General features: G+C 71.9%; 79 protein-coding genes, 1 tRNA gene and 1 pseudogene (1 of these 81 only partly in view). 42 read left to right on the forward strand and 39 right to left on the reverse strand.

Going from position 1 to position 92191, the window contains the following annotated elements; translation table 11 throughout:
- Positions 1-648, forward strand: the 3' portion of a protein-coding gene (gene otsB, locus IEZ31_RS18465) for a trehalose-phosphatase (protein ID WP_190251124.1). Its footprint begins 135 nt before the window's first position; 648 of the gene's 783 nt are visible here — the last part of the coding sequence; its start codon lies beyond the left edge, outside the window; its stop codon occupies positions 646-648.
- Here the strand turns inward: otsB and IEZ31_RS18470 are convergent.
- On the reverse strand, positions 636-1409 hold the full coding sequence (locus tag IEZ31_RS18470) for an isoprenyl transferase (protein WP_229835409.1): 774 nt from the start codon (positions 1407-1409) through the stop codon (positions 636-638). The genes otsB and IEZ31_RS18470 overlap by 13 nt on opposite strands.
- 110 nt (positions 1410-1519) lie before the next feature.
- Entirely contained in the window at positions 1520-3346 is a 1827-nt protein-coding gene (locus IEZ31_RS18475; protein WP_190251126.1) for a phosphoenolpyruvate carboxykinase (GTP), read from the reverse strand.
- Between the two features lie 291 nt (positions 3347-3637).
- On the opposite strand from IEZ31_RS18475, the gene IEZ31_RS18480 reads away from it, so the two are divergent.
- Both IEZ31_RS18480 and IEZ31_RS18485 read left to right on the forward strand, forming a co-directional pair.
- Positions 3638-4138 carry a GtrA family protein gene (locus tag IEZ31_RS18480; protein WP_229835411.1) on the forward strand — a complete coding sequence of 167 codons (501 nt, stop codon included), beginning with the start codon at positions 3638-3640 and terminating at the stop codon, positions 4136-4138.
- Between the two features lie 113 nt (positions 4139-4251).
- Positions 4252-4830, forward strand: a complete 579-nt coding sequence (locus IEZ31_RS18485) for a GtrA family protein (RefSeq protein WP_190251127.1) — start codon at positions 4252-4254, stop codon at positions 4828-4830.
- Positions 4831-4884: 54 nt separating this feature from the next.
- Here the strand turns inward: IEZ31_RS18485 and IEZ31_RS18490 are convergent, their stop codons facing one another.
- Both IEZ31_RS18490 and IEZ31_RS18495 read right to left on the reverse strand, forming a co-directional pair.
- On the reverse strand, positions 4885-5274 hold the full coding sequence (locus IEZ31_RS18490) for a hypothetical protein (RefSeq protein ID WP_190251128.1): 390 nt from the start codon (positions 5272-5274) through the stop codon (positions 4885-4887).
- A gap of 1134 nt (positions 5275-6408) precedes the next feature.
- A pseudogene (locus IEZ31_RS18495) lies at positions 6409-7602 on the reverse strand (DNA recombination protein RmuC); the annotation flags it as partial.
- A gap of 36 nt (positions 7603-7638) precedes the next feature.
- Here IEZ31_RS18495 and IEZ31_RS18500 point away from each other — a divergent pair.
- Positions 7639-8421: a hypothetical protein gene (locus IEZ31_RS18500; protein ID WP_190251130.1), complete on the forward strand. Its 783-nt coding sequence runs from the start codon at positions 7639-7641 to the stop codon at positions 8419-8421.
- Positions 8422-8434: 13 nt separating this feature from the next.
- Here IEZ31_RS18500 and IEZ31_RS18505 read toward each other — a convergent pair whose 3' ends face one another.
- From IEZ31_RS18505 to IEZ31_RS18525, 5 genes are all read right to left on the reverse strand, one after another.
- A complete protein-coding gene (locus IEZ31_RS18505; RefSeq protein WP_190251131.1) occupies positions 8435-10192 on the reverse strand; it encodes a tetratricopeptide repeat protein in 1758 nt (585 codons plus the stop codon).
- A 209-nt stretch (positions 10193-10401) separates the two neighbouring features.
- Positions 10402-12207: an ABC transporter ATP-binding protein gene (locus tag IEZ31_RS18510; protein ID WP_190251132.1), complete on the reverse strand. Its 1806-nt coding sequence runs from the start codon at positions 12205-12207 to the stop codon at positions 10402-10404.
- Positions 12197-13951, reverse strand: a complete 1755-nt coding sequence (locus IEZ31_RS18515; RefSeq protein ID WP_190251133.1) for an ABC transporter ATP-binding protein — start codon at positions 13949-13951, stop codon at positions 12197-12199. The genes IEZ31_RS18510 and IEZ31_RS18515 overlap by 11 nt, the downstream gene beginning before the upstream one ends.
- A 56-nt stretch (positions 13952-14007) precedes the next feature.
- Complete coding sequence (locus tag IEZ31_RS18520) at positions 14008-14502, reverse strand: methylated-DNA--[protein]-cysteine S-methyltransferase (RefSeq protein ID WP_190251134.1); 495 nt, start codon at positions 14500-14502, stop codon at positions 14008-14010.
- Entirely contained in the window at positions 14499-15893 is a 1395-nt protein-coding gene (locus tag IEZ31_RS18525; RefSeq protein WP_190251135.1) for a DNA-3-methyladenine glycosylase 2 family protein, read from the reverse strand. The genes IEZ31_RS18520 and IEZ31_RS18525 overlap by 4 nt, the downstream gene beginning before the upstream one ends.
- A 157-nt stretch (positions 15894-16050) precedes the next feature.
- Between IEZ31_RS18525 and IEZ31_RS18530 the strand changes: the two genes are divergently transcribed.
- The gene (locus IEZ31_RS18530) at positions 16051-16569 is read left to right on the forward strand and encodes a hypothetical protein (protein WP_229835417.1); all 519 of its coding nucleotides are present in this window, start codon (positions 16051-16053) and stop codon (positions 16567-16569) included.
- Between the two features lie 166 nt (positions 16570-16735).
- On the opposite strand, the gene IEZ31_RS18535 is transcribed toward IEZ31_RS18530, so the two are convergent.
- Positions 16736-17557, reverse strand: a complete 822-nt coding sequence (locus tag IEZ31_RS18535) for an AAC(3) family N-acetyltransferase (protein WP_190251136.1) — start codon at positions 17555-17557, stop codon at positions 16736-16738.
- 23 nt (positions 17558-17580) lie between these two features.
- Here IEZ31_RS18535 and IEZ31_RS18540 point away from each other — a divergent pair, with 23 nt between their 5' ends.
- Positions 17581-18423, forward strand: coding sequence for a sugar phosphate isomerase/epimerase family protein (locus IEZ31_RS18540; RefSeq protein ID WP_190251137.1), 843 nt, complete (start codon positions 17581-17583; stop codon positions 18421-18423).
- 6 nt (positions 18424-18429) lie between these two features.
- On the forward strand, positions 18430-19503 hold the full coding sequence (gene ychF, locus IEZ31_RS18545) for a redox-regulated ATPase YchF (protein WP_190251138.1): 1074 nt from the start codon (positions 18430-18432) through the stop codon (positions 19501-19503).
- A gap of 231 nt (positions 19504-19734) precedes the next feature.
- Here the strand turns inward: ychF and IEZ31_RS18550 are convergent, their stop codons facing one another.
- Positions 19735-20046, reverse strand: a complete 312-nt coding sequence (locus IEZ31_RS18550; RefSeq protein ID WP_190251139.1) for a 4a-hydroxytetrahydrobiopterin dehydratase — start codon at positions 20044-20046, stop codon at positions 19735-19737.
- 206 nt (positions 20047-20252) lie between these two features.
- Between IEZ31_RS18550 and IEZ31_RS18555 the strand changes: the two genes are divergently transcribed.
- Together IEZ31_RS18555 and IEZ31_RS18560 are read left to right on the forward strand one after the other, a co-directional pair.
- On the forward strand, positions 20253-20651 hold the full coding sequence (locus IEZ31_RS18555) for a (deoxy)nucleoside triphosphate pyrophosphohydrolase (RefSeq protein WP_190251202.1): 399 nt from the start codon (positions 20253-20255) through the stop codon (positions 20649-20651).
- Positions 20648-21151 carry a DUF1990 domain-containing protein gene (locus tag IEZ31_RS18560; RefSeq protein ID WP_229835419.1) on the forward strand — a complete coding sequence of 168 codons (504 nt, stop codon included), beginning with the start codon at positions 20648-20650 and terminating at the stop codon, positions 21149-21151. Before IEZ31_RS18555 ends, IEZ31_RS18560 begins: the two co-directional genes overlap by 4 nt.
- A 27-nt stretch (positions 21152-21178) precedes the next feature.
- On the opposite strand, the gene IEZ31_RS18565 is transcribed toward IEZ31_RS18560, so the two are convergent.
- The 9 genes from IEZ31_RS18565 to IEZ31_RS18605 form a co-directional block, all read right to left on the reverse strand.
- Positions 21179-22180 (reverse strand): succinate dehydrogenase/fumarate reductase iron-sulfur subunit, encoded by a 1002-nt coding sequence (locus tag IEZ31_RS18565; protein ID WP_190251140.1) that lies wholly within the window; start codon positions 22178-22180, stop codon positions 21179-21181.
- Positions 22180-24045 carry a fumarate reductase/succinate dehydrogenase flavoprotein subunit gene (locus IEZ31_RS18570; protein WP_190251141.1) on the reverse strand — a complete coding sequence of 622 codons (1866 nt, stop codon included), beginning with the start codon at positions 24043-24045 and terminating at the stop codon, positions 22180-22182. Before IEZ31_RS18570 ends, IEZ31_RS18565 begins: the two co-directional genes overlap by 1 nt.
- 16 nt (positions 24046-24061) lie before the next feature.
- The gene (sdhC, locus tag IEZ31_RS18575; RefSeq protein ID WP_190251142.1) at positions 24062-24883 is read right to left on the reverse strand and encodes a succinate dehydrogenase subunit SdhC; all 822 of its coding nucleotides are present in this window, start codon (positions 24881-24883) and stop codon (positions 24062-24064) included.
- Positions 24884-25715: 832 nt separating this feature from the next.
- On the reverse strand, positions 25716-27095 hold the full coding sequence (locus tag IEZ31_RS18580; protein WP_190251143.1) for a TldD/PmbA family protein: 1380 nt from the start codon (positions 27093-27095) through the stop codon (positions 25716-25718).
- Positions 27092-28528, reverse strand: a complete 1437-nt coding sequence (locus IEZ31_RS18585) for a TldD/PmbA family protein (RefSeq protein ID WP_190251144.1) — start codon at positions 28526-28528, stop codon at positions 27092-27094. The genes IEZ31_RS18580 and IEZ31_RS18585 overlap by 4 nt, the downstream gene beginning before the upstream one ends.
- Before the next feature lie 64 nt (positions 28529-28592).
- On the reverse strand, positions 28593-28877 hold the full coding sequence (locus tag IEZ31_RS18590; protein ID WP_190251145.1) for a 4a-hydroxytetrahydrobiopterin dehydratase: 285 nt from the start codon (positions 28875-28877) through the stop codon (positions 28593-28595).
- 17 nt (positions 28878-28894) lie between these two features.
- The gene (locus IEZ31_RS18595) at positions 28895-29878 is read right to left on the reverse strand and encodes a S8 family serine peptidase (RefSeq protein WP_190251146.1); all 984 of its coding nucleotides are present in this window, start codon (positions 29876-29878) and stop codon (positions 28895-28897) included.
- A gap of 107 nt (positions 29879-29985) precedes the next feature.
- Complete coding sequence (locus IEZ31_RS18600) at positions 29986-31230, reverse strand: hypothetical protein (RefSeq protein ID WP_190251147.1); 1245 nt, start codon at positions 31228-31230, stop codon at positions 29986-29988.
- Positions 31227-31661, reverse strand: a complete 435-nt coding sequence (locus tag IEZ31_RS18605; RefSeq protein WP_190251148.1) for a hypothetical protein — start codon at positions 31659-31661, stop codon at positions 31227-31229. Before IEZ31_RS18605 ends, IEZ31_RS18600 begins: the two co-directional genes overlap by 4 nt.
- 84 nt (positions 31662-31745) lie before the next feature.
- On the opposite strand from IEZ31_RS18605, the gene IEZ31_RS18610 reads away from it, so the two are divergent.
- Entirely contained in the window at positions 31746-32615 is an 870-nt protein-coding gene (locus IEZ31_RS18610; protein ID WP_190251149.1) for a hypothetical protein, read from the forward strand.
- On the opposite strand, the gene IEZ31_RS18615 is transcribed toward IEZ31_RS18610, so the two are convergent.
- Positions 32593-34698 carry a S9 family peptidase gene (locus IEZ31_RS18615; protein ID WP_190251150.1) on the reverse strand — a complete coding sequence of 702 codons (2106 nt, stop codon included), beginning with the start codon at positions 34696-34698 and terminating at the stop codon, positions 32593-32595. The genes IEZ31_RS18610 and IEZ31_RS18615 overlap by 23 nt on opposite strands.
- A 121-nt stretch (positions 34699-34819) precedes the next feature.
- Here IEZ31_RS18615 and mshB point away from each other — a divergent pair, with 121 nt between their 5' ends.
- The 3 genes from mshB (at position 34820) to IEZ31_RS18630 (ending at position 37259) form a co-directional block, all read left to right on the forward strand.
- Entirely contained in the window at positions 34820-35758 is a 939-nt protein-coding gene (gene mshB / locus IEZ31_RS18620; protein WP_373294628.1) for an N-acetyl-1-D-myo-inositol-2-amino-2-deoxy-alpha-D-glucopyranoside deacetylase, read from the forward strand.
- On the forward strand, positions 35755-36678 hold the full coding sequence (locus tag IEZ31_RS56655) for a hypothetical protein (RefSeq protein WP_229835421.1): 924 nt from the start codon (positions 35755-35757) through the stop codon (positions 36676-36678). The genes mshB and IEZ31_RS56655 overlap by 4 nt, the downstream gene beginning before the upstream one ends.
- Before the next feature lie 116 nt (positions 36679-36794).
- Positions 36795-37259 carry a hypothetical protein gene (locus tag IEZ31_RS18630; RefSeq protein ID WP_190251152.1) on the forward strand — a complete coding sequence of 155 codons (465 nt, stop codon included), beginning with the start codon at positions 36795-36797 and terminating at the stop codon, positions 37257-37259.
- 114 nt (positions 37260-37373) lie between these two features.
- On the opposite strand, the gene IEZ31_RS18635 is transcribed toward IEZ31_RS18630, so the two are convergent.
- On the reverse strand, positions 37374-38324 hold the full coding sequence (locus tag IEZ31_RS18635) for a GNAT family N-acetyltransferase (protein ID WP_190251153.1): 951 nt from the start codon (positions 38322-38324) through the stop codon (positions 37374-37376).
- 106 nt (positions 38325-38430) lie between these two features.
- Between IEZ31_RS18635 and fdxA the strand changes: the two genes are divergently transcribed.
- Complete coding sequence (fdxA, locus tag IEZ31_RS18640) at positions 38431-38757, forward strand: ferredoxin (protein WP_229835423.1); 327 nt, start codon at positions 38431-38433, stop codon at positions 38755-38757.
- Entirely contained in the window at positions 38754-39863 is a 1110-nt protein-coding gene (gene dapC / locus IEZ31_RS18645) for a succinyldiaminopimelate transaminase (protein ID WP_229835452.1), read from the forward strand. The genes fdxA and dapC overlap by 4 nt, the downstream gene beginning before the upstream one ends.
- An 81-nt stretch (positions 39864-39944) precedes the next feature.
- On the opposite strand, the gene dapD is transcribed toward dapC, so the two are convergent.
- Positions 39945-40883: a 2,3,4,5-tetrahydropyridine-2,6-dicarboxylate N-succinyltransferase gene (dapD, locus tag IEZ31_RS18650; protein ID WP_190251155.1), complete on the reverse strand. Its 939-nt coding sequence runs from the start codon at positions 40881-40883 to the stop codon at positions 39945-39947.
- Positions 40884-40917: 34 nt separating this feature from the next.
- Here dapD and dapE point away from each other — a divergent pair, with 34 nt between their 5' ends.
- Entirely contained in the window at positions 40918-41976 is a 1059-nt protein-coding gene (gene dapE, locus IEZ31_RS18655) for a succinyl-diaminopimelate desuccinylase (RefSeq protein WP_190251156.1), read from the forward strand.
- A 55-nt stretch (positions 41977-42031) separates the two neighbouring features.
- Here the strand turns inward: dapE and IEZ31_RS58190 are convergent, their stop codons facing one another.
- Positions 42032-42166 (reverse strand): hypothetical protein, encoded by a 135-nt coding sequence (locus IEZ31_RS58190; protein WP_268241673.1) that lies wholly within the window; start codon positions 42164-42166, stop codon positions 42032-42034.
- A 350-nt stretch (positions 42167-42516) separates the two neighbouring features.
- A complete protein-coding gene (locus tag IEZ31_RS18660) occupies positions 42517-43257 on the reverse strand; it encodes a DUF3152 domain-containing protein (protein WP_190251157.1) in 741 nt (246 codons plus the stop codon).
- 113 nt (positions 43258-43370) lie between these two features.
- Here IEZ31_RS18660 and IEZ31_RS18665 point away from each other — a divergent pair, with 113 nt between their 5' ends.
- The 10 genes from IEZ31_RS18665 to nudC all read left to right on the forward strand — a co-directional run bounded on the left by IEZ31_RS18665 (position 43371) and on the right by nudC (position 57864).
- A complete protein-coding gene (locus IEZ31_RS18665; protein WP_190251158.1) occupies positions 43371-44174 on the forward strand; it encodes an LOG family protein in 804 nt (267 codons plus the stop codon).
- Positions 44174-44728, forward strand: coding sequence for an LOG family protein (locus IEZ31_RS18670; protein ID WP_190251159.1), 555 nt, complete (start codon positions 44174-44176; stop codon positions 44726-44728). The genes IEZ31_RS18665 and IEZ31_RS18670 overlap by 1 nt, the downstream gene beginning before the upstream one ends.
- Before the next feature lie 83 nt (positions 44729-44811).
- Positions 44812-47949 carry an ATP-dependent helicase gene (locus IEZ31_RS18675; protein ID WP_190251205.1) on the forward strand — a complete coding sequence of 1046 codons (3138 nt, stop codon included), beginning with the start codon at positions 44812-44814 and terminating at the stop codon, positions 47947-47949.
- Positions 47946-51431 (forward strand): ATP-dependent helicase, encoded by a 3486-nt coding sequence (locus tag IEZ31_RS18680; RefSeq protein ID WP_190251160.1) that lies wholly within the window; start codon positions 47946-47948, stop codon positions 51429-51431. The genes IEZ31_RS18675 and IEZ31_RS18680 overlap by 4 nt, the downstream gene beginning before the upstream one ends.
- A gap of 112 nt (positions 51432-51543) precedes the next feature.
- The gene (locus IEZ31_RS18685; protein ID WP_190251161.1) at positions 51544-51693 is read left to right on the forward strand and encodes a hypothetical protein; all 150 of its coding nucleotides are present in this window, start codon (positions 51544-51546) and stop codon (positions 51691-51693) included.
- A gap of 355 nt (positions 51694-52048) precedes the next feature.
- Entirely contained in the window at positions 52049-53020 is a 972-nt protein-coding gene (locus IEZ31_RS18690) for a hypothetical protein (protein WP_190251162.1), read from the forward strand.
- Positions 53021-53057: 37 nt separating this feature from the next.
- Complete coding sequence (locus IEZ31_RS18695; protein ID WP_190251163.1) at positions 53058-54245, forward strand: S8 family peptidase; 1188 nt, start codon at positions 53058-53060, stop codon at positions 54243-54245.
- Between the two features lie 7 nt (positions 54246-54252).
- Positions 54253-55548 (forward strand): M16 family metallopeptidase, encoded by a 1296-nt coding sequence (locus IEZ31_RS18700; protein WP_190251206.1) that lies wholly within the window; start codon positions 54253-54255, stop codon positions 55546-55548.
- Entirely contained in the window at positions 55545-56876 is a 1332-nt protein-coding gene (locus IEZ31_RS18705) for a M16 family metallopeptidase (RefSeq protein ID WP_190251164.1), read from the forward strand. The genes IEZ31_RS18700 and IEZ31_RS18705 overlap by 4 nt, the downstream gene beginning before the upstream one ends.
- An 82-nt stretch (positions 56877-56958) precedes the next feature.
- Positions 56959-57864 carry an NAD(+) diphosphatase gene (gene nudC, locus IEZ31_RS18710; RefSeq protein ID WP_190251165.1) on the forward strand — a complete coding sequence of 302 codons (906 nt, stop codon included), beginning with the start codon at positions 56959-56961 and terminating at the stop codon, positions 57862-57864.
- Here nudC and IEZ31_RS18715 read toward each other — a convergent pair.
- A complete protein-coding gene (locus tag IEZ31_RS18715) occupies positions 57842-58453 on the reverse strand; it encodes a hypothetical protein (protein ID WP_190251166.1) in 612 nt (203 codons plus the stop codon). The two genes, nudC and IEZ31_RS18715, sit on opposite strands and share 23 nt — an antisense overlap.
- Positions 58454-58518: 65 nt before the next feature.
- The gene (locus tag IEZ31_RS18720) at positions 58519-58764 is read right to left on the reverse strand and encodes a mycoredoxin (RefSeq protein ID WP_190251167.1); all 246 of its coding nucleotides are present in this window, start codon (positions 58762-58764) and stop codon (positions 58519-58521) included.
- A gap of 84 nt (positions 58765-58848) precedes the next feature.
- Here IEZ31_RS18720 and IEZ31_RS18725 point away from each other — a divergent pair, with 84 nt between their 5' ends.
- The 3 genes from IEZ31_RS18725 (at position 58849) to IEZ31_RS18735 (ending at position 62035) form a co-directional block, all read left to right on the forward strand.
- Positions 58849-60930, forward strand: a complete 2082-nt coding sequence (locus tag IEZ31_RS18725) for an ATP-dependent DNA helicase UvrD2 (RefSeq protein ID WP_229835425.1) — start codon at positions 58849-58851, stop codon at positions 60928-60930.
- 126 nt (positions 60931-61056) lie between these two features.
- The gene (locus tag IEZ31_RS56660) at positions 61057-61533 is read left to right on the forward strand and encodes a hypothetical protein (protein ID WP_229835459.1); all 477 of its coding nucleotides are present in this window, start codon (positions 61057-61059) and stop codon (positions 61531-61533) included.
- Between the two features lie 118 nt (positions 61534-61651).
- The gene (locus tag IEZ31_RS18735) at positions 61652-62035 is read left to right on the forward strand and encodes a WhiB family transcriptional regulator (protein ID WP_190251168.1); all 384 of its coding nucleotides are present in this window, start codon (positions 61652-61654) and stop codon (positions 62033-62035) included.
- Between the two features lie 736 nt (positions 62036-62771).
- Here IEZ31_RS18735 and IEZ31_RS18740 read toward each other — a convergent pair.
- The 3 genes from IEZ31_RS18740 to IEZ31_RS18750 form a co-directional block, all read right to left on the reverse strand.
- Positions 62772-64184 (reverse strand): ABC1 kinase family protein, encoded by a 1413-nt coding sequence (locus IEZ31_RS18740; RefSeq protein ID WP_190251169.1) that lies wholly within the window; start codon positions 64182-64184, stop codon positions 62772-62774.
- A gap of 9 nt (positions 64185-64193) precedes the next feature.
- Positions 64194-65261 (reverse strand): hypothetical protein, encoded by a 1068-nt coding sequence (locus tag IEZ31_RS18745; RefSeq protein ID WP_190251170.1) that lies wholly within the window; start codon positions 65259-65261, stop codon positions 64194-64196.
- 469 nt (positions 65262-65730) lie between these two features.
- The gene (locus IEZ31_RS18750) at positions 65731-65886 is read right to left on the reverse strand and encodes a DUF5679 domain-containing protein (protein WP_425516560.1); all 156 of its coding nucleotides are present in this window, start codon (positions 65884-65886) and stop codon (positions 65731-65733) included.
- 376 nt (positions 65887-66262) lie between these two features.
- On the opposite strand from IEZ31_RS18750, the gene IEZ31_RS18755 reads away from it, so the two are divergent.
- Complete coding sequence (locus IEZ31_RS18755; protein WP_190251172.1) at positions 66263-66787, forward strand: M48 metallopeptidase family protein; 525 nt, start codon at positions 66263-66265, stop codon at positions 66785-66787.
- Positions 66784-67374, forward strand: coding sequence for a hypothetical protein (locus IEZ31_RS18760; RefSeq protein ID WP_190251173.1), 591 nt, complete (start codon positions 66784-66786; stop codon positions 67372-67374). Before IEZ31_RS18755 ends, IEZ31_RS18760 begins: the two co-directional genes overlap by 4 nt.
- A 54-nt stretch (positions 67375-67428) precedes the next feature.
- Here the strand turns inward: IEZ31_RS18760 and IEZ31_RS18765 are convergent, their stop codons facing one another.
- A complete protein-coding gene (locus IEZ31_RS18765; protein ID WP_505661128.1) occupies positions 67429-68691 on the reverse strand; it encodes a zinc-dependent metalloprotease in 1263 nt (420 codons plus the stop codon).
- Between the two features lie 128 nt (positions 68692-68819).
- On the opposite strand from IEZ31_RS18765, the gene IEZ31_RS18770 reads away from it, so the two are divergent.
- The 4 genes from IEZ31_RS18770 (at position 68820) to IEZ31_RS18785 (ending at position 74099) form a co-directional block, all read left to right on the forward strand.
- Complete coding sequence (locus tag IEZ31_RS18770; protein ID WP_190251175.1) at positions 68820-69854, forward strand: YlbL family protein; 1035 nt, start codon at positions 68820-68822, stop codon at positions 69852-69854.
- A 49-nt stretch (positions 69855-69903) separates the two neighbouring features.
- On the forward strand, positions 69904-72894 hold the full coding sequence (locus IEZ31_RS18775) for a UPF0182 family membrane protein (protein ID WP_190251208.1): 2991 nt from the start codon (positions 69904-69906) through the stop codon (positions 72892-72894).
- A gap of 610 nt (positions 72895-73504) precedes the next feature.
- Positions 73505-73578 (forward strand) — tRNA-Met (locus IEZ31_RS18780).
- A gap of 86 nt (positions 73579-73664) precedes the next feature.
- Positions 73665-74099 (forward strand): hypothetical protein, encoded by a 435-nt coding sequence (locus tag IEZ31_RS18785; RefSeq protein WP_190251176.1) that lies wholly within the window; start codon positions 73665-73667, stop codon positions 74097-74099.
- A 2-nt stretch (positions 74100-74101) separates the two neighbouring features.
- Here IEZ31_RS18785 and IEZ31_RS18790 read toward each other — a convergent pair whose 3' ends face one another.
- Positions 74102-74830, reverse strand: a complete 729-nt coding sequence (locus tag IEZ31_RS18790) for a lysozyme (protein ID WP_229835433.1) — start codon at positions 74828-74830, stop codon at positions 74102-74104.
- 316 nt (positions 74831-75146) lie between these two features.
- Here IEZ31_RS18790 and IEZ31_RS18795 point away from each other — a divergent pair, with 316 nt between their 5' ends.
- Complete coding sequence (locus tag IEZ31_RS18795) at positions 75147-76286, forward strand: LPXTG cell wall anchor domain-containing protein (protein ID WP_190251177.1); 1140 nt, start codon at positions 75147-75149, stop codon at positions 76284-76286.
- A 129-nt stretch (positions 76287-76415) separates the two neighbouring features.
- Here IEZ31_RS18795 and IEZ31_RS18800 read toward each other — a convergent pair whose 3' ends face one another.
- The 3 genes from IEZ31_RS18800 to IEZ31_RS18810 form a co-directional block, all read right to left on the reverse strand.
- Positions 76416-77576, reverse strand: coding sequence for a cellulose binding domain-containing protein (locus tag IEZ31_RS18800; RefSeq protein WP_229835435.1), 1161 nt, complete (start codon positions 77574-77576; stop codon positions 76416-76418).
- Between the two features lie 136 nt (positions 77577-77712).
- A complete protein-coding gene (locus IEZ31_RS18805) occupies positions 77713-78540 on the reverse strand; it encodes a DUF72 domain-containing protein (protein WP_190251179.1) in 828 nt (275 codons plus the stop codon).
- 9 nt (positions 78541-78549) lie between these two features.
- Positions 78550-80619 (reverse strand): MMPL family transporter, encoded by a 2070-nt coding sequence (locus tag IEZ31_RS18810; protein WP_229835437.1) that lies wholly within the window; start codon positions 80617-80619, stop codon positions 78550-78552.
- Positions 80620-80753: 134 nt separating this feature from the next.
- On the opposite strand from IEZ31_RS18810, the gene IEZ31_RS18815 reads away from it, so the two are divergent.
- The 4 genes from IEZ31_RS18815 (at position 80754) to IEZ31_RS18830 (ending at position 85450) form a co-directional block, all read left to right on the forward strand.
- On the forward strand, positions 80754-81581 hold the full coding sequence (locus tag IEZ31_RS18815; RefSeq protein WP_190251210.1) for a DUF4097 family beta strand repeat-containing protein: 828 nt from the start codon (positions 80754-80756) through the stop codon (positions 81579-81581).
- Positions 81578-82183: a PadR family transcriptional regulator gene (locus IEZ31_RS18820; protein ID WP_190251181.1), complete on the forward strand. Its 606-nt coding sequence runs from the start codon at positions 81578-81580 to the stop codon at positions 82181-82183. Before IEZ31_RS18815 ends, IEZ31_RS18820 begins: the two co-directional genes overlap by 4 nt.
- Before the next feature lie 209 nt (positions 82184-82392).
- The gene (locus IEZ31_RS18825; protein WP_190251182.1) at positions 82393-83892 is read left to right on the forward strand and encodes a DUF2142 domain-containing protein; all 1500 of its coding nucleotides are present in this window, start codon (positions 82393-82395) and stop codon (positions 83890-83892) included.
- The gene (locus IEZ31_RS18830; RefSeq protein ID WP_190251183.1) at positions 83879-85450 is read left to right on the forward strand and encodes a DUF2142 domain-containing protein; all 1572 of its coding nucleotides are present in this window, start codon (positions 83879-83881) and stop codon (positions 85448-85450) included. Before IEZ31_RS18825 ends, IEZ31_RS18830 begins: the two co-directional genes overlap by 14 nt.
- Before the next feature lie 58 nt (positions 85451-85508).
- Here the strand turns inward: IEZ31_RS18830 and IEZ31_RS18835 are convergent, their stop codons facing one another.
- The gene (locus tag IEZ31_RS18835; RefSeq protein WP_190251184.1) at positions 85509-86345 is read right to left on the reverse strand and encodes a hypothetical protein; all 837 of its coding nucleotides are present in this window, start codon (positions 86343-86345) and stop codon (positions 85509-85511) included.
- 75 nt (positions 86346-86420) lie between these two features.
- Between IEZ31_RS18835 and IEZ31_RS18840 the strand changes: the two genes are divergently transcribed.
- Both IEZ31_RS18840 and IEZ31_RS18845 read left to right on the forward strand, forming a co-directional pair.
- Positions 86421-87050 carry a Dps family protein gene (locus tag IEZ31_RS18840; protein WP_190251185.1) on the forward strand — a complete coding sequence of 210 codons (630 nt, stop codon included), beginning with the start codon at positions 86421-86423 and terminating at the stop codon, positions 87048-87050.
- Between the two features lie 22 nt (positions 87051-87072).
- Complete coding sequence (locus IEZ31_RS18845; RefSeq protein ID WP_190251186.1) at positions 87073-89604, forward strand: Hsp70 family protein; 2532 nt, start codon at positions 87073-87075, stop codon at positions 89602-89604.
- A gap of 89 nt (positions 89605-89693) precedes the next feature.
- Here IEZ31_RS18845 and fabG read toward each other — a convergent pair whose 3' ends face one another.
- The 3 genes from fabG to IEZ31_RS18860 form a co-directional block, all read right to left on the reverse strand.
- A complete protein-coding gene (gene fabG, locus IEZ31_RS18850; protein ID WP_190251187.1) occupies positions 89694-90425 on the reverse strand; it encodes a 3-oxoacyl-ACP reductase FabG in 732 nt (243 codons plus the stop codon).
- A 5-nt stretch (positions 90426-90430) separates the two neighbouring features.
- Entirely contained in the window at positions 90431-91597 is a 1167-nt protein-coding gene (locus IEZ31_RS18855; RefSeq protein ID WP_190251188.1) for a thiolase family protein, read from the reverse strand.
- Between the two features lie 106 nt (positions 91598-91703).
- Positions 91704-92087 carry a YybH family protein gene (locus IEZ31_RS18860; RefSeq protein WP_190251189.1) on the reverse strand — a complete coding sequence of 128 codons (384 nt, stop codon included), beginning with the start codon at positions 92085-92087 and terminating at the stop codon, positions 91704-91706.
- Positions 92088-92191: the final 104 nt, after the last annotated feature.

The raw sequence follows: 92191 nt of genomic DNA on the forward strand, positions 1-92191 counted from the left end.
ACGCTGGGCGAGCTCAACCGCCGGCTGGGCAAGGTCGTGATCGTGTCCGCCCGGCCCGCCGACTTCCTGCGGGAACGCTTCCGTGAGCTGCCCGACGTCGCCGTCTTCGGCCTCTACGGGCTGGAGGTGCAGCGCGCCGGCGGGCCGGTCGAGACCGACCCGAGCGCCGCGCCCTTCGTGCCGATCATGCGCGATCTGGCCGACCGGGCCCGGGCGGAGCTGCCGGCGGGGACGCTCGTGGAGTACAAGCGCATCGCCGTGGCCATCCACTGGCGCACCGCGCCGCAGGTGGGGCCCGAGGTCGAGCAGTGGGCCAAGGAGCGCGCGAGCGAGCTCGGGCTGCGCCTCCAGGGCGGCCGGATGGTGCTCGAGCTCAAGCCGCCCGGCCAGCGCGACAAGGGCACCGTCCTGCGCGAGGAGACCGAGGGCCTGAGCTGCGCCTGGTACTTCGGGGACGACCTGGCCGACCTGCGCGCCTTCGCCGCCCTCGACGACCGGGCGGCGCAGGATCCCGACTTCCTGGCCGTGCGCGTCGCGGTCGCCAACGCGGAGACCGGCCACGCCCTCGTCGAGGCGGCCGACCTGCACGTCGACGCGCCGGAGGACGTGCCCGGCCTGCTGCGGGAGCTGCTCGCTCAGGCGCCGTAGCGGCGCTGGCGGTTGGCGTAGGAGCGCAGGGCGCGCAGGAAGTCGGTGCGGCGGAAGCTCGGCCAGTGCACGTCGCAGAAGTAGAACTCCGAGTGCGCGCTCTGCCACAGCAGGAAGCCGGACAGCCGCTGCTCGCCGCTGGTGCGGATGACCAGGTCGGGGTCCGGCAGGCCGCGCGTGTACAGATGGTCGGAGATGTGGTCGACATCGAGGATCTCGGCGAGCTCCTCGATCGTCGTGCCGGCCTTGGCGTGCTCGTGCAGCAGCGAGCGGACCGCGTCGGCGATCTCCCGCCGGCCGCCGTAGCCGACAGCCAGGCTGACCTGGGCGCCGCCGCTGCCGCGGTCGACGGTCTTCTCCTGGGCTGCCTTCAGTGCGTGGGCGGTGGCGCTGGGTAGCAGGTCGAGCGCGCCGACGATGCGCAGCTGCCACGGGTTGCGCTCGTTCGCCAGCTCGGCGGCGAGGTTCTCGATGATCTGCAGCAGCGGGTCGAGCTCCTGCGCCGGGCGTGACAGGTTGTCGGTCGAGAGCAGCCAGAGCGTCACGTGCTTGACGTCGGCGCCGTCGCACCAGCGCAGCAGTTCCTTGATCCGCTCCGCACCGACTCGATGTCCGTCGTTCGGGTCGACGTAACCCATCTCGCGCGCCCAGCGGCGGTTGCCGTCGACGATCACGCCGACGTGGCCCGGCTTGGGTTTGCCGGCGAGCTTTCGGGCGAGACGCTTCTCGTACAGCGAATAAACCAGGTCACGCAAGCCCACGGCACAGAAGACTAGCGACCTACCGGGCAAAACAACACCGTCAGCCGTGCACTGGACAGTTGCGAATCGGCGGCCGGCCCGAGCTCGGCCGGCCGCTCCTCCGCGTCCGGTCAGCCCAGCCGGGCCTTCAAAGCGTCCAGCTCGGCCCACAGGACGCCCGGCAGCTTGTCGCCGAACTTGGTGAACCATTCCGCCACCTGGGGGACCTCGGCCCGCCACTCGTCGCGGTCGACCCGCAGGACGGCCGCCAGGTCCTCGGCCGACAGGTCGAGGCCATCGACGTCGAGCGACTCGGGCGTGGGCACGTGGCCGATCGGCGTCTCGACCGCGGCCGCGGTGCCCTCGATGCGCTCGACGACCCACTTGAGCACCCGCGAGTTCTCGCCGAAGCCCGGCCAGAGGAACCGGCCGTCGTCGCCGCGGCGGAACCAGTTGACGTAGAAGATCCGCGGCAGCTTGTTGGCGTCGCCGTCGACGCCCTTGCCCATCTCGATCCAGTGGGCGAAGTAGTCACCCCCGTGGTACCCGATGAACGGCAGCATCGCCATGGGGTCCCGGCGCACCACCCCGACCTGGCCGACCGCGGCCGCCGTCGTCTCGCTCGACAGCGTCGCGCCCAGGTAGACGCCGTGCACCCAGTCGCGCGCCTCGGTGACCAGCGGGATCGTCGTCTTGCGCCGGCCGCCGAACAGGATCGCGTCGATCGGCACGCCCTTCGGGTCGTCGTACTCGTCGGCGAGGATCGGGCACTGCTCGATCGGCGTGCAGAACCGCGAGTTGGGGTGCGAGGACGGGCCCTCGGCGTCGGGCGTCCAGTCCTGGCCCTTCCAGTCGGTGAGGTGCGCGGGCGGCTCACCCATGCCCTCCCACCAGATGTCTCCGTCGTCGGTGAGCGCCACGTTGGTGAAGACCGAGTTGCCGCGGGCCAGGGTGCGCATCGCGTTGGGGTTGGTCTTCCAGTCGGTGCCCGGCGCGACGCCGAACAGCCCGAACTCCGGGTTGACCGCGTAGAGGCGGCCGTCCTCGCCGAAGCGCATCCAGGCGATGTCGTCACCGAGCGTCTCGACCTTCCAGCCCGGGATCGTCGGCTCGAGCATGGCCAGGTTCGTCTTGCCGCACGCGCTCGGGAATGCGGCGGCGACGTACTTCACCACGCCCGCCGGCGAGGTGAGCTTGAGGATGAGCATGTGCTCGGCGAGCCAGCCCTCGTCGCGCCCCATCACGCTGGCGATGCGCAGCGAGAAGCACTTCTTGCCGAGCAGCGAGTTGCCGCCGTATCCGGACCCGAAGCTCCAGATCTCCCGCGTCTCCGGGAACTGGGAGATGTACTTCGTGTCATTGCACGGCCACGCGACGTCGTCGGCGCCGTGCTCCAGCGGGGCGCCGACCGAGTGCAGGCAGGGGACGAACGGCGCGTCGGCACCCATCTTGTCGAGTACCGCGCTGCCCATCCGGGTCATGATCCGCATCGACGCCACGACGTACGGCGAGTCGGTCAGCTCGACGCCGAACATCGGCTGTTCGGCGGTGAGCGGTCCCATGCAGAAGGGGATGACGTACATCGTGCGCCCGCGCATGCAGCCGTCGTACAGGGCCGTCATGCGCCGTTTCATCTCGTCCGGCGCCATCCAGTTGTTCGTCGGGCCGGCGTCGGCCTCGTCGACCGAGCAGATGAACGTGCGCTCCTCGACGCGGGCGACGTCGGAGGGGTCGGTCCGCGCCCAGAACGAGTTCGGTCGCTTGGCCGGGTCGAGCCGGACAAGCGCGCCGGACTCGACCAGCTCGTCGGTGATCCGCCGCCACTCCTGCTCGGATCCGTCACACCAGACCACCCGCTCGGGCCTGGTGAGCTCGGCGACCTCGCGTATCCAGGCGAGCAGCCGAGGGTGCGACGTCGGCGCCTGGTCGAGACCGGGGACTATGGCTGGTGCTGACATGGCGAAACTCCTCGTGGTCGGCACTGACCCAGCCGTTCCGGGGTATGCCGGAACGCGACACGCGATGGAGCGAGCGGGTCGTGAATTGCACAGCTGATTTGCCTCAGACTAAAACAGCGCGCTGGCCGGGGCATCGCGAGAGCTTGTGAAACGCTGCACAAATTCCGGATAATCTCGTGGCCACTCGCAGAATCTCGCGCGAACTTTTCGTCAACCGCGCACCATCGAGCAAACCGTCCGGTCCGCCTCGGACGGTCCCGCCGGGGTCACCGGTGCCGTACCCTCTGCGAGGTGACGGAGTTGCAGGAGACGTCTGTTCCGGTGGCGCGGCCCGGCGGTCTACGCGGTCTCTACGCCCGGTTCCAGCACCTGGTGCATGAGCTGGGGAAGTTCGGCACGGTCGGCGCGATCTCGTTCGCCGTCGACTTCGGCATCTTCAACGCCCTGCTGTTCGCCGACGTCCACCCGCTGCTGGCCGCCACGATCTCGATGGTCGTCGCCGCCACGGTGGCCTTCGTCGGCAACCGCTTCTGGACCTGGCGCGACCGCGAGCGGACCAACCTCCGCCGCGAGTACACGCTGTACTTCCTGTTCAACCTGGTCGGCCTGGGCATCGCTCTCGTCTGCCTGTGGTTCAGCCACTACGTGCTCGGCGCGATGTGGCCGTTCTTCGAGGGCAAGCTCGCCGACAACATCGCGAAGAACCTCGTGGGCATGGCGCTGGGGACGATGTTCCGCTTCTGGTCGTACCGCCAGATCGTCTTCAAGAAGCGGGAAGCTGACCCTGCGTGATCGACCCCCGTGGGTAACGGGGCGGTTGCGAAGGTGACAAGGAACGGGTGACCTGGCCCGCAGTACACCGTTTGCGGCGGGCACCGGTTGGCCACCTCCCGTAAGGTTGCACAGTGCGCCTTGCCAGCAATCTTCGCGACCGGTACGTGCCCGAGCGCTACCGTTCGCTCGTCACCGAGCTGTTCAAGTTCGCCGCCGTCGGCGGTGTGAACACGGTCATCGACTACACGGTGCTGAACCTGCTGCTGTCGATCGGGCCGCTCAAGGCCAAGATCGTCGCTGCCGTCGTGGCGACCACGGCGTCGTACGTACTCAACCGCCAGTGGACCTTCCAGTCCCGCGACCGCAGCACGATCCGCCGCGAATACACGCTCTTCTTCGCGCTGAACGGCGTGGGCCTGTTCATCCAGGGCGCCGTGCTCGCCGTGGCCAAGTACGGCCTCGACTTCAGCGAGCACAACAGCGACGACCGGCTGGCGTTCAACATCGCCAACGCGGTGGGCATCGCGGTGGCGATGGTCTTCCGCTTCTGGGCGTACCGCACGTTCGTCTTCCGTCCGACCCCGGCGACTCCGGAGGACGAGCTGGAGGCCGAGGTCGAGGCCCTGGAGGCGGCCCTCACGGACGTGGCGGTGGCCCCGACCCCGCGCCACGCCGAAGAGGACGACTTAGAGGACGCAAGGGTCCGCTAGCCGGGCCGGTCGGCGCGCTTCCGGGTGGCCCGGCTCAAATGGTCTTTCGGCGGGTCAGCGTGCCGTGGCAATCACGCTGACCGGCGGGTCACCATGCGTGTACAGCGTGTCAACGACGACCTTGAGCCCCGGGTTGGCCTGCACCCGGTCATAGGCTCGCGACTTGATCCGCTCCCGGTCGAACTCGATCCGCTCGGGCTTCCCGGGCGAGTACCGCACCCAGGTCTCCTCCCCGATCATGGGCCCGGCGGTCCCACGCAGCTTGACGCTGATCGAGGCCATGAACGGCGCCCCGTCCTCGGGGAACACATTGACGCTGACGGTGTACCGAGCGGCAACGGTGTTCCCGTGCGAGTCGACGTTCTGCAGCCCGAAGTCGACGCGGGCGATCTCTCCGCGGGCAACGATCGCATCGGCGCCGGGCTTCCGGCCAAATCCAAACATGCGCGAGACGCTATGCCGACCGACGGGTACCCCACGATCATGTCCCCGACACTCATCAGTACACCGACCGACACGCACCGCGGTCATTAGCCCCCAAATGGCCCGTACCAGCGCCGCGCCCGCCCCATGATCACGGAACTTTCCGCGTCGTACAGGACTGAAAACCTCCGCGATCATGAACCGCCCCGACCCGGCGCCCCTCGCCGCAGCTTCAGACCCACGCTCGCGGCCACCCCGGAGGGGTCTCCATGATCAATGGAAGCATTTGGCTGTCAGGGCAGCCATAAGTCTCCTTTGATCATGGCCGGATCCGACCACCCGCCGCGAGGTCGGCACGCGACATCCCCCCAATCCGGGCAATTAACCCAGATGGGAAAGCGGCCGAACCCAAGCCGGTGGACCGACCGACGACCCGCGGGCCAGGGACCAAGACCGGGAAGCTCAGTAGCGAACGACACCGACGCAGCAGATCCGGACAGCGACGGGAAGAACGGCCGGGCGGCCACGGGCCGGCGGCGACGCGGTGCGGCTGGAGAGCGGCGGCCAAGAGGGCTTGGCGGTCGCGGCCGGGCGGCGATGCGGGGCCGCGAGGCCGCGGCGGGCAAAGGGCCAGGCGGTCGCGGCCGGGCCGGCCGGGCGGCGTTGCTGTGGAGCGGGGCGCGGCGGGCAAGAAGGTGCCAGGCTGCCCCTGGGCGAGAGGCCTTGTTCGGCTGGCCGCGTGCGAGTCCGCCGGAACGGCGGATGCCGTCCCGCGCGGTGACTGGTCGGTGCAGGGGGCGAAGGGCCGACAGCGGTCGGCGGCTATTGCGGTGGGTCTTCCCGGTATGCGGCCATCAGCAGCATGGCGTACTCCGTGGCGGGATCGCGCGCCGCCGGCGAGTCCGAGGAAGCCGCACCCGGCTGGTGATCGCGGACCTGCTCGCCCCGATCGTGGTCAAGCCCGGCGACCGCCGAGGCACCGGCGAAGGCGGAGGCCGGGGCTGTCCCGGAAGCGGGAGCCGGGGCGGCGGCGGGGTTGGCGGCGGAAGCGGGAGCTGGGATGACGGCGGAAGCGGTGGCGGCGGTGGAAGCCGGGGGCGGGGCGGGCTGGGCGGGCTGGGGCGAGGCGGGCTGGGGCGGAGGCGGGGCGAGCTGGGTCGGAGGTGGGGCGGGCTGGGGCTGGGGCGGGGCGAACTGGGGCGGGGGTGGGGGTGGGGTGAGTTCGGGGGAGTGGAGGGTGCGGGCGGTCAGGTCCACCGGCTGGGGGGTCGGGATCGGGTCGGCGCTGATGCCCATCTCGGCCAGTTTGCGGGCCGAGACCAGCACCCGCGACTCCAGCGAGCCGACCGCGCGGTTGTAGGAGGACACCGCCGTGGTCAGGGCGGCGCCGACCTTGGACAGGTGGTCGCCCATTGTGGACAGTCGGGCGTAGAGCTCGCGGGCCGTGCGGTGGACGGCGAAGGCGTTTGCCGTCAGGGAGTCCTGGCGCCAGCCGTAGGCGACCGTGCGCAGCAGGGCGACCAGGGTGGCCGGGGTGGCCAGGACCACGTTGTGGGCGAAGGCGTGCTCCAGCAACGACGGGTCGTGTTGCAGTGCGGCGTCGAGGAAGGTGTCGGCCGGGACGAAGAGGACGACGAACTCCGGGGCCGGCTCGAAGGCGGACCAGTAGGACTTGGCCGACAGGGCGTCGACGTGGGCGCGGAGGTGGCGGGCGTGCTGGGTCAGGGCGGCCGTGCGGGCGGCCTCGTCGCGGGCCTCCATCGCCGCCAGGTAGCCCTCCAGCGGGGCCTTGGCGTCGACCACCACCTGGCGGGCGCCGTGCAGGCGGACGACCAGGTCGGGGCGCTGGACGCCGGCGTCCGTGACGGCCGTCACCTGCTCGTCGAAGTCGCAGTGCTCCAGCAGGCCGGCGACCTCCACGATACGGCGCAGCTGGTGCTCGCCCCAGCGGCCGCGGACCTGCGGGGCGCGCAGCGCGCCGACGAGCTGGCGGGTCTCGGTGCGCAGCTCGCCGGAGACCTCGTGCATGGCGCGGACCTGCTCGCGCAGCGACTCGTAGGCGCCGACGCGGTCGCGCTCCAGCTCGGCGATCCGCCGCTCGTAGCGCTGCAACGCCTCGTGCAACGGCGCGACCGCGTCGGCGACCGCGTCCTGGGTCTGCGCGCGGGCCTCGAACGTCAGGTTGCGCAGGGAGGACTCCAGCCGGGCCTCACCGTCGCGCGTGGCCTGCAGCGTGGCCTCCAGCTTCGCCAGCTCGACCGCGGACCGCGAACGGGCCACGAACCAGCCCGCGAACGCACCGACGGCCAGGCCCACGATCAGCAGCAGGAGTTCCACGTCGATCAGCATGCCTTAGGGGTACGACAGAAACGGTACCTTCGAAGCATGGGTACCTGGATCGTCCTCATCGTGCTGGTCGCCGCGGTCGCCGCCGTGGTGGTCGCGGTCGGCAACGGGCGCAAGAAGCGGGCGGCGCAGCAGTTGGCCGACGCCCGCGAAGACGCACTGCGCTGGTACGAGCGCCTGGGCGGGCAGGTGATGAATCTCTCCGGCGACGCGCCGGCGGTCAAGCAGGCACTGGTCGACGCCGGTGAGCGGTACAACGCAGCCGGCTCCCAGCTCGAGCGTTCCACGACCGCGAAGCAGTACGAGCTGGCCCGCGAGACGGCCCTCGAAGGCCTCGCCTACGTCCGGGCGGCCCGCGTCGCGCTCGGCCTCGACCCCGGCCCCGACCTGCCGCCGCTCGCCGGTGCCCGGGCCGCCGGCCAGATCACCAAGGACCGCGAGATCGACGTGCAGGGCCACAACTACCGGGCCAGCCCGCAGCCGGGCAACGCGACGCCGTACTACTACCCCGGTGGCCGGGTCGCCGGCCGCGGAGTGCCCGCCGGCTGGTATTCCGAGCCGTGGTGGAAGACGGCCCTCGTCGCCGGCGCGTGGGGCGTCGGCTCGGTCCTCGTCTTCGACGCCCTGTTCAGCCCGGCCTGGGGCGACAGCGGCTACGACGCGGGCTACAACGCCGGCTTCGACCAGGGTTACGACCAGGGCTTCGACCAGAGCGGCGACATGGGCGGCGCCGACCCCGGCGACTACGGGGACGCGGGATTCGGCGAGGCCGGCGACTTCGGCGGCGGGGACTTCGGCGGCGACTTCGGCGGAGATTTCTAGACGACGCAGCGCGCTAGTAATGATGCGAGCCCTGCGCCCCGCGCAGGGCTCGCTCCGCAAGCGCCAGATCCGAAGCCGCCGCCCGAGCGAACGGGCTGCTCGACCCCAGCAGCTGCGCGTAGACGGCCTGCGCGGCCCGGTACTCCGTGATCGCCTCGTCCAACCGCCCCAGGTCGTGCAGCACGCTGGCCAGCCGGTGCCGGGACACGGCCGTGTCCAGGTGGACCGGCCCGAGCAGCCGTAACCGGCTGCCGAGCACCGCCCGGTGCTCGGCCTCGGCCTCGGCCAGCCGCCCGGCGTGGTGCAGCGCGGAGGCCAGCAGCGACCGGCTCATGAGCGTGTCCCGGTGCTCCGACCCGAGCAGCCGCGCCCGGGCCCGCATCACGGTGTCGTGCTCCGCGATCGCCCGGTCGAGTTCGCCCATGTCCTGGTACACCTTGGCGAGGTTGCTCCGGCTGATCAGCGTTTCCTGGTGGTTCGTCCCGAGGACCCGCGTGCGCGCCTCCAGGACCCGCTGGTGCTCCGTCTCCGACCGGGTCAGGTCGCCGAGCTGGTGGTAGATCGTCGCCAGGTGGCTCCGGCTGGTCAGCGTGTCCGGGTGGTCCTCGCCGAGGATCCGCATCCGCGCGGTGAGCACCTCGTCGCACTCGACCAGCGCCTCGGCCAGCCGGTCGAGGTCGCGCAGCACCGTCGCGTGCTGGTCGCGGGCGGTCAGCGTGTCGGGGTGGTCCCAGCCGAGGGCGTGGGCGCGGGCGTCGACGATCTCGCGATACGCCTCCTCGGCCTCCTGCAGCTGGCCCCGCCAGTGCAGGTCGGTCGCGCGCTGCCAGCCGGCGGAGTCGTCGTAGACGCGGGGCGCGGGCGAGGGGCGCCGCCGGGGCTCCGGCGCGGGCCACTCAACGGGATCCGGCTCCGGGTCGCCGTAGACGGTGGAGCTGGTGGCATAGGCAGGCTCGTCGTCGTCATCGAGGTGCCCGGCGGACTGCTGGTGCGGGATGGTGGCGGCGGGCCGCGTCGGGATGCGCACGGGCTCGACGACCGGGTCGTCCTCCTCGACGAACGACGGCACCTCCAGCGGCGACTCCATGCCCCGCCGCCGCAGCTCCCGCTTCAGCGAGACGATCGCGTCGGAGATGCCGTCGGAGTGGTCGCCGAGCCGCCAGGCGACGGCCGCGACGGGCCGGTCGAGCAGCGTTCCCAGCTGCCGCACCGAGGACAGGATCGACTCGTCGGGCGCCGCGTTGACGATGACCAGCGCGGCCCGGAACGGTGCCGTCGCGCCGACCAGCAGCGCCTGGTAGGTGGTCTGCATGCGGGAGATGGAGAAGCCCGTGCCGGCCCGGATGTCGACCATGATGTGCAGCTCGGACATCGCGATCGGCCCCAGAAAGTACCCGAAGACGGGCTGGAGCTTCTGACCCTCGCGCCCGGCCGCCTCGTAGAGGGCCGCGTTGGCGCCCTCGTGATAGGCGATGGCCTGCGGCGCGTGACCCCGGATGAGCTGCACGAAGCGGTCGTAGGCGCCCTCGGCGTCACCCTCCTGCTGCGCCTTGCCGGCGGAGGCGAGCCGCTCCTCGCGGTCGCCCGAGCGGACCACGATGGCGCCGCCCGACAGCCCCGCGAGGCCGACGAGCACCCCGGCCGCGACCAGCGCGGCGGCGCCCGCCGTGCTGCGGAACTGCACCGTCGTGAGCACGCCCAGGGCGACCAGGGCAAGCCCGACGAGCACGACGGTGAATCGGGTCTGGCTACTCCATCGTCCGCCAGTCATCGGTCCTCTTCTGCCAGCTGTCGTCACCGCAAGCGACAGGTCCGGATCATCAGCGTGACGAGAATCTTCCCACGGATGAACCAGTCCACGATAGATCGACCGCGTGAACCCCCGCCATTCACGTGTAGAGGGACATTGAACTGTCAATTACCCGACAGGGAGACCTGCGTAACCCGAGCGCGGCGGCCTTGACGGCTATCGCCTGAGAGCTAGAGCAGTGAATCGCGCCATTGTGTGTGGAGTTCCGCGTAATGCCCGCCGCCCCGGATGAGTGACGCGGGCGGCCCGTCCTCCACGATCCGGCCCCCCGACAGCACCAGCACGCGGTCGGCGATCTCCACTGTGGACAACCGGTGCGCGATGACCAGCGCCGTGCGCGAGGCGAGGATCGTGCGCAGCGCCTCCTGCACCAGCCGCTCGGAGGGAATGTCCAGAGAGGACGTCGCCTCGTCCAGGATCAGCACCGCCGGGTCGGCGAGGAAGGCCCGCGCGAACGCGACCAGCTGCCGCTGCCCGGCCGACAGCCGTCCGCCCCGCTTCCGCACGTCGGTGTCGTAGCCGTCGGGCAGGCCGCGGATGAACTCGTCGGCGCCGATCGCCGCGGCCGCCGCCTCGATCTCCACGCGCGACGCGCCGGGCCGTCCGAAGCCGATATTCGAGGCGACGGTACCGCTGAACAGGTAGTTCTCCTGGGTCACCATCACGACCGCGCGCCGCAGGTCGTCCTCGGCGACCGAGCGCAGGTCGACGCCGTCGAGCCGCACCTCGCCCGACGTCGGGTCGTAGAACCGCGCCACCAGCTTGGCGACCGTCGACTTCCCGGCGCCGGTCGCGCCGACCAGGGCAATCGTCTGCCCGGCCGGGACGTGCAGGTCGAGCGACGGGATCACGACGGTGCCGGAGCGGTACGCGAAGGACACCCGGTCGAACGTCAGCGCGCCGACGGGATGGCGCAACGGCGCCGGCGAAGCGGGCTCCGGGACCGAGCACGGCTCATCCAGTACCGCTGCCAGCTTTTCCAACGCGGCCGTCGCGGACTGCAGCGTGTTGTAGAACTGCGCCAGCTCCTGTATCGGCTCGTAGAAGCGGCGCAGGTACAGCAGGAACGCCGCGAGCACGCCCACCTCGGCGTGCCCGTGCAGCACCCGCCAGCCGCCGTAGGTGAGCACGATCGCGATCGAGACGTTGCCGATCACCTTGATCGCGGGCGAGTACGTCGCGACGAGGCGCTGCGCGGTCAGGCTGGCCCGGCGGTAGTCGTCGTTGACCGCGCCGAAGATCTCGTCGTTGCGTCGCTCGCGGCGGAACGCCTGGACGGCCCGGATGCCGCCGAGCGACTCGACGAAGTGGATGATGACCAGCGCGATCGTCTCGCGGGTGCGCCGATACGCCCGGGCGCTCGCCCGCTGGAACCAGCGCGACAGCCACAGCAGGAACGGGAACGACGCCAGCGTCACCAGCGCCAGTGGCGGGTCGAGCCAGAGCAGGATGCCGGCCACGGACAGCACCGACAGGCCGGCGAGCACCAGGTCGTCGAGGGCGCCGTCGGCCAGCTCGGAGATGTTGTCGACGTCGCTGGTGAGCCGCGCGATGACCCGGCCGGAGGTGAACCGTTCGTGGAAGCCGATCGAGAGCCGCTGGAAGTGGCGGTACACGCGGGTGCGCAGGTCGAGCAGGACAGCGTTGCCGACCCGGCCGGACAGCGCGAGGTACCAGCGCCGGGTGAGGAACTCCGCCGCCGTCGCGCCCGCGAACGCCACGGCGACCGTGACGAGCACGGTCGGGTCGTCGCGCCCGCCGGTGAGCGGCGGGATGCCCCGGTCGATGCCGAGCTTCACCAGGTAGGGGCCGGCCATCCCGGCGAAGTTCTGCGCGAGCAGCAGCGCGACGAGCACCGCGATCTGCCTCTTGTACGGGCGGAGCAGGCTGCCCAGCAGCCGCCGGCTGGCCACCCGGGCCGTCGGGTCGGGCTCCTCGGTGGCGGTCCCGCGCCACCGCTGGACGTCAACTGCCACGGAGCACGTCCCGGTAGCCGGCGTGGCTGGCCATCAGCTCGGAGTGCGTGCCGATCGCGGTCAGCCGCCCGTCCTCCAGCAGCGCCACCCGGTCGGCGAGCGCGACCGTCGACGGCCGGTGCACCACGAGCAGCGCGGTGGTGCCGGCGAGCACCGTCGACAGCGCCGACTCGACGAGCGCCTCGGTGTGCACGTCGAGCGCGGAGAGCGGGTCGTCGAGCACCAGCACGCGGGGCCGGCCGACGACGGCCCGGGCCAGGGCGAGCCGCTGCCGCTGGCCGCCCGACAGCGACAGCCCCTGCTCGCCGACCCGCGTGTCGAGGCCCCACGGCAGGTCGTACGCGAACTGCGCCTGCGCGATCTGCAGCGCCTCGGCGATCTCGTCGTCGGTCGCGTCGGCGCGGCCCAGCGTGAGGTTCTCCCGCACGCTCATCGAGAACAGCGTCGGGTCCTCGAACGCGGTGCCGACGATCCGCCGCAGCGAGTCGAGCTTCAGGTCCCGCACGTCGTGCCCGTCGATCGTGATCCGTCCCGCGTCGACGTCGTAGAGCCGCGGCACCAGGGAGACCAGCGTCGTCTTGCCGCTGCCGGTGAGCCCGACGATCGCGACCGTCTCACCCGGCGCCACGTCGAGGTCGACGCCCCGCAGCACCGGCCGGCCCGGCTCGTAGCCGAACTCGACCCCCTCGAACCGCAGCCGGCCCTCCACAGTGGACAAATCGGCGGCGCCGGGCCGGTCGGTGATCGAGGGCGGGGTGTCGAACACCTCGTAGATGCGCACGGACGCGCTCATGGCCTCCTGCGCGTTGGCGATGATCCAGCCGAGCAGGTCGATCGGCCAGACCAGCATGACCTGCAGCGCCACGAACGCGACCAGCGCGCCGATCGTCAGCTCGCCCCGGGCGACCAGCACCGCGCCGCTGACCAGCACGACCGCGAGGGTCACGTTCGGCACCAGGTCGAACTGCGACAGCGTCCGCGCGATCATCCGCGACTTGCCCACGCCGAGGTCGTGGACGCGCCGGGCGCCCTCGCCGAAGCGCTCGCCCATGTAGTCGCGCCGGCCGAACGAGCGGATGACCCGGATGCCCTGCGCCGACTCCTCGATCCGGGTGGCCAGGTCGCCGAGCTCGTCCTGCAGCTGGCGGGAGGCGGCGAAGTACCGCGCGGTGAACCGCCGGCTGATCAGGAACAGCGGGATCGCGCTCAGCGTGACCAGCACGCCGAGCGGCCAGTAGAGGTGGATGAGCAGCGCGGACACGGCGATGTACGTGCCGACGTTGAGCACGAAGAAGAACAGGCCGAACGACAGGAACCGCCGGATTGTCGACAGGTCGGCCGTGGCCCGGGAGAGCAGCTGGCCCGACTGCCACCGGTCGTGGAACTCGAGCGGCAGGCGCTGCAGATGCGCGTAGAGGTCCTGGCGGAGCTTCGCCTCCATGCCGACCGACGACGCCGACTGGGCCCAGCGCCGGATGAAGCTCAGCAGCCCCTCCAGCAGGCCCAGGGCGACGGCGAGCGCGCCGAGCAGGAACAGCCCGCGGGTGTCGCCGTGGCGGACCGGCCCGTCGACGACGTGCTGGATGAGGATCGGGATGGCCAGGCTGGCGGCGGTCGACGCGACGGCCGCGACCATCGACCACGCGGTCACGCCGTAGTAGGGCCGCAGGTAGCCGCGCATGCGCCACAGCGCCCTGGCCTTCGCTGACCGCCGCTCCTCCGGGGAAACGACGGTCAGCGACATCACTCCAAGTTAGCCAGCGTTCACATCGACGCCAAGCCATATTCCGACTGGGCGGGCTACTGGCGGGCCGCCTCGAAGTCGAGCAGCCAGCGCTTCACCGGCAGGCCCCAGCGGAATCCGCCGAGCGTGCCGTCGAGGCGCAGCACGCGGTGGCACGGCACGAACAGGGCGGCGGCGTTGCGCCCGCAGGCCTGCGCGGCGGCCCGGATCGCCGGCGGCCGCCCGGACCGGACCGCGAACTCCGAGTAGGTGATGGGCGTGCCGGCCGGGACCCGGCGCAGCACGTCCCAGGCGTGCATGAGGAACTCGCCGCTGTGCTGCCGCACCGGTACCGCGTCGATCGCGGTCAGGTCGCCCTCGTGGTAGGCGCGGACGGCCTTGGTCGTGTCGCCCACGTCGTCGCGCTGTGCCGCCGGCCCGGCGAGCCGAGCCAGCCGGAGCAGTTCGGCGACGTCGGTGGTCCAGCCGCTCGCCAGCACGACGCCGTCGCCGTCGACGACGGTCGTGAACGGGCCGGCCGGGGTGCCGGTCGTTGCGTAGGACAGGTTCACTGCAGCCTCCAGAGTCGGATCACGGCGTACGAGCGCCAGGGGCGCCAGCGCTCGGCGTGCGCCGCGAGGGATTTCGGGTCGTCGGGCAGGCCGGCGGCGCGGGCACCCCGCAGCACGCCCAGGTCGGTGGGGAGAAAGGCGTCGGGGTCGCCGAGGGCCCGCATGGCCGTGTACTGCGCGGTCCAGTCGCCGATGCCGGGCAGCGCCTTGAGCCGGGCGACCGTCTCGGCGCGGTCGCCGCCGCCGTCGAGGTCCAGCTCGCCCTCGGCGATCGCCGTCGCCAGCGCCCGGAGGGTCCGCCGCCGCGACTCGGGCATCGCGAACGCCCCGTCCGGCAGGGCCAGGAACTCCTCCGGCGTCGGGAACAGCCCGGTGATGAGGCGGCCCAGGACGGTCCGGGCCGCGGCGACCGAGATCTGCTGCCCGACGACCGCGCGCACCGCGATCTCGAAGCCGTCGGTCGCCCGCGGTACCCGTACACCTTCTTCCTTCGCCACATAGGGCGCCAGGGCCGGGTCGGCCGCCAGCACCGCGTCGACCGCCGCCGGATCCGCGTCCAGGTCGAACAGCCGGCGGCACCGGGCCACGGCCGGCGCGAGGTCGCGCAGGTCGGCCAGGCGCAGCGTCGCCGCCACGTGCCCGGGCTGCGGCAGCAGCGTGACCCGGCCGGCGCCGTGCGGCAGGTGCAGGTTGCGGTGGTACCCGTCGTCGTCGACCGCGTCGATCCCGGTGACCGTCCGCGCGCCGAGGAACGACAGCAGCGCCTCGGCGTGCAGCGGCGCCCGGTGCGGCAGCCGGACGTGGACAACCCCCTCGTCGTGCGCCGGCTGGGTGCGCCGGGCCCGCAGCTCCGACGGGGTGCGGCCGTAGATCTCGCGCACCGTGTCGTTGAACTGGCGGACGCTGCCGAACCCGGCCGCGAACGCGATCTCGGCCAGCCCGAGCCGGGTCGTCTCGATGAGCACGCGGGCGGTCTGCGCCCGCTGGGCCCGCGCCAGCGCGAGCGGTCCGGCGCCCACCTCCGCGGTGAGCATGCGGTGCAGGTGGCGTTCGGTGTACCCCAGGCGCCCGGCCAGCCCCGGCACGCCGTCCCGATCGACGACCCCGTCGGCGATCAGCCGCATCGCCCGCCCGGCCACGTCGCCGCGGACGTCCCACTCCGGGGAGCCGGGCGCCGCGTCGGGCCGGCAGCGCAGGCAGGCCCGGAAGCCCTCGCGCTGGGCGGCGGCCGCGGTCGGCAGGAAGTGGACGTTCTCCGGCCTCGGGGTGATCGCCGGGCAGGACGGGCGGCAATAGATGCCGGTCGACCTGACACAGGTCACGAAGACCCCGTCGAACCGGGCGTCCCGGCTCGTGGCCGCCTTGCGGCAGGTCTCGAAGTCGAGCTCCATGCCATCCATCCTGCCCCGGCGCGATGGCACCGGCTGGCGGTTTTCGGACGTGGGCGTTCAGTGTCGGCCACCCGGCACATTTCCGGGATTCGCAGGGCCGCTCCGGTGACCTACGTTGTTGGCAGCCAAAGGAAACCCCGGGGACGGAGATACAGCAATGAGCGAGTACGACGCCGACGCGACCACCGGCGCCGAAGACCCCGACGTCGTTGTCGTCGAGGGTGAGGACGGCTCGACGATCTACGCCGTGGACGAGAACCACGACGGCCTGGCCGAGGCCGGCGCCTACGACGCGGACAACGACGGCCAGATCGACGCCGTGGCGCTCGACACCGACGGTGACGGCACCCTGGAGACCGAGGTCGTCGACCTCAACGGCGACGGGAAGTTCGACGCCGTGTTCGTCGACACCGACGGCGACGGCATCAAGGACGTGGCCGGCCTCGACCGCGACGGCGACGGGCTCATCGACCGCGTCGTGGCCGACACCGACGGCGACAACAAGATCGACACCGACGTGCGCGACGACGACTTCGACGGCGTCGCCGACAAGATCTCCTCGGACACCGACGGCGACGGCGACAAGGACGTCACGGTGACGGACGAGGACGGCGACGGCACGTTCGAGACCGTCCACTACGACGACCCGACGACGAACCCGCTCGCGCAGGCGTAATGCTTCGGGGGCCGGCGGGCACTGGCCCGCCGGCCCCCTCCTTCGTAGAGTCCCTGCATGCTCGACGAAACGGAGCTCCTGGCGCCGGCCGAGCAGCAGGCCCGATCGTTTCGCGTCGTACCGGTCGCGCCTGCCGCACAGCGGACATGGCGCGAAGTGGACACCGTCAATCGGTGCCGTTGCGATGGCGCAGCGACAGCCAGTGCGCACCGAAGTCCACCAGGGCGCGCTGCCGCATGAGCCGGCCGGTCCCGGCGCCGACCCGGCCGACCTGCTCGGCGCCGGTGACCGCCGCGAAGTCGGCACCCAGCGGCTCGAACAGCGACGTGTCGTCGGCCAGCTCGCGGTACTCGACCCAGCGCCGCTCGCCGTCCACGGTCATCGGCGAGCCCTGCCGGAGGTACCGCTTCGGTCCGTCGGCCCGGTACTCGGCGAGGTGCAGCGACGTGTTGTTGTCGTGGCCGACGCCGAGCAGCAGCACCCACGCGTCCGCCTCGTACAGCCTCGCGAGCGGCGAGCCCTCGCCGAGGCCGTCGTCCAGCGTGTGCCCGGCGGTGATCGCCTCCGCCCGCGGCCCCCGCGCGGCGAACGAGACCGTCGGGTGGGCGCTGCGCAGTACACCTGGAAATCGCCGGAAACATTCGACGATCGCGCCCATGAAGGTGCTCGGGGTCACGAGCGGGTCGTAGGCCGGGGTCTCCCGCCGGATGATCTCCCACCACGACTCCGGCACGGGCGGGTTGCCCCAGTCGGCCGGCTCGGTGAGGTGCCGCGAGTGCGTCGGCATGACCAGCGTGCCGTCGGTGCCCAGCGAGCTCTGGAGCGCCAGGACGACGGCGTGCGCGCCGCCGGCCACCCAGCCGAGCCGGGACAGCGAGGAGTGGACGATGACCGTCGATCCCGGCTGCACGCCGAGTGCTCGCAGGTCGTCGGCGATGCTCGTCACCGTGCCTGGCAGCTGTGCTCGTTCCACCGCGTCCCGCTCCACGGCAAGCCACCATACTGGGGCGCATGGTCTCGTGGGTGCTGTCCGGGTTCGCGGATGAGATCGATGCCGATCCAGCGGTACAGCTGGCGGTGCTCCTGGCCCTCGGCGCGGGGCACGCCGAGGTGCGCAGCGCGTGGGGCGTCAACGTCGTCGACCTGGACGATGCGCAGGTCGCTCAGCTGGGATCGCTGGTCGCCCGGCACGGGATGGCGGTGTCGGCGGTCGCGTCGCCGATCGGCAAGTCGGACGTCTTCGCCGACCCGTCGGTCGAGCTGGCGCGGCTGCGGCGGGTGATCGCGGTCGGCCAGCGGCTGGGTGCCCGCTACGTGCGGCTGTTCTCGTTCTATCGGCCTGCTGGCGTCGACGTGGGCTCGATTCGTGACATCGTGCTCGCTCGCATGCGGGCATTCGCCGACGTCGCCGAACGGGAGTCGATGGTCCTCGTGCACGAGAACGAGAAGGACATCTATGGCGACGTGCCGTCCCGCGTGCTCGATCTGATCGAGGGGGTCGGCTCGGCGGCGCTGCGGGTGGCCTGGGACAACGCGAACTTCGTGCAGGTCGGCGTGCGGCCGTTCACCGACGGCTACGCGATGCTGCGGCCGCATCTGGAGTATCTGCAGGTCAAGGATGCCTTGTCGGACTCCGGCGGCGTGGTGCCGGCCGGCGCCGGCGACGGCGAGCTGCCGGAGACGCTGACCGCGCTGCGCGACGACGGCTGGACCGGGTTCGCGTCGCTGGAGCCGCACCTCGCCGATCCGGCCTTTCCCGGCGTGCTGTCCGGGCCGCGCCGGTTCGGTGAGGCGGCGTCGGCGTTCCGGTCACTGACCTCCTCACTCGGTATCTCGCTGGCCGCCGTAAGCTGACCTGTCGTGGCACTCACCATCGGCATCGTCGGCCTGCCCAACGTCGGCAAGAGCACCCTGTTCAACGCCCTGACGAAGGGCGACGCGCTCGCCGCGAACTACCCGTTCGCGACCATCGAGCCCAACGTCGGCGTCGTCGGCCTGCCCGACGAGCGCCTGATGAAGCTGGCCGAGCTGTATGACTCGCAGAAGGTCGTCCCGGCCCCGGTGTCGTTCGTCGACATCGCCGGCCTGGTGCGCGGCGCGTCGAAGGGCCAGGGCCGCGGCAACGCGTTCCTCGCCAACATCCGCGACGCGTCGGCGATCTGCCAGGTGGTGCGGGCCTTCTCCGACCCGAACGTGGTCCACGTCGACGGCAAGGTGTCCCCGGCCGACGACATCGAGACGATCAACACCGAGCTGATCCTGGCCGACCTCCAGACGATCGAGAAGGCGCTGCCCCGCCTGGAGAAGGAGGCCAAGGTCCGCAAGGAGCGCGCGGGCGTGGCCGCCGCGGCCAAGGCGGCGGGCGAGCTGCTCAACGGCGGAACGACCCTCTACGCGGGCGGCTTCGACGTCTCCGAGCTGGGCGAGCTGCACCTGCTGACCGCCAAGCCGTTCCTCTACGTCTTCAACGTCGACGAGGCCGGCCTGGCCGACGAGGCGTTCCTCGACGACCTGCGCAAGCTGGTCGCCCCCGCCGAGGCCATCTTCCTCGACGCCAAGATCGAGTCGGAGCTCACCGACCTCGACGAGGAGGAGGCCCTGGAGCTCCTGGCGTCGATCGGCCAGCCGGAGCCCGGCCTGCACCAGCTGATCCGGGTGGGCTTCCGGACGCTCGGCCTGCAGACGTACCTCACCGCGGGCCCGAAGGAGGCCCGCGCCTGGACGATCCCGATCGGCGCCACGGCCCCGGAGGCCGCCGGCGTGATCCACTCGGACTTCCAGCGCGGCTTCATCAAGGCCGAGGTGGTCTCCTACGCCGACCTGATGACGGCGGGCTCGATGAACGCCGCGAAGGCGGCGGGCAAGGTCCGCATCGAGGGCAAGGAGTACATCATGCAGGACGGCGACGTCGTCGAGTTCCGCTTCAACGTCTGACGCCTGGAGTTCGCCCATGATCAATGGAGACTTCTGGCAGTCATGGCAGCCAGAAGTCTCCATTGATCATGGCGCCACTCGAACTGCCGCCTTCCAGCTCGACGCACTTGGTGGCAATTGCCTGGATTGTGGCCTTCTGGAGAAGGATGGCGCTTGGCTGGCTGGATGTGCACGCTCGGACCGTTATGTCCGGCGCCTCAGCAGCCCGCGCGCCTTGCGCCCGCAGCGGGGTCAGGCGGCGCCGGCGATAATGTTCTTGTACAGGTCCTCGATCCGGGCCGCCAGCGTGACCTCACCGGGAGAAAGGTCCGTCGTGCCCGGGACGCGAAGGCGGATCTGGGTGCGACCGTCCAGGCGGCGCACGTCCGGCCGGACGCCGACCGCGTCGGCGACCACTGCCATTCGCTCCGTCAATGCCGCATGCTGGGAGTCGTCGAGGTGCAGCGTTCGGCGGATCTCACCGCCATCGCGCGTCCAGCCTTGCAGAAGTGCCAGCGCATCGCTGAGATAGTCACGGTGATCGTCGCTCCACCGGGCCCGCATTTCGACCTACCCTCCCACGGCATCGTTGCCGGCTTGTGGCCGTTTCGAAGCCTGCCCGTCATCAACGGTGTCTGCAAGTCTGCCGAGCAACCGGTGGATCTGTCCACGGCCACTTTTCCCTCGTCTGGTGAACAACAGGGCATAGCCCGCCACCGGAACTTCATTTCGATCTGGCACTGTGGTTGGTCGTGCAGACCGAACGGTTGATGCCAAGGATCATCGTCGGCGCCGCGATCATTTCCGAGGGGCGCGTCCTGGCCTGCGAGCGCGCCGCGCCGCCCGAAATGGCCGGAAAATGGGAGTTCCCCGGCGGCAAGGTCGACCCCGGTGAGACCGAGGAACAGGCCCTGATCCGTGAATGCCAGGAAGAACTCGGGGTCGACGTCGAGGTCGGCCCGCGCGTGGGAGCCGACATCGCGATGCTCAACGGCACCGCGATTCTCAAGGTGTACCTCGCGAGGTTGGTGAACGGCGCCCAGCCGGTACCACTGGAGCACAGTGACCTTCGGTGGCTCGCCGTGGACGAGCTGAACAGCGTGCCCTGGCTGCCGGCCGACGCGCCGATCGTCGCCGCGCTGGAGCCGTTGCTACCGTCGTCGGCGTGACCCTGACGTACTCCGAGGTCGGCGCGACCCGCGACGGCAGCCTTCCGCCCGGCTACCACCACGTCACACGGCGGGTGCGCGTCGGCTCGGGGCCGGGCGCGTTCGCGACCGCGCGGGAGGCGCTCGCGCGCTGGCAGCCGCAGCGGGGCGCCGGCCTGCGCGTGCGCACGGACGCCGAGCGGCCGGCCATGGGCGTCGAGTTCGCCAGCGGGATCGGCGTCGGCCCGCTGCGGCTCTGGGTGCCGTGCAAGATCGTGTGGGTGGTCGACGAGCCCGACCGGTACGGCTTCGGCTTCGGCACCCTGCCCGGCCACATCGAGCGCGGCGAGGAGGCGTTCCTCCTCTCAACCGACGAGGCCGGCGAGGTGTGGTTCGACGTGCGCGCGTTCAGCCGCCCGGCGAAGTGGTGGGTGAAGCTGGGCGACCCGGTCGCCTGCCTGGTCCAATCGCGGGTCACCGACCGCTACGCCGCCGCCATGCAACAGGGGCCCCGGCAGTAACGCCGAGGCCCCTCGCTGTTCGCTCGTTCAGTGCCCGTCGGGCGACGACGGGTGCTGATACCGGAGCTTCTCCGGCGGCAGCGGGAACTCCTGGTCGTCACCGAACGGCGACGCCGCCGCGGCCCGGTCCAGGTAGAGCTCCGCGACCGTGAGCTTCCCGTCGGGGCCGACCGGCGCGTCCTGCGGTAGCGGCGGCCCCTCCTGGTTCCAGCTGCTGCCCGTGTCCGCACTCCGGCCGGGCCCGGCCGCCGCATGGGCAGCCACGGGCTCGTCGAGCTGGTCACGGCGGAAGATCTTGCGCCCAAGCCAGGTCACCGGGTCGTACCTCCGATCGACAACGCGTTCCTTCATCGGGATGATCGCATTGTCGGTGATTTTGATGTGTTCCGGGCAGACCTCGGTGCAGCATTTGGTGATGTTGCAGTAGCCGAGCCCCTGCTCCGCCTGCGCGAGCTCCTTGCGGTCGGTGCGCGCGTCGAGCGGGTGCATGTCGAGCTCCGCCGCCCGGATGAAGAACCGCGGGCCGGAGAAGGCCTGCTTGTTCTCCTCGTGGTCACGGATCACGTGGCACACGTTCTGGCAGAGGTAGCATTCGATGCACTTGCGGAACTCCTGCGAGCGTTCCACGTCGATCTGCTGCATGCGGTACTCGCCGGGCTCCACACCCTTCGGCGGAGCGAACGCCGGCAGCTCACGTGCCTTCTGGTAGTTGAAGTTCACGTTCGTGACCAGGTCGCGGATCACCGGGAAGGTGCGCAGCGGGGTCACCGTCACCGTCTCGTTGTCCTCGAACGTCGACATCCGGGTCATGCAGCCCAGCCGCGGCTTGCCGTTGATCTCCATCGAGCAGGAGCCACACTTGCCGGCCTTGCAGTTCCAGCGCACGGCCAGGTCGGGAGTCTGGGTCGCCTGCAGCCGGTGGATGACGTCGAGGACGACCTCGCCCTCGTTGACCTCCACCTGGAAGTCCTGCAGCGACCCCCCGGTGTCGTCGCCGCGCCAGACGCGGAAGTGGCGCTTGGTGCCCATCACAGCTCCTCGTCGGTCATGTACTTGGCCAGCTCACTGCGCTCGAACAGGCCCTGGAGCTCGGGGCGCATCACGGGCAGGGGCTTGCGCTCCAGCCGGACGTCCTCGCCGTCGAGTGAGCAGACCAGGTTGATCCGACGCCAGTTCGGGTCCATCTTGGGGAAGTCCTCGCGGGTGTGCCCGCCGCGCGACTCGTTGCGCTCCAGCGCGGCCTTCGCGGTGCACTCCGACACCACGATCATGTTGCGCAGGTCGAGCGCGAGGTGCCAGCCCGGGTTGTACTTCCGGCCGCCCGCCACGCCGACCTTCTTGACCCGCTCCTTGAGCTCCGCCAGCCGGCCGATCGAGTCCTGCAGCTCGCCCTCGCGGCGGATGATGCCGACGAGGGTGCCCATGATGTCCTGCAGCTCCTGGTGCAGCGTGTAGGGGTTCTCGCCGCCATCGCCCCGCTGCAGCGGAGCCAGCGCCGTGTCCAGCGCCGCGTCGACGGCCGCCGCGGCCGGCTTGCGCCGGCCGGTCGCGGTCGCGTGCGCCGCCGCGTACTCGCCGGCCCGCTTGCCGAAGACCAGCAGGTCGGACAGCGAGTTGCCGCCGAGCCGGTTGGAGCCGTGCATGCCGCCGGACACCTCGCCGGCCGCGAACAGCCCGGCCACCGCCGCCGCCGTGGAGTCGGCGTCGACCTCGACGCCGCCCATCACGTAGTGGCAGGTCGGGCCGACCTCCATCGGCTGCTTCGTGATGTCGACGTCGGCCAGCTCCTTGAACTGGTGGTACATCGAGGGCAGCCGCTTGCGGACCTGCTCGGCCGGCAGCCGGCTCGCGATGTCGAGCAGCACCCCGCCCGCCTGCGTGCCCCGGCCCGCCTTGACCTCGCTGTTGATCGCCCGGGCGACCTCGTCACGCGGCAGCAGCTCCGGCGGGCGCCGGTTGTTGTCGGGGTCGGAGTACCAGCGGTCCGCCTCCTCCTCCGTCTCCGCGTACTGCTTGCGGAAGACGTCGGGGACGTAGTCGAACATGAACCGCTTGCCGTCGGTGTTGCGCAGGACGCCACCGTCACCACGCACCGACTCGGTCACGAGGATGCCCTTGACCGACGGCGGCCAGACCATGCCGGTCGGGTGGAACTGCAGGAACTCCATGTTGATGAGCGTGGCGCCGGCGCGCAGGGCCAGCGCGTGGCCGTCGCCGGTGTACTCCCAGGAGTTCGAGGTCACCTTGTACGACTTGCCGACGCCGCCCGTCGCCAGCACGATGGCCGACGTCTCGAAGAGCACGAACTCGCCGGTCTCGCGGTAGTACCCGAACGCGCCCGAGATCGCGCCGTTGTCGACGAACAGCTCGGTGATCGTGCACTCCTGGAAGACCCGGATCCGGGCCTCGTAGTCGCCGTGCTCCGCGTAGTCCTCCTGCTGCAGCGAGACGATCTTCTGCTGGAGGGTGCGGATCAGCTCCAGGCCGGTGCGGTCACCGACGTGCGCCAGCCGGGGATACTCGTGGCCGCCGAAGTTGCGCTGGCTGATCTTGCCGTCCTTGGTGCGGTCGAACAGCGCGCCGTAGGTCTCCAGCTCCCAGATGCGGTCCGGGGCCTCCTTGGCGTGCAGCTCCGCCATGCGGAAGTTGTTCAGGAACTTGCCGCCACGCATGGTGTCGCGGAAGTGGACCTGCCAGTTGTCGTTGGCGTTGACGTTGCCCATCGCCGCCGCGGCGCCGCCCTCGGCCATGACCGTGTGCGCCTTGCCGAACAGCGACTTCGAGATGATGGCGGTCTTCTTGCCCGCAAGCCTTGCCTCGATCGCGGCCCGCAGGCCGGCGCCGCCGGCACCGATCACCACGACGTCGTAGGTGTGTCGCTCGATGTTCGTCATCGGGGGTTCCTCAGTCTCAGTTGAAGATCCGCAGATCGCTGAACCAGTTGGCCGAGACGGCCATGATGTACGCGTCGGTCAGGATGACCGTGAACAGCGAGGTCATGGCGAAGGTCCCGTGGCGCGTGTTCAGCTTCGAGATCAGCGTCCACATCTTGTACCGGACCGGGTGCTTCGAGAAGTGCTTCAACCGCCCGCCCATGACGTGCCGGCAGGCGTGGCAGCTGGCCGTGTACCCGGCGAGCGCGATCACGTTCACCACGATGATCAGCGATCCGAGCCCGATGCCGAAGCCACCGTCGGTGCCCTTGAACGCGTGCAGCGCGTCCCAGACGTTGATCAGCAGGATGACCGCAGCCAGGTAGAAGAAGTACCGGTGCGAGTTCATGAAGATGAGCGGGAAGCGGGTCTCACCGCTGTACTTCTTGTGGGGCTCCTGCACGGCGCAGGCCTGGGGCGACAGCCACAGCGAGCGGTAGCCGCTCTTGCGGTAGTAGTAGCAGGTCACCCGGAAGCCGGCGACGATCGGGAAAGCCGCGAGCCCGAGCGGGAGCCACGCCGGGAACTTCCCGAACGGCGTGCCGAAGTGCGACGAACCTTTCACACACGAGTCACTCAGACACGGGGAGTACAGCGGCGTGAGGTACCCGTGCTCCCCGACGAAGTACCACTTCGCCATGAAGATGCGGATCGTCGAATACACGATGAAGAACAGCAGAATGGCCGCGATGGACAACGGCGAAAGCCGCCACCCGTCCGTCCGCAACGTCTTTGCGCTGATTGCGGCGCGCGGCCCCGCGCCAAAGGCTGACCGAGGCCGGGTCGGCGTGGTCGTCATGGTGAGTGCTCCCTGGACGGGCTTGGGTTGTTGTGAGAGTTCTCCGATGTACCGATCTGTGGTCGGTGCACACGTTACGCCCGATCCCCGCAGCGTCGTGCGTTGGGAGTCTGGCGCGTGTCGAACCGATGACGAAAGACTTTGCGGCCATTCCACGGGCCGATGTGCAGAACTTCACTCCGGTCGCATGGGACACACCAGCACCAGTGATCACACTGTGTTCCCGTTCCGTCACTTTGCCACCTTCGCACCGTTTCCGAAGATCCGCTCTACGGCCGGGTCTCATTGAGCCGCGCGGCGCGTGCCCCGGGCGCCGCGCGCCTCGGCTCTCGGGCGCGCCGGGCCCTCGACCGGTAGCGGGGGATCTGCCCTCGGGCGGTGGCGGGGCCTGCCGGCGGGAGGCCCGTCGGTCTTCGGGCTGCGCAGGGTCCTCGACACGGTGGCGGGTCTTGTTCTCGGGCGCGCGTCCGTCCTCGGGCGCGCGCTGGGTCCGCGATCGGTGGCGGGGTCCTGTCCTCGGCCGGGTCTCGGCCCCTTGGACGGCGCCTGGGTCCTCGGGCCGTGCCTGGTCCTCAGGCCGCGAGCAGGTCTCTCTGGATGGTGCAACGCGGCTGGGGCGCACGCCGACCTTCAGGCGCGACGCCCGCTGACGCAACGCCAGGTAGCACGATTGCCGCCGCTCCGAGCACTCCTCTCGCGACTCCTCCGTGGCGCGGCCGTTGCTCGGTGTGCGGCTCTGTCGGCCGGTTCGTCCGCCAGCCGCGACTGGCCGGTCGCGCCCCGTTCGGCGACCGGCCCACCTTCGGCCGCGAAACTCCCGCTCGTCCTCGGGTCAGCCCGAGGCACCCCCGGTGTAGTTCCAGGACGCCAGGCGCAGCGCCGGAGCGATGAAGCCGGCCTCGCTCCACGGTCCCGGTAACTCCACCGCCCGGGAGCCGATGCCGAGCACCGCGCCGGGCTGGAGCGCCTGCGGGTAGGACTGCGTGAAGCGGAAGTTCCTGACCGGCGTCGTGACCAGGCCGTCCTCGATGAGCCAGACGCCGTTGCGGGTCAGGCCGGTCACGACGAGCGTCCGCGGGTCGAGCACGCGCGTGTAGTGGTTGTCGGTCACGAGCAGCCCGCGCTCGACCCCGGCGACCAGCGCGGCGACGCTGGAGTCGGCAGCCGGCCCCTCGACCTCGACCGGCGCCGGGCCGCCGGTCGGCAGGAGCCGCAAGCTGGACGGGATGGCGCCGAAGCTCGCGCCGCCCGGGATCGCGTGTCCGGTCGAGCGGGCGTCGCCGCCGGCCCGGGCCGCGGTGCGCCGGTCGTGCACCACCGCCGCCGAGACCCCGCCGTCGACCAGCACGACCCGCTGCCGCGGAGTGCCCTCGACGTCGAACGGGATCGCCGTCGAGTCGGGCGCCGTAGCGTCCTCGACCACGGTCACCGACGGGTCGAACTGTGCCTTGCCCAGCTCCAGGAACGACTGCCGGTCCAGCACCATCTTGGCGTTGAAGCCGTAGACGGCCAGCATCTGCAGTACATCGGCCACCGCCGTCGGCTCGAGCACCACTTCGTAGCGGCCGGGCGGGAGCTCGACCGGGTTCTCGCCGGAGCGCGCCTTCGCCGCCGCGCGGGCTCCCAGCACCGCCCCGTCGAGGTCGGCGATCCGCACCGCGGCCAGCCGGGCCAGCCCGTCGGAGGTTGCCGTGCGCGCGATGCCGTCCATGGCGGCGCTGGTCTTGGTGCCGCTGACGTGCTGGCCGGCCGAGTTCGCGTAGACGGCCCGAGTGGAGGCGGTGCGGCAGTAGCCGGCCGTGTCCATCCCCGCCGCCTGGTCGACGAACGCTCGCACGCGCGACGCCCGGTCGTCCGGCGACGCCGCCGCGGTCTCCTCGTCGACGTTGCCGCCGAACGTCACCGGCGACGGCGGCGCCAGCCCGGGCCACGTCGGGTCGGCGGGCGCGAGCCGCATCGACTCCAGCGTGCGCCTGACCAGGTCATCGAGCCCGTCGAGCACTGTCGTGGACGTGGTGGCGGTCCTCCCGTCCGCGTGCAGCCGGAGCCGGATCGTCGTGGACTCGTCGGCCACGTTCTGATGCACGTACGAGTTGGCGAAACGCGTCAACGCCAGCGCCGCGCGCTCGACGACCACCTCGGCCTCGACGCCGCTGCCGACGAGCTCCAGCACCCGCTGGGCCAGGTCGGTCTCGGACAACGTCGTGCTCATCCCCGCACCCCCACGCGCACGTTGGTGAACCGGGCCGCCGCGGCCGGATGGCCGGTGTGCCCGATCTGGCCCGGCTGCCCCTTGCCGCAATTCGGCGTGCCCCAGGCCGTCACGTCCGACGACAGCATGTCCATCGAGCCCCAGAACCGCGGGCCGATGCCGGTATACGTCGGGTTGCGCAGCATCCGGCCGAGCTTGCCGTTCTTGATCTCCCAGCCGATCTCGCAGCCGAACTGGAAGTTGAGCCGCTTGTCATCGATCGACCAGGAGCGGTTGAAGTCCATCAGCACGCCGTCGTCGGTCGCCGCGATCATCTCGTCCAGCGTGTGCGGCCCCGGCACCAGCCCGACGTTGGTCATCCGAACCATCGGCAGCCGCGCCCACCCGTCGGCGCGCACGCTGCCCGCGTAGTCGAGCCCGGCGACCGCCGCCGAGTCTCGCCCGGCGAGCGTCCCGACCCAGATCCCGTCACGGACCGCATACCTCGGCTGCGCCGGCGTGCCCTCGTCGTCGTAGCCGAACGACCCCAGCGCACCCGCGATCGTCGGATCGATGGTGATGTTCATCAGCTCCGACCCGTACCGCAGCTGATTGAGCTTCGAAAGCTCCAGCCACGACGTCCCCGCGAACGCCGCCTCCCAGCCGAGGATCCGGTCGAGCTCGATCGCGTGCCCCACCGACTCGTGGATCTGCAACGCCATCTGCTCGCTGCCCAGGATGAGCGTCGTCTCGCCTGCGGGGCAGTGCGGCGCCGTGAGCAGCGCCCGCGCCTCCTCCGCGATCCGGGCGGCGTGCGCCTGCAGGTCCAGCTCGTCGACCAGCTCCCAGCCGCGCGTACCGTACTGCCCGCGATACGACGGGTAGGAACGCCGCTGCGTCTCGCCGTCGCCGATGACCGTGGCCGAGATGCCCGCCCCGGACTCGCGGATGTGCTGGTCGATGCGGTGCCCCTGCGACGACACGAACCACTTCCGCGTGTCCCAGATCTGGTAAAGCCCCTCGGCGATGTCGGCCCCGGCCTTGTGCGACTCGGCCGTCGCGGCCGTCAGCAGGTCACCCTTCGTGGACAGCGCCACCCCGAGCGGGTCCACCTCGCACGCACTCGCCCACGAGTCCACCCGCGCCTCGACGTCCACGAGATCGACCTGCGGCCCCGGCACCGTCGCCGACGCCTTGGCGATCGCCGTCGCCCGCTCCCCGGCCCGCCTGGCCGCGTCCCGCCCTAGATCGGGAACCGCGAAGAACCCCCAGCTCGAACCGACCAGCGCCCGGACACCGACACCGGCGTCCTCGTCCTGGCTCAGCTCCTCGATCTCCCCGTTTCGTGCGGTCATCGACTCGGAACGCCGGTGCATGACGCGAGCGTCGGCATAGCGAGCCCCAGCGGCCAGCGCCGCCTCGACCGCCGCGCTGGCAACGTCGAAGTGGGTCATGGGAGGGACATTACCGAGGGGGTACGACGAAATCTGGCGAGTCGACCCTCGGTTGATGCCGGATCTACCCGATCAACTCGTTGATCTGCCGCGCCAGGGCGAGATCCTTCTCCGTGACCCCACCCGCAGAGTGGGTGCTCAGCCGGAAGGTCACCGTCCGCCACCGGATGTCGATGTCAGGATGGTGATCCGCCTGCTCGGCCACGTGCGCCACCTCGGCCACGAGCCGGATACCGTCCAGAAAGGACTCGGCGGTCACCGACCGCTCGATGGCCGAGGCGTCCCCGGCCCACCCACGAAGATCGCCGAGAGCAGCCGCAACCTGCTCCGCACCGAGCACATCAGCCATACACGCACGCTACTCCCTCACCGGTACCGCCGCCGCCGACTCCGCACGACCCCCTGCACGACCGCGATGAGCACGACGACGAGGGCGGCCATCCCAACCCCGATGACCACCGACACGTTGCTGCTTCCTTGCCCGTCCCGAGGCGTCGCTGCCGCCGATGGCGAAACACTGGGTGAGGCCGGGGGGATCTCGGCGGTGAGCGCCTTGACGATGTCGAGCACCCCGTAGCCATACTCGTCATCTCGCCCGGGCGCCCCTCTGTCCTGCGCGGTGAGGGTGAGCCGCCGAATGACCTCGGGCGCGCTGAGCTGAGGGAATTTCGCCCTGACAAGCGCAACGGCCCCCGCCACGATCGCGGTGGCGTCGCTGGTCCCAGACGCGGTCCGATACGTCTGTGACGGGCCGATTGAAAGGATGTCGACAGCAGGAGCAGACAACATCACCTCGGGGCCAGTGGTCGAGATGGCCGCGTGGTTGCCATCTCTGTCCACTCCGCCCACGGCCAGCACACCTGGCTGCCTCGCTGGATAGGCAACCCGCTTGTCCTTGGGGGCATTTCCGACGCCAGCGACAACGACGACGTCAGCCGCTATTGCCCTCTCGATTGCGTCTTTGAGTAATCGATCTTCGCTCGCGCTGAACGAAATTGAAACGATCTTCGCGCGATGTGTAATTGCCCAGTCGATGCCCTTTGCTAGGTCGGGAGGATTGCCCATGTCGCCGCCGAGCGTAACTCGCACAGGAAGGATAGATGCCCGAGGGGCAATGCCGAGGGCGCCGCCGTTATCTGCTTTGCCTCGTGCCGCGATCAGGGCCGCCATAGCGGTGCCATGACCGTCACTGTCGATTCGCCCGTCGCCGCCCTCTGTCCCGGCCGTTGTTACGCCAGGTAGGACTGCGGATGCTAGCTCTGTGGTTCGCGGGTCGACACCGGTGTCCGTAACAGCAACGAGGACTCCGTCGCCTTGGCTGATCTGTTGTGCATCAGCGACGTGGAGCATACGCAGGTGCCACTGTTGGTCACGAATAGCGTCAGCTTGGGCTGGTGATGCCGTAAGCAACGTGGCGACCAGGACTGTCGCTATCGAGGCAACGCGAATCTGTGGACTCACCGGTCGATGCCGATCACACCTGGCCCGGGATCGTGAGCTGCCGGCAGGTGCGGGGCTTCGAGAATCGGTGGTACACCCTCCTCTACGTCCCACATGGTTCCCTGATCGCTTTGCTGCCTGTCCTGTCGCCGTTCTGCGTACTGTGCGAACGAACGGTCGAACCAACCGCCGTCCGCACTTCGGCCCCCACCCTCCGATCGTTCTTCGCGAATCCGTGGCGGACGCAAGACCGCGCTGCCGTCGCGTACACCCCTATGACGTGCTTGAGCCCCCGCTGGTGGCGGCGCGCCGCCACCGATGACACCCGGATACGGAAGAGCGCTTGGTGAAGCGGCTGTCTTCGCTGGTGTGCCGCGCATCGCGGCCTGTCCTGGAGGTTCACCCAGAACGCCCGTGCGAAAAGCTTGGGACTCGACCGGAGTTCGGGACGACCCTGGCAACACTACGAAGGATGAAGTGATGTTCGGCCCATCGTTGAGCGGTACTTGCACGGGTTCGATATGAGGAGTGGTCGGCGGTCCACTGGCGACGCTGGGGCCTTCGGCCAAGATTGGTTGTCCGATTGACGTTGGCTGCGGGGGCTCGAACGTCGGAGTAGGCACGTACCTGTACGGACTTCCGCTTTGGCTCGCGGTGCTGGTCGGTTCGCCTGGATTGAGGCGCAATCCTTCGTCGATTCGACCCAACTCGGGCATCGTTCCCATCGTCTCCGTGGCTTCGGCCACGCGTTGATCGGCTGACACCATGATCGCGCGGGCTTTCTCGTCCAAGCGTTCCTGATGCTCACGTGTCATGAGCTTGTCGAGACCGGGGATCACGGACTGGCTCGGCGCCAAGTTCTCGGGGAGTTGGGGAAGCGCACGTTTGTTGAACGCTTTCGCTGCGGCGGTCGGGTCGTCGTATTGGGCGCGAAGTTCTCCCAAATCACGCTTGGTGTCGTTGAGTGCGTCGGCGATGTGGCCGAGTCCGCCCCAGATGCGGGCTGCCGAGATGCTGGCGAGATCGATCGTGCGCACCATCTGCTTCAGCCGGTCTATGAAGGCGAGGGAGGCCTCGCTTCGGGTCGGGCTCCAATAGTTTTCGAGCTCGGCGATCAATGACTCAAGGCGTTGCTTCTGAGTCACCAGCAAGTGATGTTGCTGCTCCCACGCCTGTAGGTGCGCCACTGCGGCGGCGTCGCTTTCGTTGGCGACCATGGCGTACAACTCGGGTAGGCGCCAGCGGTCGTAGGGGCCGGTCATTGGATCGTTCCGTTGTGCTTGCGCATGAAAGCCTCGTCGGCGTCCAGTGCCGCCTGCTCTGCCTTCACGCGGGCCTCCTCCGCCTCCGCGGCGGCCGTTGCGGCGCCGCCCAGGATTGTCTGCATCTTCGCTGCTGACAGCTGGTCGCCCAGCTCGTAGGCCTTGACGACGTCCTCGGCCGCACGGGCCATCACCTGTGCGTTGTGGATCAGGGTGTCCAGGAAGGTCAGGGCGGCGTTCAGTTCCGTGTTGTAGCGCAGCGCAGCGGCCTGGACCGCCGGGCTCCCGCTGCGGGCGCCGAACGACGGGTACCACGTCAAGTAGCCGCGGATGCGGTCCGCTGCCGGTATGACCTCGCGGTCCACCGCGGACCGTAGTTGTGTGCCGAAGTCGCGGACGCCCGCTGGGTTGATCTCGAAGCCGTCCGCCATGGCGACCTCCCGTATCGACGACAATCAACGGTAGCGGAGTGGGGGTGTGGAGCGCAGGCCCGGCGGGGCAGTACAAAGAACGGTATGTCCATTGGTGCGGTCTCCCGGGAATTGCTGGTGCGGTGCCTTGACAACTGGGCGCCCGGCGGGTTGCACTCCGCGCACGGTGCCACATTCCTGCTCGCCTCGGGGTCGAGCGTCGATCAGGAGGCGGCGGAGGCGGCCGTGCGGGCCCTGGGTGAATTCGCGGATCGGCTGCGCGGGCGGCGGCTGTCGTTGTTGTTTGTGGCGCCCGGCGTCGACGGGCTCGAAGCGCGGCTTCGTGCGGTGCTGCTGGAAATGCAGACGCCCGGGGACTTCGGGGTGCACGTGGTTGCCGGGACGGCCGTGGATGCCGTGCTCAAGGCGGTCGGCGCGGGTAGCGGGCCACTGTTCGCGATGGTGGACGACAGCGTTTCCAAAAACCTCACCGCAAAAGCCGCTGACGTTCTGGTGACCGCTCGCGTGGGCACCTGGCCGGACCAGCGACGGGAATTGCACGCGCACGGCTTCGAGCTGACCGCCGGGGTGGAGCTGATCGACGACGCGGGCGAGGTGCTCGTCGCGTTCGGGACGCGGTCGGGGAAGGCGCTCGAAGCGTTCAAGAACGAGATGTGGGCGCTCGACGAGTACGCCGGCGTGCGGTATCGCGATCCCGAGGATCCCGAAGGGCACCTCATGGATATCTCGCTCGAACCGAATCCGGGCGCGCTGCGGCGGGAACTGCTCGACGTGCTGCGCGGCGGGCCGATGACGGTGACGGAACTGAAGCGGTTCGCGCTCACCGACACCGTTTATCGGGCGGCCGACGCGCAGAAGGTGGTCACGGCGCTGCTGCACGCCGGCGCCGTGACCAGGACCCCCGAGTCGGGACGGCTCGGGGGTGACGTCGTCATCCGATTGAGCGGCGGATGAAGTCGAGCTCGATGCGCAGTAATTTCTCGGCCAGGCCGCCCGCGGCCATGTGCGTGGCGCCGGTCAGCGGGATCATTGAGTGCGGGCGGCCGGCGCCGAGCAGCGCCGCGGACAGGCGGAGCGTGTGCGCGGCCACCACGTTGTCGTCGACGAGGCCGTGGATGAGCAGCATCGGGCGGGCCTCGTCGGGGCGTACCGGCGGCTCGGCGGCCAGCTCGATCAGCGAGTTGTGCGAGTACACCTCCGGCGCCTCGGCGGGCAGCCCGAGGTACCGCTCGGTGTATGCGGTGTCGTAGAGGCTCCAGTCGGTGACGGGCGCGCCGACGACGGCGCAGCGGTAGACGTCGGGCCGGCGCAGCACGCCCAGCGCCGACAGCCACCCGCCGAACGACCAGCCGCGGATCGCGACGCGGTCCAGGTCGAGGTCGGGGTGCTTCTCGGCGAGGGCCTCCAGGGCGTCGACCTGGTCGGTGAGGATGACGTCGGAGAACCGCCGGTGGATCGCCTTGTCGAAGCTCGGCGCCACGCCGGGAGTGCCACGGTTGTCGATGGACACGACCGCGAAGCCGGCGTCGGCCCACCACTGCTTCTCCTGCCAGCGGGCGCGCGCGGCGACGACCTCCTGGTGGCCGGGGCCGCCGTAGATCGCGACGAGCACGGGCAGCCGGCGCCCGGACACGTGCCCGCGCGGATAGAGCACGCCGGTTGGCAGGCGGCGGTCCGTCACCCGTTCGAGCACGGGCCTCGCCGCATACGGTGGCTCGGCGGCGTGCGAGGCGATCTCGCCGATCACGTCGCCGTTGTGGTGGATGGCGTACTGCGCGCCGCCGTGCTCCAGCGTCTGCGCCCCGATGACGATCGTGCGCCCACCGGCCTGCGCGATGTGCCAGCCCGGCTCGGACGTGAGGCGCTGCGCCTGGGCACTCGAATGGGTGATCGGGATGCGGAAGATGTGCTGCTCGCTGGGCTCGCCGTCGCTGGCCTCGACGACGAGGTCGCCGTCGAGCCGGCCGACGACGCGGCGGACATACAGGTGCGGGGGAGTGATCAGGCTCCCGTCGGCGAAGAGGCAGCGCGAGTCGTAGCCGTCGTGCGCGAGTTCGCCGCCGACGAGCACGCGGCCGTCGGCGAGGTGCACGGGAGTGCCCGGCACCGGCTCCACCCAGCGCGGATCGGCGAGCTCGGCGTGGACCTGCGTCTCGCCGGTGCGCGGGTCGACGGCGATCACCAGCCCGTGCTGCTGCAGGCGGCGCAGGACGGCCAGCAGCGGGCCGCCCTGCTCCGACCAGGAGGCCGACACGAGGTACGGATACGTCTCCCGGTCCCAGTGCACGTCCACCCAGCCGCCGTCGAGGTCGAGCACGTGCAGGGTGACCTTGGCGTTGTCGGCGCCGGCGTGCGGATAGGCCACCGTGGTGGGGTCCTGGTCGGGCTGCGACGGGTCGTGGAGATGCCAGCGGGGCACCCGCGACTCGTCCACGCGGGCCGTGAGGATGCTGCGGCCGTCGGGGGACCACCAGTACCCCCGGAAGCGGTGGAACTCCTCCGCACCGATGAACTCGGCCATCCCCCAGGTGACGCCCGCCTCGCCGGCGAGCAGCGCGTCGGTGCCGTCGGCGTCGATCACGTGCAGCACGCCGCCGGTCACGTAGGCGATGCGCCGCCCGGTCGGGTCGGGCCTCGGGTCGACGACAGGCCCGGCGGCCCGCAGCTCGACCACGTCGCCGGTGAGCAGGTCGGCACGGAACAGCCGGCCACCCAGCGCGAAGGCGGCCATTACACCGGCGCCGTCGAGGGCGAACGAGCCGATGCCGCCCGCCGACAGGCGCAGCCGCTCGCGCAGCGCGCGCTCGGCGGCCGGCAGGTCGGTGTCGTCCTTGTCGCCCTGCAGCAGCGCGGCCGGGTCGGCGATCCGCCGCTCGGTGCGGGCGGCGACGTCATACAGCCACAGGGCATCGGTGGGGTCCTCCGGGCCGGAGGAGCGCAGGAACACCACCCGCGCACCGTCCGGGCTCACCGTGACGGCCCGGGGCGCGCCATAGGAGAAACGTCGGGTACGCGCGGCCAACTCCGGATAGTCCACCCCGGAATGTTGACTCGCCCGCGCCGGATTGTCATGTCAAACGGCGGGAAGGTGACGGGGAGTGTTCGCATGGCCACGCGGACCGTGGCGGTGGGAAGAAGTGTCGGTGGGACGCCGTACAGTGGCTCGCGTGAGTGCTCGGAGCATCCTTTTCGTCCATGCACACCCCGACGACGAGTCGATGGGGACCGGTGCCACCATGGCCCGCTACGCGGCCGGCGGCGCCCACGTCATCCTGGTCACCTGCACCCTCGGTGAGGAGGGTGAGATCCACGTGCCGGCGTTGGCCGGGATCGCCGCCGCCGAGGGCGACCAGCTCGGCGGCTACCGGATCGCGGAGCTGGCGGAGGCGTGTCGCGCGCTGGGGGTGAGCGACCACCGGTTCCTCGGCGGTGCGGGGCGGTATCGCGATTCGGGCATGATGGACACTCCGGCCAACAAGCACCCGCGGGCGTTCTGGGGTGCCGACCTCGACCGGGCCGCCGCCGAGCTGCTCGACGTGATCCGCGAGGTGCGACCGCAGGTGGCCGTCACCTACGACGCCAACGGCTTCTACGGGCACCCCGACCACATCCAGGCCCACCGGGTGCTGATGCGCGCGGTCGAGCTGGCCGAGGAGGAGGGGATCGCGCCCGCGAAGGTGTACTGGACGGCGGTGCCCCGCAGCGTCCTCGAAGCCGGCATGCGCGAGTTCCGCGGCTCCTCCGACAACCCGTTCGCGGACGTCGAGCGGCCCGAGGACCTGCCGTTCGGCACCGACGACAAGGACATCGCGGCGCGGATCGACGCGCACGAGTTCGCCGAGGAGAAGACGGCCGCCCTGCGCGCGCACGCGACGCAGATCCCGCCGACGTCGTGGCTGTTCTCGATCGCGGGCAACTTCGGCGCCGAGTTCATGGGCGTGGAGTTCTACCAGCTGGCGTTGGGTGAAAAGGGGCCGGGGGTCGGGCCGTTCGGCTGGGAGGAAGACCTGTTCGCCGGGCTCGACGTCGACCCGCCCCGCACGCCGGGGCCGCGGAGCGACCGGGAGGGCGTGGCTGTGGAGAGCGCGGCGCCGTGACCACGAAGCGCAAGGGTCCGCCGCGTCCGAGCCCCGCATCCCGCGGGGCCGGCACCCGTCGGCCCGCTGCGACCAACGGCGCCGGCGAGACCGACCAGGCGCCCGGGCTCAACCACCCCGGCAAGATCGACCAGGCGCCCGGGCTCAACAGGGTCGACGAGGTCGACCAGGCGGCGGAGTCCACCGGGGCCGGCGGCGTCCACGAGCCTGAGCGGGCCGCCGGCGCCACGGTCACCGGCGGGCGTGGCGCGGCTGGCGGGCCCGGCGGCGCCGACAGTGCTGGCAGAGTTGACAAGACCGGCGGGGCTGACGTGGCCGGGCCGGATCGCGAAGCCGGCCGTGAGCGGCCAGGCGACGTGGCGGCGGACGGCGCGGCTGCGAGCGGCGCGGGAGCGAGTGAGGCGGGGCAGGAAGACGTGGCTCAGGACAGTGCGGTGGAGGTCGTCCTCGACGGGGCGGTCGCCGAGCCCGTGCGGCGAATGTCGCCGGAGCTGGAGCGGCGGCTCAACCTGTGGATCACGGTCGGTGGGCTGGTCGTGGTGACGCTGCTGGCGCTCGTGCTGGCGTTGATCGAGGCGTTCTTCGCGCCGTTCCGGCTGCACGGGACGGGTGCGCGGATCCCGATCTCGCTCGTGCTGGCCGTGGTGACCAATCCGCTGCTCGGGTGGTTCGCGTTCACGACGACCGGACGGCGGCTGGCGGCGCTCTTACCCGCCGGGGCCTGGTGCGCGGTGTGGATTCTGGCCGCCGGGCGCACGACGGAGGGTGACCTCCTGCTCACTGACGGAAACTGGGTGGGGCTGCTGACGCTGTTCGCCGGGCCGTTGGCGTTCGCGGTCGGCATCTACGTCTCGGCGCTGCGGCAGCGTCCAGCCAACTCCAAGCCGGGGGCTCTTGCGCCACGGAGTGTGGACGGGTAGACACGTTTCCGCGAATCGCAGCGCGTGCCTGATGCGAGCCAGCCGTTGACCGGTTGGCCGATCGTCGGGGCGCGGCCGGGGGTACGGCGAGCGAGTGGAACAGACGGAGGCGTGCGGTGAAGGAACGGTGGCTGCCAGTTGGCCTCATCGCGGGAGGCCTCTTCCTGGTCAACGTGATCGCGCGGCTCGTGGTGCGGTTTGGGGCCGGCAGCGACGACGACAAGCAGATCACGATCGGCCTTTGGGCGCTGGTCGCGGTCGGTGCGGTGATGATCCCGGTCGCGTTCTGGTATGCCCGGCGGCACCCGATGATCCGGGTCGTCGGTGACCTCGGGATCGCCGTCGTCGTGGCCTGCCTGCTGGCGGTGCTGGTCGGGCCGTTCGTGTCGGGCGTGTCGCCGCTCAGCAACGGGGTCGGGCTGGTCTTCCGGCAGTTCTTCTACTTCGTCGGGCTGTCCGCGATCGGCGCCGTGCTCGGGCTGCTCGGGCTGATGACCATGGGGCTGGACTACAAGTCGCAGTCGTGGAAGCGGTACATCGAGCGGACCGACAGCAAGCCGCGCCGCGTCGTCAAGCGCTGACCGGCCCGCCGGTGGCCGAGGCTGATCGGGATCCATGATCAAAGGAGAGATCTGGCTGCCAGGACGACCAGATCCTTCCCTTGATCATGGACGCGGCGGCAGCGAGCCGAAGGCTCACGCACCCGGAAGCAGGCGGCGCGACGAGTAGACGTGGTGCGGGGTGAAGCCCAGCCCCGCGTAGAGCGCCACCGCCGGCTCGTTGTGCTGCTCCACCTGCAGATAGCAGTCGGTCGCGCCCAGGTCGAGCGCCCACGCCACCAGGGCCGCGATCGTCTGCTGGGCCAGGCCGCGGCGGCGGTACTGCTCGTCGACGCCGATCAGGGACAGCCCCAGCCAGCGACCCGCCGGGTCGGCCACGCAGCCTCGGGCGGTGGCGCGCAGGGCGCCGCTCTCGCAGTACCACTGTGCGAAACGGACCTCGGGCACGCCCGTCAGCACGCCGAGTGCGCAGTCGGGCAGCGGGCCCTTGCGGCCGCCGACCGCGGCCAGCCACTCGGCGGACGGGGCTTCGGTCAGGGTGACCGCGCCCGCCGCGGGAAGGCGCAGGTCCAACAGGCGGGCCGTCATCACGACCGTGAGCGGCTTGGCGGTCCAGCCGCGCCGCTCCAGGGCGTCGTCCAGGCGCTGGAAGAGCGGCACCGGGATGCTCATCGCGGGTGGCAGGCCGCGCTCGCGGTACCACTGCTCCACGAAATCGATCGCCTCGGCCTCGGGGAGATCGGGGGAGCCGATCACCAGGGCCGAGTTCCCGCGCTGGGTCCAGCCGTCGGTCGCCCGCAGGAGCCAGTCGCCGAGGCGCGCCGTCTCGGGCGCGGGCCAGCCGGCCGCGGCGGCGTCCTCAATTGCCTCGGTAGGTGTGAAGCGGCGCCGCTGGGGCACGGTCTTGGCGAGGGCGATCTCACTCCTTGGTACCCGTACCGCGCCCGTTCGTGCACGCACTGTGAAATGTGTCTCGCCGACCTCGATCAGCTCGCCCAGGACGTCGGAAAACACCGGTCGTTCGTCCCGGATTCCCACGAAACGGCGCACCACAACGCGTTGTCCCACATGTTGTGGCCCGAGCACAATCGACCTCCCGTGAACCTGGATACTAGGCTCGTACCGCCGCAGTAGGGATGCGGCGGGGCCCGCCAACCACGTTGGCAGCCTCAGGCGCGAAAGAGGGCGACCCGTGACATACATCATCGCCGAACCTTGCGTGGACCTGCTCGACAAGGCCTGCATCGAGGAGTGCCCTGTCGACTGCATCTACGAGGGCAACCGCATGCTCTACATCCACCCCGACGAGTGCGTGGACTGCGGTGCCTGCGAGCCGGTGTGCCCGGTCGAGGCGATCTTCTACGAGGACGACGTCCCGGAGAAGTGGAAGGACTTCGTCGGCGCCAACTACACGTTCTTCGACGAGCTCGGCTCGCCGGGTGGCGCTTCGAAGGTGGGCAAGGTGGAGAAGGACGCGCCGTTCGTCGCCGCCCTGCCGCCGCAGGAGCACGACCACTGACCGGCACCGTCTCGGCTGGAGCCCGGCGCGCGCTCGCGGCCGGGCTTCCCGACTTCCCGTGGGACCGGCTGGAGCCGGTCAAAGCGAAGGCCGCCGCCCACCCCGACGGCCTCGTCGACCTGTCGATCGGCACGCCCGTCGACTCGGTGCCGGACGTCATCCGGGAGGCGCTGGCGCAGGCGTCCGACGCGCCGGGGTATCCGCTGACCGCCGGCACCCCCCGGTTACGCGGCGCGATCCGCGACTGGGTGACCCGCTGGTGCGGCCCGGCGTCCGACGCGTTCGGCGTCCTGCCGACGATCGGCTCGAAGGAGCTGGTCGCCTGGCTGCCGACCCTGCTCGGCCTCGGCCCCGGCGACACCGTGGTGATCCCGCAGGTGTGCTACCCGACGTACGAGGTCGGCGTCCAGCTCGCCGGCGCCACGGTCGTCCGCGCCGACTCGCTGACGTCGGTCGGCCCGGCGCGCGTGCGGCTGGTCTGGATCAACTCGCCGGGCAACCCGACGGGTCGCGTGCTGCCGCCCGCTCACCTGCGCAAGGTCGTCGACTGGGCGCGTGAGCGCGGCGCGATCGTGGCGAGCGACGAGTGCTACCTCCCGCTGTCGTGGGAGTCGGAGCCGGTGTCGATCCTGTCGGTCTGCGACGGGGTGTTCGACAACGTGCTCGCGGTACATTCGCTGTCAAAACGGTCAAACCTGGCCGGATATCGCGCCGGGTTCGTCGCCGGCGATCCCGCGCTCGTCGACGAGCTCCTGCAGGTGCGCAAGCACGCCGGCATGATCGTGCCGGCGCCGGTGCAGGCCGCCATGATCGCGGCGCTCGGGGACGAGGTCCACGTCGAGCAGCAGCGCCGGCGGTACCGCGAACGCCGGGTCGCCCTGCGCGCCGCCTTCGAGCGGGCCGGGTTCACGGTCGAACACTCGGAGGCCGGCCTGTACCTCTGGCTGACCCGCGACGAGGACTCGTGGGCGACGGCCGACTGGCTGGCCGAGCGCGGCATCCTGGCCGCTCCTGGGGCTTTCTACGGCCCCGCGGGCGAGCGCCACGTGCGGGTGGCCCTGACGGTGACCGACGAACGCGTCGAGGCGGCCGCCGCACGGCTGTAGTGGCGCGGTAACGAAGTGGACCTGGCCAAGTCGTCGCGATGCCGGGGCCGGACACGAAACGGCCCCGGCATCGCCGGTGCGTCAGTTGGCGTGCAGGGCGGCGTTGAGCTCGATGCCGCGGCCCTGGCGCTCGCGGACCTCCAGGCGGCCCGTCACCGAGTTGCGCAGGTACAGCAGGTTGCTCACGCCCGACAGCTCGCGCGCCTTGACCACGCGGCCGTCCGGGAGGGTCAGCTTGGCGCCGGCCGTGATGTAGCAGCCGGCCTCGACGACGCAGTCGTCGCCGAGCGAGATGCCGATGCCCGCGTTCGCGCCCAGCAGGCAGCGCTCGCCGAGGCGGATGGTCTCCTTACCGCCGCCGGAGAGGGTGCCCATGATCGACGAGCCGCCGCCCACGTCGGTGCCGTCGCCGACCACCACGCCGGCGGAGATGCGGCCCTCGACCATCGAGGTGCCGAGCGTGCCCGCGTTGAAGTTCACGAATCCCTCGTGCATGACCGTGGTGCCGGCCGCCAGGTGGGCGCCGAGGCGCACGCGGTCGGCGTCGGCGATCCGCACGCCCGACGGCGTCACGTAGTCGACCATGCGCGGGAACTTGTCGATCCCGTACACGTTGAGCCGCCGTCCCGCGGCCCGCTCGACGAGGCGCAGCTCGTCCACGCGCTCCGGCGGGCAGGGGCCGGCCGACGTCCAGGCGACGTTGGCCAGCAGGCCGAACTGGCCGTCGAGGTTGGCCTGGTGGGGCTGGACGAGGCGGTGCGAGAGCAGGTGGAGCCGCAGGTACACGTCGGCGGTGCTCACCGGCGCGTCGCCGAGCGACGCGATCTCGACCCGGACCGGCTCGACGCGGAGGCCGGGGAGCGGGCCGTCCGCAGTACCGGAAATGTCGGAAATGTCCGAAGGTGTCGGGCCCAGGCCCAGCTGGCCGGTCGGGAACCAGGCGTCGAGCACCTGCCCGGAGGACGTCACGGTGGCCAGGCCGAAGCCCCAGGCGGGCGAGTCGATGTAGGCGGTCGTCACGTGACCGAACGCTACCCCATCTAGTGTCTACTCCATGCTCACCCGTGATGTGCTCGCCGATCCTGTCGCCCTGACCCGTGCCCTCGTCGACATCGAGTCGGTGTCCGGCAACGAGGCGGAGATCGCCGACCGGGTCGAGGAGGTGCTCCCGACGCGGCTCAAGATCGAGCGCTTCGGCAACACGATCGTCGCGCGCACCGAGCTCGGCCGGCCGCAGCGGGTCGTGCTCGCCGGGCACCTCGACACCGTGCCGCTGCACGACAACTGGCCGTCCACAGTGGACGGGAACATCATGCACGGGTGCGGCACCTCCGACATGAAGTCCGGCACCGCGATCGCCCTGCACCTCGCGGTCACCGAGCCCGCGCCCCGGCACGACGTCACCTACGTCTTCTACGACAACGAAGAGGTCGACTCGGCGCTGAACGGCCTGCGCATCCTGGCCGACAGCCATCCGCAGCTGCTGACGGACGCGAGTTTCGCGGTACTCCTGGAGCCCACCCACGGCCTGGTCGAAGCCGGCTGCCAGGGAACGCTGCGGGTGCTCGCGCGCACGAGCGGCAAGCGGGCCCACTCCGCGCGGTCATGGCTGGGCGAGAACGCCATCCACAAGGCCGCCCCGATTCTCCAGAGGTTGCAGCAGTACCGAGAGCGCCTGGTCACCATCGACGGCTGCGAGTTCCACGAGGGGCTGAACGCCGTGCGGATCAGCGGCGGCGTCGCCGGCAACGTCATCCCCGACGAGTGCGTCGTCGAGGTCAACTTCCGCTTCGCCCCCGACCGCTCCGAGCGGGACGCGCAGGACCACGTGCGCGAGGTGCTCGACGGCTTCGAGCTGGACGTCGTCGACTCGGCTCCGGGCGCGCTGCCGGGCCTGGACGAGCGGCCGGCCCAGGAGTTCCTGGCCGCCATCGGCCAGCCGCCGCGGGCCAAGCTGGGCTGGACGGACGTGGCCCGCTTCGCGACGCTGGGCATCCCGGGCCTGAACTTCGGCCCCGGCGACCCCAACCTGGCCCACAAGCAGGACGAGCACGTCGAGATCGACAAGATCCGCGAGTGTGCCGTGGTCGTGCGCCGCTGGCTGACGGCCTGACGCCGGCTTCCGCGACGACGGCGGCCTCGGTGCTCTCCGAGGCCGCCGTCGCCGGTTATCGCTGTTGGTCCTCTACGGGCGGCGCGTCCGGCTGGCTGGCCATCATCCGCCGGACCGCCAGCACTTCACGGATCCGCCGGTTCATCTGCCGCTTGCGGCGATCGTGCTCGGTTCGCGTCATCGCGGTCACCCCCCACACCTTGCACCCCGGTATACCGGGTACGACGCGGTGGCAGGGTGAAACGTTGCCGTCTGCACCTGTTTTCTTACCGAACCGCGACATTCGACCGACCCGCCCCGTGGCCGCGCTCTCCCGTGGCGGCGTCGCGTACCGACGTTGGTCGATCTACCCTCGTGTTGATCACGAAAAGCGAGGGTAGATCGACCAACGTCTTACGGCTCGTGCCCGAGCAGCGGACGGTCGGCTCGCGCAGCGGGACTCGTGCGAGGGCCGGCGGGTGCGAGGGTCGGCGGGTGCGAAACGGCAGGTCGGTCGCGGGCCGGGAGGGCGGCGGGGCCGGGCCGGGGAGAGCCGCGTGGTCAGCGAGGGGCGGCGGGGCCGGTGACGTACGTCTTGCCGTCCGGATACGGCCACGGGTTGCGCACGCAGCCCTCCAGCCCGAACGTCTGCCGCGCCATCACCGGAGCCGGAGCCCCGGCGCGGGGGCACACCACGTGGCCGTTGCCCAGGAAGTGGCCGACCTCGTGGTTCACCACCATGTCCCGGTAGTCCTCCAGCTGCGGGTACCACGCCACGCCCAGCAGCCAGCGCTTCAGGTTGATGATCACGTCTCGGCCGCCGCGGCAGGAGACCTCGCCCCTGGTGCGGACGCCGCGGCGGCCGCACATCGTGTCGGTGGTCGACGGGGTGGCCAGGTGCACCGTCAGCTCGCTCGGGGTGCCGGCCGGGACCCGCTGAAACGAGAAGCGGCCGCCCGCGATCCAGCTCCGGCCGTCGGCCAGCGTCGCGTGGACCGCCGCGGCGAACGTCTCCGGGTCGATGCCGGAGCCGTCCTCGGTCGCCACGATGTACCGGACCACGTGGCCGCGCTCGCCCACCCGATCGGCGCCCGTCGTGGAGAACGAGAACGTGCCGTTGCCCCTGGGCGGCACCACGATCGGCGTGGGGGACGGCGACGGCGAGGGCGGCAGCGGCGGGGACAGGGTTGGTGACGGGGAGTCCGACGGGGACGGCGCCGGCGACGACGGTGCCGCCGCGGGCGGTTGGGCCGGGGAGGGCGCGCTCAGCCAGTACACAAGCGTCGAAATCGTGACGAGCACCGCGCAGGCTGCCGCAATGATCAGTAGCCGCCCCCGTGCCATGGGTGCATTGCTATCACGAGTTCACCGGCCTGGTCCGTCCCGTCTGGCGAGATCCACGTACCGTAGCGGGCATGACCGACGCCAAGAGTGACCAGCCTCGGGAGCGCCACCGCGGAATGGTGACGCTGCGGCGTGACGCGATTCCGTTGAGCACCGCCGACCAGCGGCTGCTCGACTCCCACCTGCGCCACGAGTGGAAGACCAAGGACGCGTGGCGGGCGCTGCGCATCCTCAGCGAGTTCGTCGAGGGCTTCGACACGCTCGCCGATCTTCCGAGCGCGGTCTCAGTGTTCGGATCCGCGCGCAGCAAGCCCGACAGCCCCGAGTGGAAGCTGGGCGAGGAGGTCGGCGGCGCGCTGGCCCGAGCCGGCTACGCGGTCATCACCGGCGGCGGGCCCGGCGTCATGGAGGCCGCCAACAAGGGCTGCTCGGAGGCGGGCGGCCTGTCGATCGGCCTCGGCATCGAGCTGCCGTTCGAGCAGGGGCTCAACGAGTGGGTCGACATCGGCATCGACTTCCGGTATTTCTTCGCGCGCAAGACGATGTTCGTGAAGTACGCGCAGGCGTTCGTCGTGCTGCCGGGCGGCTTCGGCACGCTCGACGAGCTCTTCGAGGCCGTCACCCTGGTCCAGACCCGGAAGGTGACCCGGTTCCCCGTGGTGCTGATGGGGAAGTCGTACTGGCAGGGGCTGCTGGACTGGATGCGCGACACGATGCAGGCGGACGGCAAGATCGGTCCGGAGGACCTGCAACTCCTGCTCGTGACGGACGATGTCGATGAGGCGGTACAGCACATCGTCGATGCCGGGGAGCACCTCGACGACGTGCAGGCGGCGTCGGCGCGGCGGCTCGCCCGCGAGACGGGCAACAGCTGATGGCGTCGATCGGCGTGTTCTGCGCGTCGTCGCAGCGGCTCGACGGCCGCTGGCTCGACCTCGCGCACGACCTGGGCGTCGAGATCGGGCGGCGGGGCCACGAGCTGGTCTCCGGCGGCGGCTGCGTCGGGATGATGGGTGCCGTCGCCGATGGCGCCCGGGAGGGCGGCGCCCGCACGTACGGCGTGATCCCCCAGTCGCTCGTCGACCTGGAGGTCGCCGACACCAAGTCCGACGAGCTGGTCGTCACGGACGGCATGGCGTCGCGGAAGACGCTCATGATCGAGAAGTCGGACGCGTTCATCACGCTCCCCGGCGGCCTGGGCACCCTCGACGAGCTCTTCGAGGTGTGGACGACGGGCATGCTCAACCTGCACCGCAAGCCGATGCTGCTGCTCGACGCCGAGGGCTTCTACGGCGGCCTGCTCGACTGGCTGCGCTCGCTGGCCGCGCAGGAGTTCGTCCGGCGGGAGGCGCTGGGCATGCTCCTGGTCTCGCGGGACATCAACGAGTCACTGGATCTGCTCGAAGCGTCACTGCTGGGTGGCGGCTGAGCGGTTTTGTCGGTCGGTCGTGATTCCATAGCGGCGTGACCGCGACAGCTTCCCCAGCGGGGTCCCGCCGTGCCTATCGGCTCGTGCGCCGGCCCCTCGTCAAGGCTGTCCCGGTCGGCGCCGATCCGTGGCAGCGGCTGGTGGTCGAGCACACCACCGGGCCGCTGCTGGTGATCGGCGGCCCCGGCACCGGCAAGACCAGCACGCTGGTCGAGGCGGTGGCCGCCCGTGTGGGCGAGGGCGTCGACCCCGAGCGGATCCTCGTGCTCACGTTCGGCCGCCGGGGTGCCGTGCGGCTGCGCGACCGGATCGAGGCCCGGCTGGGGCGGTCGAGCGGGCTGCGCACGACCGCCGAGCCGATGGTGCGGACGCTCCACGGCTACGCGTTCGGGCTGCTGCGCCGGGCCGCGGTCGAGCGGGGCGAGCCGTCGCCGCGCCTGCTCACCGGCCCCGAGCAGGACCTCGTGATCCGGGAGCTGCTGGCCGAGTCGCCCGCGCCCTGGCCCGAGTCGCTCAAGGGCGCGCTGGCCACCCGAGCGTTCGCGACCGAGCTGCGTGACCTGCTGCTGCGCGCCGTCGAGCGGGGCGTCCCGCCGTCCGGGCTGGCCGAGCTGGCCCGGATCCACCGGCGTGCCGACTGGGCCGCCGCGGCGCGCTTCTTCGACGAATACCTGCAGGTGCTCGCCCTGCGCGACGCGACGACCCGCGGCTCGGTGGCCTATGACTACGCCGAGCTGGTGCGCTCCGCGTCCGGCCTGCTCGCCGACGAGCCCGAGCGGCTGGAGGCGGAGCGGCGACGGCTCTCGTTCGTCTACGTCGACGAGCTGCCCGACACCGACCCGGCGCAGGTCGAGCTGCTGGAGCTCATCGCCGGCAACGGCGCCCACCTGGTGGCGTTCGCCGATCCCGACTCGTCGACGTTCGCGTTCCGGGGCGCCGACCCGTCGATCGTCGGCGACTTCCCGAGCCGGTTCCCGACGCCCTCCGGTGACCCTTCGCCCCAGGTGACGCTGCCGCACTCGCGCCGCATCGGCGGGGGCCTGCTCGCGGCGACCCAGCGGGTGGCGGCCCGCCTGCGCGGCCCGTCCCGGCACCGCCGGCTGGAGTCGCTGCGCCCCGGCGGCACGGTCGAGACCCGCACGTTCCCGTCGGAGACCTCGGAGGCGGCGTTCCTGTCCCACCGGCTGCGCGAGGCGCACCTGTTGCGCGGCGTGCCGTGGTCGCGCATGGCCGTGATCGTGCGGTCGACCGCGCGCCAGCTCGCGCCGCTGCAGCGGGCCCTGCACTCGGCCGGCGTGCCCACCGTGACCGAGGCCGAGGACCTGCCGCTGCACCTGCAGCCGGCGATCGCGCCGCTGCTGCTGCTCCTGCGGTGCGCGCTCGACGACGCCCGGCTGGACGAGGACGCCGCCGTCGCCCTGCTCCACTCGCAACTCGGCGGGGCCGATCCGCTGGCCGAGCGGCGGCTGCGCCAGGGGCTGCGGGCGCTCGCGCTGGCCGCCGGCGACCGGCGCCCGTCCGGGGTGCTGCTGGTCCGCGCGCTGCGCGACCCCGCCGAGCTGGCGATGGTGGAGCGGCGCTGGGCCTCGCCGGCCCGCGCCGTGGCCCGCCTGCTGCAGGAGGCCCGCGACGCCGCGGCCCGGCCCGGCGCCACCGCCGAGGAGGTGCTGTGGGCCGTCTGGCACGCCAGTGGCCTGGCCGACCGCTGGTCCGCGGTCAGCGCCCGGGGCGGCCACCGCGGCTCCGCCGCCGACCGTGACCTCGACGCGGTCGTGTCACTGTTCGACGCGGCGGCCCGGTTCACCGACCGGCTGCCCGGCGCGGGCACCGCCGTGTTCCTCGACCACGTCGAGGGCCAGGACCTGCCGGCCGACTCGCTCGCCCCGTCCGCCGACCGGGGCGACGCCGTGCGCATCCTCACCGCCCACGCCGCCAAGGGCCTGGAATGGGACGTCGTCGCGGTCGCCGGCGTCCAGGAGGGCGTCTGGCCCGACCTGCGGCTGCGTGGCAGCGTGCTCGGCTCCGAGCTGCTGGTCGAGGTCCTCGCCGGCCGCACGATGGAGACGACGGGCCGCCTCGCCGCGATGCTCGACGAGGAGCGCCGCCTCTTCTACGTCGCCGTGACCCGGGCCCGCGAGCAGGTGCTCGTCACCGCGGTCGCGTCCGGCGACGGCGAGGAGCAGCCCAGCCGGTTCCTCACCGAGCTGTCCAGCGACGCCGAGCTCGACGGCCAGCTCTCGTTCGAGACGCCGCGGGCGCTGACCCTGCCGACCCTGGTCGCCGAGCTGCGGGTGGCGCTCGTCGACCCCGACGCCACCGCCGCCGAGCGGTCGGCCGCCGCCGCGGTGCTCGCCCGGCTGGCCGCCGAGGGCGTGCCCGGCGCCGACCCCGACGGCTGGTGGGGCCTGCCGGCGCTCTCCGACGACCGGCCGCTCGTCGACCCCGGCGACCCGGTCCAGGTCACGCCGTCGACCGTGGAGAGCGTCGACCGGTGCAGCCTGCGCTGGCTGCTGGAGCGGCACGGCGGCGCGCTCACCCCGTCGCCCGAGCAGTCGATCGGCAACCTGGTGCACGCGGCGGCGATGCTGGCCTCCGACGCGACGGCCGACCGGGCGCAGCTGGTGGCGTATGTCGCCGATCGCTTCGACGCGATCGAGCTGTCCGCGCGCTGGCTCGCCGGCCGCGAGCGCGACCGCGCCGAGCACATGCTCGACAAGCTGATCGGCTGGCTGGCCGGCAACCCGCGCCGGCTCGTCGCCATCGAGCAGGACTTCCTCGTCGAGCTGGCCGACCCCGAGGCGCCGGTCGAGATCAAGGGCCGCGTCGACCGGCTGGAGCTCGACGACCAGGGGCGGCTCGTGGTCGTCGACCTCAAGACCGGCAAGACCATCCCCGCCAACGCCAACCTGGCCGAGCACCCGCAGCTCGCGGCCTACCAGGCGGCGATCGAGCTGGGCGCGTTCGAGGAGTCCTCCATCGCTGGTGGGGCCTCTCTGGTGCAGCTGGGCGGCGAGACCAACACCGCCCGCGAGCAGGTCCAGCCGCCGCTCGCCGAGACCGACGACCCCAACTGGGCCCGCGCGCTGGTCCAGCGCACGGCGAAGACGATGGCCGCGTCGACCTTCAGCGCCGTGGTCAACAACAAGTGCCGCGTGTGCCCGGTGAAGACCTCGTGCCCGGTCTCCGGCAAGGGCCGCCACGTGACGGGCCCGGACGCATGACGGCGGGCGCTGCGGAGCGTGCGCGCGGGGGCGCGGCCCCGCCCAGCTACACGCCGGTCGAGCTGGCCAAGCTGCTGCGGCTGCCGGCGCCGACCATCCAGCAGGCCGCCGTCATCGCCGCGCCCGTCCGGCCGCTGCTGGTCGTGGCCGGGGCCGGGTCTGGCAAGACCGAGACGATGGCCGCCCGGGTGGTCTGGCTGGTCGCCAACGGGCACGTGCGGCCCGAGCAGATCCTCGGCCTCACCTTCACCCGCAAGGCGGCCGGCGAGCTGTCCCACCGCATCCGGCAGCGGCTCGGGCAGCTCGTCCGGCGGCTCGGCCGCGACGACCTCATCGCCGGCGAGCCGACCGTGGCCACGTATCACTCGTATGCCGCGCGCGTGGTTCGCGAGCACGGGGTGCGAGCGGGGTATGAGCCGTCGACCCGGCTCCTCACCGAGGCCGCGTGCTGGCAGCTCGCCGACGCGGTCGTGCGGGCCTATGACGGCGACATGACCGCCGTGTCGTCGGCCCCCTCGACGGTCGTCGACGCCGTGCTGCACCTCGCCGGCGACCTCGCCGAGCACCTTCGCGAGCCGGCGGACGTGGCCGCCTGGACCGGGCGCTTCTTCGCCGAGGTCGGCGGCAAGACGGGCAAGATGGCCAAGCCGGTGCGTGACGTGCTGGCCCGCCAGCAGGCGCGGCTGCAGCTGTTGCCGTTGATCCGGCAGTATCAGGAACGAAAAGGCCTGCTGGAAGCCATGGACTTCGGCGACCAGCTCGCGCGGGCGGCCACGGTGGCGCGCGCCCATCCGGAGGTGGGGGCGGTCGAGCGCGACCGGTTCCGGGTGGTGCTGCTCGATGAGTATCAGGACACGAGCCACGCCCAGGTCGTGCTGCTGCGCGCGCTGTTCGGCGACGGGCACCCGGTCACCGCGGTCGGGGACCCCTGCCAGTCGATCTACGGCTGGCGGGGCGCGTCGGCCGGCACGCTGGACCGGTTCCCGCTGGAGTTCCCGATCGCGACCGACCGGCCGGCGCCCGAGCTGTCGCTGACCACGAGCTGGCGCAACCGGCCGGAGATCCTCGACGTCGCCAACACGCTGTCCCGGCCGCTGCGGGCACACGGCGCCCGGGTCCAGGAGCTGGCGCCGGCCGACCGGCTCGCCGAGCCCGCGTCGACCGCCACCGTCCACTGTGCGCTCCTCGACACGTTCGCGCAGGAGGCCGCCTGGATCGCCGACCGGGTGGTGGCGTCGTGGCGGCTGGCGGCCAAGGTCGATCCGGACACGTTCCCCTACGACATTCCGGTCGAGGACCGTCCGTCGACCGCGATCCTGGTGCGCACCCGCGCGCAGATCCCCGCCCTGGAGAACGCGCTGCGCTCGCGCGGGCTGCCGGTCGAGGTCGTCGGCCTGGGCGGGCTGCTCGACACGCCCGAGGTCCGCGACGTGGTGAGCACCATGCGCGTGCTCGCCGACCCGGCCGAGGGCGCCGCGCTGCTGCGCATCCTGACCGGCCCGCGGTGGCGGATCGGCCCGCGTGACCTCGTCGCGCTGTACCGTCGGGCCCGCCGCATCGCCGCCGAGCGGCGCGCCGGGCCGGACGAGGAGCCCGCCCTCGCCGACCGGCTCGACGAGGCGGTGCTGGTCGAGGCGCTGGACGCGCCGGGCGACCCCGAGCAGTACTCCGCCGAGGGGCACCGCCGCTTCACCGCCCTCGGCGCCGAGCTGCGCCGCCTGCGCCGCCGGCTCGACCAGCCGCTGCCCGACCTGGTGGCCGACATCGAGCGGGTGATCGGCCTCGACGTCGAGGTCGCGGCCCGGCCCGGCGACGCCGGCCTGGCCCGCGGGCACCTCGACGCGTTCAGCAACATCGCGGCCCGGTTCGCGGCGGAGTCGGAGGGGGCGACGCTCAGCGCGTTCCTGGCGTTCCTCGCCGCGGCGGAGAACGAGGAGCGGGGCCTGGCGCCCGGCGAGGTCGAGGTCGTCGAGGGCGCCGTGCAGATCCTCACCGCCCACGCGGCGAAGGGCCTGGAGTGGGACGTGGTCGCGGTGGCCGGCCTGACCGCCGACGTGTTCCCGGGCGCGAGCAACGCCGGTGACCACTGGCTGCGCGGCCTGGGCGTGCTGCCGTTCCCGCTGCGGGGCGACCACGCCGGCCTGCCGGTGCTGGACCTTTCGGGCATCACGGACGTCAAGGGCGTGGTCGCCCGGCTGGAGACGTTCAACCGCGACTGGCGCGATCACGACGTACGCGAGGAGCGCCGCCTGGCCTACGTCGCCGTCACGCGGCCGCGCCGGCTGCTGCTGGCAAGCGGGTACTGGTGGGGCGAGGGCGTGAAGCGCGCCCGTGGCCCGTCGGTGTTCCTGGAGGAGATCCGCGAGCGCTGCCTGGCCGGCGCCGGGGTGGTCGACGCGTGGGCGGAGCAGCCGGCGCAGGACGCGCAGAACCCGACGGCTGCCGACATCCCGAGCGCGAGCTGGCCGGCCGACCCGCTCGGCCCCCGCCGGCCGCTGCTGGAGTCGGCCGCGGCGATGGTCCGCGCGGCCATGGCTGAACGTGGCGAGATTGCGGCCGGCGCCGAGGAGGAGGACCGCGGCGCGGTAGGTGCGCAAACGGCGAGCGAGGAGCGGGCCGGGAGCGGCCCGGAGGAGGTCGGCGGCGGGACCGGAACACGACAGGCCGGCGGCGAGGATCGCCCGGCGGAGGGCGGCATTGCGGCCGGCGACGGAGACGGCGAGGCCGACCAGATCGACGGGGTCGACGGGGTCGACGGTCGCGCCGGGTGGGTGGCGGCCGTGGTCCGGGATGCGGCCGGGCGGCGGTGGGCGTCCGAGGCCGACCTGCTGCTCGCGGAGCGGGCCCGGCTCGCGCCGCGGCAGGACGGGGTCGTCGAGGTGTCGCTGCCCGGGCACCTGTCGGTCTCGCAGCTCGTCGCGCTCCGGCGGGACCCGCAGCGGCTGGCGCGGGCGTTACGGCGGCCACTGCCCGCGCGGCCCGACCCCTACGCGCGGCGCGGCACCGCCTTCCATCACTGGCTCGAGCAGCGGTTCAACGCCGAGCGGCTGATCGACATCGACGAGCTGCCGGGAGCCGCCGACGAGGGCGCCGCGCCCGACGAGGCGCTCGCCGATCTTCAGGCGCGGTTCCTGGCCAGCGAGTGGGCCGACCGGGTGCCGTTCGACGTGGAGGTGCCGTTCGCGTCCGTCGTCGCCGGGGTGGTGGTGCGCGGGCGGATGGACGCGGTGTACCGGTACGCGGACGGGCGCTACGACGTCGTCGACTGGAAGACCGGGGGCCGGCCCGGCAGCAGCGACGCGACGGCGGCGGCGGTGCAGCTCGCAGCGTACCGGCTGGCCTGGGCGGAGCTGCGCGGCGTGCCGCTGGAGCAGGTCGGGGCGGCGTTCTTCTACGTGCGGGACGGCGTCACCGTCCGGCCCGCCGACCTGCTGGACGAGGCGGGACTGCTGGGATTGATCACCGCGCTGCCCGCGGGATGAACCTCAATGAATTGGCAAGGTTCCGACAGCTCGCTGTCGCGCGGGCCGGATTGTCGCCGAAGCTGTCAAGGGGGGCATGCGAGGGGGAGTCCGCACCATGCAGGGATCGCAGATGAGAGAGGTCGCCTTAGTCGTCGGCGTCGCGACCGCGGGTGTGCTGACCGTGGCGCTGATCGTCATCGGTCCGGTGGCGGCCGCCGACGATCCCAGGTATCCACAGATTACCCAGCTGCACACCCCGTCCCAGCAGCCGCAGCCGTAGGGTCTGCCTGAACGGCCGGCGGAGCCCGGCCGCATCGAAGGGTTGCGCGGGGGCGTCGGCCGCGCCTGACGGAGGCCCGCACGAGGCTGGCCCGCGGGAGCGCGCCGCCGGCGGGGCGGCCGGACGTCGGGCGGAAAAGGCGCCAGGTCGGTGAGGTCGGCCACACCGTGGCGGGCGGCCGGACGCCGGGCGGAGTAGCGCGGGGCCGGGGCGAGCGGGCGCCGGGCGGAGTAGCGCGGGGGCCGGGGCGAGCGGACGCCGGGCGGATGCCGGGCGAAGGGACCGCAACCGGGCCGTGACCACCCGCGGGGCGTCTTTGGCAACCCGGGCGTCGGGCTGCGACACTTGCGGGGAGATGACCGAGCACCGTTCGCCGTGGGCGGAGCCCGACACCCAGGTTGTTGTCGAGCCACCACGCCCCTCGCCGACCGTTCAACGGCCGGCGGCGCAGCCGCGCGCGGCGGAAGGGTATGGCTCCGGGCGAGTCTCCGGGCTCGGGGTTCCGCCGATCGAGCCGCCGCCCGACGTGGGCGGCGGTGGGCCGGGTGACGACGACGACCCGATCAAGCGCAACAAGAAGATCATGAAGTGGCTGCTCGGCGGGGCGGTCGCCGTCGTGGTCATCGGGCTCGTGATCGTGCTCGGGTCGGTCATGACCAACAACGCCACCACGCCGGGGGGACTGTTCGGGGACCGGCCCAAGGGGCCCAGCGACACGCGGCCCGAGCTGGCCCGCCGCTGCCCGCCGCCCAGCATCCCGCCGGAGCGGCCGAGCCAGGCCGCGCCGGACGTGCCGGCCGGGCCGCGGACATCCGACCCGGAGGCGGGCATCTCGTACAAGGAGTACGGATCGCCCTGGGAGCCCTGGGACGCGGCCTGGGTCGACCGGGGCGAGCTCAAGGTGACCTACCGGGTGGGCCAGCACTTCGTCACCGAGCCCAACTACGACGGCAATGGCTCGGACTACCACGCGACGATCCTGTCCGGCCACGTGCCCGCCGCGGTCAACGACGGGCTGGTGCTCGACCTGAAGTGCATCGGCGACCAGATCGCCGCCGACGTGCGGGTGAGCTTCTACCCCGACAGCAACCAGCGCGAGGACATCGAGGCCCGCGACCTGGAGCTCGGCGGCCGGCCGGCGCGGCTGATCAAGTTCCGGCTGCACTTCTCCCAGCCGGGGCTCAAGGCCAAGAGCGAGCTGGTCTCGATCGCGCTGATCGACGTCGGCAAGGTCGAGGCCGCGATCCTCTACGTGTCCATCCCCGACACGCACCGTCAGTACGACAAGGTCGCGGACGAGGCCGTCGAAAGCGTCCGACCTCTGTAAGTGGCGTTGCTTGCGTCGATCCGGCACGCTATCGCGCATGAAGCAGCCGGTGGCCTTAGCGGTGGCCCTGGGGATCGGTGTCGCGCTCGGCACCGCCGGATCCGCACACGCTGACGTCATTCGCGACGATCAGTGGCATCTGCGGTACCTGATGGTGGCGGAGGCCAACCAGAAGAGCCGCGGCGACGGGGTGACGGTCGCGATCGTCGACACGGGTGTCGACCGCAGCCACCCCGACCTGGTCGGCGCGATCCTCGACCCGGTGTTCGTCACCGAGACCCCGAACGCGACCGGCGTCGACCAGAACGGTCACGGCACCGCGCTCGCCGGCCTGGTCGCCGGCCAGGGCCACAAGGACGAGCGGACCGGCGACGAGCACGGCGCCGGCGTCATCGGGGTGGCCCCGGGCTCCCGGATCCTGCCGGTGGTGATCGGTCAGCCGGCCAGCCCCGACCCGTCCGGCGCGGTGACGCCGGACCAGTTGGCGGACGGCATCGACCTGGCGGTGAGCCGCGGCGCCAAGATCATCGTCGTCGGATACTCGGTGGGCGGCAGCGAGCGGCTCATGCGGGCCGTCCGCGACGCGCAGGAGAGCGACGCGATCGTGATCGCCGCCGACGGCAACCAGCCGACCCAGGATTTCGAGCCGTTCCCGGCGGGCTACGACGGCGTGCTCGCCGCGGTACCGCTGACTCGTGCGGGTGACGTGCGGGTGCAGTCCACGAGCGGGCGGCGCCTGGGCTTCGGCGTGCCCGGCGACCAGATCATGACCACCAACAGCGGCGGCGGCTACCGGGTCGACGACGGCAGCGCGTCGCCCGGCCTGCTCGCCGGGGCGGTCGCGCTGCTCCGCTCGGCGTACCCGGCGCTCAAGGCCGGCGACATCGTCCGCCGGATGACGCTGACCGCGGCGGACGCCGGCGAGAAGGGCCTGGACCGGGAGTACGGGCAGGGCCGCCTCGACCTCGTGCCCGCCCTGACCAAGAGCCTGCCGGTGCCGTCGCCGAGCGCGAGCCCGTCGCGGAGCGCGGTGCCGAGCGCCACCGCGCAGCCCGCGGCGCCGATCGCGGCCCGGGACCCCCGCTCGCGGGAGCCCTACGGGTGGCTGCTGGGGCTGCCGCTGGTCGTGGTGATCGGCGTTCTGGCCGCCAATGCGGTGCGGGCCGAACGTCGAATCCGGGTTTCCTCGACGGACGGGATAGATTCGGAGCGTGCCTCGTCGTAGTCCCGCCGTGCGAATTCCGGCCTCAAAGTATCCCGCCGAGCGCCTCACCCTGCCCAATGGCCTGCGGGTGGTGCTGACCCCCGATCGCGCCGCGCCGGTCGTCGGCGTGGCCGTGGTGTACGACGTCGGCATCAGATCCGAGCCGCAAGGCCGGACCGGCTTCGCCCACCTGTTCGAGCACCTGATGTTCCAGGGCTCGGAGAGCCTGGAGAAGCTGGCGCACTTCCGCTACGTGCAGGGCTCGGGCGGCACGTTCAACGGATCGACCCATTTCGACTACACCGACTACTTCGAGACGCTGCCGTCGAACGCGCTGGAGCGGGCCCTCTTCCTGGAGGCCGACCGGATGCGTGCGCCGCGGCTGACCGAGGAGAACCTGCGCAACCAGGTGGACGTGGTCAAGGAGGAGATCCGGGTCAACGTGCTGAACCGGCCGTATGGCGGGTTCCCCTGGCTGCGCCTGCCCCCGGTCATGTTCGACACGTTCCCCAACGCCCACGACGGCTACGGCTCGTTCGACGACCTGGAGTCGGCGACCGTCGCCGACGCCGCCGACTTCTTCGACCGCTACTACGCCTGCGGCAACGCCGTGCTGGCGATCTCCGGCGACTTCGACGTGGCGACGGCGACGGCGCTGGTCGAGCGGCACTTCGGCGACGTGCCGGCCCGGCCCGCCCCGGTGCGGCCCGACTTCGCCGAGCCCGACCTCACCGCGGAGCGCCGGTCGTCCTACGAAGACCGGCTGGCGCCCCTGCCCGCGGTCGCCGCGGCCTGGCGGGTGCCCGACCCGATCAACGATCTCCGCGGTTACCTGCCATTTGTGGTACTGGCTGAGGTGCTCACCGACGGGGACGCCTCGCGCCTCGTCGAGCGTCTCGTGCTGCGCGACCGCTCGGTGACGAGCGTGGGCGGCTACGTCGGCTTCATGGGCGAGCCGTTCGCGGTGCGCGACCCCACGGCGCTCGTCCTGCAGGCGCACCTGCCTCCGGGCGGCGACGTCGACAAGGTGCTGCGCTCGGTCGAGGAGGAGTGCGCCCGCATCGCCTCCGACGGCCTCGCGGCCGACGAGCTCAGCCGCACCCAGGCCCGCATGGCCACCCACCTGCTGCGCGACACCGACGCCGTGCTCGGCCGGGCGCTGCAGATGGCCGTCCTGGAGCAGCAGCGGGGCGAGCCGGAGCTGCTCAACCAGCTGCACACGCTGATCGGCGAGGTCACCGAGGACGAGATCGTCGCCGCGGCCGCGCAGCTGGTCCCGTCCCGCCGCGCCGCGGTCGAGGTCATCGCCGGAGGAGCCAAGTGACTGTCGAAACCCCGCTTCCCGAGCGGACCCTGCCGGTGCTCGGGCCCAACCGCCCGCTGAAGCTGCCGAAGACCGTCGAGCAGACGCTGTCCAACGGGCTGACCGTGATCGCGCTGCGCCGCTCGTCGGTGCCGCTGGTCGAGATCCGGCTGCGCGTGCCGTTCGCCAAGGCGAATCTGGCCAAGGCGGCCATGCTCACCCAGACCGTGCTCTCGGGCACGTCGGCGATGTCGACCGTGGACATCGCCGCCGAGCTGCAGAAGGTCGGCGGCGGGCTGTCCGCGGGCGCCGACCCCGACCGGCTGCTCATCTCGGGCAACGCCCTCGTCGGCGGCCTGGAGCGGCTGCTCGACATCCTCGCCGAGGTGCTCACCGACGCCAGCTACCCGACCGACGAGGTCGCCACCGAGCGGGCACGGCTCGTCGACCGGATCCGCGTGGCGCAGAGCCAGCCGAGCCACCTCGCCCGGGTGGCCCTGCTGAAGCGGATGTACGGCAAGCACCCCTACGCCGTCCAGACCCCGACGCCGGAGCAGGTGGAGGCGGTCACCCCGGCCGGCCTGCGCACACTGCACGGCGAGCGGGTCCACCCGGCCGGCGCCACGCTGGTCATCGTCGGCGACATCGCGCCGGAGAAGGCGATCGCCGCCGCCGAGAAGATGCTCACCAAGTGGGACGGCAACGGCGTCGCGATCGAGCTGCCGACAGTCCCGGCCCTGACGCCCGGGCCGCTGACCCTGGTCGACCGACCCGGCTCGGTGCAGTCGTCGCTGCGCATCGCGCTGCCGGCGGTCACCCGGCAGCACCCGGACCACGCCGCGCTGCAGCTGGCCAACCTCGTCTTCGGCGGCTACTTCTCGTCCCGCTGGGTCGAGAACATCCGCGAAGACAAGGGGTACACCTATGGCCCCCACTCCCTCGTGGAGCATGCCGTCGCCGGATCGGCCCTGGTGGTCGCGGCCGAGGTGGCGACCGAGGTGACCGGGCCGGCGCTGCTCGAGACGCTCTACGAGCTGGGCCGGCTGGCCAGCCTCCCGCCCAAGGAGGACGAGCTGGAGCAGGCCCGGCAGTATGCGCTCGGCACCCTGCAGCTCGGGATGTCCACCCAGGCGGGCCTGGCCGGTCTGGTCTCCACCTACGCCGGCTTCGGGCTGCGGCTCGACTACCTCGCCGAGCACGCGGCCCGGCTGGGCAGGGCAACCCGGGAGCAGGTGGCCGCGGCCGCCGCGGAGTACCTCGCGCCGGCCAAGGCCGCCGCCGTGGTCCTCGGCGACGCCGAGCAGATCGAGAAGCCGCTCAGCGCGCTCACGACCGTGATCCGGGGATGAGCGGTTCCGGAGCGGAGCGGAGGAGGCCGCTCATCATGGGCTCAGTTGCAGACTCGTGCGGCCGGAGCGGAGCGGAGGGCGCATGAGCCCCATGGAAGGGCCGCCGCTGGCGCGGGGCACGCTGGATCGGGCGGCGCACCGCCGAACCGACGAGGAGTGGCTCGGCAAGGCGTGGCTGCACGCCCGCGTGGTGGTCGTCGACGACGGGCACGTGCTGGTCCGCGGCGACGACCCGCCGGAGCTGGTCCTCGTCGGCCCCGACGAGGCGCCGCCGGGCGAGCGGTTCTTCCTGGGCGAGGAGCCGGACGGCACGGTGTACTTCGCCGTGGCCGCCGACGTGACGGCCCCGCCCGGCACGCGCCGGGTCACCCTGCGGCAGGTCGGCCACGCGCTGGCCGACCTGCCCGCCGGGCTGTTCATCACCGGGGTCGCGCTGGCCAACTGGCACTCCCGGCACCCCTACAGCCCGCTCAGCGGCAAGCTGACGGTGCCGGCGCAGGGCGGCTGGGTGCGGCAGACCGAGGACGGCGCGGAGACGCTCTGGCCGCGCACCGACCCCGCGGTGATCATGCTCGTGCACGACGACGTCGCCGGCCTCGACGGCCGCTGCCTGCTCGGCAGCAACGCGCAGTGGGCGAACGTCGGCAGCGTCCGGCGGTATTCGACGCTCGCCGGGTTCGTCGAGCCGGGCGAGTCGGCCGAGATGGCGGTCGCCCGCGAGGTGCTCGAAGAGGTCGGCGTGCGGGTCACCGACGTGCGGTATTCGTCGAGCCAGCCCTGGCCCTTCCCGGGCTCGCTGATGCTCGGCTTCCACGCGACGGCCCCGGCCGGCGCGGAGATCCACGTCGACCAGCAGGAGATCCAGGAGGCCCGCTGGTTCACCCGGCGCGAGATCGCCGCGGTGCTCGACGGGTCGTCGCGCGACTTCGGGCTGCCGTTCCCGGCGTCGATCGCGCACTACCTCATCACGTCGTGGCTCGGCGCCTGAGCTGCTCCGCGTGCCACTTGGCGCACCAGGTGTCGAGCACGCGGGCGGCCTGCGCCGGGCTCGCCTCGCGGATGTCGTAGTCGATCTTCGGGCTGGACAGGGCGTAGGTCGGATGCCAGGCCATGTCCCGCCAGAGGGCCTCCTCGTCGATCCGCCCGTCCGGCGTGACCGTCCGGCGCAGCAGCGACACCGGGGCGTCGGGGGAGGAGTCCTCGTCGACGCGCACGAAGTACGTGATCAAGAGGCGCGGCGGCTTGGGCGGGCCCGACCGCCAGGCGGCCAGGGCCTCCGCGACCAGCCGGTCGTCCTGCGCCGGGACGGGCGCCCGGAACCCGCGGGCCTCCATCTGGTCGACGAGGTCGGGCTCCGGCGCGAGGCCGTGGTCGAGGATCTCCTCGACGAACCGCTCCGGCCACAGCCAGACCCCGTCGGTGTGCAGCACCGCGGGGCCTGAGCCGTGTCCGATCGTGGTGCCACCGGCCAGGTAGTCGGCGATCTGCCGCCGGCGGTCCAGGTCCGCCACGCGCGGCCGTTCGGGCGCGTGATACGGCACCGGGCCGCGGACGGCGAAGTCGCGCGCTACCCGCATGGTGGCGACCTCCCCAGGTGTCCCTGGAGTCACACGGTAGCGACTTGACGCCGCTTCGTGAAGGGTCAGCTACTGAGCGCGCTCTCCAGCTTCGACTTCACCTGCTTGATCGTCGGGTTGGTCAGGGCGGTGCCGTCGTCGAACCGCACGGTCGGCACGGTCTGGTTGCCGCCGTTGACGCTCTCGACGTACTTCGCCGCCGCCGGGTCCCGCTCGATGTCGACGACCTGGTACTGGATGCCCTCGCGGTCCAGCTGCGACTTGAGGCGGTGGCAGTAGCCGCACCAGGTCGTCGAGTACATGGTGATCATGAGGTGTGTTCCCTCCCGGCGGATCGTCGAGGCACGAAGTAGCGCTCGCCATAACGTCATACCCGGCTGAGATGATGCCTAGTTGTGGCGGATTCCTCAGACATCTTGACGGGCCTGGATCCGGAGCAGGCGGCGGCGGTGACCGCGCCCGCCGGTCCGCTGTGCATCCTGGCCGGCGCCGGCACCGGCAAGACCCGGGCGATCACCCACCGCATCGCGCACCGCGTCCGGTCCGGGCAGGTCCGGTCCCAGCACGTCCTCGCCGTCACGTTCACCGCCCGCGCCGCCGCCGAGATGCGGGCCCGGCTCGGGCAGCTCGGCGCCGACGGGGTCCAGGCGCGCACGTTCCACTCGGCGGCACTGCGCCAGGTGCGCTACTTCGCCCAGCGGCTCTTCGACGGGCGCGAGATGCCGGAGCTGCTGGAGAGCAAGGCCCGGCTGGTCGGGCTGGCCGCCACCCGGGCCGGCCTGAAGATCGACGGCACCGGCGCGCGCGACCTCGCCGGCGAGATCGAGTGGGCCAAGGCGTCGCTGGTCGAGCCCGACGACTACGCCGCGGTGGCCGGCAAGGCGATGCGCGAGCCGCCGTTCGAGGTCGGCCGGATCGCCCAGGTCTACGCGCACTACGAGCGGATCAAGCGGGCCCAGGGCGTGATCGACTTCGAGGACATGATCCGGGCCGCCATCTGGGCGCTGGAGGAGCACGCCGACGTCGCCGAGCAGATCCGCTCGCAATATCGGCACTTCGTCGTCGACGAGTATCAGGACGTCAACCCGATGCAGCAGCGGCTGCTCGACGCCTGGCTCGGCGGGCGTGACGACCTGACGGTGGTCGGCGACGCGAGCCAGACGATCTACTCGTTCACCGGCGCCAGCGCGACCTACCTGGTGGGCTTCAAGCGTCGCCACCCCGACGCCCGCGTCGTCCGGCTGATCCGCGACTACCGCTCGACCCCGCAGGTCGTCGGCCTGGCCAACTCGGTCATCTCCCGGGCCCGCGGCGACCTGGCCCGGCTGCGGCTGGAGCTGGTCGGCCAGCGGCCCGCCGGCCCGGAGCCGGCCACCCGGGTCTTCGCCGACGAGCCGGGGGAGGCCGCGGCCGTGGCGGCGCGCTGTGCCGAGCTCATCGCGGGCGGCACGCCGGCGCGCGAGATCGCGGTGCTGTTCCGGATCAACGCGCAGTCCGAGGTGTATCAGGAGGCCCTCGCCGAGGCGGGCGTGCCGTACGTGGTGCACGGTGCCGACCGCTTCTTCGAGCGGGCCGAGGTCCGCCAGGCGATGATCGTCCTGCGCGCCGCGACCCGGACGCCCCCGGCGGGCGAGACGCTGCCCGAGGTCGTCGTCCAGGCCCTGGAGGGGATGGGGTGGCGGCCCGGCGAGGCGCCGGCCGGCGGCGCGTTGCGGGAGCGCTGGGAGGCCGTGGCCGCGCTCGTGGCGCTCGCCGAGGGCATGCCCGACCGCACCCTGGAGGAGTTCAACGAGGAGCTGTCGCGGCGCGCGGCGCTGCAGCACGTGCCGACCGTCGACGGGGTCACCCTCTCGTCCCTGCACTCGGCGAAGGGCCTGGAGTGGGACGCGGTGTTCCTGGTCGGACTGACCGAGGGCACGCTGCCGGTGATCCATGCGCGATCGGCCGACGCGGTCGAGGAGGAGCGGCGCCTGCTGTACGTCGGGATCACCCGCGCGCGGCACACGCTCTGGCTGTCGTATGCCTCGGCCCGCAGCCCCGGCGGCCGCGCGCGGCGGGCCAGCCGGTTCCTGCCCTCGGCGGAGCCCGCGCGCACCGCGCCCGCGCCGAAGGGGGCGGTCGCCGGGCGGGTCAAGCGGGTGATGGCGGTGTCCTGCCGGGTCTGCGGCACCGGGCTGATCAACGGCGTCGACCGCAAGCTCGGCCGCTGCGCCTCCTGCCCGTCCGACCTCGACGAGGAGCTGCTCGGCCGGCTCGTCGACTGGCGGGCGCGGCTGGCCCAGGTCCAGCGCGTCCCACCGTTCGTGGTTTTCACCGACGTCACCCTCGCGGCGATCGCCGAGCGGCGCCCCGGCCGACGCGAGGAGCTGGCCGTCATCGCCGGCATCGGGCCCCGCAAGCTGGGCCTCTACGGCGACGACGTCCTGGCTCTGGTCAGCGGCGCGACCGTAGAGGATCTTGCTCACGTCGATGGCTGAAAAGTGACAAGGACTTTTCTCCAATAATTCGATTGCCCTACCGTCGAGGGACGGCATAGCCTGCGAACACGACGCCGGACGACCGGCGGTCGACGGCTGATGAGTGCGGAGAGGCGGTGAGTCCCGGTGAAGCTCTATCTAACCAACGAGCGCCCATCGGCGACGTTCGCTGCCTGCTTGCCGTCAACCGTGCTGGCCCGCCGCGTCTCGCCGCCGTCCGTTCTCGCTCCGTGGCAGGAGTCTGTCCTTGGCGGCGTCGCCGTCGCGCAGGCCCCGGTTGCGGCGGTCGTCCCGGCTCCGGCCGCGGTCCCGGCTGTCTCCGCTCTGGTCTCCGTCCTGGTTCCGGCTGCCGTCAGCACTGTCACGGCACTGGCTACCGAGTCGGTCCGGGTTGGCGGGGCGCGCCGGATCGACGGACTGGTCGGCGACGGCAAAGTCGGCGCTGAGCGCCCGGTTGCGGACCAGCCGCAGCAGGTCATTCAGCTCGACCGGCGTGGGATCCAGGTTCAGGGGACCAGTGGGTTCACCGCCAAGCACGGCATGACGGCTCCGAAGCCCAATGGCGGAGTCCGCGGCATACCACCTCGAGGCAGGCCGGTCTAACAGACCGACTCTCCGGCTCACCTCGAGGCCGCGGAACCCGACACCGGGATCCGCGGCCTCATTCATTTTGTACCGACGATCACACCAAACGATCGAGAAACAGAAAGGGGTGACCGGGATGAGCCTGGCTTTGGCATCGATCGACGTGCGTGTCGAGTCGGCCGCCGACGAGCGCCTCCGTGTCGCTGCGCGAGGCGTCAAGTCCGACCTGCCCTGCCGTACCTTCGACCCGGACCTGTGGTTCGCCGACTCGCCGGCCGAGCTCGAGCTGGCCAAGTCGCTCTGCGCGGAGTGCCCGCTCCGTGTCGAGTGCCTGGCGGGCGCGATCGAGCGCGCCGAGCCCTGGGGTGTCTGGGGTGGCGAGATCTTCGAGCGCGGTGCCGTGGTGCCGCGGAAGCGTCCGCGGGGTCGTCCGCGCAAGGAGGACGTCGCGCGCGACGCCGTCCTGCGGGTCGAAGTTGCTGCTCGTGCCGCGGCGGTTGCCGCGGGGGTGGCGGCCTGAAATGAACGCACATCTGTTGCCAGCCAGCCGAGGACTGCGAAACCCGCAGCCGACCCGGCTTCTTCTCAGCACGCCGTCCAACGACGTTCGCACCAACCGACCCAGGAGTCTCGCCATGTCCTTGCAACTTCTCCATGAAGCACTGTCACGCGCACGAATGCGTCGGCCTCAGTCGGTACAGCACGCTGAGGCTCACTCGTCCGCCCGTCAGATCGCCATGCGCGCCCGTCGCGAGCAGGAGCGGCAGCTGAGCCTGCGCTGATGGTGTCGCCCTCCCCGGCTTCGGTTGGGGAGGGCCCCTCTCTCTTTCATAAACGTTGGTCGATCTACCCTCACGATCCGAGATCGGATGGAGGGTAGATCGACCAATGTCTGTTTGTGTGGCGCGGTGCGCGAGCGGGGTGCACGGGCGGCGCGGTGCCGGGCGGCGCGGCGTGGTGCCAGGTCGGGGTGGGGCGGCGCCGGTCGGGGTGGGGCGGCGCTGCGTGGGGCCGGGTGCCGGGACTGGGTGCGGTGCCAGGTCGGGGTGGGGCGGCGCGGCCAGGTCGGGCCGGGTGCCGGGACTGGGTGCGGTGCCAGGTCGGGGCGGCGCGGCCAGGTCGGGCCGGGTGCCGGGACTGGGCGCGGTGCCAGGTCGGGTCAGGCGGCGCGGCGTGGGGCGGGGTGGGCGCGGGCCGGGCGGGGTGGGCGCGGTGCTGGATCGGCGATGCGGGCGGCGCCCTGTGCGGGAGCGCGCCTAAGCCGCGTCGTCGGCGGGCTTGCGGCGGCGGGTCGACTTGGTCGCCCGCTTCACGACGGCCCGCGGGACCTGCTCGTCGGTCGCCTCCGGCTCGGGCTCGGGCTCGGCGAAGCCGGGGAGCCAGCGTTCGAGGATCGAGCGGTACGGCGCCTTGGCCTCGAGCTGGCACAGGACGCCGATCGAGCCGAGCGTCACCCGGTGGGTCAGCATGTACGACGGCGGGAGGTTGAGCTGCCGGCTCATCGTGTAGGCCGGGCTCTTCGGGTTGGCCAGCCGCCCAGCCTCGGCCCGCAGCCAGGCCCGGCTGAACCGGAACTCGGGCTCGGCGAGGGGGTCGAGCATCGGCCTGATGTACGCGAGCACCGCCTCGGCGTCGATCTTCGCGTCGCCCTTGAGGAAGCCCTCGCCCTGCAGGCCCTCCAGCACCGCCCGGGCGTCGCCGGCCAGGGCCAGGCGGGTCAGGCGGCCGATCACCTCGGGGTGGCCGCCGGGCAGGTGGGCCACCGCGCCGAAGTCGAGGACGCCGAGCCGGCCGTCGGGCAGGAGGCGAAAGTTTCCCGGATGCGGGTCGGCGTGGAGCATCTCGGCGCGGGCCGGCGCGGAGAAGTGGAGCAGCGCCATGCGCTCGCCGGCGTGGTCGCGCTCCTCCTCGGTGCCCGAGGCGATGATCGTCGACAGCGGGGTGCCGTCGACCCACTCGGTGACCAGGACGCGCGGCGACGCGCGAAGCACCCCGGGCACGTAGATGTGGGGGTCGTCGGCGAACGCCGCCGCGAAGGCGGTCTGTGAGCGGGCCTCCAGCTCGTAGTCGAGCTCCTCGGTGACCCGGTCGCGGATCTCCTGCACCAGCGGCTTCACGTCCAGCCCGGGCTGGATGGCCTTGAACAGGCCGGCGAACCGGGCGAGCTGGTTGAGGTCGGCGCGCAGGGCGTCGCCGGCCCCCGGATACTGCACCTTGATCGCCACCTGGCGACCGTCGGCCCAGACCCCGCGGTGCACCTGGCCGATGCTCGCCGCGGCGGCCGGCTTGTCGTCGAACTCGGCGAACAGCTCGCGCCAGTCGTCGCCCAGCGACTCGGCGAGCACCTTGTGCACGCTGGCGGCCGGCAGCGGCGGCGCGGCCTCCTGCAGCTTGGTGAGGGCGGCACGGTAGGGACCTGCGAGCTCCTCGGGCAGCGCGGCCTCGAAGACGGACAGCGCCTGCCCCATCTTCATCGCACCGCCCTTGAGCTGGCCGAGGACGCTGAACAGATGCTCGGCGGTGCGTCGCTGGACATCGGCGGAGACGACGTCGGCGGCCATGCCGGTGACGCGCTTGCCGAGGCCGAGCGCCGCCCGCCCGGCGAGCCCTAGGGGCAGTGACGCCAGCCGTGCGGTGCGGGCGACTGCGCCCCTGGGGATCTCGGTCACACGTCATTCTTACCCGGTCGGAGCGCTCCGACGACGGCGACGGCAGTCACAGCGTGGATGAGCGCCCCATTCTCGCCGCCGAAACTCGCCCGCGCGGGGTATCTCGACGATCGCCGCCTCGGTCCGCGGGGTGGTGCCGTCGAGGTACGACAGCACCTCGTCGGCGGCGAACGCGGCCCCGGCGAGGGCCGTGGTGGACGCGCACGGCTCCCCGTCGCGGATCGGCGTCGTGGCCAGCTGGGCGGCGAGCGCGGGCCAGGCCGGATCGCGGTCGAGCCGGTGCAGGTCGAGGCAGGCCCGGCAGGGCGAGCCGGACGGGCGGACCAGCGGTCCGACGAGAACGGTGCCGAGGCGCACGGTGACGTCCAGCCGGGGCAGCGCGTTCAGCCGCACACCCCGGCGCGCCAGCGCCGGCGGCTGCCGGTCGCCGACGCGGACCACGAAGTCGACGGCATCCGCCCGTACCGCTGAAACCTCCGCGTCCGGAGCGAACCGCACGATCGCCGTCGCGGTGGCGATGGCCCGCGACGAGTCGACGTCCGCGCTGCTCAGGCCGCCCACCAGGACGTCCGGTGGGCCGGTGAGCCCGTCGACGGCCGGGTCGACGTGCCCGACCCCGGCCGCGGCCAGCACGGCCGCCAGCGGGGCGACGAGCGGCCCGTCGCCCGCGACCATGACCTTGGCCGCATTACGGCGCCGGAGGATGTCGGCGGGAGTGCGCCGCCCGGGCCCCGGCTCGGTGCGCAGCCGCAGGCCGATCGCGGCCGCCTCGATGCTGAGCCGCCGGTGCGTCCGCCGTGGCAGGCCGACCGGGACGAGCGCATGGGCGCCGACCACGAGGCCGGCGTCGTGCAGGACGCCGATCAGGTCGAGCGCGTCCTGACGCCCGAGCCCGAGCGCCTCGGCCGCGTTGAGCACGGCGCGCTCGGTGTGCGAGCCGTCGAGCAGGTCGAGGATCCGGGCCAGCTCCGGGCGGCGCAGCTCGAGGATGATCGCGGTGGCCGGGTCGGTGCCCAGCTGGACCGTGCGCTCGTCGCGCCAGAGACGCCGCAGGTTGGGCAGAAGCGTCGGTCGCATACGAGCAAGGCTGGCAGAGCGTGGGCACCGGCCGCGGTGGTTGTCCACAGGACCGTCCACCGTCGGCCGGTGTTATCCACAGCTTGCCGCCGAGTTATCCACAGCGAACTGCACGAAGGCCGCAAACCGCGCGGGCAGTTGTGCGCGACGATGTCGGGGCTCACGCGCCGGGCGGGGGGCGGCGCGGGTGCCGGATGTGAGTGGCCCCTACTCGGCGGGGCTTTCGTCGTGGCCGGGCCGGCTGGCTCGTGGTCCGTCCCGGGCCGGATCGGCTCGTGGTCGTCCCGGAACCGCTGGGCTTCGGTCCCTTCCCGGCAGGCGGAGCTGCCGGCACGACCGGGGCCGGGCCGGGCGGGTCGCCGACTCCCGTGGCTACCGGGACGACGGAGGCGCCGGAGCGTCCCGGTCAGGGTGGCCGGGCTGCCGGTTTCCGCCCGGGTCGGGGGCGGCGGAGCCGCCGGTGCCCGGGTCAGGCCTTGCCGAGGATCCGGTTGACCGTCGTGCCGCAGACCGGGCAGGCGCCCTTGGCCATCTTCATGCCGGTCTTCGAGATCGCTATCTCGCCCTCGAAGTCCCGCTTCTCCTTGCACTTGACGCAGTAGCCGTTGTACGTCTCGGCCACGATGCCCTCCTCATCTCGGTCCGGCGCACGCGCCGCGCACCGGTGCTGACCAGCTAGGCCAACGTGGTGAGTGTGCCTTGTCGGACACTCGGGGAAAGTGCGGTTAGACGGGACACGCCGAGCGTAATCGGAAGATCTTCCTCCAACCGCACGCTACACACTATGCACAGGCTGGGGATAACTGTGTGGGCAACCCTGTGGGTAGCCGTGGATGAAATGCGCCGAGCGGCCGTAAGCAGGCCGGACATCCGGTGGAATCTTTCCGGCGAGCTGCCACGAATGGGTGACTTACGGGCGTGCTCCGCGAGATTGGGCCTTGCGAAGGCATGGCCGCCTCCGGCTAGCGTTCCTCCGTGAGCGGTACCCCAGAGGGGCCGGCATGACGCGAAAGCCGGTCATCGAGGTGCGGCGCAGCAAGCGCCGCCGACGCACGGTGTCTGCCTACCGCGACGGTGAGCGGGTCGTCGTGCTGATCCCCGCGCAGTTCTCCCGGGCGGAGGAGCGCGAGTGGGTCGATCGGATGCTGGAGCGCCTCGCCGCCCGCGAGCAGCGCGCACGCCGCACCGACACCGAGCTGACCGCCCGTGCGCATCGCCTGGCGGCCCGCTACCTGCCCGATCATCCCGCGGCGTCCCGGCCGACCAGCGTACGCTGGGTGCAGAACCAGAACGGGCGCTGGGGATCTTGCACGCCGGCAGACGGTACCATCCGGATCTCGCACCGCGTACAGGAGATGCCCGACTGGGTCATCGACTACGTCCTGCTGCACGAGCTGTCACACCTCGTGATCCCGAGCCACAGCAGCGCGTTCTGGGCGCTCGTGGCACGCTATCCGAAGTCCGAGCGGGCGCGCGGGTATCTTGAGGGGGTGTCAGCGGCGGCCGGACTCGGGATCACCGAATGACCGTCGCTGCGGTCGTGACGCTGCTCGCCCCGGTGACCTGGTCACCGCCGGGCGTCGACCTCGAGACCTGGCGCGCCGCCCTGGCCGAGGACGTCGTCGACCTGCTCGCCCCGCTGCCGCAGATCCAGCCGGCGATCGCCGCCGTGGCGGCCGACCTGCCGCTGGCGACCAAGATCGCGTGGCCGTCGACCAGGATCTACCCGGTCGCGAGCCCGACCATCGGCGCCGCCCTCCGCGCCGCCGAGGCCGACGGTCATGATCGAGCGGTGGTGGTGCTGGCCGATGCGCCCGACCTGCCGGCCATGCTGATCGGCAAGCTCATCCGCCCGCTCTCGTCGAAGACCGTGGCCGTGGCGCCCTCGCACACCGGCGGCATCCTGGCCGTGGCCACCCGGCTGCCCGTGCCCGAGTGGCTGCCCGATCTCGACGCCGACAGCGGCGACGTGGCGTCGGCCCGCCGCCCCAGCCCGGACCCGAGCCAGGTCGTGTCGGCCCCGGGCTGGCACCGGCTCCGCGGCCCGGACGACCTGCGCCGCCTGGATCTGGGCCTGGACGGCTGGGACGCCACCCGCTCGCTGCTGACCTAGGGCCGGTTGCACAGCTAGGGCCGGGCCGCGGCGGGCCCGGCTGTGAAACGGGCCTTAGCCCTTGTCGTCGCTGCCGGTCTCGTCGTTGAAGCCGAGATCGCCCAGGTCGAGCTGGGTGCGGGCGAACAGGTCGGGGTCGGCGAACGCCTCCTCGTCCGGCAGCAGGTCGGGGTGGCCCCAGAGGGCGTCGCGACCGCTGATGCCGCGGTGCTCGGTCAGCGCGTTCCACAGCGCCGTGGCCTCGCGGAGCCGGCGCGGGCGCAGCTCCAGGCCGACCAGCGCGGCGAAGGTCTGCTCGGCCGGGCCGCCGGCCGCGCGGCGGCGGCGGAAGGCCTCGGAGAGGCGGACCACGTCGGGCAGGCGGTCGCCGGCGGCCCGGTCGACCACGTGGCAGACCCAGCCCTCGACCAGCGCGAGCGCGGTCTCCAGGCGGGCCAGCGCGGCGCGCTGCTGCGGCGTGTCCTCGGGCGTGAAGATGCCCTCCAGGACGAGCTCCTGCGGGTCGTTGCCCAGCGTCGCCGGGTCGATCCGGCTCATCGCCTCCTCGATCGCCTCGCGGTCGACGTGGATCCCGGCCGCGTAGGCCTCGACGGCGGCGAACACGTGGCCGCGCAGCCACGGAACGTGACCGAAGAGCCGCTGGTGGGCGGCCTCGCGCAGCGCGACGTAGAGGCGGACCTGGTCGTCGGGGATCTCCAGGCCCTTGCCGTATTCGGCGATGTTGGCCGGGACCAGCGCCGCCGTGCCCGTGGGGCCGAGCGGCAGGCCGATGTCGCCGACCGAGAGCACCTCGGCGGCGAGGGAGCCGAGCGCGGTGCCGAGCTGCCCGCCGAGCAGCGCGCCGCCGAGCGAGGCGACCATCGAGGTCATCGGGCCCATCTGGGCGCGCATCTCCTCGGGCACCAGCTCGGTCATGGCGGAGACCATCCGGGCGGCGACCGGGTCGCACAGCTTCTTCCAGATGGGCAGGGTCTGGTTGAGCCACTCGCCGCGGCTCCAGGCGTTCGTCGACCGCACGCCCGACGGCAGGGCGGACTCGGGCTCCAGCCACAGGTCGGCCAGGCGCAGCGCCTCGATGACGGCGGCGCGCTCGACCGCGGTGACCGCGGGGTCGCCGACCGGCTTGGGCACGTCGGCCGCCGCGTCGGGTGCCGGCACCGGCGCGCCGGGCATGGCGAAGCCGACCGGGAACTGCGCACCGGTCGGGCCGCCCCCGGTAAGGTGGGCCTGCGCCAGTTGGCGGGCCAGATCCCAGTTGACCGGGCCGCCACCAGGCGTGGCGAACAGCTGCTGCAGCTGGCTCAGGAACTGCTGCATCTGGCGCGGATCGTTGGGATCCGGCACGTCGCCGCCGGGCGGACCGAAGCCGAACGGGATGTCTGCGGGCATTCCACAACGGTACTCGCTTCCGGTTCTTGTCGGTCGGGAGCGCTAGGCTCGCCGCCATGAGACGTCGTGGCCTCACCGTGTTGTTCGGGGCGCTGTTGCTGTTGGTGCTGTCCTGGCAGGCGACCGTGGTCAAGGTGCCGTATGTCGAGATGGGCCCGGGACCGACCTACAACACGCTGGGCACGGACACCGGCAAGCCGGACGGCAAGCCGATCATCAACGTGAGCGGCGTGCCGGTGACCAAGTCGGCCGGCGAGCTGCGGATGACGACGGTGTCGGTCCAACCGGACATGACGCTGCTCGACGCCATGATCGGCTGGTTCAGGGACGACCGGGCGGTCGTCCCCCGCGAGCTGATCTATCCGCCCGACCGCACCGAGCAGCAGGTGCAGGACGACAACGCCCGCGACTTCAAGGAGTCGCAGACCTCGGCCGAGACCGTCGCGCTGCGCGAGCTGGGCTATCCGGTGCAGATCACGGTCGGCGAGGTCACCGAGGGATACCCGGCCGCCGGGCAACTGCAGAAGGACGACGTGATCACCGCGATCGACGGCACCGCCGTGACCTCGGTCAGCAAGCTCACCGAGCTGGTCCGGGCCAAGCCGGCCGACACGCCACGGCAGGTCGAGTTCAAGCGCGGCTCCGAGACGAAGACGGTCAGCCTGACGACGAAGAAGGGCGACGACGGCAACCCGCGGCTCGGCGTCGTCGTGGAGGCCAAGCAGCCGCACCCGTTCGACCTGAGCATCCAGCTCGACCGGATCGGCGGGCCGTCGGCCGGGCTGATGTTCACGCTCGGCATCATCGACACGATCAAGCCCGAGGATCTCACCGGCGGCTACATCATCGCCGGCACCGGCACGATCGACGACGAGGGCAACGTCGGCCCGATCGGCGGCATCCCGCAGAAGCTGGTCGCCGCGAAGGCCGTCAAGGCCAAGTTCTTCCTGACCCCCGCGGCCAACTGTGCCGAGGCGATGGACAACTCGCAGCCCGGGTTGCCGCTGGTCAAGGTGAGCACTCTGGACGACGCGCTGAACGCGCTGGAGCAGGTCCGGGCCGGTCGGACGCCGACGCTGTGTAGCCGATGACTACGCTGGACGAGTTTCCATACGCGAACGGGCGGAGCCGACCGTGGTAATGCGCAACCCGATGACCAGGGTGAGCCGTCGTGGACGAGTCACGATCGCCGTCCTGGTCGTCGTCTTCCTGTTGTTCACCGTGTTCGACCGCGTCGTCGGGGCGTGGGCCGACTACCTCTGGTTTTCCGAGGTCAAGTACACCCAGGTCTTCACCGGGGTGCTCACGACCCGCCTCTGGATGTTCGTGATCTTCGGCGTGGCCGTCGGTCTGATCATCGCCGCCAACCTCTACCTCGCCTACCGCACCCGGCCGCTGCTGCGGCCGCACTCCGCGGAGCAGCACGCGCTGGACCGTTACCGGCTCTTCCTGCTGCCGCACATGACCGGCTGGATCGTGCTGGTCGCCGGGCTCATCGGGCTGTTCTCCGGCCTGTCGGCGCAGGGGCACTGGCAGGAGTGGATGCTGTTCAGCAACAGCACGCCCTTCAACCAGACCGACCCGCAGTTCAACGTCGACCTGTCGTTCTACGTGTTCGAATACCCCTTCTGGCGATACCTGCTGGGCGTCGCGTTCACCACGGTCGTCTTCTCGCTGCTGGGCGCGCTGGCGCTGCACTACCTGTTCGGCGGCGTGCGCCTGCAGGGCGCCGGCGAGCGCATGACGGCCGCCGCCCGGGCCCACCTGACCGCGCTCGTGGCGGCGTTCGTGCTGCTCAAGGCCGCGGCGTACTTCCTCGACCGGCGGGGCCTGCTGCTCGACAAGTTCCCGACGCAGAACCTCTACGGCGCCGGTTACACGAACATCAACGCGCTGCTGCCGGCCAAGGAGATCCTCGCCTGGATCTCGATCGTCGTGGCGATCGCGATCATCGTCTTCTCCAACGCCTTCATGCGCAACCTGGTCTGGCCGGGGCTCGCGCTGGGGCTGCTGGCGCTGTCCGCGGTGGCGGTCGGCGGCATCTACCCGGCGGCGGTGCAGTCGTTCACCGTCAAGCCGAGCCAGCTGCAGAAGGAGCAGTTGTACTTCGACCGCGCGATCAAGGCGACAAGAGACGCCTACGGGCTCAACGGCGTCGAGGTCAAGGAGTACAAGGCCCAGAACCAGAACCCGCCGGCCAGCCTGACGTCCGGCAAGGACGAGACGGTCACCAACATCCGGCTCCTCGACCCCAACGTCGTCGGCGAGACCTACACCCAGCAGCAGCAGGTCCGCGGCTTCTACGAGTTCAACCCCAAGCTCGACATCGACCGCTACACCGTCGACGGCAAGACCCAGGACTACGTCGTCGGCGTGCGCGAGATCCGCTACGACCAGCTGCAGCAGAACAACTGGCAGAACCGGCACAGCGTCTACACCCACGGCTACGGGTTCGTGGCGGCGCCGGCCAACGAGGTGGTCTGCAGCGGCCAGCCGTTCTACGTCTCGGGCTTCCTCAGCGAGCAGGACAAGCCCACGGAGGAGGGCGGCCAGAAGTGCGCGTCGGACACCGACCGCATCCCGGTCGACAACCCGCAGATCTACTACGGCGAGCAGATGGGCGACGTCTACGCGGTCGTCGGGCGGGCCAACCCCAACGACCGCAACGCCGAGTTCGACCGTCCGGCGGGCGGCCAGGACCAGTACTCGACGTATGACGGCAGCGGCGGCGTGAAGGTCGGCTCCTTCGGGCGCCGGCTGCTCTACGCGGCCTACTTCCGCGAGACCAACTTCGTGCTGTCGGGCGTGCTCAACGACAACTCGAAGGTGCTGTACGTCCGTGACCCCGAGTCCCGGGTGCGCAAGGTGGCGCCGTTCCTGACCCTCGACTCCGACCCCTACCCGGCGGTCGTCGACGGCAAGATCCAGTGGATCATCGACGGCTACACCACGTCGGCCACCTACCCCTACGCCCAGCGGATCGACTGGAACACCGCGATCCAGGACTCCTCCACGAGCGGCCGGCTGTTCCCGGAGCCGCGGCAGGACGTCACGTACCTCAGGAACTCGGTCAAGGCCACCGTCGACGCCTACACCGGTGAGGTGAAGCTCTACGCGTTCGACGAGTCCGACCCGGTGCTCAAGACGTGGAACAAGGCGTTCGGCGGCAAGCTCGTCAAGCCGCGCTCGGAGATCTCCAAGGAGCTCATGGACCACCTCCGCTACCCGGAGGACCAGTTCAAGGTCCAGCGCGACCTGCTCAGCCGCTTCCACGTGACCTCGCCGGAGGGTTTCTTCTCGGGCCAGGACTTCTGGGAGGTGCCGAAGGACCCGGCCAACCCGTCGGCCGACCAGCCGCCGTATTACATCGTGGCCAAGCTGCCGAACCAGGAGACCGCCCGGTTCCAGCTCACGGCGGCGGTGGCGCCGCAGAAGCGGGGCAACCTGGCCGCGCTGATGTCCGCGTCGTACGTCGACGGAAAGCCACGGTTCGAGGTCCTGGAACTGCCACCGAACACGGCGATCCAGGGCCCCAACCAGACGCACAGCAGCATGACGGCCATCGCCGACGCGCGAAGAGACCTGACCCAGTTCGCGTCGAGCAACTCTGACGTGATCTACGGCAACCTGCTCTCGCTCCCGGTCGCCGACGGCATGCTCTACGTCGAGCCGATCTACCTGCGGACGAAGAACGACAAGGCGTTTCCGCAGCTACAGAAGGTGCTGGTCGCCTACGGCCCGAAGTTCATGGCGTACGCCGACAATCTCGAGGCCGGCCTCGAGCAGCTCGTCAAGCAGGTGAGCGGCCAGGCCCCGGTCCCGTCGGCGGAAGGCGACCCGCAGCCGTCGAACCCGACGACCGGCGCCCCGTCCACGCCCGCGGTCCAAGAGGCGATCGTGGCGATGAACAAGGCGATCGCCGACCTCAAGGCCGCCCAGCAGTCGGGCGACTTCGAGGCCTACGGCAAGGCCCTCAAGGCCCTGCAGGACGCGATCGCCCGCTACGAGGAGGCCGTGAAGGCGGCCGGCGCGTCGGCGTCCCCGTCCGCGTCGCCGAGCACCGGGGCCTCGCCGGGGGCGTCGCCCGCGCCGGGCGCCACCCCGACGGTCAGCGTCGCCCCGTCGGGCTGACCTCCGTACCGCCACGGTTCGGGCGGGGTCGGCGCGAAGCCGGCCCCGCCCGACCTGTATCGAGCCGCCGGTGCCGGCTCTCCCCGATCCGCGCTCGGTCTGCTGCCGCCCGTCCGCGCCGCGCTTCTGTCGGTCGGCCGGCGCCGCCCGGTCCGTGGCTTGAAGCCGCGCTGCCCGGCCCGTGGCTTGAGCCTGAGGGTCGGTCCGTGGCGTGAGCCTGCGGGTCAGCCCGTGGCGTGAGCCTGCGTGGGGCTACGGCAGCGGCGTCGTGAAGGTCGGCTTCTTCGGGCGCCGGCGGCGGTCCGTGGCCTGAGCTTGCGGGGCCGGCGTTTCGCCCTCCTGCCGCCGGATACGGTCGTGGGCGGCCCTCAGCCGCCTGCACAGTGCGCATCGGCCCGACCGTGGATCCTGTCCCGCTTGCGGGTGAACCTCGTGCCACCGGTCCTTGGTCCGGGCTCGCGGGGCCTGACCTGCGGGCGCCCTCCCGCTCGTGGGTGATCTCCGATGCGCCGGGCCGGGCCGCCCGCTCCGGCTCCAGAGTGACCGCCGCCACGGCCCTGCCTGACGATTTGGAAGTCGGGACGAGCGTGCGCTAATGTGAACAAGCCGACGCGGGGTGGAGCAGCTCGGTAGCTCGCTGGGCTCATAACCCAGAGGTCGCAGGTTCAAATCCTGTCCCCGCTACAAACGCAGTAAGGTCAAGGGCCGTCTTCCCGATGGGAGGGCGGCCTTGATTGTTTTATCGCCCCTGGAGCGACGGAACGACCCGGGTGTCGGCCGTTGTCGGCTACGTCACATCCGATCGCTCGGGCCCTCGACGACCGTGGACGACGGCGCGCGCGAGGCCCGCCACAACCTGCGGACGATGCTGGCACAACGAGCAGTTCGACGGGACGATCACGTTCGCCGCCGACGGCACCTTCGCCGCGACGAACGGGCCCTACGCGGCGCTCGCCGACGGCGAGCGGAGCCTGCCGCCGGGGTTCGACAAGGCCACCGCCCGGATCGATATGACCGGGCGGTGGCAGTCGACCGGGCTGCATCCCGGTCGGGCGGACGATCGGAAGATCGTCGTGCGGGCGATGTTCGACAAGGCGCCGGAGATCGTGATGACCGTGCCCTACGCGGCCCGCTTCGCCGGCCGCTACGGCTACCGCAAGTGCACGACCTGCGCCGCCGTCAGCCCCGCATCGTCGCGAAGCTGATTTCAGCAGGCGCCGTTGCAGGCCAGGACCTTGAGCCGGTCCAGCGCGCCGTTCCACTGGTTGGAGTCGCCGGCGAACGGGCCGCTGCTGGAGTACTGCCAGAACGACCAGGTCGGGGCGCCGGCCGGCAGGGTGCCGGGGGAGCTGCTGTAGCGGGCGAGCCAGAGCGGGCTGTTGGCCCAGAAACCGCTGTAGTTGCCGGTGCACGTCGTCCACCAGTCGGTGGTCGTGTAGATGACGGCCCAGCGGCCGGTCCGCGTGTGGTACTGGTTGAGGAACGCCCGGATCCAGCTCACCATCGCGGACTGCGAGAGGCCGTAGCAGGTGGCGCCGTAGGGGTTGTACTCGATGTCCAGGGCGCCGGGCAGGGTCTTGCCGTCCTTCGACCAGCCGCCGCCGTGCGCGACGAAGTAGTCGGCCTGCGCCGCTCCGCCGGAGTTGTTCGGGAGCGCGAAGTGGTACGCGCCGCGGATCATGCCGATGTTGTACGAGCCGTTGTACTGCTGGGCGAAGTACGGGTTGGTGTAGGACGTCCCCTCGGTCGCCTTCACGTAGGCGAAGCGTGAACCGGCGTTCCACTGCGCGGTCCAGTTCACGTTGCCCTGGTGGCTGGACACGTCCTGGCCGTAGGTGACGGTGGCAGCAGATGCCGGGCTGCCGGTCAGAACCGTGGTGACCAGCGCGGCCGCCAGGGACAGTGCCGCCAGTGCGCCAAGTCGTCGATGGGTCACGGTGCGCCTCCTCGAGGTGATCGGCACCGGCACGACCGGTCCGGCCGTGCCGTGCGCCGGGGTGGCTCCAGCCGGATCGGCAAAGAACTTCGCCGATTAGTTCACGATCGTCGGAAATTTTCAATAGACAAACATCGAACTCTTGGGCGAGGCCGGGTGCGCTAGGGGATCGACCAGGATCGTTGGAGCGATGTCAACTGGGCGATTTGTTGCGATGGGCCGCCTATGCCGGGAATACTTGCACGGGCTTTTCTGCGATCGGCCGGTGATCTAGGCTCGCTCGATTGTCGTCAATACGGCGGGGGAGCGTGCGGCGATGCGTCGCGTGATTCGTGCGGTACTGGCCGGGTTCGTCGCGGCGGCGATCGGCGTTCCGGCCCTCGCCGAGCCGGCGGCCGCCGCCGACGGCGACCTGAAGGTCCTCGGCCTGCCGCAGGCCGAGTCCTACCGCCTGGACGGGCAGAAGCTCACCATTCCGCTGCAGATCACCAACACCGGCACGGCGCCGATCAGCTCCGGCTGGGTGGCCGTCACCGCTGACTTCGGCCTGACCGCGGTCGCCTACCAGGGCTGCCGCCTGGCCGATTCGGGCTTCTTCACGAACCGGCAGTACTGTCCCCTGAACCAGGAGCTGCGCCCCGGTCAGGTCCTGACGTTCGTCACCATCCAGGACGGGGCACGCACCGACGGCCTGCGGATGGCCGTGGAGTCGTATGTCGTGCCCAACGCCGACCTGGCCGTCTCGATCGGCGCCCCGGACGCGGGGGCGGTCGAGCAGACGGGTGGGCCCGCGTTCGCGTGGGTGGCCGGCACTCCGGGTCCGACCTCATCCCCGGTACCGAGCTGGTACTTCACCGTCAAGACCGGCGCACAGGAGAACGTGGAGGGAATCGGCGGAACCATCCGGGGCAAGCGCGGGGACGTGGTGCCGCTGGAGGTCGGCATCCGTAACCTCGGCCCGGCCGCGATTCTCCCGCCCAGCGACTCGCCGATGTTCAGGTATCGCATCGCCGTCCCGGCCGGCACCGAGCTGGTGAAACTGGAGCCCGCGGACCCGGAGAACCCGAGCTGCCGCCAGTTCGGCGATCTGCCGCCGAACACGCAGGAATGCGCCGTCCTCGACGGCCGTCCGTTCATGCCCGGCACGGAGACCGGAAAGGTGACGCTGCACGTCAAGATCACGTCGCCCACGCCCGGAACCGGCGGCGTGACCGTGCGGAACAAGACGACGCCCATCACCGTCGAGGTGCTGCCCGCCGCGAGCCCCTCGGCCAGCCCCTCGGTCAGCCCTTCGGTCAGCCCCTCGGCGAGCGGGGCCCCCGGCGGTCCTCTCCCGGTCACGGGGACGAACATGCCGCTCCTCGCCGGGATCGGCGCGGCCCTGATCGCGGCCGGGATCGCCCTGCTGGTGCTGTTCCGGCGCCGCCGGGTCGTGCTGACGAACACCGGCGACTGACCAGCGGCTCATTGGCTCCGGCCGGGACCCGGCAACGGCCGCCGGCGCGTGCGCGAGCGGGGCCGTTGCCGGGCCAGGGCCCGCGCCGACGCACCGGTTGGCGTCGCCGGCCGGTCGGGCGCCGCCGGGTCAGGTGAGTGTGCAGGTCACAGCGGGTGCCGTGTTGGTGGTGTTGTTCCAGGAGGCCAGGAAGCCGAGCGAGGTGGAGGCGCCGGGGGCGACGGTGCCGTTGTACGTCACGTTGCGGGCCGTGACGGTCGCCCCCGACTGGGTCAGCGTGGTGTTCCACGCCTGACTGACCTGCTGGCCGTTGGCGAAGGTGAAGGTCGTCGTCCAGGCCGACGAGGCGGTGGCCGAGGTGTTCGTCACCGTCACCTCGGCTTGGAACGCGCCGCCCCACTGGGAGATGACCCGGTAGGTCGCCGTGCACCGGGACCCGCCGGACGAGGGGGACGCCGAGGCTGAGGGGGAGCGGGACGAGGACGGCGACGCCGACGGCGAGGCGGACCGGGACGGGGACACGGACGGCGACGCGGACGGTGACGTGGACGGCGACGGAGGTGTGGCGCCCAGGGCCTGGGTCAGCGCCGGGTACCAGCGGTCGGCCATCTTCTGGAAGCCCGCGTCATTCGGGTGTACCCCGTCACCGGTGTCGGCGACCGCGTCGAACCCCGTCCACAGGTCCGCGACGGTGATCGGCGACTGGGCCGTGGTGAGGCCGGCCGCCCAGCCCGGGATGGCGTTGTTCAGCGCGATCACGTCGGCCGGGCAGGTGGCGCAGGCGGCCTGGCTCATCGGGATGATCTGCGCCACGATGATCTTGACCGCCGGGTTCTGGGCGCGCATCTGACCGACCAGCTTCGTGAACGCCGTCAGCTTGGTGGCGAGGGGGATGTAGCCGCCCCACATGTCGTTCGTGCCGAGGTGCATGAGGATGACGTCGGGCCTGGCCGCGGCCAGCCACGGCGGCAGCTGGTTGTTGTCGGCGATGCCGGTCGCCGAGTAGCCGCCGTGACCCTCGTGGTCGAAGTCGTAGGTGTAGCCCGGATTGCAGCCGCCGCCGTCGGAGACGCCGCCGACGAAGTCGATGTTCGTGTAGCCGCTGGTCTGCAGCCGGTGCCAGAGCTTGGCCCGCCAGCAGCCGGGGCCGGCGGTGATGGAGTCGCCGAGCGGCATGATGCGCACGGGCGCCGCCGCGGAGCGGGCGGGCCGGGCGGGCTGGACGAGGACGAGGGCGACCGCGACCAGGAACGCCGCGATCAGGGCAGGAAGGATCGATCTGCGAAGCACGGGGAGACTCCTCATGGAGACGGACAGGCGTGGTCCGCCGACGCAGTGCGCCGGCCGGGCTCCCACGGCATCGCGCTGCGTCGATGCTACCGCGACCCGGACCCGGCGCCATTCCCCGGAGGCGCTCGGGGAGAGCTCAGAACAGGGTCGGCTGGCCGGCCGGTTCCGGCTCGGGGAGTGCGGGCAGGTCGGGGACGGCGGCGCGGACCTCGCCGTGGAAGCGGCGGGCCAGCTCCGGGGCGTCGGCGTTGTCCGGGGTGTGGATGAACACCGTCGGGGAGCGGCCCTCGCGCAGCCAGGCCGCGACCCGGGCGACCCAGGGCTGCCAGCCCGCGACGGTGCGGGCCTGGTCGTCGCGGCCGAGGTACCGGATGATCGGGTGGCCCGTGAGGGCCTCGGAGCGCAGCGGGAGGCGCGGCTTCTTGGTCCAGGCGTCCCGCTCGGCGTCGCTCGTCGGCGGGGTCTGGAAGAACGCCGTCGTGTCGAACGGGACCCACTCGGCGCCCGCCCCGGTCAGCACCGCCGCCAGCTGGGCCGTTGCCTGCGGCTCGGTGAAGAAGGCCGGGTGGCGGACCTCGACGGCATACCGGTGGTTCGCCGGCAGGCGGCGCAGGAACGCCGCGAGCGCGCCGGTGTCGGCGGGGCCGAACGAGCCGGGGAGCTGGATCCACAGTGCGTGGGTCCGCGGGCCCAGCGGCTCGATCGCGTCGAGGAACGCGTGCAGCTCCTCGGCGCCGCCCGTCAGTCGGCGTTCGTGGGTCACGGTCCGCGGAAGTTTCAGCACGAACCGGAAGCCGGGCGGGGTCTGCTCCGCCCAGGCCGCCACGGACGATCGGGCCGGGGTCGCGTAGAAGGTCGTGTTGCCCTCGACGGCGTTGCACCAGCCGGCATACGTGCGCAGGGCCGGCGCCGGGAACCGCCACGCCTTGTGCGTCCACATCGCGCAGCCGACATGAAGACGCATGCCGCGACCCTACGCGACCACCCGGTCCGCCGGTCTGGGGGTGGGCCGGGGTTTCGTCACCTTCGACGGCCACCAGAACGCCGGGCCCACGCTCATCGTCAGGGCCGGGATGAGCAGGGTGCGGACGATCAGCGTGTCGAGCAGGACGCCGACGGCCACGATCGTGCCCAGCTGCAGCGGGCTGACCAGTGGGATCACCGTCAGGACGGAGAACGTGGCGGCCAGCACCAGCCCGGCGCTGGTGATGACGCCGCCGGTGACCGCCAGGGCGTACTGCGCACCCTCCCGGTGTCCGAGCCGCACCGCCTCCTCCCGGGTGCGGGTCACCAGGAAGATCGTGTAGTCGACGCCCAGCGCCGAGAGGAACACGAAGCCGATGAGCAGCATGCTGGGGTCGATCCGGGGGTGGCCGATGGCCTGGAAGACCAGCGAGGCGATGCCCATGCCCGCGAGGTACGACAGCGCCACGCTCAGCGTCAGCAGCAGCGGCGCGACCAGGGCCCGCAAGAGCAGGATCAGCACCAGGAAGATGACGCCCAGGACCAGCGGTATGCCCAGGTAGTTGTCGCGGTCGGCGGCCACGCGGGTGTCGAGCTGCGTCGCCGTGGCCCCGCCGACGAGCGCGTCGGCGCCCGGCACGCCGTGGACGGCGGTGCGGAGCCGTTCGATGGTGCGCTCCGCCGCGCGGCTGTCGGGCGGGTCGGACAGGATCGCCGAGAACTGGGCCCACTGCCCGTCCGCCGACCGCTCGGGCGGGCCGACCGTCGCCACGCCGTCGATCCGGGCGGCGGCGACCACCGCGTAGATGCGGTCGGCCCGCGCGATGACCGTGGCCGGCGACGACTCGCCCGGCGGGAAGTGCGCGGCGACGATCCGCTGGCCCTCGATCGAGCCGACCTCCTTGACGTAGATGTCGCTGAGCGTCAGGCCGGTCCGCAGGCCGAGCGTGCCCAGGGAGAGCGCCGCCAGTGCGATCGCCGTGAACACCCAGATCAGGGCCGGGCGGCGGCCGGCGCCGCGGGCGATGCGGGTCCACACGCCGTGGTCCTCGGTGGCCTCGCGGCCGACGGCGCCGGGGTTGAACCGCGGCACCCGCGGCCAGAACACCCACCGGCCGAGGACGAGCAGCACGGCCGGCAGCAGCGTCAGCATGGCCAGCATCGCCGCGCCGACCGCGGCCGCGCCGATCGGGCCGAGCGCGCGGGTCGGGTTCATCTCCGTCGCGAGCAGGCACATCAGCGACACGATGATCGTGCCGGCCGACGCCAGCACCGCCGGCAGGACCGCCCGCCACGCGATGCGCATCGCCTTGTGCCGGTCGTCGTTGCGGCGCAGCTCCTCGCGGTACCGCGCGATGAGCAGCAGCGCGTAGTCGGTGCCGGTGCCGAAGACGAGCACGGTGAGGATCTGGGCCGACTGGCCGTTCACGACGATGCCGGCGTGCTCGGCGAGCAGGTCCACCACCGCGGTCGCGACCTGGTTGGCCAGGCCGACGGCGAGCAGCGGGACGATCCACAGGACGGGGCTGCGGTACGTCAGGAGCAGGATCACGGCGACCGCGATGATCGTGATGAGCAGCACGGTGGTGTCGAGCCCGGCGAAGGCCTCGTCGAGGTCCGCGGACGCGCCGGCGGGGCCGGTGATGTGCACGGCCAGCCCGGCGGGCGGGTTGGCCTCGACGACCTCCCTGACGTGCTTGAGCGCGTCCGCGAGCGCGGCGTCGTCGCCCGGCGCGGCCGCCACCGGCAGCGAGAACAGCGCCGCCTTCCGGTCGTCGCTGGTGATCACGTCGCTGACCTGCCGGTCCTGCGCCCACCGGGCCACCGCGTCGCGATCGTCGTTGATCTTGTCGGTGTCCGCCGAGGTCAGCCCGCCGTCGCGGGAGTACACGAGCACGGCCGGCACGGCCTCGCTGCCCGGAAACGCCGTCTTCGCCCGTTCGTAGTGCCGCGTCGCCTCGGCGCTGTGCGGCAGCCATGCGGCGCTGTCGTTCTGCTGGTGGTCGCCCAGTCTCGCGGCCACTGGTGAGAGCGCGATGACCCCGCCCAGCCAGAGCGCGAGCACGATCCACTTCGACACCCGACCCATGATGATCGCGTCCTCCCTATATCGCGATGTATCGTGAGCGGAGTAAAGCAGCGACCGTCGATACGCGTCAAGCGTGACGACCGGGGCCGGATCGTCGAAGCTGGGCGAGCGGGATGGAGGACGTGATGGGCGACCGGGTGATCAGGCAGCCGGAGCGGGTCATGCTCGACGGTCCGGTGGAGCGGCTCGAGGTGACGATCGTGGCCGGGCGGCTCAACGTCGTCGCCACCGAGGGGCCGCCGCGGGTCGAGGTCACGGCGATCGGCCGGAAGCCGCTCACGGTCCGTCACGACGCGGGCACCCTCCACGTCGGGCATCCGGGCCCGGCCCTGCGCCGCCGGGGCCGGCTGGCCGCCCTGTTCGGGCGCCGGTTCCGCACGGATGTCGCGATCGCGGTGCCGCCGCAGGTCGCCGCGGCCGACTTGACGGTACGGTACGGCTCCGTAGTCGTGTCGGGCCTGAAGGAGGGTGCGTCGGTGGACGTGGTGAGCGGGCGTGTGACGCTCCAGGGCCTGGGCGGCCGCACGGCGGTCACGATCGTGTCCGGCACCACCGAGGCCCTGGGCCTGGGCGGCGAGCTCGCCGTCGCGGCGATCTCCGGCGACATCAGCATCGGCGGCTCCGCGCCGCACCGGGCCGAGGCACGGGTCATCTCCGGCACGATCACCTGCGACCTGGACGATCCGGGCGGCGCCGACATCCGCCTGGAGGCCACCTCCGGCGGGATCGTGGCGCGCATCCCGCAGGACTGCGACCTCGACGTGCACCTGCGCGCGGTCAGCGGCCGGGTGACCGGTGGCTTCCCCGGGCTGGTGGCGACCGACCGGGCCGGCGACGGGTCGGTCGCCGGGGTGCTGGGCACGGGCGCGGGCCGGCTGCGGGCCGTCGTGGTCTCCGGCGACGTCGCGCTGCTCGCCCGGTCGTCCCAGGACCATCCGGGCGTGGCCCGGTGACGGCGGTCTTCAGCCACGGCCGGTTACGCCTGTACCTGCTGAAGCTGCTGGCCGAGGGGCCGAAGCACGGGTACGAGCTGATCCGGCTGCTGGAGCACCGCTTCCACGGGCTGTATGCGCCCTCGGCCGGGACGATCTACCCGCGCCTGGCCCGCATGGAGGCCGACGGTCTGATCGGGCACTCGGCGGCCGGCGGCCGCAAGACCTACGAGATCACCGACGCCGGCCGGGCCGAGCTGGTGGCCCGGTTCGGCGAGCTCGCCGAGCTGGAGCAGGAGATCCGCGAGTCGGTCGCCGACCTCACGGCCCTGGCCAACCACGTCGAACAGGGCGTCCGCGGCTCGATCCGCGACCTCAAGCGCGAGCTGCGGCAGGCCCGCAAGGAGGCCAGGCAGGGCTACCCGCGGGCCGCCGCGGGGGAGATCGAGGCCGCCCGGCCGCAGGAGCCGCCCGCCGTGCTCGAGTTCGACGACCGGCTCGACGAGTTCGTCGCCGAGGCCCGCCGGATGGCCCGCGCCGAAGGCGTCAGCCCGGAGGCGTTGCGCGCGGCGACCGTGGTCGTGGAGACGGCTGTCGAGCAGGTCCGGCGGCTGTTGGGCTGAGCCGTCCGCCAGGGGCGGGCGCGCACTCGCGTCATGTCGCGATCGTCGACACGACATGACGCGATCCTTGATTTCGTGTGCGTCGGCCTCGTCGAAGAGCATGAGCGGGAATCGGGCGGCCGGCACAGCAACGTCCCCCTGGAGGTTCACGCAGTTGTCAGCCATTGGTGGTTATGGTTGGCATCTCGACCCGGCAGAGTCCTTGAGCTGTGCGCACTCGCCAGATCTGGTGGATCGGCCTGCTCGCCTTCTTCTTGATCAGCGCCGCCTGGGCGGTCGCCACGCCGTACAACGGCGCCTACGACGAGCACGACCACGTCGTCCGGGCGGCCGGCGTGGTGCGCGGTCAAGTGCTGGTCACGCCGGCGCGGGGGGTCAACGACGGGGGCTATCCGGTCGTGCCCCGAAGCCTCGTGCCGCCGAACGCGACCTGCATGATGATCGTCAACCCGCCGCCGGCCAGCTGCCTGGGCACCCCGCCCGACGACCGCAGCGCCGCGCCCGTCCACAGCCGGGCCGCGCGGTACAACCCGGCCTACTACGCCATCGTCGGCTGGCCGCTGCTGCCGTGGCCCACGATGGGCGGCGTCATCGCCGCCCGGCTCCTCAGCGCGCTGCTGTGCGCGGCGCTGCTCGCCACCGCGTGGACCCTCGCGCTGTCGCTGAAGCAGCGCCGCTTCCTGCCGCTCGCCGTGCTCTTCGCGGCCTCGCCGATGCTCACCGCACTCGACGCGCTGGTGAACCCGAGCGGGCTGGCGATCACCGCGGCCGTCCTGCTGTGGGTGGTGCTGCTGCGCCGCTACGGTGACGACGAGGAGCCCGACGAGCCGGTCCGGCGGCGGCTCGCGTGGGTGGGCGCGCTGGCCGGGGCGCTGGTCGTGCTGTCCCGCCCCGAGGGGTTCGTCCTCGTCGGCGCGGTGGTCGCCGTCGCCTGGGTGGCGTTGGGTGTACCGCGGCCGCGCCGGATCCCGCCCGCCGCGTTGATCGTCGCCGGGGCCACCGCCCTCGCCCTCGGCTGGTCCTGGATCTCCCGCGTCGCCGAGTTCGGCGCCGCACCGACCCCGGTCGACGCGCCGATGCGCAACATCCTGCGGACGATCGTCGAGTCGAACATCGACTACTGGATGCGCCAGACGATCGCGCTGTTCGGCTACGGCACGATCGGGCTGCCGCTGTGGCTGTACCTGGCCTGGGCGGCCGTGCTCGGCGGGCTGCTCGCCGCCGGGTTCGTCCGGGCCGGCCGGCGCACGGCGCTGGTGATCGCCGGCATCCCGCTGGTCTGCGTGGCCGGCGGCATCGCCGCCGACCTGGTGATGTCCGGCATCGTCGGGTACTGGATGCAGGGCCGGTACTTCCTGCCCCTGTGGGCCGGCGCGTTCCTGCTCGCGGCCTGGGCGATCGGCGACGTCGGCGACCGGCCGCTGGTGCACCGCTCCTACGCGGCGGCGGTGACGGTGTGGGCGCTGGTCCACACGGCGTCGCTCACCATCGGCATCATCGGCTACGCCGCCGGCCGGCGGCCGCGCCCGGCGGGCTCGCCGCCGACGGTGCTGGAGTGGCTGCCGCCCGGCGGCATCGCCGTTCCGGCCGCGCTGCTGCTCCTCGGGATCGTCGCCGCGGCGGTGCTCACCGGGCGCAGCCTGCGGCCGCCGGCCCCCGCGCCGCCCCGCGTGACACCCTTGCCGGAGACCGTCGATGTCGCCGCCTGAACCGCGTTCGCGGCTGTGGGGCTGGTGGTGGGCGTACTTCGTGGCCTTCTTCCTCGTCGCCGGCGGCTGGGCGATGGCGCTGCCGGCCAACGGCACCTACGACGAGAAGGACCACATCGCCCGGGCGTACGCCGTCGTCAGCGGTCAGCTCACCACCCGGCAGACGGTCGTCGACCGGCGCGACGACGTGCGGCCGGCGTTCCTGGTGCCGGCCAGCCTGCTGCCGCCGAACAGCAACGTCGACTGCACGTGGTCGCCGCGCCCGGCCCGCTCGGCGGCCTGCCAGACCTGGACCACCAGCCGGGCGCTCACGCTCACGCCGAGCGGCGCCGCGAAGTACAGCCCGGTCTACTACCTGCTCGTCGGCGGGCCGCTGCTCGCCGCGCCCGACCTGACCGGCATCGTCCTGGCCCGGCTCCTGTCCGTGCTCGTGACGGCCGCCCTGCTGGCCGGCGCGATCGGCGCGGCGCTGCGGCTCGGCAGCCGGCTGCTCGCCATCGGGGTCGTGCTCACCGCGACGCCGATGGCCGCGAACCTGGCCGGCTCCGTGAACCCCAACGGCGTCGAGATCGCCGCCGGCGCCGCCGTGTGCTGCGGGCTGCTCGCGCTGCTGCGGGCGCCCGAGGGCCGGCTCGGCGACGGTACCGTCCGGCGCCTGCTCCTGCTGGTCGGCGCCGCGTCGTTCGTCCTGCTGACGGTCCGGCAGTTGGGCCCGCTGCTCCTTCTGCTCATCGTGGCCGCGTGCGCGGCCCTGGCCCGGCCGGGGCGCATCGCCGGGATGTGGCGCCACCACGGCGCCGTGTGGCTGGTCGTCGGCTCGTGGGTGGCCGGGCTCGCGGCATCGGCGGGCTGGATGGCGTACTCCGGCCTGGCCGACGTGGCGACGGTGGCCCGCGACGCCCGGCACTACGGCGTGGCGGAGGCGGCCCGGCTGCTGCTCACCTGGCGCGTGCCCTTCTACCTCAAGCAGTTCGTCGGCCAGTTCGGCTACGGCGAGACCAGCCCGTCGGCGGTGGTCGCGGCCGTCTGGTACCTGCTACTGGCCGCGCTCACGGTGCCGAGCCTGATCTTCGGCGGGCGGCGGCTCACCCTGGTCGCGGCCGGCCTCGGCGCGGCCTCGATCGGCCTGCTCGTCGCGCTGGAGATCTACTACCTGCCGGTGGTCGGCTGGTTCGCCCAGGGCCGCTACGCGATGCCGGCCGCGGTCGGCGTGGTGCTGTGCGTGGCAAGCGACGGGCGGTTCGAGCGGTGGCTCGCCGCCCGGCGCCGGCTGCGCGCGTTCTGCGGCGGCCTGACCGTGGTGGCCGGGTTGATCCACGTGTACATGCTGGTCGTGGCCATGACCCGGTTCCAGGCCGGGCCGGGCGCGCCGCTCGACCCGTTCGCGGGGGCCTGGCAGCCGCTGCTCGGGCCGCTGCCGCCGCTGTTGGCGACGCTGACCGGGGTGACGATCTTCGCCGTGCTGGCGGCGACGATGGGGGCGGCCGCCCGGCCGCTGATGGCGGTGCCGACCCTGCCCGGCGTCGGGTCGCCGCGCGGCGGGATGGCCGCGGCGTAACGGCTTCGGCGCCGTCCGGCCCCGCATCCACCGGGGCCGGACGGCGCGGATCACGGGGTCAACCGAGGTCGGCGCAGGACGACTCGTGGGGCAGGAGCGGGCGGAAGGCCACCGACCAGGAGGTGCCATCCGAGGTCCACGGGGTGCGGGCGTTGGCCGACCGGGCCGCGGCCAGGATCGCCGTTGTCTGGCCGGGCTCCGACGTCACGCAGTGGACGTCGGGGAGATCGCCGACCGGGGCGCCCGGGAGCGCCGGGCCGGGCCAGGCGACCGCAGGCGGGTCCTTGAGCACCGGGTCGCTCGTCGCGATCCACGGGCCGGCCACCACGGCCAGCTGCTTCGGCTCGTAGGGCTGCGGCTGGTCCTTCGTCTTGAGCGTGCCCGGCAGGTCGGTCAGCGCGTCGACCAACTGCTGCATGCGGCCGCGGGCCGCGCGCTGGGCGTCGGTGAGCATCTCGGTGCCGCCCGCGCCCAGTGCCTCGACCGTCGTGCGCTGGAGGCCGGCGTTGGTCCGCACGGTGATCTCGGTCGACGGGGCGTCGGCGACGGCCGGCATGCCGAAGTCCTGCTCCTGGCCGACGCCGGCGTCGACCGCCAGGTCGGTCAGCTTGGCCACGCCGTCGGCGCCGACCCGCTGGACCTGCACGTTGGGCAGGGCCGGGCCGGGATAGACGGCCGGGATCGGGCCGATCGTGATCGCACGGCCGTCGCCGTAGACGGTCAGCACCGGGAACGACGTCACCAGCGACTCGACGGGGACGAAACCACCGGTCACGCGGACCTGGAGGACGATGTCGTCGGGCGCGAACGACGGGGACGGCGCGGACGGGCCGGCGGGCTCGGCGCAACCGGCGGCCAGCAGGGCGGTGGCCAGCAGCAGGCGGGACAGCTTCATGACGATCTGACGTGCCTGGCCGGCGCCGGGTTCCCGACAGGATTGAAGCCGTCCGGATCGGGAAGAGCCGCCGCCATGCCAGCGAAAAAGCAGAAGGCCACCGGCCCCGCCGACACCGAGAGCCAGCCGTGGCTGCACCAGCAGGGCCGGGAGATCCAGCGGTTCGGCACGATCCGGCAGTTCCCGGTCGCGCTGTCCATGGACGCCCGCATGTACTCCTGTGAGCGGCTCAACCAGGTTCTCGCCGACACGCAGATTCTCTACTCGCTGTACAAGAAGCATCACTGGCTCATGCGCGGGCCGACGTTCTACCAGCTCCACCTGCTGCTGGACAAACACGCCGACGAGCAGATCGAGCTCGTCGACTCCCTCGCCGAACGGGTCCAGACGCTGGGCGGGATCGCCGTCGGCGACCCGCGGCACGTCGCCGAGCTGACCCGGGTGCCCCGGCCGCCGGACGGTGCCGAGGAGGTGCCGGCGATGCTGTCCCGCCTCCTGGAGGCGCACGAGATCGTGCTCAGCGAGTCGCACGACGCCGCCGCCCGGGCCGCCGAGATGGGTGACGACGGCACCAACGACCTGCTGGTGTCCGACATCATCCGCACCGGCGAGCTGCAGGCCTGGTTCCTCGCCGAACATCTGGTCGAAACGCCGCTCGTGCGCGCCGACGAACCCGTGAAGGCCGGGGCCAACGGCAGGCGTTGATTGAAGGCGCTACCGTGTCGGCGTGACGAGGCATAACGAGTCGCAGCTGGGCGTCGACCTTGGCACCACGCACACCGTCGCCGCACTGACCGCCGCCGACGGTCGCAGCCAGCCGCTGCTGTTCGACGCCAGCTTCCTGCTGCCGTCGTCGATCTACGCCGAGGTCGACGGGCACCTGCTCGTCGGCAAGGACGCCGAGCGCAGCGCCCGGCTCGATCCCAGCCGGTATGAGCCCAACCCGAAGCGTCGGATCGACGACGGCACGGTGCTGCTCGGCAGCCGGGAGTACGCGGTCTCCGACCTGCTCGCCGCGCTGCTGCGGCGCACGGCCGACGAGGCGTCGCGGGTGCTCGGGATCATGCCGGTGCGCACGGTGCTGACCTATCCGGCGAACTGGGCGACCCACCGCCGGTCGGTGCTGGCCGACGCGGCGTCCCGGGCCGGCATGCCGTCGCCGATCCTCGTGCCGGAGCCCATCGCGGCCGCCGCGTACTTCACGAGTGTGCTCGGGCGCGGCATCGCCCCCGGCGGCCACCTCGTCGTCTACGACTTCGGCGGCGGCACGTTCGACACGACCGTGCTGCGCCGCCGGCCCGACGGCGGCTGGGACGTGCTGGCCAGCGACGGCCTGCCCGACGTCGGCGGCGTCGACCTCGACGCGGCCATCGTCGGCCACGTCGGGCAGTCGCTGACGCTCACCGACGGGGGCAAGTGGCGCCAGCTCATGGAGCCGTCCGACGAGACCGGGCGGCGGCGCAGCCTGCTGCTGCGCGAGGACGTGCGGCAGGCCAAGGAGCAGCTGTCGCGCACCTCGTCGGCCGGCATCCACGTGCCGCTCTTCGACATCGACGTGCACCTGACCCGGTCGGAGTTCGAGCAGCTCTCCCGGTCGTACCTGGAGCGGACCGTCGACCTCACCGTCGGCACCCTCCAGCGGGCCGGCGTGCGGCCGGACCAGATCGGCGGGCTCTTCCTGGTCGGCGGCTCGAGCCGGATCCCGATGGTCAGCACGCTGCTGCACCAGCGGCTCGGCATCGCGCCGACGCTGATCGAGCAGCCGGAGCTGGTGGTGGCGCTGGGCAGCGTGCTGGCCGCCATGCCGCCGCGCCCGCCGTTCCCGCCCGGCCCGCCGGGTCCGATGCCGCCGCGCCCGCCGGGCTTCGGCGCGCCGATGGCCGCACCCGTGTCCGGGGTGGGGCCGCAGATGCCGGTCTCCGGCATCGGCGGGCCGGTCTCGGGGCCGCCGGCGTCGATGTCCGCACCGATCGGCGGGGCGTCGCCCGTGTCGCCGCCGGTCGGGCCGTCGTCCGCGCCGCCGGTGTCGGCGCCGCCCGGCGTCCCGCCGGTCTCCGGTGGCCCGGCCGCGTTCCCCACGCCGGCGACCGCCGCGTTCGGCGCGGCCGGCCCGCCGTCGACGGCGGCCTTCGGTGCGCCGCCGCCGGCGTTCGGACCGCCGGGCGCGCCGTCCGTCGGCGGGCCGCCCTCCACCGCCGCATTCGGGGCGCCGGGCGCGCCGATGCCTCCGCCGGGCGTCGTGACCGCGCGGCCGACCACCGGCGGGTCGGGCGGCAAGCTCGCCCTCGTCCTCGGCGTGGTCGTGGTGCTGGTGCTCCTGCTCGGCGCCGGTGGCGTGGCCGCCTGGCGGGCGGTCAGCAAGGACGACCCGGACAAGGCCGGCAACAACAGTGCCGCCGGCAACCGCGGCGCCACGGGCGACAACGCCGGCAACACCGGTGGTGGCGGCGCGACCGGACCCGCGAACACCAAGAACGCGCAGCCGGGCGCCGACAAGCAGACCGTCGACGTGAACAAGACGGTCTGGTACGGGCCCTACAAGCTGACCTTCAGCAAGGTCACCTACGACTTCGCCGCCGAGGACCACAAGCTCTCGACCGAGGTCCTGGTCGAGAACCTCGGCTACCGGGACCAGACGCCATACGTCAACATCGTCCTCAGCGTCGGCGGCCAGCAGTTCAACGGTTCGTTCCGGGAGAACACCACCGTCGCCGCCGGCCAGAAGAGCAGCTACAACGTCGACTTCCCGATCTACGACAAGCTCAAGGGCACCATCGCGTCGGGTGAGCTGATCATCGGCGACGGCGACGAGTCCCAGGCGAAGATCCCGCTGTCGGGCACCGGTGCGGTGATCGCCTTCGAGCCGGTGAACGTCCTCAAGGACAAGAAGCTCGCCGTGCGCGACCTCTCGGTCACGTTCACCACGTGCGACATCCGCGGCGGCTTCTTCGACTACAACGGCCAGGCGAAGAAGGGCTATCGCACGGTCACGTGCAAGGTCGACATCCAGTACACCGGCGGGAGCAGCCACTACGTCGGCGGCGACAACTTCCGGCTCGGGCAGCCAGACGGCACCGAGGTCGGTCCGACGGTCGCGCCGAACGAGGCGCTGTCCGACGGCAAGGTCGCGGTCGGCACCGATCTGGGCTTCCAGATCAAGCAGGACGCCTCCGGCACGTACAAGCTGCGCCTCGTCGACGTGCACGACAAGACCAGGACCGCGGCCGACGTGGTCGAGGTCGACCTCGTGATCAAATAACCGCGCCGATCTTGCAGTTGTGGTGCCGGGACGCGCCGTCGATGTCCCGGTTTGTCAGGCACCACAACTGCAAGATCGACGCGGTGGGGCTAGCGGGCGCCGCCGTTGACGTACAGGGTCTGGCCGGAGACGTAGGAGGCCTCGTCGCTGGCCAGGAAGGCGATGACGGCGGCCACCTCCTCGGGGCGGCCCACCCGGCGTAGTGGGGTGCGCTCCGCGGCCTGCGCCTGGTGCTCCTCCGGGGTGCTGCCGACCCGCTCGGCCGTGGCGGCCGTCATCGCGGTGGCGATGTAGCCGGGGGCGACCGCGTTGACGGTGATGTTGAACGGCCCGAGCTCGATCGCGAGCGTCGCGGTGAGCCCCTGCACGCCGGCCTTCGCCGCGGCGTAGTTGACCTGGCCGCGGGCGCCGAGCGCGGAGCGGCTGCTGAGGTTGACGATCCGTCCGTACCGCTGCTGCACCATGCTCTTCTGCGCCGCCTGCGTACACAGGAACATGCTGGTCAGGTTGGTGCCCAGGACCGCGTTCCACTCGTCGACCGGCATCTTGAACAGCAGGTTGTCCCGCGTGATGCCGGCGTTGTTGACCAGCACGTGCACCGCGCCGATCTCGGCGAAGACGGTGTCGACCTGGTCCTTGTCGGTCACGTCGCAGCCGAGCGCGAGCCCGCCGGGCAGCTCGTCGGCGACCTTCTGCGCCTTCGCCGCGTCGAGGTCGAGCACGACGACCCGGGCGCCCTGCTCGGCCAGCAGCCGCGCGGTGGCCGCCCCGATGCCCTGCGCGCCGCCGGTGACGACGGCGGTCCTGCCCGCAAATCGCATGCCGTTCACCTTTCCACCAGTACCGCGGAACCCTGACCCACACCGACACACATGGTCGCCAGCCCCCGCGTGTCCCCGGTGCGCCGCATGCGGTGCAGCAGCGTCGTGAGGATGCGGGCGCCGGAGCAGCCGAGCGGGTGCCCGATCGCGATCGCCCCGCCGGACGGGTTGACGATCTCGGGATCGAGGCCCAGGTGGTCGACCACGGCGAGCGCCTGCGCGGCGAACGCCTCGTTGAGCTCGGCCTGCTGGAGGTCGCCGACCTTCCACCCGGCCCGCTCGAGCACCTTCTGCGTGGCGGGGACGGGCCCGATGCCCATGACGTCGGGGTGCACGCCGGCGGACGCCCCGGCCACGTACCGGCCCAACGGCTCCAGCCCGCTCCTGCGCAGCGCTTCCTCGCTCATGAGCACCAGCCCGGCCGCGCCGTCGTTGAGCGGCGAGGAGTTCCCGGCGGTGACGGTGCCGTCCGGCTTGAAGACGGTCTTGAGCTTGGCGAGCTTCTCCAGGCTGGTGTCGGCCCGGATTCCCTCGTCGTGCCGGACGCCGTCGACCTCGACGATCTCGTCCGCGAATTGCCCGGCGTCCCGCGCGGCGGCCGCGTTGCGGTGGCTGCGCAGCGCGAACGCGTCCTGCCGGTCCCGCCCGATGCGGTACCGCTGGGCGACCTCCTCGGCCGTCTCGCCCATGCTCAGCAGCCCGTGCAGCTCCTGCATGCGCGGGTTGACCAGCCGCCAGCCGAGCCGCGTGTCGGCGATGCTCATGCTGTTGGGCAGCCCGTCCTCGGGCCGGGGCAGCACGAACGGCGCCCGGCTCATCGACTCGGACCCGCCGGCGACGACGATCTCGGCCTCGCCCGACGCGATGGTCCGGGCGGCGACGGTGACGGCCTCCATCCCGGACGCGCACAGCCGGTTGACGGTCGCGCCCGGCACCGACTCGGGCAGCCCCGCGAGCAGCACGGCCATGCGGGCCACGTTCCGGTTGTCCTCGCCGGCCTGGTTGGCCGCGCCCCAGTACACCTCGTCGACCTGCGCGCCGTCGAGCCCGGCGGTGCGGACCAGGTCCCTGACCACGGCGGCGGCGAGATCGTCGGGCCGCACGTGTGAGAGAGCCCCACGCAACTTCCCGATCGCCGTGCGCCGGGCAGCCACAAAGTACACACTTCGCATGCCTAGAAACTAACACCGTTAGTTGTCCGTACGGCAGTGCGGTTCACCACGCCGGGAGTTGACCTTGGTGGATTTCCGCGGTCCCGGCGACGGAAAGTCACCAAGGTCAGGTCGGCTCGGCGCCCTGGACGGCGCGCCAGAGCCAGGCGCCCGAGGAGCGGCGGGACAGCAGGCCGGTCACCCGGTAGGGGAACCGCTCGACCGTCCCGTCCGCGGCGTGGGCCGCGCCGTCGGCCTCGGCGATCACGAAGGCCGCGCCCGGCAGGGCGTGGATCGTGGCCGCCGTGGCCTGCCAGGAGTACGCCTCCGGGCGCTCGAACAGCTTGGTCAGCAGCGCCCGGACGCCGTCGCGGCCGGTGGCCGACTCGCCCGCCTCCGAGCCCACGTACGTGATGTCGTCGTCGGGCAGGAAGCAGGCCAGCACCGCCTCCACGTCCTGGGTCAGGAAGGCCGCGCCCAGCCGGTCGACCATTTCGACAGGATCGCTCATGCGCCCTCCGCTGCGCTCCGGACGCCTTGATTCGCGGCCTCTCCGCTTCGCTCCGAGCCGCTCATGCGCCCTCCGCTGCGCTCCGGACGCCTGAGCGTTCAACT

Origin of the sequence: Dactylosporangium sucinum (assembly GCF_014647515.1) — a bacterium.
Classification (GTDB): Bacteria; Actinomycetota; Actinomycetes; order Mycobacteriales; family Micromonosporaceae; genus Dactylosporangium; species Dactylosporangium sucinum.

What these genes read in the sequence shown, in the direction of transcription:
- IEZ31_RS18475 (WP_190251126.1), bottom strand. Translation starts at nt 3,346, where the DNA reads ATGTCAGCACCAGCCATAGTCCCCGGTCTCGACCAGGCGCCGACGTCG.
- IEZ31_RS18490 (WP_190251128.1), bottom strand. Translation starts at nt 5,274, where the DNA reads ATGTTTGGATTTGGCCGGAAGCCCGGCGCCGATGCGATCGTTGCCCGC.
- IEZ31_RS18500 (WP_190251130.1), top strand. Translation starts at nt 7,639, where the DNA reads ATGGGTACCTGGATCGTCCTCATCGTGCTGGTCGCCGCGGTCGCCGCC.
- IEZ31_RS18505 (WP_190251131.1), bottom strand. Translation starts at nt 10,192, where the DNA reads ATGACTGGCGGACGATGGAGTAGCCAGACCCGATTCACCGTCGTGCTC.
- IEZ31_RS18515 (WP_190251133.1), bottom strand. Translation starts at nt 13,951, where the DNA reads ATGTCGCTGACCGTCGTTTCCCCGGAGGAGCGGCGGTCAGCGAAGGCC.
- IEZ31_RS18525 (WP_190251135.1), bottom strand. Translation starts at nt 15,893, where the DNA reads ATGGAGCTCGACTTCGAGACCTGCCGCAAGGCGGCCACGAGCCGGGAC.
- IEZ31_RS18530 (WP_229835417.1), top strand. Translation starts at nt 16,051, where the DNA reads ATGAGCGAGTACGACGCCGACGCGACCACCGGCGCCGAAGACCCCGAC.
- IEZ31_RS18540 (WP_190251137.1), top strand. Translation starts at nt 17,581, where the DNA reads ATGGTCTCGTGGGTGCTGTCCGGGTTCGCGGATGAGATCGATGCCGAT.
- IEZ31_RS18550 (WP_190251139.1), bottom strand. Translation starts at nt 20,046, where the DNA reads ATGCGGGCCCGGTGGAGCGACGATCACCGTGACTATCTCAGCGATGCG.
- IEZ31_RS18555 (WP_190251202.1), top strand. Translation starts at nt 20,253, where the DNA reads ATGCCAAGGATCATCGTCGGCGCCGCGATCATTTCCGAGGGGCGCGTC.
- IEZ31_RS18565 (WP_190251140.1), bottom strand. Translation starts at nt 22,180, where the DNA reads ATGGGCACCAAGCGCCACTTCCGCGTCTGGCGCGGCGACGACACCGGG.
- IEZ31_RS18570 (WP_190251141.1), bottom strand. Translation starts at nt 24,045, where the DNA reads ATGACGAACATCGAGCGACACACCTACGACGTCGTGGTGATCGGTGCC.
- sdhC (WP_190251142.1), bottom strand. Translation starts at nt 24,883, where the DNA reads ATGACGACCACGCCGACCCGGCCTCGGTCAGCCTTTGGCGCGGGGCCG.
- IEZ31_RS18580 (WP_190251143.1), bottom strand. Translation starts at nt 27,095, where the DNA reads ATGAGCACGACGTTGTCCGAGACCGACCTGGCCCAGCGGGTGCTGGAG.
- IEZ31_RS18585 (WP_190251144.1), bottom strand. Translation starts at nt 28,528, where the DNA reads ATGACCCACTTCGACGTTGCCAGCGCGGCGGTCGAGGCGGCGCTGGCC.
- IEZ31_RS18590 (WP_190251145.1), bottom strand. Translation starts at nt 28,877, where the DNA reads ATGGCTGATGTGCTCGGTGCGGAGCAGGTTGCGGCTGCTCTCGGCGAT.
- IEZ31_RS18595 (WP_190251146.1), bottom strand. Translation starts at nt 29,878, where the DNA reads ATGCTCCACGTCGCTGATGCACAACAGATCAGCCAAGGCGACGGAGTC.
- IEZ31_RS18600 (WP_190251147.1), bottom strand. Translation starts at nt 31,230, where the DNA reads ATGACCGGCCCCTACGACCGCTGGCGCCTACCCGAGTTGTACGCCATG.
- IEZ31_RS18605 (WP_190251148.1), bottom strand. Translation starts at nt 31,661, where the DNA reads ATGGCGGACGGCTTCGAGATCAACCCAGCGGGCGTCCGCGACTTCGGC.
- IEZ31_RS18610 (WP_190251149.1), top strand. Translation starts at nt 31,746, where the DNA reads ATGTCCATTGGTGCGGTCTCCCGGGAATTGCTGGTGCGGTGCCTTGAC.
- dapE (WP_190251156.1), top strand. Translation starts at nt 40,918, where the DNA reads ATGCTCACCCGTGATGTGCTCGCCGATCCTGTCGCCCTGACCCGTGCC.
- IEZ31_RS18665 (WP_190251158.1), top strand. Translation starts at nt 43,371, where the DNA reads ATGACCGACGCCAAGAGTGACCAGCCTCGGGAGCGCCACCGCGGAATG.
- IEZ31_RS18670 (WP_190251159.1), top strand. Translation starts at nt 44,174, where the DNA reads ATGGCGTCGATCGGCGTGTTCTGCGCGTCGTCGCAGCGGCTCGACGGC.
- IEZ31_RS18680 (WP_190251160.1), top strand. Translation starts at nt 47,946, where the DNA reads ATGACGGCGGGCGCTGCGGAGCGTGCGCGCGGGGGCGCGGCCCCGCCC.
- IEZ31_RS18685 (WP_190251161.1), top strand. Translation starts at nt 51,544, where the DNA reads ATGAGAGAGGTCGCCTTAGTCGTCGGCGTCGCGACCGCGGGTGTGCTG.
- IEZ31_RS18690 (WP_190251162.1), top strand. Translation starts at nt 52,049, where the DNA reads ATGACCGAGCACCGTTCGCCGTGGGCGGAGCCCGACACCCAGGTTGTT.
- IEZ31_RS18695 (WP_190251163.1), top strand. Translation starts at nt 53,058, where the DNA reads ATGAAGCAGCCGGTGGCCTTAGCGGTGGCCCTGGGGATCGGTGTCGCG.
- nudC (WP_190251165.1), top strand. Translation starts at nt 56,959, where the DNA reads ATGAGCCCCATGGAAGGGCCGCCGCTGGCGCGGGGCACGCTGGATCGG.
- IEZ31_RS18715 (WP_190251166.1), bottom strand. Translation starts at nt 58,453, where the DNA reads ATGCGGGTAGCGCGCGACTTCGCCGTCCGCGGCCCGGTGCCGTATCAC.
- IEZ31_RS18720 (WP_190251167.1), bottom strand. Translation starts at nt 58,764, where the DNA reads ATGATCACCATGTACTCGACGACCTGGTGCGGCTACTGCCACCGCCTC.
- IEZ31_RS18735 (WP_190251168.1), top strand. Translation starts at nt 61,652, where the DNA reads ATGAGCCTGGCTTTGGCATCGATCGACGTGCGTGTCGAGTCGGCCGCC.
- IEZ31_RS18745 (WP_190251170.1), bottom strand. Translation starts at nt 65,261, where the DNA reads ATGCGACCGACGCTTCTGCCCAACCTGCGGCGTCTCTGGCGCGACGAG.
- IEZ31_RS18755 (WP_190251172.1), top strand. Translation starts at nt 66,263, where the DNA reads ATGACGCGAAAGCCGGTCATCGAGGTGCGGCGCAGCAAGCGCCGCCGA.
- IEZ31_RS18760 (WP_190251173.1), top strand. Translation starts at nt 66,784, where the DNA reads ATGACCGTCGCTGCGGTCGTGACGCTGCTCGCCCCGGTGACCTGGTCA.
- IEZ31_RS18765 (WP_505661128.1), bottom strand. Translation starts at nt 68,691, where the DNA reads ATGCAGCAGTTCCTGAGCCAGCTGCAGCAGCTGTTCGCCACGCCTGGT.
- IEZ31_RS18770 (WP_190251175.1), top strand. Translation starts at nt 68,820, where the DNA reads ATGAGACGTCGTGGCCTCACCGTGTTGTTCGGGGCGCTGTTGCTGTTG.
- IEZ31_RS18775 (WP_190251208.1), top strand. Translation starts at nt 69,904, where the DNA reads ATGCGCAACCCGATGACCAGGGTGAGCCGTCGTGGACGAGTCACGATC.
- IEZ31_RS18795 (WP_190251177.1), top strand. Translation starts at nt 75,147, where the DNA reads ATGCGTCGCGTGATTCGTGCGGTACTGGCCGGGTTCGTCGCGGCGGCG.
- IEZ31_RS18805 (WP_190251179.1), bottom strand. Translation starts at nt 78,540, where the DNA reads ATGCGTCTTCATGTCGGCTGCGCGATGTGGACGCACAAGGCGTGGCGG.
- IEZ31_RS18815 (WP_190251210.1), top strand. Translation starts at nt 80,754, where the DNA reads ATGGGCGACCGGGTGATCAGGCAGCCGGAGCGGGTCATGCTCGACGGT.
- IEZ31_RS18830 (WP_190251183.1), top strand. Translation starts at nt 83,879, where the DNA reads ATGTCGCCGCCTGAACCGCGTTCGCGGCTGTGGGGCTGGTGGTGGGCG.
- IEZ31_RS18835 (WP_190251184.1), bottom strand. Translation starts at nt 86,345, where the DNA reads ATGAAGCTGTCCCGCCTGCTGCTGGCCACCGCCCTGCTGGCCGCCGGT.
- IEZ31_RS18840 (WP_190251185.1), top strand. Translation starts at nt 86,421, where the DNA reads ATGCCAGCGAAAAAGCAGAAGGCCACCGGCCCCGCCGACACCGAGAGC.
- fabG (WP_190251187.1), bottom strand. Translation starts at nt 90,425, where the DNA reads ATGCGATTTGCGGGCAGGACCGCCGTCGTCACCGGCGGCGCGCAGGGC.
- IEZ31_RS18855 (WP_190251188.1), bottom strand. Translation starts at nt 91,597, where the DNA reads ATGCGAAGTGTGTACTTTGTGGCTGCCCGGCGCACGGCGATCGGGAAG.
- IEZ31_RS18860 (WP_190251189.1), bottom strand. Translation starts at nt 92,087, where the DNA reads ATGAGCGATCCTGTCGAAATGGTCGACCGGCTGGGCGCGGCCTTCCTG.